Here is a 115,343-nt window from a genome sequence, read left to right on the forward strand (position 1 = left end):
AGTTGGTTTTCACCTGACTTCGAAGGAGAGAAGATTCCAACACTAGAAGAAGTGCTTCATCTCTTTCAATCCACACATCATCATGTAAACATTGAATTAAAATCTGATATCTTTCCTTATGAGGGTATGACCGCAAAGGTTTTGGAGCTCATTAAGGCGCATAAATTGGAATCAAGAGTCGTCCTATCCTCTTTTGATCACAGTGCCATTCAAGAAGCGAAACGGCTCGCTCCGCATATTGAAACGGGTGCGCTCACTATGGAAGTGCTCGTTCAGCCGCTCGAGTACTTGAAGAACATCCCAGCTGATGCATACCATTTATTGTTTCCTACTGCTATCCGGCCATCCTATCGGGAAGTTTATGAAGCCGGCATTCCCGTAAGAGCGTATACCGTAAACGAGGAGAACTATGCAAGTCTACTGCAGCAGGCCGGTGTCCAAGCTATTTTTACGGATTACCCTGAACGGCTCTATGCTTTTCTTAACGACTAAAAGCAGACATAGGGGATATGGAGGGGTGTGCCAATGGCATATCCCTTTTCCCTTTGCAGAATGATTGCGTTGCACGTTACCTAAAAAAAGAGCTTAGGTATGCTATTGCATCCTAAACTCGCCAGTATGATATGGTGGACTTTTTCAGCCCCCTCATGGTATTAGGCTGAAAGGCTATTGATGAATTTCTCAATCTCGTCGCGGGTTTTCCGGTCTTTGCTGACGAAACGCCCTACTTCCTGGCCTTCATGGAATCCGATGAAACTCGGAATCCCGAAGATATCCATCTCTTGGCAAATATCGATAAATTCATCCCGATCTACATAGATAAATTCATATTCCGGGAAATCCGCCTCTAAGCCCGGCAAAATCGGTTCGATTACTCGGCAATCCGGACACCAGTCTGCTGAAAACATAAAGATGGTCCGTTCTCCATTTTTGAGTTGCTCAAATTGTTCTTTCGACTGCAGTTTCTCCATTATCGCTGCACTCCTTTTATTGTATGTATCGTTATACGTATCAGTATATCACGGGTCAAGATGACTTCCTACGTCCGATGCTTCATAGCACCCTTCCCGTCATGGCCCAAATGGAAGTCGCGACTCGATCAGTATGATTTACAAAACGATGGGGCGTCGCACTCTTGAAACGGATGCTGTCCCCTTCCCGCAAAATGTATTCCTCTTCCCCAAGGACAATGGTCATTTCACCAGACAGGATAAATCCGCATTCTTCCCCTGCATGCTCCACCAATTGCTGATCCTGTTGTCCAGGTTCCATTTGAATTAAGATCATTTCAATAGAACCTTCATTAATAGGGGTCAATAAATGATACTTTGAATTGGATTGAGGAAAATCAACCGTCTTTCTTTCCTCTTTCCTTACAATTTGTGTCGTTTGTTCATCCGTTCCCAACAACGTGGAAATGGAAACATCCAAGCCTTTGCACAATTTATAGAGCGTAGTCAACGTCGGGTCTGTGTTGCCTCTTTCGATTTGGCTGATCATACTGATGCTGACACCTGACTTTGCAGCCAACTCTTTTAAGGACAGCTGCTGCTCAGTGCGCAATGTTTTGATTTTCAGTCCATCAAACATAGTACCGCCTCTTCTATTACATTTTCGCCATCATACCATATTTTGCGATAAATTGAAAAACCCGTTAGTCGCTAACGGGTCCTTCTGCTATTACATCATTGTGGCAAACCACAAACCTAACGTCGTTCCGATGTAGTTTCCGATAATATAACCGATGGTACCGACGACAAGAATCGGTCCAATCAGGTTTTTCCATCCTTTTGCGATGGCCATGGCAGCCGCAGTTGTCGGTCCGCCGATATTTGCATTGCTCACAAGCAGGATATCTTCTAAATCGTATTTCAAAAGCTTGCCTGCTGTTAAAGAAACAAGCATGTTTACAATTACAATAATGGCTACGAACACAAGCAATAGTGGTGCATTTTGTATGATCAACGGAATAGAAGCCGGTACACCGATGACAACAAAGAATAGGTAAATGAGCAACGTACCCATTTCCTGACTGCCATTGATTCCTTCAAAATATTTCGGGAACAGCGCTAGAGCGATGAACGTGATTGTTGTCAGGATCAAATATTTATCTCCGAACAATCCATTCAATAAATTATAGAAGAATGATACATCTTCTCCAGACGGGATAATGCCATCCAGGAAAGCCGCCAGTTTAAATGCAATGATAACGAGAAAGAATGCAGACCCGATGGATAAAGCCATGTCTTTCAGTGAAATATCTTTTCTCGACCAGAAGTTTTCTGCCAGTGTCTTACCATCTTGTTCGCCGCTTTGTTTTTCAACTTCCAGCACATGCGGAGTTGAATAGCGTTTTCTGAAAAACGCCATCGTGGGAATGATCATTAGAACGACAAAATATAGTGCCATCATCAGATTGTCTGCGACAATCGTGGCGGAAACCATTTCCCCTGGCGTTTCAAATTTACCGGCCATTGCGGCAAAGTTGACACCGCCTCCAACGTAGGATGCACTCATCATGCCTCCGATTTTATCTAAATACGGAATATGGTCCTTCAAGAGGAAGAAGCTGATGATTGTTCCTGCAACGGTACCGATGGAGCTGATCAGGAAAATGATCAGCATCCGTCCGCTTTCCTGCCAAATCTTCTTAAAGTTCACGTGAAACAATAATAGCGGAATGGCCAGCGGAATAATAAATGCCCAAATGGAATCATACACCGGTGAATCTGTCGGGATTACACCCGTATTAGACAGGATGATTGCCCCGACTAATGCGATGATAGCGCCGGACACTTTGCTTGCCCACGTAAATCGTTGTTCCAAATAAATACTTACTGCCGCCCAAACGACAATAATACCCCATAACGTAATCAAATCATCTGACTTGATAAGTGTATTCTCCACGGTTATTTCCCCTTTTCTATTCTTACTTCGTCATATGCCGCTTCATTACTTCCATTGCATTACCAAAGCTGATGCGCTCGATCTCCTGCTGGGTAAATCCCCTTTGCGCCATTCGATCCAATAAATCCGGCACTTGCAGAGCAGATTCGAATCCGGCTGTTTTCCCTCCAGCTCCCACTGTCGTGTCATAAGGTGCTAAAAAATCCAGAAAATCGAAACCAAATGCCAAGTGTTCTGTGCCGACCAAATCGGAGATATACACCGCATGATCGACAAGCCGGTCAAGGGACGGTTTTTCGGGATCAATAAATTCATAATGAGCGTTCAGACCGATAAGGCCTTGTTTTTGTGCAATCGCTTTCAATTGGTTATCAGTCAAATTGCGTTCGTGATCACAAATCGACCTGGCATTGCTATGCGAAGCAATCAGAGTTCCGTTGACGTGACGCTCCATGTCCCAGAACGACTTTTCATCCATATGGGAGACATCAATCAACCAGTTCAACCGTTCCATTTCTTTAACGGCTGCTATACCATCTGGCGAAAGTCCCTTCGGATCATGCCCGTTGTCCGCACCTGTTCCACTGGCAAGAAAATTATGCTCGTTCCAAGCGAGGATGGCATGATGAAAACCTTCCTGATCCAATTCATGAAAGGCATTGGTTACTCTCTCTTCCATGGATGCGCCTTCCCATGCCTCCATGAATGTGAGACCCTCCAGTCCTAAATACACCTTCACTTGATCTGTGTCTCTGTTGTTTTCCATCTCGTGGACTGTCCTGCAAACGGCTGCATGTTCAGATTCCGCCAAGTCCGCCATTACATGGTCATATAGGAATCGAAAGCGCGCAAGGGGCGTTTTACGAAATTCACGTTCCACCCAAATGACGCACAAAACTGAATCGACATGTCCCTTTTTCAATTTCGGATAATGTAGGCGATCAAATACACGACGTTCTCCCTGACTCCTCCGCATGGCAATATCCGTGAATAAATCCGAATGTAAATCGAACACTTTCATAACAAGTCACCTCCCTGCCCGATTTTATTATATTGTAATTTATTTATTATCTTAAAACAAGTGATTATTGAGAGAATTATTGTTCAATAGTACATACATGGTTCAGGGAAAAGCGGGAACGCTAACAAGGCAAAGGAGGATTTGTGTAAATGCGTCGTGCTTTTATTGGATTATTTGTTTTCATGAGCATTTTTGCCTTGCAAAAGCAAAAAATTATGGCAAACGATCAAGTTGAACTGTCACCTAGCGAACGGATGGATCTATATTTGCGCTATTCCGACGAATTGGTCCCTTGGTATTATTTAGCGGCCATCGATCAATACGAACGGAATATTCAACAAGTACGGAAGGATATTGAGAAAAATGACGGTCCGCTTGCACTGCGCTTTACTGATGAGGACTGGATCGGAGCGGTTAATCCGGATGCCCAAAATAACTCAATCGAATCCATCACGTATTTCGACGGAATAGGGATGGATGGAGATGGTGACGGGGTAGCCGATAAATCCAACCCAGATGATTTGCTGCTCACTCTCCATTCAGTGCTGAGCGTATATGGATCCTCCAAAGATGACTTCAAAATAGCGTTGGAACAATTGTATGAACAAGAAACGACGGTCAATCAAATTATGGCGATCGCCACCTTGTATTCCCGTTTTGAAACCATCGAGCTTGATGAACATCGGTTCCCTATTCCAAAAGGATATAATTATACGTACCGGAGCACATGGGGTGCCAGCCGGGGATGGGGTGGACGCCGCATTCACGAAGGAACCGATATTTTTGCCGGCTATAGCACGCCAGTCATGTCTGCTTCTTACGGAGTCATAGAAGTGATGGGCTGGAATAATTATGGCGGATGGCGGATCGGTATCCGTGACAATCACAATACGTATCATTATTATGCCCACTTAGCTTACTTCAATAAGGAAATAAAAGAAGGAGATGTAGTGGAACCGGGAACGGTAATCGGTTTCGTCGGGAGTTCCGGATACGGGAAAGAAGGAACATCTGGAAAATTCCCGCCCCACTTGCATTATGGAGTCTATAAATACAATGGACGGACTGAATGGGCATTCGATCCGTATCCCTCTCTGAGCCTCTGGGAACGGCAAGATCGGCAAAAGTGACAGCATTTTAATAAAAAGCAGTAAAAAAGCGACGGAGTTGCATATCCCGTCGCTTTTTATTATTTTGTTCAGACTTCTAAAGTTTTAAAAAGGAAAGAAAAGACATCTGTCTGTTCTTCAATGATTTTCGCAGTCGGCTTGCCAAGACCATGCCCTGCGTTTTTTTCCACTCGCAGCAAAATCGGATTGTCGCCTTGCTGGGCTTCTTGCAGCGTGGCAGCGAACTTCTTCGCATGCAACGGCACAACGCGATCGTCGGTATCTGCAGTTGTGATTAAGGTCGGTGGATATTCCGTGCCTTCTTTCACATTATGCAGCGGCGAATACTTGTACATGTACTCGAATTGTTCCGCACTTTCCTCAGCATTGCCATAATCCGTCACCCAATAGCGGCCCACCGTGAACTTATGATAGCGGAGCATGTCGATGACAGGGACTTGGCAAATAGCCGCACCGTACAGATCTGGACGCTGTGTAATGCATGCAGCTACAAGAAGGCCGCCGTTGCTTCCACCCATGATAGCCAGTTTGCTGACCGATGTATAGCCGCTGGAAATTAGCCATTCCGCAGCCGAAATGAAGTCGTCAAACACATTTTGCTTCCGCTCCAGTGTTCCAGCCTTGTACCATTCTTCTCCGAATTCCCCGCCGCCACGCAGATTGGCTACTGCATATACGCCACCTTGCTCGATCCACATGCGCTGAGCTGGAGAGAAGGCTGGCGTCAAACTGACATTGAAACCTCCATAACCGTAGAGCAGTACCGGGTTTTGGCCGTTCAATTCCAAGCCTTTTCGGTGGGTCAGGAACATAGGAACTTTTGTCCCGTCTTTTGATTCATAGAATACTTGTGTCGTTTCAAAATTCTCTGTGTCAAACTGGGAAGTTTGTCCGAATACCGGATCCAATGCCCCAGTTGTAAAATCATAGCGCGAAACAGTTGAAGGCGCGAGATAGGATGTGTAGCCAATATACATGACATTATCCTTCCGCTTGCCCTGCACACCAGAGATTGAAACAAAGTTTGGCAAGGGAATCTCTTTGTCCAGGCTGCCGTCTTTGTGGAATACTTTCAGCTTATAATGCGCATTGTGCAAATAGCAAACGATGAATTGATCATGGATGATATCCGCAAAATTTAGAACATCCTCTTGTTCCGGAAGGACATCGACCCAGTTTTCCTTCGCTGGCTGTTCCACATCAATGGCGATAATTTTTTCCTTCGGCGCATCCAGATTGGTAACGAAATAAAATTTTGTTCCGTCATTACCAAGGAAATCATACCGAGCGTCATCATTGGCGAGCAATTTGACGAAGTCTCCATCCTCATCCAGCTTTTTATAATAAATACGGCTCTTATTTTCCGTTCCTTTCCAGACATTCAGGATTAGGTATCGATAGTCGTCCGAGAAAGACGGGTTGAATGAATGCTCTTTATTGTCTCGATCCTCAAAAACGAGGATATCCTCTTCCTGCGGAGTCCCGAGCTCATGCCAAAATACTTTATTATAAAAGCTTTCTTCATCAGCAGGCACAGTACCAGGTTCCGGAAAACGGTTGTAATAAAAGCCGGTTCCCTCTTCGTTCCAAGCAATGCTGCTGAATTTGCACCACTTGATCACATCCGTCTCATTTTCGCCAGTTTCCAAATTACGAATATAGATTTCCTGCCAATCACTGCCGTTCAAAGAGATACCATAAGCGAGTCGCTTTCCGTCCTTTGTGAACGACAAATTGGTAATAGCTGCAGTCCCTTCCTCATTCATCGTATTTGGATCAAGGACGACTTCCAAATCTTCAGATCGCAAATCGCTTGTACGATAGAAAACTGCTTGATTTTGAAGACCATCATTTTTATGGAAATAGTAATACTCTCCCTCTTTTCGAGGAACGGAATATTTAGGGAAGTTCCAAACATTGACGAGTTTTTCTTTCACTTCATTTCGATTCGGATAGGTGCTCAAATAACTTTGTGTTTTTTCATTTTGCTCATCCACCCACTGTATAACTTCTTCATTTTCCGGATTTTCCAGCCAACGGTATGGATCAGCAACTAATGTGCCGTGATAATTTTCTACGACCTGTTCTTTTTTTGTTATGACCGTCATCATTATTCCCCCTTCGAATCACTTCCTTTTCATTTTACCATATTCTTCTGAAGTTTCGAATCACGAAAAAAAGCCGGGAAGTTCCCCGGCTCCATCTTTTTATTGTCCAGACTTGTGTAATGGCGGCGGCGGAATAATCCACCCTTTTTCCTTGTTCAAACGGAGCAGTTTGCTGCCGAACATCAGCTTGTCCGCGTGGAATTTGGCAAACATCATGGCAATGTCTTCACGCAAACATTGACCGATCACCTGGCTGCAGGATACAAGGGCTTGACCCACGTTGATTGAGATGGCTCCTGCAATTTCCGCATCGGAAAAACGGGCGCCTGCGGGGATGTCGTCCGTATTAGCAACGGCTCTTTCCGGCAAGGTTGGAGGCGGAGTCACTCCATTTTCCTTTAATACTTCCTCCACTTTTCTGTTCTGCTCTTTCATCGTCTCAACGGATTCTCTTAATAGCTCTTTCAGTTCTTCATCACCAGCATGATTGATAAATGCCTCATACCCGCTGATCAAACCTTTATTCGCGCCGACATATGCCCAACATCCGATGACTTCGCCATAATGCATTGGCTCTTCTTTTGGATTTCCACTTAAAATACCCATTTATTTCTCCTCTTTTCGTTAGCGTTTTCTCCAATTCTTTGGTGTCCATGTTATATTGTGTGGGAACTGTGATTTTATTCGTTCAGAAAAAAAACGTTGACAAACTTTTTTTCTTTGAGTAAGATGTGTTTAATTTAATTCACAGATACGAAGACGAAGACAAGCGATGCAAATTGGGATCTCAAGAGAGCTGATGGGTGGTGAGAATCAGTGGTTCCATTGTATTAGCAGCACTTCCGAGTAGGTAACCTGAACCTTTTTAGCAGTAGGGACACCCGGTCATGCACGTTACGCATGCAACGAAGACTGCCCTCGCGGCAGTGAACAAGGGTGGCACCGCGTAAATACAGCTTTTCGCCCCTTGCAATTAATTTTGCAGGGGGTGGAAGGCTTTTTATTTTGTCAATTCTATAGAAAAAAGATGGTGAAGGAGATACGTGCTTCAAACAGGAATCTTCAGAGAGCTGATGGGTGGTGAAAATCAGCGTTTCCCTTGAAGGATAGCACTCCGGAATCGATGGACTGAAATACCAGTAGGTTCATCCGCTTCATGCACGTTACGCATTAGAGACTGTGTTATTCACAGTGAATCAGGGTGGTACCGCGTTCAGCTTTAGCAGCTTTTCGCCCCTTTACGTTACAGCGTAAGGGGCGGAAGGCTTTTTATTTTTTCAAAAACGAGGAGGAAAATGACATGTTAGCAGATCAAACCATTTTACGTATCCCAGGACCTACCCCAATTCCACCAAGTGTGGAACGGGCCATGAATATACCGATGGTAGGTCACCGCAGTTCCGAGACATCTGATTTGATTCGTTCGATTCAACCAAAACTACAGCCTATTTTCGGCACGAACCAGGACGTTGTCATTTTGGCAGGCAGCGGTACGGCCGCTCTTGAAGCCGCTGTTGTCAATGCAGTGCGCCCACTGGATGAAGTGCTCGTCATTGTAACCGGTGCTTTCGGTGCACGCTTTGTTGATATTTGCGAAGCCTATGGCATCCGAGTTCATCAGCTTCAGGTGGAATGGGGAAAAGCAGTGGATCCAAAAGAAGTCACTCAAATCCTGGAACGGCATAAGGAGATTTCCACAGTGTTCGCAACTTATTGCGAAACATCGACTGGCGTTTTAAATCCAATTGATGAATTGGCTAAAGGAATTCGTTCGGTATCTAATGCACTTTTCATCGTGGACGGCGTTTCTTGCGTTGGCGGTGTGCCTGCCAAATTGGATGAATGGGGCATCGACATTTTGGTGACAGGATCCCAAAAAGCGCTCATGCTCCCTGCAGGACTCGCTTTTGTTGCAATGAGCGAGCGAGCATTCGAACGAATTCAAGCCAACCCGAATCGCGGTTTCTACTTTGATTTGATTAAATATCGAACGAACCTGGAGAAGAATACAACACCTTTTACTCCTGCGCTCTCCTTGTTGTTCGGACTCAATCAGGCATTGAATCTAATGGAGCAGGAAGGATTGGAAAATGTTTATAACCGCCATTCATTACTGATGGACATGACAAGAGCAGCGTTTGAGGTTCATCACATTCCGTTGCTGACGTCCGATCAAGACGCCTCTCCGACCGTAACCGCCGTTCGTCCGGATGACTTCGATGCGGAGGAATTCAGGAAAGTGTTGAAGAATGACTTCCGCATGTCAATTGCAGGCGGCCAGGGACATTTGAAAGGCGAAATTTTCCGGATCGGCCATATGGGCTATTGCTCTCCGGCAGATGTAATCCAAGCAATCGGTCTTGTGGAAATTGCGTTATTGAAAATAGGAAAACAAATTGAATTGGGCAAAGGTATTGCGGCTGCTCAACAGATCTATGTGGAAAGGGGAACAAAATGATGACATACAGAATTTTAATTGCAGATCCGATTAGCGAGGACGGCTTGCAGCCACTTAGACAAAATGAACAATTTGAAGTGGTGGTCGATACTGAACGAACCGCTTCCGAATTATTGAAAATCATCCAAGACTTCGACGGGCTTATTGTCCGAAGCCAGACCCAAGTGACGAGGGAGCTGCTGGAAGCAGGAAAGCGATTGAAAATTATTGGCCGGGCTGGTGTCGGGGTGGACAATATCGATTTGGATGCCGCCACCGAAAACGGCATCATCGTCGTAAATGCACCAGATGGCAATACGAATTCCGCAGCAGAGCATACCATCGCCATGCTGTCGGCTCTCGCCCGAAATATCCCACAGGCCTATCTCTCTTTGAAAAATGGTGTTTGGGATCGTAAATCGTTTGTCGGAGTGGAACTGAAAAATAAGACGCTTGGCATTATTGGACTGGGACGAATCGGCATTGAAGTGGCCAATCGTGCAAAAGGCCAGCGGATGAATGTCATCGCCTACGATCCATTCTTGACAGAGGAAAGAGCGACAAAGTTAGGGATAGGCTATGGAACATTGGATGAAGTGTTAGCATGTGCCGATTTCATCACGATCCATACGCCATTATTGAAGGAAACTCACCATTTATTGGACGAAAAAGCCTTTGCCAAAATGAAAGATGGAGTACAGCTGATCAACTGTGCTAGAGGCGGTATCATTGATGAGGACGTATTGTATGATGCCATTATTTCTGGCAAAGTAGCAGGCGCCGCATTGGATGTGTTCGAAACCGAGCCGTTCGTCGATCATAAGCTCCTGACATTGCCACAAGTGATTGCGACCCCTCATCTCGGGGCAAGTACGGTAGAAGCTCAAGAAAGTGTCGCAGTCGATGTGAGCCAGGACGTTCTCCGTTATTTTTCCGGCGAACCTGTGAAGAATCCGGTGAATTTACCTGCAGTTCCAAAAGAAGTGCTATCGAAGATCGAACCATTTTACAGCTTGGCAGAAAAGCTTGGCGTATTCCTATCAAGAGTATGTGACGAGGCAATTGAAGAAGTGAACATCGCGTATGCAGGAGAACTTGCTACGTATGATGTGCGGCCACTCACACGCAATGTCGTCAAAGGCTTATTGAAGCGAAATCTTGGTATCCATGTGAATGAGGTGAATGCAAGGCTGCATGCAGAACGTCTGGGCATCCATGTAACTGAACATAAAACGACAGCAACAAAAGGATTTCTTCATTTAATTTCCATTGAAATCAAAACAAAAGGCACATCCCATAAAGTGGCGGGCACGTTGCTGAATGGTCTTGGCGCAAGAATCGTCAAGGTGGAAGACTATGCGGTAGACGTTGTACCCGACGGCCATCTGCTACTCATCAAACATAAAGACCAGCCAGGAGCGATCGGACGGGTTGGCACATTACTGGCAGCTGAAAATATTAACATTGCCACGATGCAAGTCGGGCGTCAAACAATCGGCGGGAACGCCATCATGATGCTGGCAGTGGATAATCATGTGAAACCGGATGAAGTAGAACGACTTGAGTCGTTGGAAGATATATTCGAAGTAAAGGCGATTGATTTGTAAAAATAAGAAGAGCCCATTTAAGTAACGGGTTGAGTTGATGGGGAGAAAAGTGCAATTAACATCGCAAATGGCAGGTAAATTAGCACATTTTTTAACAGTGGAATAGCCATATGAAAACAATTCACAGCACTCAGGAATCTGAGTGCTGTTAGCATAATTTCTACTATCCTTATTGAACTAAACCCGTTAGCTCAATAAATTTATTGAAATTCAAAGTCTGTATGAATGTAATAATCTCCATAAAGAGCTTTTCTAGATTCTTTAAAAAATGATATTTTCACTTCATTTTTACCTATTAGTGTAATCAGCCCTTCTGGAGGATTTTCAAACTCTATTTCTTGTGCACTCTCTCTCTTGCTAGTATTTATTTCTTTAATAATTTCTTTAATCTTTGATTTGTCGTTAGATTCTAAGACCATAACTCCATCTATTGTTACTTGAACTGAATTATAATCACCATTATTCAGTTTGTAGTTTTCAATAAAATCACTATTAGTGCTACTGTTTGCACAACCTAAAATAAATAAACTAAGACTTAACAGTGTAAAAATAATCACTCGTTTCATATCAAAACATTCCTCTCTCCTTTCTCAATTAGTCGTTAGTTGCTATTATTCGTTACAAGGTTGATATAACAACAAAAATGGGGACACCAATTCATATGCGAATTGTGTCCCCAAATGCCGTGTTTTTTATTGTTTTCTCCCCATCAACCGATCCCATTATCATTAATTTGTTACTGCATTCAATTCGTCCAGAATAAGAAACAATTTTTCCAAATGATCGATTTCATAGGTAGGATGAATATCAGGATGCGGCGACTTCTCTTCACGATTGATCCAGACAGATTTCATTCCGATTCCGATTGCACCAAGAATATCCGTCATATGGTTATCCCCAACCATGATACACTCGCTTGGAGTACGGCCGATTTGATCCAAAACGTATTGGAAAATGGCACGATCCGGCTTGCCCTTGCCGACAGCGCCCGAAATAACGATATGATTAAAATAAGGAGCAAGCTCCGGTGTAATCGTCAGCTTCTGCTGCTGTAAGGATGGTGAACCATTTGTAATCAAAACAAGCTCATAGGAACCCTTTAATTGATCCAAAACAGCAAACGTCTCCTCATAGACAAAGGGAGAACGAATACGTTCTTCACGGAAACGCTCTGCCAGTTTAGCCCCAAGCTCTGCACTTTCCACTCCTTCCATCAACAAACCTTTCGTCCATGCCTCCTTTTGATAAGTAGGGATCCACTCTTTCATCAATTGAAACATTTCACCCGGATCATCAAATGTTCCCCATAGCCCTTCAAATGGATTGATGCCAATTTGCTGAGTAAAATCATATGTACGAAAGGAAGAATAGAGCTCCCGGGCTGTCTGCCGCACGGAGTTCTCCAAACGCGCCGGATTGACGTCCGTTACTTCTGCCGCATAGTTACAGGTGTTTTCAAATGCTGTTGCAATACTTTTTTTATCCCACAAAAGTGTATCGTCTAAATCAAATAATACTGTACGAATCATTTGCCATCTCTCCTTTCCTACGATTATACACAAAAACGACCGTTCCATCTTGAAATGGAATGGTCGTTTGGATATTATCGATCTCTAATCTTGCATCGTACACTATCCGCTTACCCCGGATGATGGCACATGGGCTCTCGTGAACAGAATCGCTTTAACACGCATAAGTACTGGACCGCCGCGCATTACTCTCAGGAGGCACGCACAAACACTCGGCAGCCGCGCATAAACCACTCTGCCACCGCATTTCTTCAGAGGACTACCATCTCTACCAACGACAGCTGGACAATACCACATCGGGGAGCATAACAACCGTCCATAAAGAACAGTTACATTTTACGGTTCCAAAATCGCTGCATGGCAATGGCGTGGATAAAACGGTCTGCAAATCCCTGATGGCCATCCAAGACGACTCCCGGACCCTCTTTTGCATCAGATTCTTCGAAGAGCTCTATCCCTGTAGAGGCTACACCGATCGGTTTGTAATGCCTATACGTCTCATTAATATACTCGATAATATGCCGGTCGAACGACTGTTGGTCATCCGATTTGCCACCGACGACATAGATGGAATCCAGCAAAACAGGAGACGCTGTCGTGAAGGTTGCGTTGACGACAGCTTCGACTCCGTCCGCCCCTCGAACGGTTCCGAGCTTGTCGCTTATAATATCTACGACAACTCCATATTTAAGCAGTTCTTTCACGACTGCCTTCACTTCCGCTCCATTGAAGTCGTTGCCGATGAGGATTCCCGTCTTCAAGCTATATGCATATTTCGGCGTGTTTTCCTGGCTTAAGGCAGGAGAAGATGCCGATACATTTACTTGCTGTCCTGTCGGCTGCCTGACACCTACCGCATCAGCAAGGCGCCTTGCCAGCTCTTCGTCGACATGAACGAACATATCGACCACTTGTTGCCGGACACTTTCCGATTTTACTTTGCTCACTTCAAAAATGAATGCATTCATAATATGTTGTTTCTCAGGCGGGGTCATGCTATTCCAGAACAGGCGCGCTTGTGTAAAATGATCTTCGAACGATTCACTTCTCCCTTGAATCACACGTCCATCTACCTTCTCAGCGTAGTGGACATACCCGCCTTCCTCCCATGGCGAGGTGGACGGTGTGTTGTTTGCTAATGAATTCTTATGATAGCTCACTTGACCGACGTCGATCCGCTGCCTGCTGAAGCCATCCCGCTGATTATTATGGAACGGACAAACTGGACGGTTGATCGGGATTTCAACGAAGTTGGGACCGCCAAGCCTAAGCAGCTGTGTATCCAAATAGGAGAATAATCTTCCTTGCAATAACGGATCATTTGTAAAATCAATCCCTGGAACCACATTTCCTAAATGAAAAGCAACTTGCTCTGTTTCCGCAAAGACGTTTTCTACATTTTGATTAAGTGTGATTTTGCCAAACATTTGAACGGGCACAATTTCTTCTGGCCATATCTTAGTCGCATCCAAAATATCAAAGCCGAACATGAATTCATCTTCTTCATTGATCATCTGCACGCCAATTTCATACTCAACGACATTGCCTCTCTCGATTGCTTCCCATAAGTCACGTCGGTGAAAGTCAGGATCTTTCCCTGCTATTTTCTGCGCCTCATCCCACACGAGAGAATGCACACCCAAAACCGGTTTCAAATGAAATTTTACAAACCTGCCTTTTCCCTCTTCATTCACAAGCCGGAATGTATGGACACCGAAACCTTGCATCATGCGGAAACTTCTTGGGATGGCCCGGTCAGACATCAGCCACATGATCATATGGGCCGTTTCTTGATTGTTTGCGACAAAGTCCCAAAATGTATCGTGCGCCGATGAAGCTTGCGGTATTTCATTATGAGGTTCCGGTTTGATGGCGTGAACAAGATCTGGAAACTTAATAGCGTCCTGGATAAAGAAGATCGGAATATTATTGCCGACTAAATCAAAGTTCCCTTCGTCTGTGTAAAACTTGATTGCGAAACCTCTGACGTCCCTCACGGTATCCGCTGAACCTTTACTTCCTACAACTGTCGAGAAACGTATGAAAACAGGGGTTTTCGATCCGGGCTTTTGGAGAAATCCCGCTTTCGAGAATTCTTTCATGGAATGATGCAATTCAAATTCACCATGTGCAGCAAATCCTCTAGCGTGCACCACTCTCTCAGGAATCCGCTCGTGGTCGAAATGAGTTATTTTCTCCCGAAGGTGAAAGTCTTCCAGCAGCGTCGGTCCTCGGACACCTGCTTTTAAGGAGTCCTCATCATTGGAAATTCTCAATCCTTGATTAGTCGTCATCCTCGTTCCATAGTTGTTCACCGTATACGGAGCAAGCTGTTGCAGCTTCTTATTTGTCGGTTTTTCCACTAAATCCCCTTCCATTCAAGTAGTACAAACCACTACCTTACTATATGCGTTCGCCCGGGTTGTGGATAGTTGTCCGATGTTTATTGGAAAAAGGAACGGTTATAATAGGCATTGACGAAGAAGGAGGTTTCTATGATGTCCGCCCATTATTTTATTGGAATTAAAGCGCCGGCAGCAATCCGGCCGATCGCAGAATCATTTCAGACTCAGTTTCATCTTTCCGATACGTATAAAGTCTTGCCACACGAAGAGGATTTACATATGACACTTCTTTTCATCGGCGCACTTCCCGACTCTCATATCACGCCACTGAAAGAAATATTGTCATCCCTGTCCGTGCAACATAAAAAGTTCCAGCTTGAAATTAATCATCTTGCCTACTTCGGCTCGCCAAAAGGTCCTCGCGTCGTCTACTTAGGAACGGACGACTCAGCAACACTCTCTTCCTTGCAGCAGGCGATTTATTCCCAATGCCAAAACATAACGGGACGAACAGATGCAAACCGCTTTACTCCGCATATTACGATCGCAAAAAAGCTGAAAACGGCAGCCGGAAAACCAATTGTCCGAGAAGCATTTACAGCGGTGCCGTTCCAAGTGGATGGATTTTCACTTTTCACCATCCACCCCGATCAATCCCCTAAATATGAGGAGATCGGATATTTTGAGCTCACTACCTAGAGACACGCAAAAAAGCTGCAACCCGCAGAAAAACGGGATGCAGCTTTTTCTCAATTTATGATTTATCCAATCCAAGCCAACCTTTCGACTTGAACCAGATGCCCATTAAAAAACCGATGGCTGCCATGAAGACAAGAACAATCGGATACCCATATCGCCAATGTAATTCCGGCATAAAATCGAAATTCATTCCATACACTCCTGCAATGAAAGTCAACGGAATGAAAATGGAAGAAATAATAGTCAGCGTGGTCATAATGCTATTCATCCGATTCGAATTGATCGACAATTGACTGTCACGAATATCGGCGGTCAATTCTCTATTCGAGTCAATCATTTCACCCAGCCGGATCAGATGATCATAAATGTCTGAGAAATACGCATGCTCTTGAGGAATGAAATCCAACCGTTCTGAGTCAAGCATCCGGTACAGCAGCTCCCGCATTGGAAAAATGGTTCTTCGCAAACGCAGCAGATCACTTCGCACTTCAAACACGTAGTCCATGGACAAATGGACATTACGCGGTGATAATTGATCTTCAATTTCATCCAAATGATCTTCTATATTATATAAAATGGGGAAGTATTGATCGACTACCTTATCAATAATCTCGTATGCCGTATAGACATGGCCACGTTCCCATTTTTTCGAATTTCTACTGATCATTTCGCGTGCCTTGTCCAACTCCTGCAATCGATCGAAATGAAAGGTAACGACAAACCTGTCTCCTAGAAAAAGATTCAATTCCTCTGCCACTAAATCATTATGGCAAATGGAATGCAACACAAAAAATGTATAGCCTTCATAATAATCAAGCTTGGGCCGCTGCAATCGGCCTAAACAGTCTTCAATCGCCAGAGGATGGAAGTGGAAATGGGAATGCAGCAAGGAAGCTTCCTCAGCTGTCGGCTGATCGAAGTCCACCCAATACCACTCCAAAGATAGATCCGCCATATCTTCCAATTGAAAATCAAACAAAAGCTTTCCTTCTGACGTTTCCCCTACTGTCCGGATCATGCCTTCACCTTCTTTACCTTAACTTCCGAACCTGTACTTCTGTTTACCTATACCCGATTCATCTACTTGCCATACAAGTGATGTATTTCGAAACATAATCGTACCATACTACAGTCGATGACAGGAGGGATAGTTATGGACAGCACCCGTGCAAGGCAAATCGTTTCTTCTCCGGACGATATTGAAGTCAGTTACAATGGCGTCTCCATCTGGATTGATAAAGTGCACGAAGATGACCGAACGGCCACTGTGCATTTACGCCAGTCTTTGGAAGAACGATCGGAAGTTGCTATTTCGGAATTAAAAGAGGAATAGCGTGTACGTTTTCGGATTTAATGGAATCCAGCTATGAAAGGGCCTTGAAGGCAATTCCTTCAAGGTCTTTTTTAAATCTGTAATGAATCTCGAACGACCGCCAGAAGGGAAATCAACTATACTAGAAATCTTATGGGAGTAGTGACTGTACCTATTATTAACCATCACAACAAATGAATATGATTTTTGTTTACGCGCTGAAAAAAGATGCCATGATATTCTATTGGTCGATAGTAAGTGCTACTAAATACTATCCAATACGATTTGAACAATTAAAGCTACCGTTACGATACGCAAAATCGGCTTCACATAGGCCGGTTTTAATTTTTCAGCGAGCCGCACACCGAGTTGCGCTCCTGTGACAGACCCTAGCAATAGCATAATCGTAAGCGGCCAGATGATTTTTCCAGCGGCAATATACGTGATGGCTGCTCCAAAACAGCTGGAAAACGTGGCGAGCCGAACATACCCGACAGCCCGAATATAGGCAACCTCGAGATAACCGAACAAATAGAGCATTAATGTACCCTGTCCCGGGCCAAATAAGCCATCATATATGCCAATTCCATATAGACCAGGGACACTGATCCGATTGACGGTCAATTTTTTATCCCCAGAAAAATCGCCTTTGCCAATGAAGGATGTCACAAACGCGAACACCAATAAACCGATAGCAAAAATTGAAAGCTGCTGGTCTGTTAATCTTGTCGCCAGAACCCCTCCACTGACACCCCCCAATAGGCTGACAGGAAGTATCCAAAGCGATTCCCTCAAAGAGATTCGTTTATGTTTCAATAGAACGAAAAAGCTGGAAAACGAACTGACCGTATTGGACACTTTGTTTGCCCCGATCGCTGAATGAATCGGCACCCCCAATAATAGCATGGCCGGTAGGCTGATCAAGCCTCCCCCTCCGGCCAAAGTGCCGATTGTCGTCGCAGCAATACCAATGAAAAAGAGTAAAATATAATCCAATGTAAATACCCCCTGCTTCTCTCCTTAGTATACGCCCCCTCTCTTCATAAGGAAATTAGATGTTTATTAACTTTAGTCATTAGAATTTGTTATCAGTCAGCTGTTTTCGTAAGACAATCCGCCGGATCCCTTCCTCGTCTATAAACACTTCTTTCACGTCAAAACCCTTTTTAATGTTCAAGATGAGCATCCCCCTCCACTTGTTGCGGGTATTCGTCTGAATCGTCCGATACCCTGCCTTCTTCACCAAATCATGCTGGAGGTCCATCAAGCTGCCGGCAATTCCTCTCTCCCGGTAGGCTTCCTCCACGCCGCCGTACCAGCTATAATACCCCTCATCCGATAAGGCATAACCGACTTTATAACCGACCGCTCTGCCGTCCTCGATCGCAATGATAGTCAGCAGATGTTCCCTTTCTTTCATTTTCTCAAAAAACACATCCGCATTTTGAAAGATCTGTTGGTGCAGCGGTCGAATTTCTTCTAACCATTCCTTATCAGGCAACCCCCAACAATATTTAAACTGTGCCATATCTTTTTCCTCCCTATTGTTGAAATAAAAAACTAACGGCACATCGCTACCGCTAGCTCTTCCAGCTTCCATCTGACAGAATAAGTTCCTTACGGAGAAAGTGGCTCGTCCATTGATGCGTTACCTCTGCGTGATGGAATTCTTCTCTATAATGTATTATCATCACATACACTCATTGCCCAATCAATCCATTATAGTAAATTTCTCCACTTCCCTCTGAAGACTATCGGCAAGCTCTGCCACTTGCAGCGCATTCGCTGTTATTTCTTCTGTTGCTGAAAGCTGCTCCTCTGTCGCTGCACTTGCCGATTGGGCTTCCTCGGCAACTTGTTTCGACCAATTTCCAACTGTAATCGATGCCTGCATGACTTGCCCGCTTAAATGATGCGTTTGCTTTATTGTAAGCGAAATGGCATCTGTTCTGTCTTCCATCTCTTCCGTTGCTTGTTCGATTCGTTTTAACAATTTTTGAGTTTGACCTGCGATTTCCTGCCCTTCCCCCAGATGATTGTTACCCTCTTTCACCCTGCTGACTGCTTGGTCCATATCAACCGTAATTCTGTTTACAATCCTGCTTATTTCTCCTGCCGATGTCTTGGATTGCTCAGCCAGCTGCCGAACTTCCTCTGCTACGACAGCAAATCCTTTTCCGTGTTCTCCTGCCCGCGCAGCTTCTATTGCGGCATTTAGCGCTAATAAATTTGTCTGTTCCGCAATCGCAGTAATGAAGGATGTTACTTTTTTGATTTCAGACGAATGGCTTGCCATCTCAGTAATGAAGGAAGCGGATTGCTCCATAGTCTGTTGAATCGTCTGCATCTGGCTCAGGAAGCGCTCCATACTGCCGACCCCTTCCTCCACTTTGTTCTTCACATAATGGGAAGTGGCTTGCAGCCGTTCATTATCTTGCGTAATCTGGCTAATGCCTTCCGCCAGCTGTTCCATAGTTTGATTGGATGCAGCGACAGTTGCGATTTGGTTATCGCTCACATTTAAATTCCGCTCCGTTATCGAAGTGACGGTTTCGGATGCGGCCAGACTTTCTTCCGCGCTTGCGGATAATTCTTCCGCTTGAATTGATAATTTCGTCGAAGTCTTTCTGACAGATGCAATGATTCGTTGCAAATCTTTGATCATCCGATTAAAGCTATTTCCCATGACACTCATTTCATCTTTACTCCGGATATTGAGCGGTTCTACTGCGAAATCGCCAGTTGCCATTCTTTCAAAAGCTGTAGTCAACGTACTGACCGGTTTTGTAATCGACCGACTGATTGCACCAGCAATTACTGCACTGGCTAGAACGGACAAGATGATAAAGAGAATGATAGCGATTCGAGTCGTCTGTACTACATGCTTGACGTCCTTCTCTGTATTCGCCTGCTGTTTTTTTTGATGGTCAATCAATAATAAGAGATTCTTCGTTATTTCTTCTTGATAATAAGAACCTTCCTTTGCCAAATTCATGGCACTGTCCATCTTTCCCTGCTGGACATCCAAGATGATAAGTTCGCTGATCTGCTCATAGCTTTTTGAGGTTTCCGTGACATCCGCAAGCAATTCTCGGGCTGCTGGCGTTTTGACTAATCGATTCAGTTCTTTCAGCTTCTCCTTGATGGAAACCATCAGTTCATTTCTTCTCTCCACATAGGAATCTTCGCCATATAAAATATATCCTCTAATATTTTTGGCATCTTCATTTTGATCGGAAAGCAATTGCTCAAATAAGATAACTTTCCGTATTTTATCTTCAATAAGAAACTCGTATTCCGAATTAATTTTCGTCAATCCCCATATACCGGTTCCTCCTGCGATTAGTAGTAAAAACAAGATCGCTGTAAAGCCAAACCACAACTTCCTTCCAATTGTCATTCGCATGTCCTGATGTCCTCCTCAATAACTGGTCTAATGTCATTGTAAGGCACAGGACAAATGTAATATGTAAATTGTTTGTTAAGTTCAATAGTAACATTTTAGACTGTTTTGATAATTTTGTAGTTTCCAAGTTAGCAAGTTAGGGAACAGAAGAAGATATTATAAAAGGAGGGGCTTTTATGGGGAAATTATTAGAGAGTGTGGCAGATTGGCTGTGGGGCCTGCCACTTATTTTTACGGTTTTATTTGTTGGTGTCTTTTTTACAATCGGGAGCAAGTTTTTTCAAATTATGTACTTGCCTCATATCTTTAAATCTACTTTTGGAAGACTTTTCACAAAAAAGGACAAGCCGGAAGACTCAAAAGGAATCTTAACACCTTTCCAAGCTGTCAGTACAGCGGTAGGCGGAAGCATCGGTGTAGGAAATATTGGAGGGGTGGCGACAGCGATTGCGATTGGCGGGCCGGGTGCCGTTTTTTGGCTCTGGGTTACGGCCTTATTAGGGATGATTACAAAAGCGGTGGAAGTATCTCTCTCCGTCCATTACCGAAACACGGACGAAGAAGGAAATCCATATGGCGGTCCTACATATTACATGGAAAAAGGCCTTGGCGTGGAGAAGAAATTCAAGTACTGGAAAATACCTGCTTTTCTTTTCGGCTTCGGAATATTTATTACCTTCATTATCACGCTGCAAAATTATACGGTTTCCGAGGCGGTCAGTTCCACCTTTTCAATGGGGATGATTCCCGCTTCACTCATTTACGTTATTTTAATTTACGCGATCATTTATGGAGGGATTAAACGGATCGGTGAAATTGCCGCTCTGCTCATTCCATTCATGGGCGCCTTTTATATACTCTGCTCCCTGTTTATTATTTTCAAGAACGCCAGCGACATCCTCCCTGTTTTCGGCTTGATTTTTGACAGCGCGTTCAATGGGACCGCGGCAGTGGGCGGTTTTACGGGTGCCGCAATTGCCCAGGTGATCCGTATCGGTGTATCACGCGCCGTCTACAGTAACGAAGCAGGCTGGGGTACTTCTCCAATGATTCATTCCACCGCGAAAACCGATCATCCGATTAAGCAAGGCATGTGGGGAGCTGTGGAAGTATTTCTTGATACGATTGTCATCTGTACGATGACTTCTTTGACGATCATTATTACAGGCGTATGGTCCTCCGGCATGGATGGCGCTGCATTGACACTGGCTGCGTTTGAATCGGGTGTCGGTGAAGTGGGACGGATCGTGTTGACCATTTCCGTCTTCCTATTCGGTTTAACAACGACAACTGGCTGGTATACGTATTATGAAATCATCATTCGGCATCTGTTTGCCGGCAAAGGGCATTCCCGCATTAAACAAGTCACTTTGACCGCATTCAAATGGCTCTATCCTATACCAGGATTGCTCATGGTTTTGTACGCCGTTTATTATGAGCTCCCAGGCAAGATTGTCTGGTATTTTGCAGACATTACAACCGCCATCCCGACGTTTGTCAATTTGGTCGTTATCCTCATTCTCAGCAAAAAGTTTTTCGACTTGCTTCGAGATTACAAGGCAAGGTACTTGAAGATCGGCACCGTGGATCCGAAGTTCCGTGTGTTTTATGAGGATCCAGCCGATTCAAATAAAAAGTAATACAAACGAGGGCCTCCTGCGATGGGAAGCCCTCGTTTCTTCATATCGTAATATCCATCTTTTTCTCTCGATGATTTACATACCACACGAAAATTACACTGCTTAGCAATAGCAGTCCGTAGAAAACTGGCATTTGCCACTTTGGAAACCACATATACATGGGAAAAGTAATCATTCGGTTCAAGCCGAAAATGAGAAAGCCGGCAACGAAAGGAATCTGTACACCAAGCAATGCCAGGGTGTTAGGCACAATCGCCGAAAAGCCCATTGCGACCAGCCCAAAGGCGATGCCAACAAGATAGATGCCTCCTATTGTAAACAAGATGTACTGTAAAAAGGTCGGATTGTACCAGGATTCATTCCCAATGAACGAGTTGATTCGGACATTGAAATACATCGATGTGTCATTGAGCGAATATAAGCTCAAATAAATAACAAGCAAGCTTGTGATGACAAGCAAAGTCGATAGGAAGCCGGCAAGCAGTTTGGTATTAAGCACGTTTCTTCCTTTTTTCGATGTATATTGTAAGGGCACTACATGTCTTGTGCGATCTTCCAAGATCATCGGCGATATGACAGCCACGACGCTGAACAAGATGGCGACCGCCACATTTGTAATATAGTCTTGAAAATTGCTGATAGCGACTTCTGGATAGGTGCCGAAGAACCCCTCTTTAGCTAATTCTTCATATCGCTGTTTTTGAGCAGGCGTAATATCACTCGCATACATTTCTTTGCCATCATAGAAACCTATCAGGCGATTCCTTTCCTGCAGTTCCCAAAACAAATCAGTACCATCCTCGAAAAACAGTCGATCTCGGAGCTCACCTGCTTCCTTCGAGGCGTTGCCCCAATCATAGGAATTAAATTTATCATACGTGTCAATTAATTCTGATACGGCCACTTTCTCCGCCTGCAAGTATCTGTCCGCTTCTTCAACTCTTGCCTCATAAACTTTCATAAAATCCTTGAATTCTTCATCATCCATGGAAGGTCCATACTTTTCGATCATCTCGATGCCAATCCGATACGAATCAAGTGCCGGCCTTCCATTCGGAAAATGCTTAATATAAAAATCGATGAGGAAGAAATAGAGGATGCAATTGATAATCAAAAGCAGCAACAACGACTTCCATGTCAAAATCTTTTTCATTTCATTCCATAAAATCCGCATGATCTCCCCCCTTATTGAATATCCAATTTTGCGAACCTTCTATAGGAGATAAAAAGAGTAATGATTGTAATCGCCGTCCAAACGCATAAGGTCACCCACTCGAAGTTCTTAAAAAAAATCAACCCGCTGCTTCCCATGAATAAACCCGAAATTGCCATGAGCAGTGTCGGCAATGTATACCCGGCAACAAATAGCCAATTGGATGAACCTGGCATGAAACTTGGCAGCATGTAAATCAGGATAAAACCGACTGCAACAAGAAAGAACGTGACGTAACTGTTCTTAATGAGGATGGAGAGTGCGAATGTCAGAACAGAGATTAGCAGGAGGCCTATGAATAGCACGCCAATGGACGCAAGCAAAAATTGGCCGACTGATACATCCCACCATGCGACATTCGGGAAATTATACTCCCAGTTGAATGCACTGCTTATGGATGTCCCCCACACATGCGAGTAATCAAACACCATGAAAAACACTCCGAGTGTACTGCCAAGGATCAATGCTGATATAGCAACCGCCATTGCCAAAGAAGCTCCCAGCTTATCCATCAGCAATCTCCTGCCTCTCCGTGTGGAGAATGTGACAAGATGGCTCCGTTGTTCAAACTCATAAGTCGCAATGAATGATGTGGACAGGACGACAAGCAACAAGATTTCAATTGTCATTTGCAAGAAAATGTTTTTAAACAAGAGAGTATGCATGAAATATGCTTTCCCGGCAAAAAACCATTGCTTATGCTCGCCGTTTTGAATCATTTCTTCAAAGCGCTTGGCAAATTTCTCATTTTCCGTCAAATAGGTTTCTGCTGCCTGGCCGCTAATCTGATACATTTCCAAGGAAGTTTCACCAAGTTTTTCAATGTCGATTTTCGCGTAATTCTCGTCAATGGAACTCGCTGTCGATTCATACATTTCCTTCAGCTGCAACTGTGTAATGAATGTCTTTTCTTTTTCGGAATAGCGTTCATACGCTTCCACATCCAAACCTTCAAGAAAATCATACACACTGTCGTACCGCTTCCCCGTCAACTGCTCCAGTTCCAGAAGATCATTTTGAATATCTTTCTTAAACAGCTCTAAGGAGGATGGCGTAATATCCCTGCCATAGGTATCAATGATTTCATTCACAATCTTCAATTCTTCTTTATGATCGGATGAATTAAAGATGACGAGCAAATTGAACGCGGTGAAAAGGAGAAACAATCCGATGATGACTGGAGACATTATGACCTTTTTACACTCTAACAAGACAATGCGCATTATAACCCCTCGACCATCTCATCTTGATATTCATATAGAAATACATCCTCTAGCTGTGGATGAACTGGGATCCACCCTTCCTCTTTTTCACCCTTGTGGATAAAACGGACGATCATCTTCCCGTACTCCTGCTTTTCAGACAATAAGACAAATCGCTTTCTGAACTCATCCAACTGGCTGAAGTCCACGGTCGTCTCGTAGACAGCATCCCGGAGTGTTTCGCAAATCTGTTCTACGGAATCCTTATACAACAATCGTTTATTTTTAATCATAATGATTTCATTGGCAATCGATTCAATATCTGAAACAATATGAGTTGAAATGATGACAAGCCGTTCACGTGCCAGGTCGGTAAGCAAATGCCGGAAACGTGCTCTTTCTTTCGGGTCCAGTCCAGCTGTCGGTTCATCTAAAATGAGGATTTTCGGGTCGTTTAACAAAGCTTGGGCAATGCCGACGCGTTGAATCATGCCTCCTGAAAACTTCTTCATTTTCTTATGTTTCACATCTGAAAGGGCCACCTTTGCCAACAACTCGTCTATTTTGACACGCGCTTGTTGTTTCGATATCCCTTTCAAGGCAGCCAAATAGAATAAATATTGAGCCGGTGAGTAATTTTTATAGAATCCGAATTGCTGCGGCAAAAATCCTAACAGTTCACGATACCGCTGATCCATGGAGACAATATTCTCTCCGTTATATTGAATTTCACCTGAAGAGGGGCTTATTAACGTTGCCAGCATTTTGATCAACGTCGTTTTCCCTGCCCCGTTCGGTGCGAGAAGACCGTAAAGGCCATTCGTAAATTCCAAATTAATATCTTCCAGTGCTGTGAAATCCCCATATCGTTTGCAGACATCCTTCACAACAATCATCTGAATAACACTCCTTCCACTTGCTTGAAATGAACTAATCTCTTAATTGACTTGCCAAAACCGTAAAGACAGCCTAAGTTGACGAGCGCATATACGATTAATGGCGTCTTAGTCAAAAATGCGGAATAAAAATTCGCATCCATCATTTGGACGGATAGGTTGACGACAAGCCAAAGACTGACCATGCTAATGACATACTTTCTTGAATGCCTCCCCATCAAGGCATAAAGGAATAGGACAGAAAACAAAAATAGTGATGTTGTCGATATCATATAAGCACGCAGAAACTCGACGGTTGGAAAATGCATGGCAATGAGACTGACTGCTATGGTATTGGTGACAATCGCAATAATGCTGAACACGAGCATACGGAACGCGACAATCTGATACACATTGTATTTGCATGCCATCTCCACTTCGTACGTCGCATTCTCTGTTTTATTCACAAAAGCATAGATGGACAAGCTTAGGAAAACGAGTGGTGAAATGAGGAATACCGCCCCGTAGATGGCTTGAACGTCCAGATCTGTCGGCAATAGAAACAGCAAACTGTTAATGGAGAGCGCAATGAAAAAGAGTAATCCCAATTCAAGTCGATCCGAAAAAAGATGACGCCATCCCACTTGGCTCATCATTTCCCGCAAGAAGGAGTAAAAAGAAACTTTTGGTTGTACTCCTTGCGAGACAATCAACTTCACTTGTTTTTGAATGGTCTCATCATCAGGCATTGGAATTTCGAACTTTTCTTTATGCATCGTGAACTGCCTCCATTTCTTTCCGGATGAACTTCAATGCGGCATAGTACCGCGTTTTGACTGTGGATAACGGAATGGATTCCATGTCCGCAATTTCCGGAAGCGTATAGTCACCAAATAATTTCAAACGGATGATTTGTTGCAGTTTTGCATCCAAACTGTTAACGATTCCAATCACCTGCTCGACATCCTCCTTATACTCAAGCGATATTGAAAAATCGTGGGTATCTTCCACTTCATATTCGCCAAGCGGCTGTGATAACTGCGCATACCGGTAGCTTTTCGACCGATAGTAATCGACAAGCCGATTCGAAGCCAGTTTATATAGCCATGTACGGAAGGATGCTTTGGAACTGTCATAATTGCGGATTGCCTGCAACGCGCCGATAAATAATTCTTGCGTCAAATCGAGCGACAACTCCACATTCATCGTCTGTTTATAGTGAAACGCATACATCTCTTTGTAGTATTTGGAGACAAGCGCATCCGCCGCAGGTTCGCTTGCCTTCTTCTGAATTTGCCTAATCCATCGTTGTTCATCCATGTTCGTCACCACAAGCTTCCCCTCAGTCTTTCCGCCCTCGTAACTATATTCGTAATCTTGTCGAAGAAAGTTTTCGTTTTCGTTTAATTTTTTTTGATTATAAAAAAGAGGCCCTTTGCAGGACCTCTTCCTCTATCATACATGACTCGTCTTTTTTACGCTTTCCAGGATTTCCGGACTTGCGGATGTGATCAGATGCAACTCGTGCATGGGCCGGGTCATCGCCACATAAATCAGCTTCCGATCAATCGGCTGATCGCGGAATGGCTCATCGAAAGCCGCCACAATCACGGCATCGAACTCTAGTCCTTTTGATAAATGGCTTGGAACGATCAGCATCCGGTCACCATCGATATCGGACTGCTCCTCTAGCAATTGAACGTGCATGCCGGCATTCTCCAATTCGTTGAAAATGTCCCGCGCTTCCTTTCTTGTTTTACATATCAAAGCAACTGATCGGTGTCCGCGTTCCTGAATTTCCTCATAAATAGCTTGGATTCTTTCTGCTTCTAACTCTTTCATATCATAGAATTCAGGCTCACGGCCATGACGGACGACCGGCTCGACTAGTGGCAGTTCCTCTTCCATATCCTTCAATACTTCGTTAGCCAACTCCATAATTTCAATCGTCGTCCGGTAGCTTTTTTGCAATGTCGTATAAGTCGCCCGCGGAAACATGTCCCGGATCGGATCCCAAGAGGTCAGCGCACGGTAGCTATGAATCCCTTGCGCGAGATCGCCTACCATTGTAAACATATCCGTTCCAAGTCCTTCTTGCAGAGCTGCCAGTTGGAATTCGCTATAATCCTGCACCTCGTCAATAAACACGACGCGCATCTTCCATTCATCCGCAAGTCCTTTGATTTTGACATGCAAATAGAAGAGAGCCGCCAAATCCTCCGTCTCCCACGTTTCTTTTCGGTGTGCCTCGAGCAATAGATTGCGTTCTTTAGGCGTCCAATCAAATGCTAATTCTTCCTGCAACTCTTTGTCGGTCAGCCAACTCCGATACAGCCGCTTTACATGGTGTTTCTTAAATCGCCTCATATAAGTTGCGACTTTTGATTTCCCTTCTTTCTCGATTGCCGGCAATCTCGTATCCCGCTCTTCCATTACCCTTGTAATCCGGGCACGCCGTTTTTCGTCGTCCCGAATACCATAGAGCGCTTTATCGAGCGCCTCTTCATACTTTGCGGATAAGTTGGCGTAAAGCTGTTTCCGTTTCCGGGTCACCTCGGTTTGCATCACGAGTTTAATCCGATCAAGACGTTTCTCGATCGGCATGTAGCGGAAATCTTCCAGGAAGAGCCGTTTTAATCGCGTTGCTCTCATAATCCGGTATTTATCAATGTACACATCTTCAAACAGAGCGGCTGTGTCCAGTTCCAATTTTTCAATGTAGCGCTGCATTATCGTTCGATACTTCAATGAGCCTTTCATCCGGGTAAGAAATAACGATTCTTCTTTCGAAGACTGAGCTGCTGTCAAACGCTCCAGCTTTCCATTGGGATCACTTAATTTCAAGGACACCCCCGTTGCCTGGAGAATATATTCGTCAAATGTGGACTGATAGATGTTGCCGACCCCTAACTCCGGCAAGACATCCCCAATATAGTCCATGAACAGTTTGCTTGGCGCCAAAATCATTAATTTATTCGCTGGAAAATCCGTCATCGTATAAAGAAAATAGGAAATTCGGTGAAGGGCAATCGTCGTTTTCCCACTGCCCGCCGCTCCTTGCACGATGATTGGCTGATGCAAATTAGCGCGGATGATTTCATTCTGCTCCGCTTGAATAGTGGAAACAATCTCAGTAAGCCGCACATCCGCCTTACCCGAAAGCGCTTCTTGCAGTAACTCATCATTTGTCGTGAGGTCGATATCTCGAATGTCGAGCAGTTCGCCTTCTTCAATTTTGTACTGGCGTTTAGAAAAGAGATGCCCGCTGATTTCTTCGTCACGGACATGGTACGTCAAATCACCCAATCGGCCATCATAGTAGACATTCGCAACCGGAGATCGCCAGTCGACGATGATCGGCTCCTGTGTCTCCTGATGAAAAACCGACGTCTTGCCAATGTACAAAAACTGATCCTTCTCCCCCTCCGTCTGGAAATGAATACGGGCAAAGTAAGGCTTCTGCTGGATCGCTTCCAGCCCTTCCTTCTGAGAACGGGCCATTTCAAAGAATCGGGTGTTAGTCAAAATGTTGATGAAGCTTAAACTGGAATCCAAATAATCCAAGTCGGCCATAGAATGCCGGATTTGCTCCTGCGAGGATTTCACATCACGCTGTGACACCTCCAATAGTGTCCGCATGTATTTCTTCGTGTAGTCGAGACGCTCCAATTCAAAATCAAAATCAGGGTGTTTCTGCATAGTACAGATCCTCCAATTTGCATATTTTGCGTCCTGCAGTATGTAGTAATTGAGATGTTGGGGAATGAAACAAGAAATTGATTGTACCATGCTGGAATGTTTTGGGCAATACAACTTTACAGAAAACTTACATGAATATGTTTTTTTGATTTATTGGTCATGAAACAGGTGAGTCCATCAAAGTTATTATCGTGGGCAAGTGATATCAATGAAATTTTCAATTACTATAGAGGGTTATGAATCACTTCTTTTTCTATCGGTTAGTTAGCACGAATTATCGACACTTCCGGAGAATGGTCGGTCAGTTGCCAACCCTTTATCGATCATTTCCAGCAAAAAGTCCTTATAGCCGCTGCCGACCACTTCTTTAAGACTGACGTTAATCATCGAGATCATTCACGATCGTCACTGGCATAATACCTTCAATCTTTTGTTTTTCAGTCCACATTGCATAGCGTTTGCCGAGTAGTTCAGCCGCTTTAATCCGTTCTGGCATTGTAGGAGGCATTTCCTCTTCAATTCATCTGCCCCTCCACCGAAATAACCCTATCGAGAGTAGATTTAAAGCACATCAACAGCGCTGTCCTCTGGTTGGCCAGTGGGACATTTTTATCTAGGTTTTTGAAGTATTTCAACAATTTTACGATAGTAATTCACAATTCTCTATAATACTCTATACTCTTCAACATCGAATTTTATCAATGACAAATTTACATTAAGCTCATAAACTTTCGGATTCATCAACACACCAGACTGCAGATTATTTTCTAATAAAATAGTAATTCTCTAATTTATTTGGTAAAACAACAGGAACCTTCAGTTGTTTGGCCAATAAGGATAGCCGAATGCCCCACGGTTGTTTAGCCATTTCCTCAGCAAGAGCATCCACTTATTCTTTACGATAACGGTTTTCTCTGTGCTGCCGGAAAGGGTCTTCGTTCTTCTTAATCTTTTCCTGCTTGGCGTATTGATAGACGGAATTTAATGAAATTACTAAATTATCAGCTATCTCTGTCCTGGTGTACCATTCCATATTGTTTCGCTCCAGTAATTATATTTGTGTTTTCCCAATTTGCATCGTTGCCGGTGTACAGTTCATTCTATATTGCCCCAGTTTTCCGAATGTAAATAGCATTCATTGCTATATAAAAAGTTTCTTCGTTAAGTGAAGCGATTAATTCCAGAGGAGAGACAATCGTAGCTACGTTATATAAATTTGATGCCAACGATAGCAGGATTCGATATTCGGAAGTTGTTACTTTCGACAACATTGAATCAAATTTAAAAGAACCAGCGTCTATATATTTTCCGATCTTATTATGTAACTCAAGTGTACTAGTAAGAATATAAAGTGTTGAGAGGTGCTGTGGATTGTCCTGCTGCTCTTTATTCATTTTTGCTCTCTCATTAGCAAAAAAGTAACGATGTTCCTCGCTTTTGAATAATGTTATTTTTTCACCTCCACTCTACTGATTAAATAAATATCGGTCTATCGGTATGTAACAAGCCATGCAAACACCACCACCTTTGTCTTCCAGTGTTGTTGTAGGTGCTATGACAAAAATAATTAGAAGAAGGTTAGTAGTCATTATTACATTCAACGATTTTGATCGTCAATTACCACCTGTGTTATTGATAACCATAAACCACAGTACCCCTTGTAAAGTCTAAATAAAGATAAAAATTGCCTCCATCATACACGTTGCCTGTAGCTTCAACATAGTTAATGATTTGAATAATATCTGACTCACTTGCTTTGGTATTAGTAGAGATAAGTTTGACCACCTTAGAGTAATCCGAATCCAATGCACGATATGATGTTCCGCTTTCTTGTCTTATCACGTTCTGACGTTGAAGTATTTTGGCAATCTCTTGTTGCTGTTTCAATAAATCATATCTGTTTTCAAAACCACCTGGAACATTCATATCCGCTAATTTAATAACATCATTATTTGTTACTTTGTCATCCGGATAATCTTTAACGTTTTGTGATGGCTTCATATTTAGTTCTTTATTCGGAATAGTTGGTTTCAGTGTTTCATCCTTATTATCATTTTCACCTGGAACTTTACCAGATGTCGGAATAGTATTATTTCCGTTATTTTCTGACGGTTTTAATGGCTGTGCTACATATTCAAAATCCAAATTCATTGACCGGTGCATAAAGACTGCATAGTGAGCACGTGTTAAAGAGCCATTTGTTTTGAATGTAGCATCTTCATAACCAGTAGTCACACCATTAGAATACAGGGTTTTAACGTGTTCCTCATATTCTGAACCAACAATATCACTAAAGGTATAGTCTGCTTTGACTTTAAGCTCAAAGGCTACAGTTAGGATCTTAGCCATTTCTCCACGAGTTAAAGGTTCGTTAATATTGATAGTACCTTTACTGTTCGTTTTCAAGAGGCCGGCTTCCATTAACGCCTTGATATCATTGAAATTAGGATTTCCTTCAGACAAATCCTTTGGTTTAACAAAGGTTGTTGTTTTTGGCAAATCGACTGCACGATTGATTAGTACTGCCGCATGTTTACGGCTTAATGTTTCGGATGGTTTAAACGAGCCATCTTCATAACCATGAATAATACCTTGATCTCTCATGGAATGAATAATGTCATAGTAGACATTCTTGCTAGAAACATCCGTAAACGGTTTTTCATAAGCAGCTTGATAATGTGCTGGTGCTACTAATACAGGAAAAACAACGGTAGCAGCAACTGCACCAAGGAAACGTTTTTTCTTCATATTCATAAGTCTTTCTCCTTTAAAAAATAATATAGTGTTATTCAGCTTAACAATACCTCTCCCGTTATTATGAGGGAAGTGGCTAATACCGATACTTATTAAGAAATAGAAATCTGATTTACGATAATGCATGTACTAGTCTTCCCTTTACAAAGTGAATTTCCTTCCAGTAGAAGTAACGTTAGTTTCTAAAGTCAGTATCCAGTCGTACAAGTCCTCCAAATCAAAATGTCGTCGTTTTTATTCTTCCGGAAATTCTTCGGGGTTATCTCTCAACCAGTACATTTTTTCTAAAGCGTTAGGCAAAGTGCCAAATGAGTAGAGATTTTCATGCTTCACTTTGCTGTTTTCTCGATATGATCTTCTTAGGTAAATGTAAATTCGTCCTTTCACCCTTTTTTTCGAGATATAACCGCTTTTAAATGCAACGCCATACGGTGCCCCTCCAACAATCCAACTTTTAAGTTCAGGTTTTAGTTCCTCATCCCAATTAAAATCTTTACTAAATACAGGGTTGTTAAGTATTGCTTTTTGGATTCTGTTTACTGTTTGATTCTTCACGTCAACCTCCAAAACTCCAATTTTACACTCATGTAATAATGATAAAAGAACTTCAGATATCTCCTTAGTACTTTTAGGTATTGCTATATAAATGAAAGGAGCAGTTTTTTCCAAGCGTATGCCTGCTCAATAACTGTATGGCTTACAGCTACTTTCATTTCTATTACTGTTACTCGATTATCGCACCTTGCGACTACGTCAGCTCTTCTTCTAAGCAACTTGGGAGAGATTTCCGGATATTCTTCATACCCATCCCTATCTAGCCATGTTTTAATAGGAACATACAAATCTTTTCCTTGATCATGAAGCATCCTCCATTCCTTTCCTTTTGAGTTTGGAGTCTGTAGGGTTAATGATGAGGGATTGATCATATTATACTTTTTGTAGGGGAAAAAGGAGAGTATTACAAGCAGCTATTCTTTTTAAAATATCAGGAGAACTTCCGTTTTCCGATTCATGATAGTACACTCACGCAAAAGTTGTTCCGAGAATAACTTCATGCTGAAATAAGTGTTTTCTTTACGTTTTAATAATATTGCCTTTTACCATGTATCCCTGTAAAGAATAGTAGCTTTCTGGATCAACTCTTTCCATGCAATAAATAAGGAAAGACATACCTTACATCAAATGGACGAATATGTTTTTATGCTCGCTTCCCCTTTCAAAGTTTGACTGATAATTGCTCCTTTTCATCCACTTCAGACACCCCTTATTTTCTGAAATTTATTATCATTTCTAAATTATATTTATCATGAAATAAATCACCTTACTAATTCATCACATTATTTTATAGAAGCATAATTGTTACGTAATATGTACTGTATAAACAAATGGATGATTTTTTTATGTAGATAGGAAAGATGTGATAGAATATATTCTAATCAACACTCTTTTGTATTCGATTAGTTACCATAAATGTTTGCGATTATTCATGTGTTGACTACAAAGTCGTAGGCAGCATCAAAAACTTTCGGAGAGTACGAGGGTTAATGCCGATTGAACAAGCTAAAGAGGATGAACCTCTTTTTACAACAAACACCGGGTGTGCGTATTCTCCTTCTTATTTTTCTCAATATGTCAGGAAGAAGATCGAAAAAGTACAAGATGATCGAATGGCAGGGACAGTAAAAATCACTCCCCATGTTTTCCGGCATGCTTTTGCAATAATATCAAAGCTAAATGGTGTAGATGTTTACGACATAATGAGATCTCTTGGCCATGAGAAGATTGAAGCGACTATGATCTACTTGGAGAAGGTTTCTGCGAATGAACGTCATGCAATTCATTCTTGGAAGTCAGAGCGGTTAGGGGAGTACATCTAAGGAGTAGGCTATTTTAAGACATTTCAATAAACAAATTGCGCATTAGGTCAGTTTGTAGTAAAGTTGAATGATGCATAGAAAAATGTAAACTTTTCTGCGTAGAATCTTTAACGAAGCTATTAAACAGAAATCTGGGGGTAATGATAATGGAATGGAAACTCTCAACAAAGAAAGTCTTAATTGCTGTTGTTACAATCTTAATTTTAGTTATGGGGGTATTCGGTTATAGATTATATAAAGCAAAGTCACTAGAAACTGCAGTGGAAAAATATTTAGAAGACGGCGGCATACCAAATGAAAAAATTGTTGAGTTAACTGTAAGTTCTACTAATCTTCCAGGAAATAAACATTGGGTTGCTCTAGTCATACTAAAAGACGACCCTAAACGTTATTATTATTACAAAACAAATGGAAAGGTAGTATTAGAAACTTATGTATTAGACGGCGTTGAGTATTCACCAAATGAGACTCCTTCTGGAACTCCGCTTGATCCACCTATTCAACCGCCTTACAATGACTAAAATGAGAAAATAGGTATGTATATTTAGTCGATGCTGATAGGAGAATCTTTATCAAAACAATGCATTTTGCAAAATCAGTTGTCAGCAATGTATGAGCTTATGTAGAATATTATTGAGTATAATCAGATACAGATAAGAAGTGATCAGAACAAATTCGTCTAAATTCAAAAAAGCGACATATCGTTCTTTACGAACAAATATGTCGCTTTAACTCTGTGATATTCTTTTTTTAAAATATTATCACCACGAATTGTCGACTATTTTAAACCCATTATGCTTTAAATTGGCAGAGTTTAAATAATCGTAGGGAGCGATTATCCCGGGAACTTCCGGTATAATGTTAAATACCTTATAATCCAACCCAGCTTTATGGTAACTGTACCACACTAATTGGCTACAGTAAACCTTGGAAATATCGTAGATATTGTTGTGAATAGCGTATCCCATTGTTTTTCCATCAAAGTACTGAATTGCTTTAACAGCGGCAACTGCGGCAGTTGCTCCGTTATCCGCCCTTACAACTTTTGAATTAGGGTATCTACTATTCCATTGAGCAACTGAAATTCTTGTAGGGTTAGGTTCTGACGACCACCCTGAAGTATGAATAATTTCTTTAGAACTTATAGCAATCCCGGTATGTCCTACTATACCCTTAAAAGAGGTACTATTAGTTACGACAATATCTCCAGGTTGCAGAGTTACCTCTATGCTATAAGTAGAATAATCAGACCCCTCTGTATTCTCTTCAAAAGCATCTATATTTCTAGTATTAGTTTCCACCCATTCCTCATACGAAAGTGGACCGCTAATTGTTCCTTCTTCGACTAATTTATCGTATGCTTCCCGAGATAAGTCAATGTCAGAACCATCAACTTTAGTAAGACTATCAGCTGCCTGAACATTTACACTGGCCACAACCACAAATATCACACTAAGCAAAAACGTAACAAAATTCTTCATTAATATCCCCCTCTATTAATTTGGTAGTAAGTGTTCATTCCGATAGAATTTCCTGCAAATCCGGCATAGTATTACTGGATTTTCTATATGAGACGAACGGCTTAAAACTTCTTACTGCTACCCCATTTACACCCTTTCTTTGCACTCAGTTTAGCAGTGAATATAACAAAAAAATTCAATTGTCTAATTCGCTAGATTTATAAACTTATTGTGCATTGTATTTGATATTACACGTTTTCCCAGGGAAAAACAAGTATTTCTGAATTTTTTTCGATTTTTGTTTTTTTAACTAATATATCAAAACAAATATTTCCATATACAATGATCTGTTTTTTTTGGGGGGGTGCACCCTATAGATGATTAGAAAATTTAAAGTATAGATAATTTCGGTCTTCTAAAATAAAGAAGGCTTTATTGCCTTCTTTATTAGAATACAAATCTAGAATTGTTGAAAAATAATTATGATTAGTAACATGGCGATAACCCAAAACTCTGGTTTTATTTCCCTTAGGTAGCGATAGTTGGTGTCGCACTTATCTTTAATCTATTATTTAGTTGGTTGCCTAAAAGGCTTTTCAATTTCTTGCTTGGTCCTGTATGTTTTTTTGGCTTATATATTTGGGCCATTCCAATGAATGTGGGATTCCACGAATACTTTCAATAACCAGACAGGATGCAGCCTGTCTTTTTTATTTATCCAAACAACCCACCCAGTCGAGCTGCCGCCGACAAATCGCCTTTCTCTAACGAAAATCACCAAGAAGAATTAATTGCAAGTGCGCTTTGGAGCGCAACTGGCTCTGCACCTTTCGAAGATATTGAGCGCTGGAAGGATACGGTTGAGGATAACACTGGTAGCCGTCCGACTCGTACAATTACTACGCGCAAGTTACCGATTTACAAACAATAAATATAAAAATCAGGCAGAGAAAACGATTTATCTTCTCTGCCTGATTCGTTCCATGGCTCGTTAAATGGTAAAACGGGCAATCTCGCTTTGAAGCCGTTCGGCTACTTCTGAAAGGGTTTGTGCGCTGGAAGAAATCTCTTCGTTTGATGCGAGCTGCTCTTCTGTTGCTGCACTTGTCGATTGTGCTTCTGCCGCACTTTGCACAGCGAGATGCTGTACTTGGGAAGCCCCATCTTTCACACGCTCGGTCATCTGTTGAATTTGCAAAATTGCAGCTGAAACCGACTGCACTTTCTCTTTGACTTCCGTTGCCGCGCTTTCGATGTCTGTAAAGACTCGTCCTGTACGCTCTGTAATGCCTAAACCTTCTTGCACTTTTTCAGTACCTGCTTCCGTACTGCTGACTGCCATTGCAACATTTTTTATAATAGTCTCAATCATGCGTCCGATATCTGTCGCAGATTGTTTCGACTGCTCGGCTAAATTCCGCACTTCATCTGCGACGACGGCGAAGCCTTTTCCATGTTCGCCTGCACGAGCCGCTTCGATTGCCGCGTTTAATGCCAGGAGGTTCGTTTGCTCGGCAATATCCGTAATCAACCGAGTCACTTGGCGGATGTTTTCAGAGTACTCCGCCAGCTCGCTAATGACATGTGCAGATTCCTCAATTGACATGGAAATGGTCGACATTTGCCCTGTCACATCCTTCATAAGGGATGCTCCTTCTTCCACTAGATGAGCTACTTGTTCAGTGGAAGTCAGCATTGCTTCATTGTGGTATGTAATTTGGTCGATGCCGTCCGCCATTTGAGCCATGGCCGAAACTGATTCTGATACCAGGTTTGTTTGTGTATCACTAGATATCAAGTTCTTTTCGGCAATTTCCGCGACCATTTCTGATGCTGCCAAACTTTCTTCAGAGCTCGCGGATAATTCCTCTGCCTGTGCTGCCAGCTCATGTGCAGTCTGGCGGGTCGAACTGATAATGGTTCGGAGATCGGAAGCCATTTCATTAAATGCATCTGCCATTTCACCGATTTCATCCCTGTTTTTTATGTGCACGGGTTCCATGGAAAAGTCGCCGGAAGCGAGCTGTTTCAGTGACGAAGTCACTTTCTTTACTGGTCTTGTAATGCTTCGGCTGATGATGGTTGCAATTACCATGCTCAGAAGAGCAGCTACTATAATCACTCCCAGGATGAATAGACCTGTCACTTTCATTCGGTCATCCAGCTTTTTTTGAGTTGACGCTACTTGTTCCCTCTGCAACTTTGTTAGCTCTTGCGCTTTCTTTGAAATGAGCGTCTGATACGGCTCTGCTTCGCCTGCTAATCGCAATGCTTCTACATCGTTTCCATTATTAAAAGTGCTGACTGCCTTACTCGTTAATTCTTCATAACTTGTCGATGCAACTTTGATTTCTTCCAATAAAGCTAGTGCCGATTCATCGTTTAATTGATTAGACAACTTTTCAATCGTTCCATCAAGATTTTCAAGCAACTCTCTGCGATTTTTCAAGTAACTGACTTGCTTATATAGTAAATACCCACGCAGATCATTGGATAGTTCATTTTGATTGGTTGCCAGCTGTTCAAGAGTGATGACGTTTTCCATTCGATCCTCTGTTAAGTATGTATATCGCTCTTTGATATCAGGTATGGTCAAATAGTTCAATACGCCAGAGACAATGAGTAACAACACTAAACCTAAGAATCCTGCCCACAATTTTTTGCTTACAGAAAATTTCATTATTATCCTCCTATACTATCAAACCCTAAATAGTATAGACTAAATTATTTAGATTAGAAAGGTCATTATAGTTAAATAGTACCTATTTCTTTCCGATTATAAAAACCGACTTGCTCCTAGTCCAAAATAACTCCTCATATCCAAAATAATAGATGGCTCCAAAGGAAGCCATCTATTATTTAATGCTATGGTAACACCTATTACACATTGAAATGTGCCAAATCACTTTGAAGTTTTTCGGCAAGCATGGCAAGTTGTTGGGCGCTTGATGAAATCTCCTCATTGGCTGCCAGTTGCTGTTCTGTAGCCGCACTGGTGGATTGCGCTTCCGCAGCTCCCTGGGCTGCCAGTTTTTCAACTTCCGAAGCTCCAACCGCCACTTCGTTTACCATGGAAGTCATTTGCACAATTGCTGCAGAGACATTATTTACTTTATCAGCTACTTCGACCGCAGCCTTTTCTATCTGCTCAAACACTTCATTCGTCTTTCCAGTCACCGTTAATCCATCGGCGACCCGCCGACTGCCATCTTCAGTTCTCGCTACGGCATTATGGACATTATCAATCATATTTTCGACCATTCTGCCAATTTCCTCAGCGGATCGTTTTGATTGCTCCGCCAAATTGCGCACCTCTTCCGCTACGACTGCAAAGCCTTTTCCATGCTCCCCGGCACGCGCTGCTTCGATTGCCGCATTCAACGCAAGCAGATTCGTTTGCTCTGCAATAGCTGTGATCAACGAAGTGACGTTGCGAATCTGTTCCGATTGGGATGCCATTTCGGAGATTGCCTCTACCGATTCTTTCATCGTCGTATTGATTGATTTCATTTGTCCCGTAAACTCTGTCATTAATGACGCGCCGTCCGTAACCAAATGCGTCACTTCTCCTGTAGATTTCAGCATATTTTCATTCTCGGCTGAAATCCGTTCAATACCAGTGGCCATTTCTTTCATGGAAGCATTCGACTCTTGTACAATGGCGACTTGTGCATCACTCGCCATAATGTTTTTCTCTGCAATTTCAGCTACCATTTCAGAAGCCGCCAAACTTTCTTCGGAACTGGCTGATAGTTCTTCCGCTTGAACGGCGAGTTGAATAGCAGACTCCCTCGTACTGGAGATGACCTGGCGAATATCATTTGCCATCACATTAAAGGCCATGGCCATTTCTCCAATTTCATCTTTATTTTTGATCTGGATTGGCTCTGATGCAAAATTCCCTTCCGCCATCTGTTTAATAACCGCTGTCAATGAAGCGACCGGTCTAGCAATGCCATTGCTGATGACCCGTGCCACGATGATACTCACAATCAATGCGAGCGCAATCAAGCCAATCGTCAGAATGCGAGTTGTTTGCAGTAAATTATGCAGTGCTTTTTCAGTTGTATCGCGCTGTTTGTTCTGATGTTCTATTAATTGTGAGATGCCATCCTTTGCCTTTTTTAGCTGACCGGATGCTTCATATGCGAGCCCCATCGCATTTTTCTCATTTCCTTTTTGGAAATCCTCCAGGATAAAGCCAGTCATACTTTCATATGTATTAATTCGGTCTGTCACATCAGCCAGCACATTGCGGGCCTCTTCACTTTTCACAAGTGAATCAAGTTCTTGCAAGACCTCTGTAGCTTCGGAGTTCAATTGATCCCGGTTTTCTAAGAAAGTCGATTCCTTGTAGATCATATAGCCCCGAATGTTGTTTGATATTTCGTTTTCAATAGCAGACAATTTTTCAAGAAGGACAATTTTTTTCATCCGATCGTCGATGAGAAAACGATATTCGTCACTCACTTTAAACAGCGACCATAGACTTGAGGCTCCAATGACAACCATGATCAGTAATACGGTGAGAAAGCCACCCCAAATCTTTTTACCTACAGAACGTTTCATGACCCCTAACCCCTTTGAAGTATAATATAGTTCTATTATAATTCAGACTAATACAATTAGATAGTACTTTTATTACACAATTATCAATCAACTTTTTACCTATACAAAAAAGCTTCCACCTTACTTGATGGAAGCCTTTACTACTATATTTTCCGAAATTCTACTTTCCACTCATCTTCATCCAAGAGGATGCCGACTCCAACCCAGCCCTTCTTCAGCATCTCTTGCTGGCGCTCGATATTTCCCATATTGATGAAGACGGCAGCGGCTCGATAAACCGGCCGGGCGGTCAAATCCTTCATTAAAATATAACGCATCTTCGTTCCGTATTTTTCTTTCAAGGATACAATATGCATACCCAGGTCTAATTTATCCTTCAAGCTCGCAATGTTGAAAGGGGCGACCGTCGTACAAATGTAACGGTGCTTTTCCTGATCAATTTCATTGAGAAGCATCTTGCCTAGAATCCGCTGCACACTATTTCCTCTTTGCTCCGGATCGACATTAGTAATTTCGGAATAGAGCACTGTTGGAAATTCTTCTTTCGCAAGACCGACATCCAATCCAAGATGCTCTTCTTCGTTCACATCAGGTTCCATCATGGCACGAAATGCAATCAGTTTTTCGTCCAGATACACACCGAGCATAATACCTTTTCCGCCGAGTATGTAGGCAAATTCGTGCTCCTTGAGCGGCTCAAGAAATTCTTTCGTGGCAAGGGCAGCATATACTTTTTGCTGGAGCGATAAAATCTCCGGCAGCTGTTCCATCCCGAGTTGGCGCACTTCTACCCTTTGACCATTCCGTAATGTAAGCTCCCGTCTCATTTGGCAATCCTCTCCGTCATGACCGTCAATTTTTCCAGTACCCTTTCGTCAACATTAACTCCAAGGCCCGGCTGATCCGTTAAGCGAATAAACGGCACGTCATATTTTAAATCTCCGATATCCTCACTAAATTTTAATGGGCCGGTCAATTCTACACTTGTCATAATACGTTTTGAGAAGGCCACATGAAAACCGGCGGCCGATCCGACAGACGATTCAACCATTGAACCGATTTGACACTCGATTCCAGCCATTTCAGCCATATGAGCCAATTTCATCGCGGGATAGATTCCTCCGCACTTCATTAATTTGATATTTACTTTATCCGCAGCCCTCTTTGCGATAATCTCTCTCATTTCACGCGGGCCACGCAATCCCTCATCGATCATCGTAGGGACGGATGTTTTAGATTTGATTTCCACCATCGCGTCAATATCATCCGCCAGTACGGGCTGCTCCAGCCAGTCTAAACCGCATTGCTCCAGCCTTCCCAAAGCTTGCAAGGTTGTGGAACTATTCTTCCATCCTTGATTCACATCGACGCGGATGGCAATTTCGTCTCCCACTCGTTCACGAACCGCCTGAATTCGCTCGACATCCTTCCACATATCCGTGCCGACTTTCATTTTTAACGAACGGTACCCTTCAGATACCCGGTTCTCTGCTTCATTGGCCATCTCTTCCGGAGAAGCAATGCTTAACACATGGGTAATCGGAAATTCGTCATGGTATCGCCCGCCGAGCAGTTGGTAGACAGGAACACCAAGCGCTTTTCCGACTACATCATAGCAAGAGATGTCGATGGCAGCTTTGGCTGTCGGCACTCCATAGATTTCCTTGTCCATTACCTCGTGAATTTTTTCAAAGTTCGCCGGATTTTCTCCGATCAATTTTGGCGCCAATGTATGCTTCAGAATGGCATAAGTACTTTCCCAGCTTTCTCCTGTGACATGCTCATCCGCCACACCTTCTCCATAGCCGACATGTCCTGTGTCAGTTGTGATTTTCACAATGATGGATGGCATTGTGTCGTAAGACGCATAGCTAATAACAAAGGGTTCATATAACGGAAGTTGAATTCCATATACCTCAATACTTGTGATTTTCATGAAATATTTTCCTTTCCAATTGGCTTTTCTCTACTAAATATTGTATCATTGTCGTTAAATAGTCGCTATATTTTCAGGAGGATTTATGATAATTATTGCTATGATTGGCTCAAAAGATTTCTGTGAGAGAACTGCCAGGCTACTCGATCCGAATTCGGATATTTCCCTGGTTTCTTATATATATGAGCATCCAAAAGAGGCAAAATCTATTATCTCGACATTAACACCTTGTGATGCCATCCTATTTTCAGGATCCTTGCCTTACCATGTATCGTTGGTTGAACTGGAGAAGCTGCAAATTCCTGCTGTTTATTTAAAACAGAATGAGACAGCAATTGCGATGACGCTGCTATATTTATCCGCAACAAGACAAGTACAGCTGGATGCCATATCAATTGATATTCGCGAACAAATTCACATGACGCATGTAATAAATGACTTGGGACAAACGGTTAATATACCTTATATTCATCCGATTCATCCTCAGGAAACCATTGAAACGATTGCTGACTTTCATCTTTCCTTATACCGTGACGGTAAAACAATAATGGCCGTTACGAGTATACACGCTGTTTATGAACGGCTCGTTGAACATCAAGTGCCCGCTATGAAAATGATTGATCCGAAAAGCAATATTTTGCAAACGCTTGAGGAAGCAAAACAGAAAGCACTCTACGTACGCAGTAAGTCTTCCCAGCTCGCGGTAGGTTTGATCCGTCCCATGTCACCTCTGGGTTCTGCACTCGAGGAAGCATCCGAATTGGCCAGCCTGCTGCACGGACATGTGACCACCTCCGAGAATGGGCATAGTGTATTTACTACATTAGGCAACATCGATAAGGTTGTGCCCACTACTGCTTTTCAGAAGCTTTTTCAAAGGATGTCCTCCAAAGCCCACTTGGCATTTGGAGCTGGAGAATCGACGATCGAGGCTTCCCAACACGCCGAGCAAGCCCTGGCTCTAAGTCGCCGTCCTGATGAGTTTTATGTGTTGGATGGATCCAAGCAATTACGGGGCCCTCTCCCAGATCATATCGATGACCGAATAGACATGCAAGTGCAGAATCCGATCATGCAGGAAATGGCGGAAAAAACGAAACTAAGTCCCGCCAACCTATCTAAAGTTATGCAGTTCGGGAAATTTCGGAATGCCAAGCAATTCTCCGCAAATGACCTGGCTCTCTATATGAATGTGACAAGACGGACAGCCGAACGGATTATTAAAAAGATGAGCGAATGTGGATATATTAAGATAGCCGGCGAGGAGATGACCTATAAACAAGGACGTCCCCGAGCACTGTATGAGCTGAACTTCCCTTTATGGTAAAGAGGAAAGCCCTGTAATGGACTTTCCTCTTTTCGTGTTTAGCTATTCCTGTCTTACCTTTCCATTTGAAGCTCTTTCTCTTCCTCAATTGTTCTATCTGCTTCCGCTTCTTTTGCTTTCGCTATTTCTTCCTTTGTTAATTTAACAATTGAGAAGCCAGTCGCAGCAAAAATGATCGACAGAATCGGAACAGTATAGTTTAAGATGGCATATGGCCCGTATTCCACCACGCCTACACCGAGCGTCCCAAGGATAAAAACGCCGCATGTATTCCATGGTATGAATACCGAAGTGAGTGTTCCGCCATCTTCCAATGCTCTCGATAAGTTTTTAGAATGAATGCCCTTTTCCTTGTATGCCTTCGTAAACATTCTAGAAGGGACAACGATCGAGATATATTGCTCCGAACAAGACGCATTCGTCAGGATACATGCAGCAATCGTGGACGAAATAAGGCTGAACGTCGATTTGATCACCTTTAATAATTGGTTCATGATCGCTTGCAGCATACCGGAATACTCGAGAATTCCGCCAAATGTCATCGCTACAATCGTCATGGAAACGGTATACATCATATTATCCAAACCGCCGCCATTGAAGAGGTCGTCCACCATCGTGTTGCCCGTTTCAATGGAGAAACCGCTTTGCAGCGCAGCAAGCGCACTGGCAACCGAGCCGCCTTGTATAAAGATATGGGACATGAAACCTAAAATGATTCCAATGAGCAATGCAGGGACAGCAGGGACTTTGACAGCGACAAGAACGATGACTGCCAAAGGAACGAGCAATAGCCAAGGAGAGATGAGAAAGCTTTCCTTTAGTACACTGGCTGTTTGGGCTATTTCATCCAATTTCATGTTTCCATCGGCAAATTTTTTCCCAAGAAAACCGTAAACACCCAATGCAATGAGCAAAGCGGGAATGGTCGTGTACATCATATGTTTGATGTGGTCGAATAAATCCGTCCCTGTTAAACCGGATGCCAAGTTGGTTGTATCTGAAAGCGGTGACATTTTATCTCCAAAGTATGCTCCGGAGATGATGGCTCCAGCGACCATGCCAGCCGGAATCCCCATGCTCATCCCGATTCCCATACCTGCCACACCGATTGTCCCCATAGTCGACCACGAGCTTCCGATGGCTAGAGAAACGATAGCACAAATAATGGCTATGGCGACGAGGAACCATGAAGGGGAAATGATTTGCAACCCGTAATAGATCATGGTAGCAACGATACCGCCACCCATCCAAGAACCAATCGTAAGGCCGACGAGCATAATGATGACAACGGCAGGAAGCGCCAAGCGTATCCCTTTGTACATCATTTCCTCGATTTCTTTCCAATTATAACCGGCTCGCCATGCGACAAGAGCTGCCGCCGTCGTACCGATGATAAGAGGCATATGCGGTCCCTGCTTCAATTTGACGACTGTCACAAGCATGACCGTGATCATAATAATAAGCGGCAAGATGGCCATGAAAAAGCCAATTTTCTTATCATTTCTTCTACCCATCTTCATTCCCCCAATTCTACGTTGTCAAATGATTCCAAACTGTCGTTATATAGTCGTTAATAATAGGATATTATATTTTATTCGGCAAGTTGTCAATATTTTATTGAAAGCGATTTCAGTGTTATAGTTAAAATACGAAATTTTTCTTATATGAAAAACCGTATACCCTGACGTCCAAAGGAGTTGTTTCCATACATGAAAAGGGAGCATAAAAAAGAAAAATTCAGTGACCAAATGAAACGTTATTTACTGATAGCAATTGGCGCCACCTTGGCAGCTGTTGCATTGGAACTATTTCTCATACCGAATTCTGTCATTGATGGCGGCATTATCGGTATTTCCCTATTGTTGAATATCATCACCGGCATTCCCTTCGGTATTTTGATTCTCCTCATCAACTTGCCATTTCTTTTCTTCGGATTTAAACATATCGGCAAAAGCTTCTTTATTTCCTCGGTACTCGCCATTGCGTTATTGGCCATTATCGAGTTTCCGTTGAAATCCGTCGGCCCATTTGTAACCGACCCATTGCTTGCCACTGTATTTGGCGGATTAATCCTCGGAGCGGGAGTAGGGTTAGTCATCCGAAACGGCGGTGCGCTGGATGGAACGGAGATTCTCGGCATTTTATTGACAAGACGTATACCTTTCTCGGTAGGTGAATTTGTCATGTTCTTAAATATCTTCATTTTCGGCTGGGCCGGTTTCGTCTTGACGTGGGAAAAAGCAATGTATTCCATTTTGACTTACTATATCGCTTCTAAAATGATCGATATGGTCATCCAAGGCTTGGATGAAACAAAAGCGATCCTCATTGTTTCTGATGAATACGAGGAGTTAAGTGATGCGATTGTACAGAGGCTCGGACGGAGTGTAACAAAACTTCATGGTAAAGGCGGCATTAGCGATAACGAAAAGGATGTCATTTATGTCGTGGTCACCAGGTTGGAGATTTCCAAATTAAAACAAATTGTTCGGGATGTCGATCCGACTGCCTTCGTCACAATTATGAATACTCAAGAGACACACGGGGCGACGTTTAAATCGGCGATCCATTAAAAAACGGGCGAAGCGCTAAATGCGCCGCCCGTTTTGTCATTTTTCTTCGTAGCTTAATTGCCATTCGATACCGAAACGATCTTTAACACTGCCGTAGCATTTGCTGAAGAAAGTTTCCTGGAGTTCCATTTTCACGTTTCCGCCCTGCTTCAGCTTTTCAAAGGAGTCTTGAATGAAATTACGGTCAGCACTTTCAATTGCTAAGCTGATATTCGTTCCTTCCACCACTTGAGACCCCGGAAACGTATCGGAAAACATGATTGTACTTCCGTTAATGGTCAATCTGCCATGCATGATCAAGTCTTTCGCCTCATCCGGCAAGGGATATTCAGGATTCGGAGGTGCTTCTCCAAAAGTCATCAAATGGGGTTGCTCCGTGTTGAACACTACAGAATAAAATTCGATTGCTTCCTTGCAATTGCCGTTGAATGTCAAATAGATATCGACTGCCACAATAAGCCACTCCTTTCATATAATTTCATCATAACGGAAAGAGAAGCGGAATGGCAATCAGCATTACAACAAACATGATCAATTGCAGTGGAACACCAGCCCTGACGAAATCTATAAAACGATAATTGCCTGCTGTCATGACAAGCGCATTAGTCGGTGAAGCGACAGGAGTCGAAAAGGCCATACTTGCTCCCACTGCAACGGCAATCAAGTATGGATAGGGACTTACTCCCATACTGAGCGCGGCGCTTAACCCGATCGGGGCAAATAAAACCGCCGTCGCCGTGTTGCTGATAAATTGGCCAAACAGCATGGTCAGCAGGAAAATTCCCCCTAATACGCCAACCGGGCCAATCGGGCCAAGCAGATCCACAATTCCTTCCGCCAGCATGACCATGCCCCCTGTCTTTTCAAGCGCAGTCGCCATTGGAAGCATGGCCGCAATAAGAACGATGCTTTCCCAGTTGATCTGCCCGTAAGCATCATCCATATTGCGGACGCACCCTGTCACAATCATAAGAACGGCTCCAATTAAAACCGAAATGACAGCAGGGAACAATTCCAAGATCATCAAACCGACAACGAGGACCATGATCGCCCCTGCAATCATCGCTTTTCCACTGGCAGCAGCAGCCCCTGCATGTTCCTTCGGCTGGCCGATGACTACGACATCTTTTGTTTCCTTTGCGAGCAGTTCGATGGAATCCCAAGCACCTTGGATCAACAGCGAATCCCCGAAACGCAGACGCTGCTTCGTCATATCACGGACTACATAGTCGCCTTGCCGGTTTAAGCCGATAATGTTGACATTGTATTTTTCCCGAAAGCCGATTCCCCGGATGGTTTCATTGATAAAACTCGAATGTGGTGTTAGAAGCACCTCTGCGATACCGAACTGTTTCGAGATTAGTTCAGAGGCTTCAGGCTCCTGTTCTTCAATAATTAGCCCATACGCATCAACAAATTTCTCAACATTAGCTAGCGATCCTTGGACATACAGACGGTCCTTCGGTTGAATAATACTATCAGGGCCTGCCATCTCCTGATACGTCATCGGCAACAGCTTCATGCTTTCCACAGACTTCCTGCTGATCTTCAGCACGCACAAATGAAAGGAAGCCGGTATCTTCAACTGTGCCAAACGTTTCCCCGCAAGATCCGAGTCTGCGGGCACTTTCACTTTGTAAAGATTGCCGCCCAGTTCGTAATCGATCGCCAATTGCTTTGGTGATAATTTATGTTGGGAGGCACCCGAACTGTTTGTTTGGCTGGTCGGCAATAACGTATTCCGTATAAAAAACATATAGATCAAACCGACAAACACACCAATAATGCCGATCGGCGTAATTTGAAAAAAGCCTAGTTTTTCAAAGCCGTTATCGACAAGCATTTGGCTGATAATCAAATTCGGAGGTGATGCAATCAACGTCAAAAGTCCCGAGAAGCTTGCCATGTATGAGAGTGGAATCAAATATTTGGACGGACTGCTTTGAATGCTGATGGCAATACTTACTACAATCGGCATCATCAGAGCAACCGTTCCCGTATTGCTCATGAACGCCCCAACAGCCGCTACGATGAGCAACAGCAATACGAAGAGACGTTTTTCACTATCTCCTGAATAACGGAGCAATAGGGATCCTGCCATCTGAGCAAGCCCTGTCCGTAAAATCCCGGCACCAATAATGAATAGTCCTGCAATCATGATGACGACAGAATTGGAAAAACCGGTTAGCGCTTCTGCCGGCGAGAGGATGCCAGTGAGCACCATGGCGAGAAGCGCCAAGACAGCAACCAAATCCGTTCGCAGCCGGTTTGTCATGAAGAGAATAACTGTCGTGCCTAAAATGAGGAATGTTAACGTAAGCTGCAATGCTATCCAGTTCCCTTCTAACCAAGTCGTTATCTCTGATTGTAGTACAAAAATGAAAAAAGTGCCCTTCTAAAGAGCACTTCCTGTCTGCAAAATAGCTAAAATTCATATTATGGACAACTTCTTATGAATCTGTACGCGTAAACCGGATCAGAGAAGTACCAGTCACACGGATCACTTGACCTTCTTCCAGTTTCACATGCCCATCTGATTTCGCAATTTCTCCGCCAATCAATTCAAATACCCGAGGTTCTTTTCCTTCCTCGAACACATGTAAATAACCGTAGCCATAATCTATAGCAATTTCATAATCTCCCGGCTCGATATCCTGTCCGACCTCCCATAGACCCGCAGTCAAATCAGTTGCGAAAGCTGTCGGCACTGGGATGATTTCTACCGAATCATATCCTCCATCCGCCCGGACCGTATAGCTGGATTCGATATCGATTGTCAGGCTCCCAGAACCTGCATAACTCCCAACGATCTCGGAAAGGATCAAATCCCCTTTTTCATCATAGACGAAAATATTCCCTGTTGGGTAGCCAGTGAACATATATCTTCCCGCTTTCAGTTTCACTTCCGCTCCCTCTTTCGGAACGACTGGAATGGAAACTGGTTCGGCATTCCCATTTTTGCGATCTACCATCTGATATATGCCCGGATTGACAGCTCCAAGCAATTTCTCCTTCTCAGGGCCGATAATCTCAAAATTCTTCTCATATGCCGAATTGATTTCGGGAGACTTCGGCACTTCACTGCAGCCTGCCATCCCAACCACCATGAGCAACAGCAAGCAAAACGTACCGGCTAGCCCTGCAATGTTCCCTTTACTTGCTTGTCGCATAATATTTCTCATAATACTCCACCGTCCCCAAAGGTCCTACAGTGATTTCTTTTTCATTGTGCTCCAGCATCCGGTCGATCCAATCGGTCTGTTCCGCCTTACTCAATCCCTCAAGTGGAATACAGAGGAGATGATCTGCGATATATAAATGTTCCTGTGGCAACGTCATTCTCTTTTTCACCGTGTCATATCCTGCAGGACTCATTTCAATCTTTAAATAGAGGTCCGGCTCGCCGGACATCTTTTGTTCATGAATAATGCTGCCATTTTTCAAGAAAATAACACGATCCGCATACAAATCAAGATTCTCCAATAAGTGTGAAGCGACAAATATCAGTTTTTCCTGTTGTTTCATTTCCATTAAACAATCCGAGATTAGAGCGACATTCGAAATATCCAATCCATTCATCACTTCATCCATGAGCATGATTGGTGTATCGGCAGCCATCATCATCGCGAAGCATAAACGCTGCCTCATTCCCAATGAATAGGTCTTCGCTTTCTTTTTCACGTAGTGCCCCATCTGCAAGCGTTCGATGATTTCTGGCACCCGCTTGGCTGAACCTGTCCACAGATTGGCATATAATTTTAAATGATCAACCCCGGATAATTCTTCAAAAAGATCCTTTTGCTCAGGAAACGTGACGAGCTGCCGATGAATCTGCAATTCTTCTTTTTCGTTCCGGTATTCGAATTTATCGTCAAACAGTACTTGGCCGGAATCTGGCTTTACAAAGTTTGCGATGATATTAAACATCGTCGTTTTACCCGTTCCATTCGGTGCAGCCACTCCGATGATTTCTCCCCGTTTCGCACTAAAATTCAGATTGTCGAGAACGACTTTATCCTTGTAGGCGATTGATACATTCGTCAATTTCAGCATTTATCTGTCCCCACCTTTTCCTACTTGGTACGTAGGAGTCGCATGATTTTTCATATACATCACTCGATTCCCACCAAAGAGCACAAAAAGGATAGCCACGTTTAAGACGGCCAGCCAAACGAATGCCCATTTGTAATCCATCGTGTCCTTGCCATATTGGGCTGCCGTGTCGCCGGATAACACCTGGCTGATGTCCATGACGCTCAGCGGCTGAAGCCAGCTTACATGAATTCCTGCAAACTGGAGAAGCATTGGAGCTAAGAATACAACTACAATCAGCAGCACGGTCGCATACATATTCTTCGTTATGACGTTCACTAAGATCGATGCTAATAAGAGCAGCAACGCGAGGAGCGCCATGGCTACTACCATATATAAGATATAGCGGCTAGTGGCAACAGCCACATAATCACCGTTCTGGAACAATAACAGAGGTGACTCGAAATTACCCCATGCCGTCCGGATGGACACGAACCATCCGCCAATCAGCAGACCGGCTAGCAAAAATGCGAGCGCTTGAATGAAATAGAGCCCGGTTTTCACAACTACCCTCTGCATGAATGAAATCGGGAAGATGCCCATTACCGATCGTTTTTGCTGATCATGTAGCAGCATATTGCCACCTAGGAATAAAACAAATAATACAAACAGCAAGCCATTCACTTTTTCCAATGCGACCGGCAAGTAATTGCTTGCTGCAAAAGGATCCGCCTCAAGCGGCAACTGATTCTTTTGATAATACCGGAGCAAAGCATCCTCTTTCATAATTTCTTCCTTCGGTATAACAAACTCTGGATGTACGCCTTCATTGCCCAGTTCGTGCAATCGAAGGCGCAATTCATTCAGCTGTAACCCGCCTTCGATGTATTCCTCATAATCTTCATTTTTCCAAAGCGAATATCTTTGTTTGTTGATCAAGGATGCTTGCTCAGTAAGATTATTGTATATTTCCTGCCCCTCGGGAGTGTCACGCATTTCCTCCGGGAAGTAATTGAATATCGTGTTATATTCTAGTGCTTCTGCGCTCTTTTTATCTCGAAGACTCTCAATATCACTATCACTGTATTGGAAAAAATAGAGCGAAAAAAATAAAATGAAAGCTACACCGAGCAGCCAATTCAATTTATTCCGCAATAAAAGCTTCCCTTCAAATTGAATGTACTTCCAAATCATACGTGTATCCTTCCTCGTCCTCCTCTTATCCGTTTGAATAAAAGCGACGTTTGTTGATAATACGAGACATGACAAACAATATTCCTTCCATGACAACTACAGTTACAAGCAATACAAGAATTCCCTTGGAAAAGTCCATTGTCGTCGTATTCAGGAGAAAATTCTTTTCTCCGGTAATGACGTTTCCAAAATCAAAATATGTCTGTGGAAAAAAACTAATATCAATCCCGAATAACTCCCTTGACGTCCTAGTCAAATAGAGCTTTTCGGAAAATAAAAGCAAACTGCTGATTACGAGAACAAGCCATTCATTTTTCAAAACTAAACTGAAGATAACATTCAGCCTGATAAATAAATACACTAAAATCGGAATAATCATGGCGATTTTCCCTAAGAAAGAAGCAATCGTCATGACATCATAATGTTCCCTCGGGTATGCGTCCTTAATGAGAATGGTCGGTATTTTCAGATCAAAATAGCCAAGGCCATACTGCAATGCAAGCAAGAGAACTCCAAGCAGAAGAACGATTCCAACAACTGCATGGGTATAAAAGAAAGAAGAAAGTGTCTTAAGATTCAACTGCCGATACCAAGACAACGGCAATCCCTGTAAGACCGACTTGTTTTGGCGATCTCTTGATAATAAATCACTACTAAAGTAAATTGCACAAAACAACACGAAGTACATGCCGTACTGTTGGAAGAATTTTTGCAGTGCCTGCAAGCCTGTCTTCTCTTCGATCATCCCAAAAGTAATCGGGTGCTCTTTCGCTAAATAAGTTTCATAACGCTGCATTGTCTGTTTGTATAGATGCTCACGGTCTTTCCCCGGAAACGGAGAATCCTTGAAAAGTTTTTCGTCTCTTATGTAATCAGATGAATCGCTTTCAAGATGATTCGCGCGTAAATGCAGCCATCTTGTAGCATTGCCATCCTCATAAGCCGCTAGCATGGCGGAAAACATTCCATACGAATAAGCGTTCATTGCAAAGACTGGCATACCGGAAAATAAGATGATGCCTGTATTGCCTTTGGCAAGGCGGTATTCCTGTTCCGCCTCAAGCTCGGTCAGTTTGCTTTTCACTTCATCTACATGGAATGTTTCCTGGGTAACTTCATTCGGCACGAAGAGAAAACAATAACTGAGAAGAGCAATACAAAGGAAAACGACAAATGGAATATTTTTTTTATTTCGGTACGTCAACAAAAATTCATGCTTTAAAAAGGTCCAATTCATGCTTTATATCCCTTCAAGTGATATAGTCTTTCAGCTACATAACAATTTATTAAAATATTATATTAATCTATTTTACAAGAATTTAACAAAAATTTCAATAGTAGTTATGTATTTAGTGGCATTACTAACGTAGGATTCGTACTTCCCACAAAAAAACAAAGCAGTACAATTTGATTTCCTGCTATTGAAGAACAGCAGACCGTTCCACAAGCAAATGAGGTCTGCCTCCTTGCCAACTGACCGATACCGGAACGGAATAGGCCTCTGTTAAGAGATTGCCGGTTAGAATTTCTTCCTTTTTACCCGAAGCTACGATTCTTCCTTCTTTCAATAATAAAACATGTGTAATATCTTCCGTGATCTCTTCTATATGGTGGGTTACATAAATCAGGTGGCAATTTGCTTCAATGACAGCCCGTAATGTTTGTAAAAATTGTTCTCTTGAAAGGATATCCAATCCTGAACACGGTTCGTCCAATATGAGCATAGAGGGGTGACTCATGAGTGATCTGGCAATAAACACCCGCCTTCTTTCCCCTTCTGATAATAAGCTGATCTTCTTCCCTTTTAAGTAAGTCAGACGAAATTGGCGCAAAAGCTCGTCAGCCTTGCTCCAATCTTCGTCCGTCGTTTGTTCGTATAATCCGAAACTGGCGTATTTGCCGCTTACGATGACCCGTTCCACTGTTTCATTCAAAAACATTTGAGAAAACCGTTCAAGAGAACTGCTGACGAAACCTATTCTTTTCCTTAGTTCGGGCAAATTGGTTTCCCCAAAGCGGTTGCCCAATAGTACGACTTCCCCTTCCGTTGGAAAATGATGTGCCGCGATAATATTCAACAATGTGGTTTTGCCCGATCCGTTCAAACCTAAAATCGCCCAATGTTCACCTTGTTTCGCTTCCCAATCAATTTCGTCCAGAATGACTTTCTCTCCTCTGCGATACGTTACTTCTTGCAATGAGATAATTCTAGTATCCATTGTTATACACCTTTCTCTTATTCAGTTTCCTTTTCAAAATGGACAGTTGCTATTTTGGTAATGCGAATCATCTGGCCTTCGGATAATTGAACAGATGCTTTCGATGTTCCAGAACTTTCGCCGAGTAATTCATATACGATCGGTTCTTTTCCTTCCTCGAGAATTTGTACATAACCAAAACCAGCCGGTGTCGTTATTGAATAGCTCCCTGGATCTATATCCAGCCCGACTTTCCATAGTCCTGTCGTCAACTCTGTGGAAGGCTCTGTAACGACAGGAAAGAAGATGATACCTTGGTACCCTCCATCAGCAAAAATCTTATAGCTTTTATCAATATCAAGCGTGATGGAAGGGATACCAGCACTCTCCCCCATCAATTCTCTTACTATCAACTTCCCGTCGCTGCCATACACGGTAAAATTGCCTGCTGGCGTTCCGGTAATCATATAGCGCCCGGATGGCACCTTAACTGTTCTTCCTTCCCTCTTATAAATGGTAACTCCCACTTGTTTTATTCCCGTGTTGCTTCGGTCGACTGTATTGAAAATAGCTGGATGAATCGTACCGACAATTTCATCCTTTTCTTCGCCAATGATTTCATTATTCATGTTATAGCTAAGGGCCTCAGCCGTTTGAAAACCGGCTGAATTCCCGCATCCACTTAATAGAGTGACAGCCAAGATACTTGGGATGCTCAAAACAAACAATGAGTTAAATCGTCTCGGAATAGTATTTTTCATAAAATTCCACCGTCCCTAATGGCCCCACTGATAACTCATTTTCACTTAAGCCAAGCATTCTTTCCATCCACTTTGTCTGCTCGCCTATAGACATCCCTTCAAATGGAATACATAATAAGCGGTTGGCAATATAGTAATGACCATTTGGTAAATCTCCAGTTTGAGCAAGTAATTCGTATTGATTTGGCCGTATCTCCACTTTCAAAAATGCAGTACTATCCCCAGACAATCGTTGCTCATGAACAATTTTGCCATCCTTTAGAAAAATGACCCGATCAGCATACAAATCCAAGTTTTCAAGCAGATGGGATGCAACAAAAATAAGCTTTTTCTGTTCTTTCATTTTCAAAAGACATTCGGAAATCAAAGCCACATTGGAGACATCCAACCCATTCATCACTTCATCCATCAGCATAATGGGTGTGTCAGCAGCCATCATCATAGCGAAACAGAGCCGTTGCCGCATCCCTAGTGAGTACGTGCGGACCTTCTTTTTCACGTAATGACCCATTTGCAATTGTTCAACGACCGCAGGGACATGTTTTGCAGACTTCTTCCACATATTCCCGTACAACTTCAAGTGATCAATTCCAGAAAGCTCTTCAAAGAGATCTTTTTGTTCTGGAAATGTAGCTAATTGCCTATGAATCAACAACTCTTCTTTCTCATTCTTATAAGAATATTTTCCTTCAATCCATACTTGCCCAGAATCCGGCTTGGAAAAATTAGCGATAATATTAAACATCGTCGTCTTTCCTGTCCCATTTGGAGCAGCGACTCCAATAATTTCTCCTGCTTCCGCAGTAAAGTCCAAACGATCCAATACAACCTTATCCTTATAGGCAATTGATACGTTTTCAAGCTTCACCATTTCATTCCACACCCCTTCAATTTACATTTACAGGTATATCTTTACGATTCTTTGTCACTCTAGTTTTCCAATAAAGAATGCCAACAACCAGCAAATTAAATAGCAGCAGCCAGCCATACATATGGGTAAAGTCAAGCTTTGTACTAGTAAAGTCCATTGCCGCATCGCCGCTTAAGACATAGCCGATATCAACAAACTTAATGGCTTGCAGGAAATTCCACTTAATGCCTGTGGCCAAAAGCAAATCCGGGAGATAGTAAATAGCCAGGATGGCCAGGATGCCTGCATACATGTTTTTCGTCAGGATGTTCAGTAAAGCAGTTGCATAGAGCAACAGGACAGCTATTAAAGCAAATGAGATAATCATGTAACCATAATACTTCCAAGTCGGGACAGCGATAAAATCACCGTTTTGGTAGAGGAGAACCGGTAAATTGAAGTCTCCCATCCCTTTCTTACTGGAGACAAAAATAGTTCCTGCCGCAATGCCTGCCAAAAGGAATAAAAAGATTTGAATAAAATGAACGGCCACTTTACAATGCACTTTTTGCATAAATGAAACAGGAAAGCCCCTGACAACGGTAGAATGTTGATGATCATGGAGCATCATGCTGCCTCCCATCAACAAGACAAATAGCAAGAAAAGAATTCCGCTAAGTGTGTTCATGGCTACAGGCATATACATGCTTGCGACATACGGGTCTTGCAGAATAGGCAGCTTGTGTTCTTTATAATATCTTAGCAGAGCATTTTCTTTATTTATCTCATCTATTGGAATAATATAGATCGGATTAATTCCTCTATTTCCCAATTCATGCATCTCGAGTCTCAATTTATTTAATTTCAGTCCATGGTCAATATACAAATCATGTCGATCATTTCGCCATAAATAGAAGCTTTGCATATTAATCAATGAAGATTGCTGAGTTAAATTATTGTAAAGCTCTTCCCCATCAGGACCGTCTCTAAATTCCATTGTGAATCCATTGAAAATATCCATCATCTGCTCAGATTGATCATTCTTCAACTTCAATAAGTCCTTTACTTTCAAGTCATTATAATGAATAGAATAGAGAGGAAAAAACAGAACGAGTGCCATGCCAAGAATCCAGTTTTTCCGATTATGCAAAAGCAATTTCATTTCAAACTTTACATATGTCCAAACCATATCCATGCACTTCCTTTATCAGCCCGCTTGATAATAGCGTCGTTTGTTAATGATTCTTGAGAAGAGGAATAAGAGACATTCGATGACTGCAATCGTTATGAGCAACACAACAATCCCCTTCGAATAAGCAATCGTTTCTGTATTCAAAAAATAATTCTTCTCACCTGTAACAATCTTCCCGAAATCAAAATACGTTTGCGGAAACAAACTAATATCGTAGCCGAATAATTCTCGTGATGTCCGCGTTAGGAAGAGGGCATCTGAAAATAAGAGCAGACTTCCAACCAACAAGACAACCCATTCATTTTTCACGATCAAGCTTAGTAAAATTGATAATCGAACGAATAGGAACGCAAGAATTGGAAGTGCGAACAGTGCTTTTGCTAGAAACGCTCCAATTGTCATGACATCATAATCCTCGAGTTTAAAGGTCTTTTGTGCAATCATGATGGGAACATGTAGATCGAAGTGGCCAAAACCATATTGAATTGTCATGAGAATCACACCTGAAGCCATGAAAGCCAGCATAAGTAGAAGACTAAATAGGTATACCGATAAGGACTTCAAATTAAGCTGCCGATACCAGGCCAATGGCATTCCTTGCAACACAGTACGATGCCTTCGATCTCTTGAAAGAATATCGCTGCTAAAGTACAAGACACAAAAGAGAAAAAGATGGAATCCGTATTGTTCAACGAAATTTTGTAATGCTTGCAACCCCGTCTTTTCGTAAATCATGCCAAATGTAACCGGATGGTTATTATTCAGATAATCATCATATCGGATGAGCGTTTGCAAGTACAAATGCTGCCTGTCTTTACCTGGAAATGGAGATGATTTAAAAAGATCCTGGTCATTGAGATATTCATCGCCATTTAACCGTAAGTAGTACTCCCTAAATTGGATGTAGCGAAGATAATTCTTTGTCTCGTAAGCATGCAACAGTATGTTTTTCAAGTCGTAATAAAGAGCATTCCATGCATAAACGGGCACACCGGTATGGTAGACGATGCCCGTCGTCCCCTTTTCTTCCCTTAATGTTTGTTCCAGTTGAATTGCTACCATCGAGGCTTCGAGCGCTTCCTTGTCAAACGTCTCTTTCGTTTTCTCCCCTGGTAAAAAAATAAAACAATAACTGAATAGAAGCGCCCCTAAAAACAAGACAAACGGAACATTTTTTTTGCTTCTAGCTGTAATAAGAAATTCATGTTTCAAATAAGACAAGTACACACCAGATCCCCCCAGCAAGCAGTCCCTTTTTTTCATCTGTAAACACTTTGGGAATTTATTAATTCCTTCCTACTACTATACGCTCATCAATATGAATTTTCAATAAATTCTATGAATCAATGTTCAATTTCTCTCTCTCAGTTACATTGGATAACAGTTATTTACATTCATCATGGGGCATTAAAATAAGGAGTTGAGAAAATCAAAAAAACCATGGAATGATGAAGTGAGGAAATGATATTTGTGGGTAGCCATAATCAGTTTAAATGGGTGGACTTTTATGTACAGGGTTTATCCATATTCATTTTGCGAGGGTCAACAGGAATGATTTTCCTATGCTTAGGAGTGGGCAAAACAAATTTTTCTTCTATTATATTTATAATTAGCGGCTTGATTTTCCCCTTAAAAGTCATAAATAAAAAAGGCTGTCTCAGCGAATCAGATCTCACTGATTTCTGGACAGCCTTTTCATAACATTATGCAACTGCCATTTTATCTTTTCTTCCTGTCTTCCATTGGATGGCGAACATGATAGCAAACAACGTCATACCGACGATGTCCGTGATCGTCTCAGGGAAGATCAACAATAGTCCAGTCGCCACGATGATGAGTCGTTCAATCAAGTTACACTTACGGTACCAATAACCGATTATTCCGGCTCCAATCGCAACCATCCCAATGATGGCAGTGAAAGTCACCCAGATGATTTCAAAGAAGGATGAATCGATCATGAGCAACGCTGGATTGAAGACAAACATATACGGAATTATGAAGGCGGCAATCGCCAATTTGGCTGAGTTGACCCCTGTTTTAATTGGATCACCGCCAGATATGCCCGAAGCTGCAAATGCCGCAAGAGCTACAGGAGGCGTAATATCCGCAACAATTCCAAAGTAGAATACGAACAAATGCGCTGAGACAGCAATGACAATCGGCACAGCCGCATCTGTCGGCATATCCAACATCAATAGCTTAATAATGGCTGGTGCAGCAATCGTTGAAGTAATGACATAGTTTGCTGTTGTCGGAGATCCCATACCTAATACAATGGCTGCAAGCATCGTGAAGACGAGCGTTAAGACAATGTTGCCGCCTGCTGCTGCGATCAAGCCGTTAGCAAGACTTAAGCCAAGACCGGTTTTCACAACTACACCCACAATAATTCCGGCACATGCCGTTGCAGCTGCGACAGCAAGTGCAGTCCGGGCTCCATCGACAAGTGCCATGATGATATCCTTGATGCCTAACCGTGTCGACTTATCGAAGAAGCTTACAATTAACGTCAAGACAATACCAAGCAATGCAGCTTTCATCGTTGGGATACCAAGCAATAGGAACACGATGATTCCGATAATTGGTAATAACAAGTAGATTTTCTTTAACGTCGCTTTCCGATTCGGTATTTGATCTTCTGACATGCCTTGCAAGCCTACGCGCTTCGCTTCGAAATGGGTCATAATCCAGATGCCCGTAAAGTAAAGCAATGCCGGAATAGCTGCAGCCTTGGCAATTTCCCAATAGGTCACATTCCCGATGAATTCAACCATTAAGAATGCAGCTGCCCCCATGATCGGTGGCATAATTTGTCCCCCGGTAGATGCCGCTGCTTCAACGCCCCCAGCGAACTCTTTTCGGTAGCCAAGCTTTTTCATCATCGGAATCGTGTAAGAACCTGAACCGACAACATTCGCTACGGAACTACCAGAAATGGTTCCTTGCAATGCACTGGAGAAAATCGCAACCTTTGCAGGTCCGCCAGTTAAGCGGCCAGCCAGAACAACAGCCAGGTCATTGAAGTAGTTTCCGACCCCCGTTTTGACGAGGAAAGCCCCAAACAATAGGAAGACAAAAATGAATGTGGCTGACACACTGATCGGAGTACCTAAAATACCATCCGTCGTGAAGAACATTAATTGGACCAGACTTTCGACATCTTGCCCGCGATGTGCCAAGAACCCAGGGAAATAGGGTCCAAAGAAGGCGTAGACAAGAAATACGGAAGAAATGATTGTAATAGGCAATCCTACTGCGCGGCGAGCCGCTTCCAAAGTCAACAGGACTGCTGCAATGCCGACTGTTAAATCGAGGGAAGACACTCTTCCAACTCGCCCAACGAGATCTTCATAAAACAATGGCCAATATAGTCCTACACAAATGGCTATCAATGAAAGGATAATATCATAAAATGGCACTTTGTCTTTCTTGACTCCTGGCTTCTTCCTAGCCGGAAAAAGGATAAAGACTAGCGATAGAGCAAACCCTAAATGGATGGAACGTTGTATGTACGCAGTAAATGGCGTTCCAATCGATGTGTATAATTGAAATAGGGAAAATGCGAGCAATCCGCCAAATACGATGTATTTAAAAATGCCTTTCACATTTCGCGTATTGGACTCAGGATCATATTTCTGTAAAATCTCAAGCTGTTCCTCTTCCGACAACATATCAAACTGCTCATCGGTCAAGTCATGCTGCTTCTTTTCTTTAACCACTCAAATTGACTCCTTTCATCATTTGAAACAGGGAGATTCTTTCAATACGAAATAGGTACGATTTCCCTCTCGTCAAATGTTGTTTTAAATCGTATTCATACTGCTCATATCTGAACGCAAGATCGGAATCCACATCACCGACGTATAAGACGAACGACTCTATGATACGATTATCGTAAGTAAGCGTATACATGCCGTCCTTCACTGTCAGAGACTCCCCTTCCTCTGCATAGCCGGGCAGTCCGATCCCTACATCTTCGTATTTCATGGACAGCATTTTGATTTTATCCCCGCGGACAACTTGGTAGGTTTCCAGCACATTGGATAGAAAGATCGAGTGGACATACCGGATTTGAAATTCCGTTTCTTCCGACAGTTTTAAATAGTAAATTGCCGGGTGATCTGTCCGATACTCAGTAAAAGTGAATGCCTTTCGTATAGGCAGGAAAAAAAAGATGAGGGCGATTAGGAGTAACAGCAAAAGAATGGTCAGGTTGATCCGTTTCTTTCTCATCCGTCACTTCCTTTCCATTCGAGTAATGAAGAAGGGGACGGCAGAAGCAATCGCTTCACCGCCCCGTTCATTAACGTGCCGTCATGAATTACTTATTCACTTCATCGAAATACTTCTGTGCACCAGGGTGTACTGGAATTCCGATTCCATCAAGACCTGTTTCAGCTTTGATCAATTTACCCTTTGCATGCTCCAATTGGGATGCATTGTCATAAATCGCTTTCGTGATTTCGTAAGCCAAGTCTTCTGGAACATCGTTTTGCACGACAATCATTGCTCCAACAGAAACTGTCGGTGTTTCGTCTTTCAAGCCATATGTGCCAGCAGGAATGACGTCTTTTGCGTAGTATTGATACTTGGAAATCAATTCATCAGCCTTTTCATCGGATACAGGAACGACAAATACTTGAGCGCTTGCATTCAAGCCCTCAACAGCTCCAGTCGGTGTACCGGCAGTAATGAAAGCGGCATCAATTTGGCCAGCCTGCAAGCTCTCTTGGGATTCACCGAAGTCAAGGTTCTGTGGTTGAATATCATCCATTGTCAAGCCGTGAACTTCAAGCAGCTGTTCAGCGTTTGCATATGTACCTGAACCTGGCGCCCCTACAGACACCTTTTTGCCTTTCAAGTCTTCAAAAGTCTTAATGCCTGATTTTTCAAGTGTTACCAATTGGACTGTTTCCGGATAAAGTGCTCCGATAGCAGAAACGTTATCAATCTTTTCTCCGTCAAACATCATTTCGCCTTTAGAAGCATAATACGCGATATCCGTTTGAACGAAAGCCAATTCAGCCTTGTTTTCTTTCAAAGCTGTCATATTCGCAGCGGATGCTTGTGAAACCTCAGCAGTCGTTTTGATGCCCGTTTCATCATTAATGTAATTTGCGAGCGCACCGCCGAGTGCATAGTACGTACCTTGTGTACCACCCGTTAGAATACTTAGATATTTGTAGTCCTCTTTCTTCTTCCCGGAATCAGAACCCGAGCCTTTGCTTGAATCATCCGTACCGCATGCTGCAAGAACGAGCATAGCGATCATAGTAATCAAAGCAAATAAACGTATTTTACTATTCTTCATTCAATCTTTCTCCCCTTTTTTCATAGTTTTGCAACTTAGTGTCCATTTTAACATGAAGGCTGACTCTTTTGTCAACGTTTCTTAGTAAATTATCAGTAATTTGCAAGCGGTTCCACCTTCATCCGCAACAAAAGAAGGACAGCTTGAAACGCTCTGTCCCTCTCTTTACAATACTATTTACTGTTTGTCTTTAATATCTGCATAGGTGAGCCCGGCTTCTTCCAAGTCGCGCGTCCGATGAGCAATTCGGGAAGCTGCACAAGATGCGACACTGGCTACCAGATCATCAAGGAATGTATGAACGCCGCGCCCTTTTTTCGTGTCCAGCTCATTGATGATGCCTATTTTATTCTTATCAAGATGGCCGAATGTCGTAACAGCTATCGATCCATAAGTAAAGACGGCACCTAACGCAATCGTCTCATCGACACCAAACAGCCCTTCGTCATTTTCTACGATCTGCTGGAGAGGTGCAGACAGCTTTTTCTGCTCTGCTAGTTCATCTAGTTCAATTCCAACAAGAATGGCATGCTGCAATTCACGTTTCCGAAGCACTTTTTCAACTGAATCCAGGCATTCCTCCAAATCCAGGCTCGGATTATAAGGTGCTTGCATTTCATAGACGATTTTCGCAATATCCTCAAGCTCCACCCCTCGGCGGATGAGCGCCTGTTTTGTCGCTTCCGTCACGACATCGGAATGAACGATATTTTTCCCGGTAAACATATCAATGACCCCTTTTCTTTCGAAAGAATCCAACTTCAATAAAGAGGAAGGGAAACCTCCGCTTTTTTGTACATCCTATCCAAGCATTATACCTGTTCTTCATCCTATGTTACAATTTCAATACATGACAGTCATGAGGAGGTCCCAAATTGAATTACGGTAAAATAGAAGAAGTAACCCTTTACAGTAAGGCACTTAATGAAGAAATGCAGCTGCTGATCCACTTGCCCCACCATTATTCGCCTTTATACAAGCACTCCGTCCTGATCGCATCGGACGGCAAGGACTATTTCCAATATGGCCGCATCGGCCGAGTGGCAGATGAGCTGATGGAAGAAGGCGAGATCGATAATATGATCGTCGTCGGGGTTCCTTATAAATCCGTCATGGAGCGCAGAAGGATGTATCACCCTGAAGGGGACAGGCACGAAGCATATATCCGTTTTCTAGCTCATGAGCTTATTCCCTACATCGATGAGAACTATCCAACGTATCAAGTGGGTGCAGGAAGAGGACTGATCGGAGATTCCTTGGCTGCCACCATATCGCTGTTGACTGCCTTGAAATATCCGAATTGTTTTGGAAAAGTGATGCTGCATTCGCCATATGTGGACGAATCTGTCCTCGAAAAAGTGAAGCAGGCAAAAGACCCATCCAGCCTTTCCATCTACCATGTCATCGGCCTGGAGGAGACCGAAGTCCAAACAACCGTTGACGGCATCCGGGATTTCCTGACTCCCAACCGTCAATTGAATGAAGCAATTAAAGAAAAAGGCTTCCCTTATTTCTATGAAGAATTCGAGGGGAATCATACATGGAAATATTGGCAAAAAGATGTCAAGAGAGCTTTATTGAAATCTTATAATGATGCCAAATAAGACAAAAATCAAATGTATCTGTTATAATTAACCGTATCAGGTTGGAATCATATTCTAGAGGAGGTCTTTTATTATGAAATATGGTGTTGTTGCGTTTCCATCAAAAAAGCTGCAAGATTTGGCGAACGGCTACAGGAAGCGGTATGATCCCCACTATGCACTAATTACACCTCATATGACATTAAAGGATGTATTCGAGGCGAACGATACAGAAATTGAGCAAGTCGCAAAAGAGATCCGTAACATCGCTGCGAAAAACAACCCTTTTGAATTAAGCGTCTCCAAAGTGAGCACATTTGCACCAATCACGAATACGATTTACTTCAAAGTAACGCCGAACGATGAACTGTTGGCGCTCCACAAAGATTTGGACGGTGTATTCACTGAAAAGCAGACAGAATACTCTTTCGTTCCCCATGTAACGATTGCACAAAAATTAAATCCGACGGAACATGATGACATTATTGGTCAATTGAAGATGATCGGCGTTGACCATACGGAGACGATTGACCGCATCCATCTTCTGTATCAACTAGAAGACGGCTCATGGACGGTATACGAGACATTCCGTCTGGACGAGGAACAGTAAGCGTTGATCCGGGTAAAAGTAGCCGGTTCGGAACCGGAACGGGAAGACGCATTCTCCGTCAGGAAGATGGTATTTGTCGAAGAGCAAGGGGTGCCACTCAACCTGGAATTGGATGAACACGACGCTTCTGCTGCCCATTTTATCGTCTATTCCGATGACCAGCCGATCGGAGCTGGTCGCATTCGGGAAATCACGCAAGGGGTCGGCAAAGTGGAACGTGTTTGTGTGTTAAAGGAATTTCGAGGTAAGCATTTAGGGAATTTGATCATGCATTCCCTTGAAGAGTATGCACTGAAAACCGGCATGCATAAAATTATTCTAAATGCCCAGGCCTATGCGGTTCCATTCTATGAAAAGCTAGGCTATATCGTAACGTCGCCAGAGTTTATGGATGCTGACATTCCCCATCGCGCAATGGAAAAAATGATCACGCATTAAGAAGAGGCTGACATGTCCTATCTGATTCTCAGATGGACCTCGGCCTCTTATCATTTTTATATGTATTTTTGTTAATAATGAAACCCGCTGCTTATTAGGCTGCGGGTTTCTTTTTCTTACACATATTGATTTATCGCTAATCCTTTCCCTGTCACTCTTGAGATTTCAGGTGATAGATTAGCAGGGTTCGGATAGATGAATCCATCCTTATAAAGCGGCAAATCGGATGTTTGGACCGGCTGCTCCGTTTGCCCACGATCGTTCAACTGCCTCTCAAGCGTCCGATCGAATGTCTCCATGAATTCCGTATCCAATTTCACCTTTTCTACGCGATTGATATAAGCGAAATTGTAACGTTCATCTTGTAATCGGTTTGCATACATTTGAGATTGAATTGGTTGGATCGGCAACTGATAGCCCATCTTCCACACCCCTTTTCTAAAACATATTTTTCTTTCTATAACCGTATTCGAAAGGCTTGAAACCTATTTATCTATTTTTTTTAGTTTCCAAGCATTTTTTGAATATCGTTCATATTGAAAGAACTGCCGCTTTGCAAAATGGACCGCACCAATTCATCTTCCAAATGTGGCGGAACGTCTTTGTTTGCCATTCTGCCAACTTTCTTGACAATTTTGCGAACTTGCCGTTCATCACTGAAGTCGGCATATTGAATCGCATTGGCCAGTGCAAAGACTTCTTCCATTGGCACGCCTGTTTTAGATTCGATTTTCCGGAAAAATGAATCGTTCATGCTTCATCCCCTCCTCTTATACAAACGTAGCGCCAACAATGATCAACAGGATGAAGAGAACAACGATGAGAACGAATGTAGAACCACCATTCGAACCTCCGTAGCCACCACCATAGCCGCCGCTGTTGCAGCCGCCAAAGCATCCTGGATTCCAAGGACCGTATCCTCCAGACATTACTAACCCCTCCTTCCCTTCCACCTATCCTATGCAGGAAGTGAAAAGAAGGAGGGGGGCAAACGCACAATTTTTTGTGCAATCATTTGATTTGGTCCATTTTAAGCTACAGATATGGCACTGCAGTCATTCTGGATATCATGCCTTCCCTTTCGATCGAAATAAAAAAGAAGCAATGAATCCAAATAAGATGGCGGATGTTATACCTGAACTCGTTACTTCAAACATCCCGGTCAAGACACCAATGATGCCATGTTTTTCAGCTTCAGCCATCGCGCCGTGGGTCAATGAGTTGCCAAATGAGGTAATCGGAATGGTAGCTCCAGCTCCCGCAAAATCAACGAAGGGCTCATATAAACCGAAACCGGCCAATATGGAGCCGATCACGACCAACGTACATAATGTATGGGCTGGTGTCAGTTTTGCGACATCAAACAACAGTTGTCCAATAACGCAGATCAAGCCGCCTACAATAAAGGCGGTAATATAGATGGAATACAAATGAACCACTCATTTCATCGTTAATTCAACCGCATGGGCCGTACACGGAATCGTATCTCCCTGTTGGAACGACATTGGGGACAATAGGGCGCCAGTTGCAATCAGCAAAACACGCTGATATTGTCTCGATAATAACTTGTTATAGATTTCAGAAAAGTAAATGGCGGCAGAGCAACCTGCACCGCTGGCACCGGAGAAAAACTTCGGATCTTTTCCATAGAACTCCATGCCGGCATCTCTGAAATTGTTAGTATTTCGGATTCCCTTTAAATCAACAAGCCTTTTTAAAATCTCAAAACCTGTTTTCCCTAAATCGCCGGTCATAATGACATCATAATCGTCCGTCGACGCACCATGGCCTTCCAAATGGCGGAACAGCGTATCCGCAGCTGCAGGCGCCATGGCAGCACCCATGTTCAAAGGATCTGTCATTCCCATGTCGATTGCTTTACCGAACGTCCCTCTCTCAATACTGGGCACACCTTCGCAGTGAGGCGTTACAGCGGCGGCTCCTGCTGCCGTTACTGTCCATTGGGCCGTATCGCCTTTTTGAACGCCATATTCGACCGGATATCGAAACTGTCTTTCAATTGAATTATGCTGACTGGCTGATCCTGCAATTGCCAGTTCAGATATTCCAGCGTCCGTTAAGATTGCAGCAGTCAATAGAGAAGAAACGGAAGTCGCACAGGCGGAAAACATGCCGATATATGGAATGCCGAGTGTAGTTGCACAAAAATTGGAAGGGGTCATTTGATTCACCAAGTCGCCTGTCAATAAGAAATCCGCATCTTCCGGAACTGCATTCACTTTGCTCAGTGCGATCATCGTGGCATCTTCCATCAATTTCGCATGACCATGCTCATTTGTATCAAGCCCGCATCTTTCCCCTTCGTATATCTTGTCGAAGCTCTCGAAATACGGGCTCTGTTTCTCGAGCGGTCCGGCTGTTACACCAGTTGCTGCAATCGAAGGGGCCGTTTTAAATTGAATTACACCGCGCGTCACCATGATACAACTCCCATTTTGACGAGTATTGTTTTAATTAGTGCAACTGCAAAAGCAGAAAAAACACCCCAAAGAATAACCGATCCGGCTAATTTAAAGATATTTCCTCCAACGCCAAGCACATACCCCTCGGTTCTATGTTCAATTGCTGAGGAGATAACCGCGTTTCCGAAACCGGTGATTGGAACGGCTCCGCCAGCTCCTCCAAACTGACCGATTTTTTTATAAATCCCGAATCCAGTAAGCAGCATGGAAAAGAAAACCATCGTCGCGACTGTTGGATTGCTCGCAGTTCGTTCCGTAAAATCAAAAAAAGTAATATAGAATAAAGCTACAAATTGTCCGATCAAACAGATGGTGCCGCCTGTTATAAAGGCTTTGAAAACGTTTTTTAATATCGAAGGCTTTGGCGATATTTCCTGTTCAATTGTTGAATACTGTTCTTTGTCCATTACGTCTCTTCCTTCAATAGTGATTTCAATCGGTCAATATCCTTGCCTAGCTCGTCCTCTTTTCCTTTATCGATCAGCTTGTTTGTTTCATATAAAATTTTGCTGTCGGCAGAAACGGTCACATCCAAATCCGGGTATTGCTCTTCCAGCTTTTTCTTCAATTCAGCTGCAACCTTCTTCTTTTTAAACCTTGAAAATGTTTCGACCCGAATACCTGCGAGCAGTTTCTCATCATGGAAAACAACTGCTGCCGATTTGATTCGCTTGTCCTGACGGATGATTGTTTCGGCTTGCGCCGCCACTTCATCTGAATCATTTTGATACCGGAACGCATCTTTCGAGCAACCGGCAAGAAGCACCGCTAGTAGTGAGATGAGTATAATCTTCCGTATATCCATTCCCTCCCTTTTTTTCACAGTATGGCATTGGAAAGAGAAGTTTATTCAAAACCATGTTTTCCGCCCTGACGATTGGTCACCATGCGCATAAAGTATAGAGAATTGAAAAAAGGAGGTGGAATGAATGGGATGTGGAAGAACTGAAGGAGTAAGTGATACACACCGTCATGACAATTGTATTTGCGAAGTGGTGCGTGCGATTAAACGTGTGCAGGATATTCGCGAAGATATCGATTGTGACGATTGCAGAACCGACTGCTTCTTGACTCCGCTTGGCAGCCTTGTCAGCCCTGCTAGACAACGGGCAAACACTCGGGTGTTCATGCTGTTAGATGATGAAGGAAATCCATTCAAAGCGTTATTCAATCGTAGACGATTCCATAGGGAAAACGAAACTGCGAATGAGCAAAACAAAGTGAGGGACTGTGCAAGCTGTTTCTCTATCTTCTTTAGAGTGCAAAATGTTTTTGATAACTGCTGTGCTACACTTCAAGTCCTTGAACCGCGTGATGCAAGAGGCAGAGCTGTAGATTTGTTTAAGAATGGCAAACTTGACCTTGATGCAGTTTGTGATGCAGTCCGCTTCGAAGCGACAGGTTCCTGTGTAACAGTTGACCTTAAATGCTTCTGTGGCATTCAATGTGTACGTGACGTATTTATCGATTGCGACGAAGACTGATCTGCCAACCTGCAATGTCCCGGCCGGCTGCCAATTTGGCGGCCGGTCTTTTTTTGTTCTGATGTCATGCAGCAAACATAAGCTCAACATAACAAAACAGGACTGGGGCAAGGTCCCGTCCTGTTTTTTAGTCCATGATGAATTGCTGGCCGCGCCAGTGGATGCTTTCGATTTCGTCCATAGCAATCATGATAGGTGCTGTCCCGCCTTCAAGCGGATCGATCCAAACCGTTTCCCCTTCGACTTTCCGAAGGCTGCCTTTCAATTGTTCCTCTCTCAAATAAAAGTGCAGTGGGCGGTATACCTGTCTTCGGAAAGGATTATTTAAATATTGGAGCGTCTCGTATATGGCATGATGGCTCAGCCGCTTGTCATTATCGTAAGTCTGGTCATTGTCATGACTTGGTGTGCTATCACCGGAAAAGACAGGTGTGATGTCATATTCCGGCATCTCCGCCAAAGCAGTTTTTCCATCCTCGTTCATGACAAAGACAGAAGTGCTTTCATCCTCATCACTAACGACAATACGAGTGTAAACTGGTGGCCCCTGCACAAACAACAACGGTTTTTGGAAGTGTATCATACGTCCCCCCTTTTCCCTGTTAGTATATGCGCCTAACTTTTCCGAAGTTCATCTCCAATAAAAAAAGCTTCCATCGGATTATAAATTTCCGATGAAAGCTGTAGCTAATCCAAGATATATCAAAATACTAATTACATCATTCAGAGTTGTAATGAAAGGACCTGAAGCTACGGCCGGATCAATCTTCAATCGGTGCATAAATAATGGGATGAACGAGCCTAAAATAGTAGCAACAAAAATGGAGACCAAAATGGCAGCCCCTACTAATAAGGCAATAATAAATTCGTGTTTCCAGACAAAAATCAACCCAACTACAAATACCGAACACGTTAGACCTGTAATTAAACCCGTGCCTGCCTCTCTTAACAGCAACTTAAACTTGCTTTCCTCTTCAATATCTCTTGTTGCAATTCCCCGTACCGCTACCGCCAATGCTTGCGTTCCGCTGTTCCCGGCTGTACCGCCGATCAGTGGAATAAAGGCAGCTAATAGTGCCACTTGGGAAATTGTATCTGTAAATAAATCAATTAAATTAGCAGTCAGCATGCCTAATACGAGCAAGATGATCAGCCAAGGGATTCTTTTCTTAGCGGCGGATAAAGAATTTTTATCCATCGAATCCATATTGGCAACACCGGCAAGCTTGGAGTAGTCATCCGATGCCTCTTCATCCAAGACGTCAATGACATCATCGACCGTAATAATCCCTAACAAATGCTGCTGAAAATCAACGACCGGCACAGCAAGCAAATTATAGTCTTGCGTCGTTCTTGCTACATCTTCCTGGTCATCCGATACGAGCACGCTGACGACCCGATCATTCATTATATCCCGGATGAGTGTATCCTCCTCCGCGATGATCAAGTCACGAAGCGATACGACGCCCGTCAGCCGATTGTCTTCATCTACAACGAATACATAATAGATTGTTTCCGCGCCAGGCGCTTCATTGCGGAGGATGGTCATCGCCGAACGGACAGTGGAAAATTCCGGAATCGAAACATATTCCGTCGTCATGATCGAACCGGCAGTATATTCTTCGTAATGCAAGAGCGACTTGATCTGTTCAGCCGCCTCTTTGTTCATTAAGATGAGATAGCTTGCGATTTGCGACTTATCAAGTTCTTTCAGGACATCGACCGCGTTATCGACAAACATATGGGAGATCATTTCGGCCGCATACGTCGTGTCCATCTCCTGAAGGAACTCTTTATATTCATCTTCATCAATTTCACTAGTCTCGAAAATTTCTGCTAATTCTTTTGGTGAGAGGAAATAATAGATTTGCTTCCTCAAATCCGGTCCTACATTTTCATAGATAATCGCCCGGTCATAAGGATGGAGCGCTAAATACTCGTCCCGGAAAGTTCGAAGATCCCGATTTCTCAGAGCTTCGGTCATTCTCTCCTCAATAAGTGTGATTTCTTCTTTCGTTTCGTTATATTCCGTCATGGCTGCACCTTCCTTTCCGCTCTGTCGTGTATGATTGCTTGCAATCCAGGTATGATAACATAAAAAACAATAACAACTTTTCTTCTTAATTTCTACAAGTTACTAAAAAATAAATAATGCCAAATAAAGGAGGACAAAAAATGAAATATGATATCATCGGCGATATCCACGGATGCTTTGCGGAATTGCTTGAATTGATCAATTCACTCGGCTATATATTTAAAAACGGCCTGCCCATCCATAGGGAAGGAAGACAACTTGCATTCGTAGGAGATGCGACAGACCGGGGACCGGATTCCCTTCAAACGCTGCAGCTTCTGTTTTCAATGCAGGACGCCGGAATTCTGCACTATGCACCAGGCAACCATTGCAATAAATTATACAGATACGCCAAAGGAAATAGAGTTCAGCAAACACATGGATTGGAAACAACAGTGGCTGAACTTGATTCGCTTCCTAAATACAAGAAAGAGGAATTTCTACTGAGATACCGAAGCTTCTATGAGAATTTACCCCTATATGTATCCCTTGAAAACGGAAAGCTCATAATTTCGCATGCAGGCATCCCAAAACGGATGATTGGTGCGCCGATTTCCAAAAGCATCCGGACATTCGTATTGTATGGAGATATTTCCGGTAAAACTTTGCCGGATGGCAGGCCAGAACGCAGAGATTGGGCAAAACATTATGACGGGGAGCCTTTCATCGTATATGGCCATACGCCGGTTCCCAAGGCCCGCTTTGTAAAAAATACAGTCAACATCGATACTGGCTGTGTGTTTGGCGGGAAATTGTCTGCACTTCGTTATCCTGAAATGGAAATACTCAGCGTTCCGTCCCACCAGCCCTGCCAGCCTGATCGGTTTACTCGGTTCGAATAGTGAGCAATGCAAGATCCGGTGGCAGACTGCTGTTAAAACGAAGCGGTACCCCCGTAAGAGGGTGGCAAAACCCGATTGACGCGCAATGCAATGCTTGGCGGCTAATTAAGGATAACGAGCCCCCATATAGGTCATCTCCCACTAACGGGTGCCCGAGCGACTGCATATGCACCCGGATTTGATGCGTCCTGCCAGTATGGAGAACTAGCATGACTTCTGAAAAGCGATAGCCATCGTTGTCATACAAACCGAGCACTTCAACGTCCGTTCGCGCGTATTGGCCATCCTCCCGAACGGTCCTTTCAATGATGCTCCCATCTTTCCTGCCGATGGGACGCTCGATAATGAACCGAGATTCTTTCAAATGGCCTTCCACGAAGGCGATATATTGGCGATGAAAGCCGATTGATTCCATTTGACTGCTTAACAGATGATGGATATGGCGATTCTTCGCAATACATAAGAGGCCGGACGTATCACGATCCAGCCTCGTCACTACGTGGACTGTACTCGGCACTTGCTCCCTGCGAAATTTGCCTGCCACCAGATTGGCAACGGTACCGTTCGGCTGGTCTCTAGATGGGATAGTCGCCATACCAGCCGGCTTATCCAGAATTAAGAGTGCTTCGTCCTCATACACAACCGACAATTCCCCTTCTTCCGGCGACAATCCTGCGCTCGGCTCCTCTAGCGGAAAGAGGACAGAAACAGCGTCTCCCTTGCCTAACCGGTATCTGACAGTCTGTTCCTGCCCATTCACCAGAAGAGCGCCTCCTTCATACTTCGTGGCGGTCAGCGTCTTTTTCGAAATGCCTTTCTGCTGCAAGAAATCACGCAATAAAATGGAGTCGTATTCCACGAGGAAATCAAGCCGAAATCTGAGATCTTCCTGCCGCATCATTCGTCACTCGCAATAAACGAATCGTGCACGCGTTTCCAAAAAGGGAACGGGCGAAATCGTGCAAATCGGACACGCTGTCCAGATACTTTATATTCAATGGATTTTACGTCTTTGTGAAGCAACTGCAAATGGTCTATCGTCACCATGAAATCGGGTCCATTGACTGGTGTCAGGACACAATTATGATGGGAAGGCAGTACAAGAGGCGATCCGACTGTGCGGAATACCCGGTTATTGATGGAAGCCATCTCGGTCAGCTGCATCGCTGGAAGGGCCGGATGGATAATGGCACCGCCAAGCGCTTTATTGTAAGCTGTAGAGCCGGAAGGGGTGGACATGCAAAGGCCGTCTCCACGGAACCTTTCAAAATGTTCCCCATTCAACTCTACGTCCATGACAAGCGTCACTTCCGGTGATTTCACAGTTGATTCATTTAACGCCAAATACGTAGCAACCTCATCGGACGTTCGATAATTAATGCGCACTTCAAGAAGCGGATATTCAATGACATCGTATTCTTTCCGAGCGATGGAAATAACGAGCTTCTCGATCTCCAACGGTTTCCAATCCGCATAAAATCCGAGATGTCCCGTATGGATTCCAACAAACGCCGTGTGCTGAAGCCGATGAATATATTTATGGAAGGCGTGCAGCAACGTGCCGTCGCCTCCGATAGACAGGACAATATCCGGCTCATTCTCATCATATTCCAGACCGAAATCCGACAAATAGCCTTTTGCCTCATCGCGCAATCTTTCAGAAAGCGTATCATTCCTCGTTTGGATTGCGAATTTCATGCCTTTACTCCCCCTTCCACTTCTGTTCGCCGTAATCACGGTCGGGTGTTTCCTTGAATGCACTGAAATACTTCTGGGCATCATGTATTTCATCGCGGATCAGCGACATCTCCTCATCCAGCCGGAATGCCGCCTCTGCCGCACGTTCCAGACGATGCCTGATCTCATCCGGCAATTCGCCTTTATATTTATAGTTCAATGAATGTTCGATGGAAGCCCAAAAATTCATCGCAAGCGTCCGGATTTGGATTTCCGCCAGGATCGTTTTTTCTCCGTGAATCGTCTGCACCGGATATTCGATAATGATATGATACGAGCGATATCCGCTCGCTTTTTTATTGGAAATGTAGTCACGTTCCTCAATTACCCGCATATCAGTCCGCTGCCGAAGCGTCTGCACAACTTTGCCGATATCATCAACAAATTGACACATCAGGCGGACACCCGCAATATCAGGCAATTCTTTCGCCAAAGCCTCAGAGGGTTCAAACGGGATCCCTTTTTCAAGCGTCTTGTCATAGATGCTCGCCAAAGGCTTTAACCGGCCGGTTACAAACTCAACAGGTGTATGGACATTTTCCAATTCGTATTGCGACCGCAATCCTTTTAATTTCACTTTCAACTCGGCCACTGCCTGCTTGTATGGTCCTAAAAATTGCTTCCATTCCTTCATCAAGGACCCTCCCCCCACTCTATTCATACTAACAACTCGACTCTCTTAACGAACAGGCATTAAGCCTGTAAGATAGCGCTGAACTCGTCCTCCACGGCGGTGGAGAATTCTTCGCCGTAATTGTCATTCCCTTCAATATTAAAAACTAACATCGTCAGCTCTTCCACAAATCCAGGAAGCTCGATTGTTTCCTCATGCCATTTCATCACAGGCTGCTTGCCTGATTCTAAAACTTCCGCCATTTGAGGCCAAACCTGTTTTGGGAAATGTATGTAGGTGTATCCCTCTTCTGTTTCAAATAAATAGACGAACGCCATCTCATCCGAATCTGTGATCATTTTCTTGGAAGGTACGCCTTCGGGACGTCCATTGGTCGCATCGATGGTAAATTGCATTGTTTCATTATGTATAGTTGCGTCGTTCACTCGATATTGAATTCGCATGCGTTCTACTTCCTTTCATTATCATACGTTCAGTCTACCATATGATAGGTTTTCATGCAGTTTGTAATATGCGTTTGGGCGTATACTTGTTATACTATACATATAGTGCAATTGACTGTTTACAATGAAAGGAACGATCTTTTATGGATGCGCGCTCCATTCGTACACTGCTTGACATAAATGCGATGCAGACATTAGGTTCTGTACAGACGTATGCCTATGGGCAAACCGGGACTGCTTCCCTGTTCGATGAATTGCTTGGAGAGTTCATGGGTTCATCTTCTATTGCGGATTCTGTGACAAATGTTTCCGGCACATTGCTTGGAGCTGCCGATCCTTTGGCCTACTCCGGTGCAAACCAAATATATATGCCGCTTTCCATCGGCAATGGCTTCGTAAACACACCTGCTAGCGGGATACCTGGGATTGGCATGAATGAAGACCGGGATTTTGCAGACATTATTAAAGAAGCAGCGGAACGTTTTGGTGTCCCTGAAAAGTTAATTTCCGCTGTTATTAAACAGGAATCCAATTTCAATCCTTCCGCCATCAGCCATGCGGGTGCGGCGGGATTGATGCAACTGATGCCCGGGACGGCCCGGCTCCTTGGAGTCCAAAACAGCATGGATCCCGTTCAGAATATCCACGGCGGCGCCAAATATTTGCGTCAAATGCTGGACCAGTTTGGAAATGATACGGAGCTGGCACTTGCGGCATACAACGCAGGACCCGGCAATGTAAAAAAATATGGCGGCATTCCGCCTTTTAAAGAGACACAGCAGTATGTGCAAAAAGTGCTCGGTTATTATGAAAGTTTCCATGTATGACTGACTTGAAGAAGTTGTAAGGCTATTTATTTGTGAAAGAATAGTCTGGTTGATAAAATGTCATTACAGTCAGAGCAAAGGAGATTGACATAAATGACTCGAAAACCTTTGATTCCTTATGAGGAGATCGGTGCTGAAAAGCTGTCGGAACTCATTGACCGATTTTATGAAAAAGTTGCTGTCCATCCGGACTTATATCCGATTTTCCCAAAAGACCTGACCGAAACGGCTAGAAAGCAAAAACAATTTCAGACACAATATTTGGGCGGACCCAATTTATATACCGAAGAACATGGACATCCGATGATGAAGGCAAGACATATGCCCTTCCCTATCACACCGACTCGGGCCAAGGCATGGCTCGCCTGCATGAACGAAGCAATGGATGAAGTTGGAATGGAAGGAAAGCTGCGTGAAATTTACTTTAAACGGCTTGAGATGACAGCTAATCATATGGTAAATCGGAACGAGGGTGATTTTCATTGAACCGTCGGACATTGATGGAAACTCCGGTCTCCTCACCATCCCAATCGAGACCGATTGAATTATATGTTTTCGTAGACCCTTTGTGCAGTGCCTGCTGGTCGTTGCAGCCGCTGCTCCGCAAATTGCAGATTGAATACGACCGCTATTTTTCCCTGCAGCTCGCATTGCGCACTTCCATTCCGAAAACGAATGCATGCTGCCGCAATGAAGACGACTTAATGGCATGTGAGAAAAGCCATCCAGCTTTCCCAAGCATCGCTATGAAAGCTGCCGAATTCCAGGGTAAACGGGCAGGTTTTCGTTTCCTTTCCAAAATGTATGAGTATACGTTTCTGAAAAACAGGAACATCACCTCTTTTTCAGTATTAACCGAAATAGCAGAAAAGCTTAACCTTGATGTGGATGAATTCATCCGCGATTTTTCCTCTAAAAACGTCATGCGATCATTGCAGGTGGACTTATATTTAGCGAAGGAAATGGAAGTGGCCGAAGCTCCGACGTTCGTCTTTTTCAATGGCAATATCGAAGACGAGGGATTGATGGTCAGTGGATCCTATCCTTATGAGGTGTATGAACAAATACTGGAGGAACTTCTCGGCTGCACGATCACGCCCGAATGCCCTCCTGAGCTCGATGATCTGTTGCTGCGATTTGACACGATGTCGACTCAAGAAATCGCGAGTATTTATTCCCTTTCAGAAAAAGACGCGGAACGCGAATTGAAAAAACGCCTTCTCCAGCAGAAGGTGGAACGATTGACGTTACAAAATACAACCTTATGGCGCAATAAATAAAAAAGACTCGATTCCTTCAAACAGGAATCGAGTCAGACTGTAGACAAACTCGAGAAATTACAGAGTTTGCCTACAGTCTTTTTTCTTTTACAATGGAAGTAATAATAGAAAATGTTGATTTCCGCTACGGCTGGACGCTTTCCGCGGGCACGGCTTCAGCCAATCGAACAGCGAAGGGTTCGATTTGCCTTAATTTCTGGGTTTTTCAGACATTAAGGCAGCACTTATGCTCCAAACGCTTTGCTTTTTGTCGCAAAAGCCGTTCTTCGTGACGGCTTTCGCTGCGCTTCGTCCAGGGTCTTCAGCTCGCGCTGTTCCCGCAGGAGTCGCCAGCCTCCGCTCCAATCAACAGTGTCTCCATAATAATGAAGAGGTGATGGATATGATGACGAAGAATCAGATGAATCAACGCGAACAGTTAGAAATACTGACCATTGAACAGTTGGTGCCTCATGATCATCTGGTCCGTAAACTGGATGCGGCCATTCATTTCTCGTTCATCTATCCATTGGTGGAAGACCTGTACTCGACAGTGGGAAGACCTAGTATCGACCCCGTTGTGCTGATCAAGATGACATTCATTCAATATACTTTCGGCATCCGATCCATGCGCCAGACAATCAAGGAAATTGAAACGAACATGGCATACCGCTGGTTTCTCGGCTTTGGCTTCCATACAGAGGTGCCCCATTTCTCTACATTCGGAAAAAACTATATCCGTCGTTTTGCAGATACGGATTTATTTGAACAGATCTTTTATCGGGTACTGAAGGAAGTGGCAGATCGTGGGCTTCTCAGCCCGGAACACGTCTTCATCGATTCCACTCATGTAAAAGCGAGCGCAAACAAGAGGAAATTTGAAAAGAAAGTCGTTCGTAAAGAAACCCGTGCTTATGAGAAGAAGCTCCAGATGGAGCTCAACATGGACAGGGAGGAGAATGGGAAGAAACCGTTCCCTCCGGAAAAGTTTGAAAAGGAAGAGTACAAGGAGATAAAAGAGTCCACAACAGACCCGGAGAGCGGCTACTATGTAAAGGATGAACGGACCAAGCAGTTCGCCTATTCTTTTCACGCAGCCACGGATGAAAAGGGATTCGTACTTGCCAACATGGTGACCCCAGGTAATGTTCACGACAGTCATCTACTTGAGCCAATGGTCCGGAAAATCATGGACGAGGGGATGCGCCCAGTGGCTGTTGCCGCCGATGCAGCCTACAAGACACCCGCGATTGCGAACTTCCTGCTTGAGAATCAGATACTGCCTGTGCTTCCTTACAAGCGGCCGATGACCAAAGATGGTTTTTTCCGAAAAAAACGAGTATGTCTATGACGAACACTATGACTGCTATCTCTGTCCGGACGGACAGGTCCTACCATACCGGACGACCACAAAAGAGGGTTACCGTCAGTATGCCTCGACACCATCCATTTGTGCATCGTGCCCGGTGATCAGCCAATGTACACAGAGTAAGAATCAGCAGAAAATCATTCAACGACATATCTGGCAGGATTACCTGGATGTAGCGGAAGAATTGAGACATCACCATGAGATCAAAGAGATATACGGGAAGCGCAAAGAGACGATTGAACGTGTCTTTGCAGACGCCAAAGAAAAGCATGGCATGCGATGGACAACCCTCCGGGGGCTCAAAAAATTGTCCATGCAGGCGATGCTGACTTTTGCTGCCTTAAATCTTAAGAAGTTGGCCAGTTGGACATGGAAAGCACCAGCCGTGGCGTAATTAAAAGGAAAATAGAACAGTGCTAGGACGCATTCTCGCAAAAAAACACTAAAAAAGCACGAAAAGGGTTGGAAATCAATTTGATTTCCAACCCTTTTGTCTACAGTCTGACTGATTCCTTCAAACAGGAATCGAGTTTTTCCTTAATAAATATAAAGAGCATCCCTCCTGGGGGAGAGGGATGCTCTAATAAAGGGAATGGGAGAAATGTTCACGTTCAAACAAAAGGGGTGTATGTTTGGTATGTGATTTATTTCACATCTATAATTTATCATGGAATAATAGTTAAATCAACATTTCACAAATAAATTCACATATATGTCACAAATGCTAAACAGGTAAAACATTATAGATATAAGTTATATAACAGCCGTCTCCCTTGAATCGACAAGTTTCGAGCTTATGAAAGCGCTTTATTTTTAATTATATAAATATAACTACTGTTATAGTCTTTCCTGTCTGCCGAAATCGCTTCTCCGCAAATCGCATGGAATTTTGACTAACGGAAATGAAAAAGCGACGGAGCAAAGTCCCCGCCGCTTCTCAACTTGATTTATTGTTTATTCAACAGTTCTTCCAACTCGTTCAAGCGTTCTTCAAATACGCTGCAAGCTTCCTCGATTGGTGCAGTGCTTGTCATATCAACGCCCGCTTTTTTCAATACTTCAATTGGATAGTCGGATGATCCGGCTTTCAGGAAGTGATTGATGTAACGATCTACAGCTGGCTGGCCTTCTGTCAGGATCTGATGGCTCAATGCGACTGCCGCACTGAATCCAGTCGCATATTGATAAACATAGTAATTGTAGTAGAAATGCGGAATTCTCGCCCATTCAAGACCGATTTCCTTATCTTCTGCCACCGCTTCCCCGAAGTACTTCTGGTTTAGCGCAAAATATTCTTCCGTTAATTTGTCTGCTGTGAGGGCCACACCTTGTTGATCCAGCTGGTGAATCAAATGCTCAAACTCCGCAAACATAGTCTGACGGAAAACAGTTGAGCGGAATCCATCTAGCCAATGATTGAGCAAGTAAATCCGTTTCTGCTCATCATCGATCGTTTTCAGTAGATGGTCATTCAACAGGGCTTCATTCACAGTGGAAGCGACTTCCGCCACAAAAATGGAATAGCCGCTGTAAATGAATGGCTGTGTTTTCCGGGAATAATAGCTGTGTACACTATGGCCGAACTCATGAGCCAGTGTAAACATATTGTCCACGTTATCCTGCCAGTTCATGAGAATATACGGGTTTGTGCCGTAAGCGCCTGAAGAATAAGCTCCTGAACGCTTTCCTTTGTTTTCACGGACATCGACCCAGCGATTATCCAAGCCTTCTCTAACGATGGACTTGTACTCTTCGCCAAGCGGATGGAAACTTTCGAGCATCGTTTCTTTTGCTTCCTCATAAGGGATTTTCATCTCCACATCTTTTACTAACGGTGTGAACATGTCCCACATATGAAGCTCGCTGACATCCATTACTTTCTTCCGCAATGCGACATAACGATGAAGCAATCCAAGATTTTTGTTAATTGTAGATACGAGGTTCTCGTACACTTGCTCTGGAATATGGTTTGTCGATAGGGCTGCCTGACGCGCTGAGTCATATTTGCGGATTCGTGCATTGACATTGTGGCTCTTTACATTGCCTGCCAGCGTAGAAGCAAACGTATTTTTAAACTCGCCGTATTTGCCATACATCGCCTTAAACGCTTCTTCCCGAACACGTGGATCCGTGCTCTCCAAGAAACGGATATAACGGCCATGTGACAGCTCGACTTCCTCCCCTTTTTCATCTTTGATCATCGGGAACGTCAAATCCGCATTATTCAACAGGCTGAATGTTTCGGAAGAGCTTGACGTCACTTCACTCATTTGAGCAAGCAATGCTTCTTGGTCGGCAGGAAGCACATGAGGACGGTACGCATTCAATTCCTCAATTTCATGTTTGTAGATACGGAGATTGTCGTTCTCTTCCACCATTTTGTTCAACTGATCTTCCGGAATGGCAAGCAGTTCAGGCATGAAATAAGAAAGCGCTGTCGACACCTTTACATATAGTGATTTGGCGCGGCTCTCCATTGCTTGATAAAAGCTATTTGTCGTATCTTGATCGCCTTTCAGATGAGAATACGTGTATAGCTTGCGCATTTTTTCAGCAAGCGTATCCCGATAAGAAAGCGCTTCGAATAAAGCTTCAGGACCATTCTCTAACGTTCCTTGGAATGAACCTGCCTTCTCAAGAAAAGACTCAATTTCTTTGAACTCTGCTTCCCATGCCTCATCAGTCGGAAAGATGTCTTCCAAACGCCATGTTTCTTCCACTTTCACTTCGTCACGAGTTAATACCTTATTAGTAGTTTCAGCTGTCATTTTGTTTCCTCCTTCTCGCCTTTCTTCGGAAAGCGAATCAATTTCATTCTCTCAATTTCATACGTGCTTTGCAAGAAATCTTTCTGAAATTAAACGCAAAATCTTATTTTCACCAAGTTCTACATGCTTCTGAAAAGAGTGTATGCCATTTTCCATTAATAATGCGAAATACATGCGACAAGCGCTGATCTGTTCCTCTAGGTCTCCTCCAAAACGCCTGCAGAAACGCTCAAGCTGATCGGCAGTCACTTCATGGAATGCCAAGCCATTTTGCGCAAGGTCGTAGAGAAGGCATAGCTGCCATTCACAATCATGGACACGGAATGCTCTTTTCGTCTGAACTGGCACTCCGATCCAATCAGGCAGGAAAACAGGGGGAATCCGAAGTTCATAGCAGCAGCGCAGAAATGGATTATGGATTCCTTGCCGATTGTATTGGATTCGTGAGCGGATATAGTGTTCCCGAAGCTGTACGTAGTAAGACAAGTACTCCGTGAGCATCAAAGGGGCCGGGGATTTCGGCATGGCAAATGGATAACATTGATAAGCGATCGGCAATTTCGTGTGAATCCCGATGTACCGCTGTCCATCAACGGGCAACAAATTGCTGTAATAATGGAATGTTTGAGTATACGTATTGTAGGTGAGGAGAAATGGATGTTCATGATAGGGGGTCATAAAGAATTGTTCCTCGAACTTGGAAAAACGGAATACGTTAACGCCTAGCGGCAGCTTGCTGAATTTTGCCGGGGTATGCAAAATCCAGATGGGTTCCATGCCGGCTTTCTGATAACCTTTCGTTCGTTCTTTCATCAGCGCCTGGGAAATGCGGCTGCATTGGAATTCAATCGGGGTGCTGGTCTCCAAATGCTGAACGAGCAAATCTGGTCGTTGTGACAACACAGGCAGTAATGGCTCCATCACCACTTGCAGATCAAGGTCGCATAAAAAGCGGTACAGCTGCTGTTTGCCGTTTAAATGTTCTGCAGACTCCCCCTCTGAAAAAGCGCTCGTGCAATGGGCATCCTGCATATGCGCGAAATGGGGAATCACAATGTCTCCTACTTTCATTTGCAAAGCAGACCCGCACTCGGGGCAGAAGAACCGTTCGGAAGCACGAAGTTGTTTCAACTGGCTGCGGGGCATGTCAGGGGAAAGAATGAAGAGCTGCCCGTTTCCAGTTCTGGCTGATAACATAGTCACTCCCTCCTTCCCCTCTATCATAAGAAGCTTGCTGGCGATTTGCAAGGAAAGCCAATGGCTCAAGGTTATGGAAAAGTCCATAAAAAAAAGACCGCAGCTGGGCGGTCTTATCATAATTATCCAAAATAAGTCTGAATCGTCTCAAATACATCCGATTCCATAATTACGTGCCCATACTCCTCTAGTCGATGGATCGTCACGTTCGAGAGAGCACCATGCTCCGTCATCACACTGCAAAAATCGGTCTTGCGTGCATCATCGGAATCCTCGTCGTACTCGACGTAGAGATAGTATTTCTCTTCGAATTGATAAAGAGAGGTGTGGACCGTGTAATTGGAAAGTTCTCTTGACATGGAGATCAGTTCTTCAAAGTCGGTAAAAACGAACATATCGGACGTCCACTCCTCCGGCTCATCATTCACTTCATCCGGCCGGGTATCTGCCTTGCCAAAGATCGCAGAATCCTGTTGGAACATTTTTCTCGGGTCATCCATTCCAAACGGCATTTCCATGTCATCTCCATCAGCCGGCATTTGAGCACGAGTAACAGTGACTTCAATTCCATTGTTCATCGCATGGACTTGGATCCATAGAGGACCTTCGATCTCAAACTCAGTCTCATCGTTGATTTCGTCCATCATTTCCCAGAACAACTCTTCACTTTTGTCCCGGTTATACCAAACTTCCTCTCGGGTGAAACCGCGCTCTTCAATGTCAATATATGATAAGTAGAACTTTACGGTGTTTTCATTTATACGTTCTATTTCCATCCCTTTTCTCTCCCTTCCCTAAAACCGGCAGATGCCCGTTTTGTTTTATTTGCACTAAACCTGCAATGCTTATTCTTACTATATGACCGTCCGGCAGGATATGAAAGGGTTCACCTAGGACGTATATTAAATTCATTTCAATGGAACGGGAGGCAAGCGTCAAATTGCCCGATCCGCACGTAATAACATATGATTACTAGCATTGTAGAGAACATCCGCCAAGAAAGCAAGGAAAAATCAAAAAGCTGATAGGTATTGGCGAGATGCCCTCGATTCCCTATCAGCTTCACCCTATATCTCGATCATTAGTTTACCATACGCCGCGCTTCAAGCAGCTGATAGGCTCTTACTTTTCTAGGTAGGAAGCGACGAATCTCATCTTCATTGTACCCTACCTGTAGCCTTTTTTCATCTAGGATGATCGGTCTTCTCAAAAGTCCTGGATGTTCTTGAATCAATTCATACAATCTTTGCAACGGCAGACTTTCCACATCGACATTCAACTTTTGGAAAATTTTCGAACGTGTTGAGATAATCTCGTCTGTTCCGTCTTCCGTCATACGAAGGATTTGTTTAATCTCATCTATATTCAAAGGTTCCGAAAAGATGTTACGCTCTGAATATGGAATCTCATGTTCCTCCAACCATGCTTTCGCTTTTCTGCATGATGTGCAACTTGGTGAAGTAAATAATGTAACTCCCATTCGCTGACACTTCCTTTCAGTCGGCTTGCTATATTGGATAAATCACTTTTATATTAGAATCATTTTAAAGTACTTTCCATACTACCCATTATACACGTATTCATATTGAATGAATACACTTTTAGAAAAAAATTTGAAACACCTTTTGAGTATGTCACATTTCCGCAATATTAGTGGGGTTTGCAACTCCTTTATGTATATGAAATGACCGCTACTTCTGTTATACCCGTTGCTCTAAATTGTTAAACATCATTTTGTCAAATTATCTCCTTTCTCATTTAGGCTGATAAAAATGAAAAATAGATGTTCATATTTATAGTACGATTATGGACGAGGTAAAGTTTCATTAAACCATAAATATTGAAATATTATTTGTGATTTTCGGAGGCAGCGATACTATTTAGATGGAACGTTTTAATAATTCCCCTATTGAGAACTGGAAGAGAACGGCCTGACCATAGAAAAGAGGCTCAACCTGTTAAGTTGAAACAGGTTGGGCCTCTTGGATCATGTTGGGAATATTCCTATTCAAATGTCGTTCCTTTCGCGTCTTACTCATGGTGTATAATCGACATTTTCCGTATACGTATTGCCTGCATTCCATAATAAAAATTCATGGATGCCGTTATCTTGCAGCGCTTTGATTTGCGCCTCTACTTCCTTCTTGCCGTACTTCAAATAATTACCACTTCCGAGCCAAGAGGCTGTGAAATCCTGCAGCCACGGGCGGGAAACCGGAGGGGTCTCGAGCTCTCCCAGCTTCTTATTTTCGACTTTCGCATAGGCATCGACCAGCTCATACGGCTCCAAGTCCGGTTTCGCGATGCCAAAATAGGAAGTCCAGTGGCTCGGATAAATCATCGAAGAGATGATATCCACATTCTCCGAGATTTTCGAGAAGTTCTGTCCAATGCCAGGTGCCTCAGGCAATGTCGCCGAGTATCCAAAAATATCGACAGAAACATCTACACCATAAGGCTCCAATTGTTTTCTCGCATAGGCAACGAAATCCGTTACCGCCTCAACCCTCCGCTGTACCGGGTCGAGCTCAGAATTCTCATAGTCTCCTAAAGAATACTTCAATACATCATGCCGTTTTTCAAATCCTTCGGGAAAACGGACGTAGTCAAACTGGATCTCCTGGAATCCCATTTTGGCGGCTTCAATGGCAATTTCCACATTGTAATCCCATACTTCTTTCATAAAGGGATTCACAAAAGAGTCCCCTCGCCTGTTTTCCCAGACAGCTTCTCCGTCCATAAACGACAGCTCTGGCTGTTTTGCAACAAGAACACTATCTTTAAATACGACAACCCGTGCAATCGGGTAAATCTTTTTCTCTTCCAATGTTTTCAGCATCGCTTGCGGGTCTTTAATATAAGGCTTGCCAATGTCTAATTGCTTCAGCGGAGAATCCTCTGCTGGTATATACGTGAGATTACCCAGGTCATCTTTAATGTCGATGACCATGGCATTCAATTCCGTTTGTTCAATTAAATTGATGAGACGCTCAAAACGGGCTCCACCCGCAGAATGCCCCGTCACATAAATGCCCCGGACAGCATCCGGATACTCAAACGTCAAACCGGATTGATATGTAAATAACGGTGATTGTAATACAAAAGCTTCATCAATCGAATCAAAACCATATGTACGTGTCGTCAAATCCGTGGATTTCTGATCCTCGGCATACGCGCTTGCGGGGAACCCCATGGCGGCCGTCAGCAAGAAGGCGCATCCCCATTTCATCAATTTCATCGGCTCTCATCCTTCCTATCTTCATATCTTAGCAAACTGACTAGTAGAACGGTATCAAAAACTGTATATTCCCGAAAATCCATGTCGAAAAACCTCTGATGGTCCGGTTTGGACGATTCCCCTGTTGCATTTCATAAAAGGTCGTATTATAATCATTGGAAATGAAGCGCACGAGCGCAGAAAATGAAAAGCGATGACGGAGAGAGTACTCTTGCATTGGTCTTCCAGAGAGTCTGTGGATGGTGAAAACAGACGGCCGGCCTAGAGGAAGTGGACTCCCGAGCTTATTTTGTGAAAAGGTTGTCTGTTTAACCTCGTAGCAAAGTACGTCTCACCACGTTACGGTGCTTGAGAGGCCTTCGGGCAATTCGGGTGGTACCACGGTTGATCACACATCAGTCGTCCCTTTTTTTAGGGATGGCTGATGTTTTTTTATTTTCAAGGAGGAGAAGAAGATGACTACCATTTTTTCAGGCGTACAACCGACCGGAACGGTCACATTAGGGAACTATATCGGGGCCTTCAGACAATTTGTGGAGCTTCAACATACGAACGACTGTCTGTTTTGCATCGTCGATCAGCACGCCATTACCGTCCAGCAGGAGCCGGATGAGCTGGCCAAAACAATCCGTTCCCTTGCCGCAATCTATATCGCTAGTGGAATCGATCCAAAGAAAGCGACTTTGTTTATCCAATCGGAGGTGCCCGCTCATGCACAGGCCGGCTGGATGATGCAGTGCATTTCCTATATCGGAGAATTGGAACGGATGACACAGTTCAAAGACAAATCTGCCGGTAAAGAAGGCGTTTCTTCTGGTTTATTGACATACCCGCCACTGATGGCAGCGGATATCCTGCTGTATAACACAGATATCGTACCGGTAGGCGATGACCAGAAGCAGCATGTCGAGCTGACACGGAATCTGGCAGAACGTTTCAATAGCCGCTACGGTGAAGTTCTCACGATCCCCGACTTGCGCACACCGAAAAACGGTGCCCGCATCAAGTCCCTTCAAGATCCATTGAAGAAAATGAGCAAATCCGACCCGAATAAAAAAGGGACGATTTCTATTTTGGACACACCAAAAGACATCGAAAAGAAAATTAAAAGTGCAGTAACCGACTCGGACGGCATCGTAAAATTCGATGTAGAAAACAAACCAGGCGTATCCAACTTGCTTGTCATTGAATCTTCCTTAAGCGGAATTTCGATCCAAGACTTGGAGACAAAATACGAAGGCGCGGGATATGGCGCATTTAAAGCAGGAGTGGCGGAAGCCGTCATTCAGCATTTAGCCCCGATTCAGGAAAGATACGAAGAACTTCTCGCCTCTCCATTGCTCGACCAATACTTAGATGAAGGCGCGGAAAAAGCGAACGCTATCGCAACAGCTACCCTCAATAAGATGGAGGCGGCGATGGGGCTCGGACGTAAACGGTCAAGATCAAAATAATTGTTGCTACTATGAAAATGAGAAAGTCTGTAGTGGATATGATGAATAGCATGACTTGTTTCCATTCGTAGCCCAGGGTGACATAGTTCAAGTAAAAAATCATATGCGTCACTGTGATGACTATGAGTCCATAACTGATAAGAAAGAAGAAGATACGTGTCACTGATCATCGCCCTTTAACGTTTCTTCTATACTATGTACAAGAAGCCCCCTTTTAGACGAAGGGGGTTCTTTTTGCATTTATTGTGAATGGCAAGGGACGTTGATTTAGTAAGTTCAGAGGGAATTGATCGACTTCCGGAGAATTTAGGTAGAAGGTCGACCTGGTGAGTGAACCGGGGGTGGAATATACGAGCGGTAAGCGAAGAGATACGAGCGGTTGTCAGGAAGATATGAGAGGTTGGCGATACGATACGAGCGGTCATGAAGATATACGAGCACTTCCTGAAATATACGAGCGGTCGCGGGAATATACGAGAGGTTACACAAATTATACGAGCGGTTGGTGGAATACAAACACAATAACGTTAAAGAACAATATCTTCAAAACCCCTATGAGCGCTCCCCCGGGAATAAAAAAAGAGCTGCTATGCAACTCCATGTTCCAGCGGTAGTTGGACACTGCTCAAAATGCGTCTGCAACAGTAGAGATAAGAACTACTGAAATACCTACAGTGAAGATAAGCCACAACATATTTCGTGTTTTCTTATATTCGCGGAATCCCATTATTATTAGCATTACACTCAAAAGTAATAAAACCACAGGCAGCAAGCTATAATTTTCCGTTATTCTGGAGTAAAGACCCATTGAGATTACAAGTAACGCAAAAATCATTTGAAACCACATCAACATATCATACTTTTTTTCTTTCATTTCACACCTCCCACTACTAAACTATCATCAATAAAGCCATTTTCCAGTTAAGTCCATAGAAATTCAAGAAGTTTTTTCAGGTACGCTTCTTTCTCTATCTTTTCTTCATTCGAATTACGGCTTTTGAGCCTGCTTCTTCACCCACTCTTTCGTAGTCCTTACATTTCCCCTTACAATAAACATCAAAAAACCGGCGATTCCAAATCGCCGGCAGTTCATCTTATATCTTTTTAAATACGAGTGATGCATTGTGTCCGCCGAAGCCGAGGGAGTTACTCATGGCGTATTCGACGTCAGCTTTGCGTGCTTCATTTACGACGTAGTCCAAATCACATTCCGGATCTGGCGTTTCGTAGTTGGTTGTTGGAGGCAAGATGCCTTCCTGCAACGCTTTAACTGTGAAAATCGCTTCCAATCCACCAGCTGCTCCGAGGAGATGGCCAGTCATCGACTTTGTTGAACTGATAGCGAGTTTGTATGCATGTTCGCCAAATACTGTTTTCGCAGCAATTGTTTCAAATAAGTCATTGTATGGCGTGCTTGTGCCGTGCGCGTTAATGTAGCCGACTTGATCTGGACGGATGCCCGCTTCGTCAAGTGCCTGCTTCATCGCGCGGGCTGCGCCTTCCCCTTCTGGTGCCGGAGCTGTAATATGGTGGGCGTCTCCCGTAGAGCCATAGCCTACAATTTCCGCGTAGATTTTCGCTCCGCGTTTGACCGCATGCTCGTACTCCTCAAGGATGAGGATGCCCGCTCCTTCGCCGATTACGAATCCGTCACGGTTTTTATCGAACGGACGGGATGCTGTTGCTGGGTCTGGATTCAATGAAAGTGCTGTGTTGGCACAGAATCCCGCGACTGCCATCGTTGTGATCGGCGCTTCCGTACCGCCAGTGATCATTACGTCAGCATCACCGCGCTTAATAACTTCAAACGCATCGCCAATGGAGTTTGTTCCGGATGCACACGCCGTCACTGTACATGAGTTGATGCCTCTTGCTCCAAAATGGATGGATACTTGGCCGGACGCCATATCCGGAATCATCATCGGGACGAAGAATGGGCTGACCCGGCGATATCCTTTTTCCTGGAACGTTTTGAATTGTTGTTCATGCGTTTCCATGCCGCCGATGCCCGAACCGATCCAGACGCCTGCACGCGGTGCCAGTTCCTCATCTATTTCCAATTCGGCATCTTTCATTGCCATGATGGATGCTGCCAATGCATAATGCGTGAAACGGTCCATTTTACGAGCGTCTTTCCGAGGGATGTATTCCTCGATATCGAAATCTTTAACTTCTGCTGCCACTTTTACCGGGAACTGTTCGCTATCCAGCCTCGTTAAAGGACCGATGCCGGATTTTCCGTTGATTACTGCTTCCCAAGAAGCTTCCGCTGTATTTCCAACCGGCGATATCGCGCCGACTCCTGTCACTACTACACGTCTCGTTTCCATCGTTCCAACTCCTCTTCTCAGTTACATTACTCTCATTCCTACCAACAGTATAACGGAGAGTCCGTTTATTTACCCCATTTTATACAAAGGGCGCCCCACGTCAAGCCGCCACCAAATCCAACAAGCACGATAATATCGTCGTCCTTCACTCTGCCTTCCGCCAAATCATCATATAGCGAAATCGGAATGGAGGCCGCTGATGTATTTCCGTATTTATGCACACTCTTCGACATTTTTTCAATCGGCAAGCCTAAACGCTCACGGGATGCTTCCATGATTCGGATATTCGCTTGATGCGGAATCAAATAATCAACATCTTCTTTTTCCAAGCCAGCTTTCTCGATAACACTGACAGCCGATTCGCCCATTTGACGGACCGCAAATTTAAACACTTCCCGGCCGTTCATAACAATGTATTGATCTTGATAAAGGTGATTGCCGCCTCTTCCGTCCGCACCGAGCTCGTATGAGAGGATTCCGCGTCCTTCAGAGACTTCACTGATGACCGCAGCGCCGGCTCCGTCACCAAATAGGACGGCCGTATTCCGGTCTTCCCAATCTGTGATCTTCGACAGCTTTTCAACTCCAACTACGAGGACATGCTTATACGTTCCCGCTTCCACGAAATGTTTGGCCGTCACGACACCATACATGAAACCTGCGCACGCAGCCGACAGATCCATTGCCGCGGCATTTACACAGCCAAGACGATCTTGAATCATCGTAGCTACGGAAGGAAACGGGCGGTCTGGCGTAACAGTCGCCACTAGGATCATCCCGATATCTTCCGGCTTCAAGCCAGCGTTTTGAATTGCTTCTTCCGCAGCAGCAAAAGCCATGTCAGATGTGTCCATATCATCTGTAGCAATCCGTCTTTCTTCAATTCCAGTCCGTGTCCGGATCCATTCATCCGTTGTATCCATCCGTTTTTCCAAGTCCGCATTCGTAACTACTTGCGAAGGGACACATTTACCGATTCCAATTAACCCTGCACCCATCTTTGCATACCCCGTTCCTTGTCATCTATTATTAGTACCTGGTATCAATTATAAATTATGAGCTATCATTTTTCAATATGCTGACACATTTCATTGATGAATCGCTTTCCAGCCGACAAAGTTGTTTCCCCTTTTAAATGGCTATGGTATGATGGACAATGATATTGGTACGCAGAGGTGAATTTTGATGAAATATATTATGACTTTTGTATGGTCTTTTCTTCTCGTCACGATGTTGAACTATGTAACTGGTTCGATTGCCGACATCCAAGGCTTTGATTTCATGGGCGGCGTCATCGTATCAGCAGTTCTTAGTATCGTAGTGATAGCCATTTCGGCAATTATTCCGGACGAGCCGGTTGCAGATCATTCATGACAAAAAAGGAGCCATCCTGGTTAAACTACCTGGATGGCTCCTTATTTTATTCTTTATTGATCTTTAATTTTCCATCATCCATTGAGAGATGAAGCTTTTCTCCTTCTCGCAAGTCCCCTTTGATGACTTCCTTCGCGACAAGCGTCTCCACATGCCGCTGGATGAACCGCTTCAATGGACGTGCGCCAAAGTCTGCATCTGTCCCTTCCTTGACAATCCAGTCAATAACCGATTCGTCATAGTCAAGCTCCACTTCTTGCGCATGCAGCCACTTAACGAGATCTTCAAGCAGTTTTTTCGCAATCAATCCGAATGCGTCGCCGGATAATGAATGGAAGATAATGATATCATCCATCCGGTTCAGCAGTTCCGGCTTGAAGTGACGCCGCAATTCCGCCATGACCAAATCTTCTGCAGCATGATCCGCTGAATCGAAATGGCCATCCAGCAGATAAGCCGAACCAATATTAGAGGTCATGATGACGACTGTATTCGTGAAATGAACGAGCCGCCCTTGGCTGTCCGTAATGCGTCCATCATCCAAAATTTGAAGCAGGATGTTCGAAACATCGGGATGCGCCTTCTCAATCTCATCCAGCAAGACAACCGAATACGGATTGCGCCGAACTGCCTCTGTCAATTGGCCTCCTTCTTCATAGCCGATATAGCCGGGAGGTGCCCCGACAAGGCGGGAAACGCTATGCTTTTCCATGTACTCGGACATGTCAATCCGGATGAAATGGTCTTCGGAATCAAATAATGTCGCAGCCAGCGTCTTCGCGAGCTCTGTCTTACCGACGCCCGTCGGTCCGAGGAACAAGAATGAGCCAATTGGTTTATTCGGATCTTTAATGCCTGCTCGGGCACGCCATACAGCTTCCGTTACGAGCTGAACCGCATCATCCTGTCCAATAACGCGTTCCTCCAATGTTTCGCGGAGACGAAGAAGCTTCTCCCGTTCGCCTTCAACGAGCTTTGTCACCGGAATCCCTGTCCAGCGGGCGACAATCGTCGCGATTTCATCTTCCGTCACTTCTTCACGGAGCAAGCGATTGTCCGGGCTTCCCGCAAGCGGTGTCTCTAGTTCCTTTAACTCTTGCTCCAGTGCAGGAATTTTACCGTATTGCAGTTCAGCGGCTTTATTTAAATCAAAACGATTTTGCGCGTCTTCCAATTCACGGCGGTAGCGATCCAGCTCTTCCCGTTTCTCCTGGATATTGCGCAACGTTTCTTTTTCTTTATTCCATTGCTCCCGCATACCCGCGGACGATTCCTTCAAGTCCTTCAGCTCATCACGAAGTGCTTCCAGCCGCGTCTGGCTGATTGCATCCTTTTCCTTCCGGAGTGCCTGCTCTTCAATTTCAAGCTGCATAATGCGTCGTGTCACCGAATCCAGCTCCTGTGGCATGGAGTCGATTTCGGTACGGATCATCGCACTCGCTTCGTCCATCAGGTCAATGGCCTTGTCCGGCATGAAACGGTCTGTCAAATAGCGGTCGGATAAAGTCGCCGCTGCTACAAGCGCCCGGTCGTGTATCCGCACGCCGTGATGCAGTTCAAAGCGTTCCTTTAGCCCACGCAAAATGGAAATCGTATCTTCCACAGACGGTTCGCGCACAAGCACTTGCTGGAACCGGCGCTCAAGCGCTGGATCCTTCTCAATATACATCCGGTATTCATCCAGTGTTGTGGCGCCGATGCAGTGAAGCTCACCTCGTGCAAGCATCGGCTTCAGCATATTGCCCGCATCCATTGCGCCATCCGTCTTGCCGGCACCGACAATCGTATGGATTTCATCAATGAAGAGGATAATTTCCCCTTCACTATCCTTCACTTGTTTCAAAACGCCTTTCAAGCGTTCCTCAAATTCACCGCGATATTTCGCTCCGGCAATTAGGGCGCTCATATCCAGTTCGTAAATTTGGCGATCCTTCAGCCCTTCCGGTACATCCCCTTTTACAATACGCTGGGCAAGACCTTCGACTATCGCAGTCTTCCCGACTCCCGGCTCCCCGATCAGAACCGGATTATTTTTCGTTTTTCTCGATAAAATCCGGACGACATTGCGAATTTCCTCGTCCCGACCGATAACAGGGTCCATTTTTCCGTTCTTTACTTCATCAACCAGATTGCGGCCGAATTGTTCAAGCGGTGTGCGTTGATCTTCCTGTACGCCATCCATTCTCATTAGCAATCACCTCTACAGTTTGACTTTGACTATCTTTGATTAATTAAATTATAGGATGAAAGTGACACAAAGTAAAGTATTTTGCACCCGGTCTCCACTGTTCTCCTACCCGTAGAGGATGCCGTGAAACATGGAAGTCGGCTGAACTCATTTGACCAAATTTCGGCTTGCAATCAAAACGCCGTCCTCATCGGCATAGACAAAATGACCTGGGATCCAGTCCACTTCTCCAAACTGGAGCGTGACGTCCCGGTCCCCTTTTCCTTCCTTATTGCTCCGGATCGGATTTGTCCCAATTGCCAATATGCCCACATCCAGCTGCGCCAAGTCAGCACTGTCCCGGACGCAGCCGTTAACAATGATTCCGGCTAGCTTACGAGTTTGCGCAATGGCTCCGAGCCGGTCCCCGAGCAGCGCACAGCGGGCTGAGCCGCCTCCATCGACTACGAGCAGACTTCCTTCAGGAATTGATTCCAATGCTTGCTCCACCAGCACGTTGTCCTCAAGCACCTTCACCGTTTCGATAGGTCCGAAAAATGCCTTGCGTGCTCCATAGGATCGAAACGGAACGGTGCAAAGTGTTAGTTCATTTCCATGTGCATCATGTAAATCAGCTGTTTTGATCATAACGATTCACTCCTTTTTGGGTTATAAAAAAAGGCTGCATGACCTACACAAGTCATCCAGCCTTCACATGTTGAATATTATCGGACCCCTAGCGCCATCTTCGCGTAACGGGACATTTTATCCCTAGACCAAGGCGGGTTCCATACGATATTGACATTGACATCCTTCACTTCCGGAAGCTCCGCCAATTCTTGTTTAATGTTCGAAACGATTTGCGGCCCTAATGGACAGCCCATGGAAGTCAGCGTCATCGTTACCTCAGCTGTTCCCTCTTCGTCCAAATTCACGTCATAGACAAGGCCTAAATTGACGATATCGACACCCAGCTCCGGATCGATTACGTTTTCCAGGGCTCCGTAGAGGCTCCCTTTCATTTCTTCATCCATTCGAATTCTCCTCTCCGACCAGTAGTATTCCCATCATATCAAAGGTTCGACTCGTCATTCAAATATCTTGCGAACCAGGCGCACGCTTCCAGCATGCCGCTTCTCGAAACAGCGTGTCCCGCGGACGTATCTGTCGTAAAGGTAAAACGTTCCGGGGCAGAGGCATAATCTGCTTTTGCTGCATTGAAGAAATGATAGGTTGGCTCGTAAGGCACGACTGTATCCTTCTTCCCGTGCCAAAAATGAACCGGCCGGCCGTTTAACCGGTCACGCTGCCGGGTGAGATCGAAAAACGCAAGCGTATCCAGCAACGATTTTCGCTCCTGAGAAGTGATCGGCAGCTTAAATCCTCTCCGTTCGAATTCGGACATTTGAGCTTTTGCCAGTTCCACAAATCCTGGCGCTCCCATCATGACCGCGGCTACATCAATCCACTCATATACAGCAAGGCATCCAAGCGTCGTAATACCGCCCATGGACGTGCCGCCTACACCGATCCGCTCCACACCTCTTGCTGAAAGTTCTTCATGCAGGATTTTCATTTCTTCAATTGAAGTTAAAACGATTTCCCAAAATCGCAAGCTCAGTTGAACCTCATCCAGTGGTTCACTGCGCACCCCATGCAAATGGGCTTCCGGCAATAAAACCTGAAAACCTTCTTTCGCCATATTAAAGGCATAGTGAAGATTATGCTCTTTCGCACTTGTAAAACCGTGCAGGAAAATGATCGCAGGCTTTTGCTGCCCCTCGTTTCCCTCTTCTTCAATATGTAATAAGGGGATGCCTCCCCACGCTTCTTCTTTGATTCTCATGCACAGCACCTTCTGACTTTTTATAAAAGCGTACCAAAGTTTTTCTGAAAAAACAAAAGGTAGCCACTCAAGACGGTTACTTTTGACTTGCTCCGGTAACTAAGGGTAGTATGAAGGAAATCATGTCCGAAAGTGTAAGGATTAAAATTGGACAATAGGTGAAATACAATTAGGTAGAAGAATTGTTCATTCGTAGGAGGAGTTGCATTGAAGCCGCATTTGATCGTACTAGATTTAGATGGAACATTATTAACCGATGAAAAGGTCATTTCTGAAAAAACCGCACATACATTGAAACAAGCAAGGGAACAAGGTCATCAAGTGATGATAGCGACGGGCAGACCGTACCGTGCAAGTGAAATTTATTACAAACAGCTAGATTTGATCACACCGATCGTCAATTTTAACGGCGCTTTCGTCCATCACCCAAAGGATGTAAAATGGAAGACAATCCATGAAACCATTTCCTTGCCTATCGTGCGAGATGTGATCGATGCCATGCAGGATTTTGCTATCCATAATATCATCGCGGAAGTGATGGATGATGTGTATTTGGAGAAACATGATGCGAAGCTGCTGGACATTTTAAGTTTCGGTGATCCCGTCATTAAGGAAGGGGATATACGTACATCATTGAAGGATGACCCGACAAGTTTGCTTATCCAAGCGGACAGCAAAACAGTCGAGCCGATCCGCAAGCATTTGGCGGAAGTCCATGCAGAAGTCATTGACCACCGAAGATGGGGCGCACCATGGGATGTTGTTGAAATCGTCCGCCATGGTTTGAATAAAGCAGTCGGTATTTCCCATGTTTCGAAATGGCTCGACATTCCTCGTGACCGGATCATTGCATTCGGAGATGAAGATAACGACTTGGAAATGATTGATTACGCAGGAGTCGGAGTCGCCATGGGCAATGGCATTGATCGGCTGAAATCCATCGCGAATGAAGTGACACTGACGAATAATGAAGATGGAATCGCCGAGTTTTTGAAGGATAGACTGCACTTGGCATAGAACTTAATATAGAGAAAAGAAGTACTAGCGAACGTACTATAGGGAGGAAATCGTATGCGAATTTTTGCTGATAGTGGCTGTGATTTGCCGAAATCTTATTTTGAGAAGAACAATGTCACACTCTTGCCTCTTCGTGTGCTCATTGATGATCAAGAGTATGACGATATTATTGAAATTGATTCGAAAGAAATTTATACCGCGATCCGCAGCGGAAAACACCCGAAGACATCCCAGGCATCCCCTGAGCTGTTCCTCAACGCATGGAAGGAACTGGCCGCTTCCGGTGAAGATGGCCTTTATATCGCCTTTTCATCTGAGTTGTCCGGAACATATAATACGGGCGTCATGATGAAAGACCAAGTGAAAGAGACCAATCCAAGCATGAATCTTGTCGTCATTGATTCCCGATGCGCATCGCTCGGCTATGGCCTTCTTGTGAAAGAGGCAGTCCGGCTCCGCGACAAAGGAGAAGATGTCCGGACGATCGAGCGAAAAATCCGTTCGATGGCTGCTCATATGGAGCACTTATTTACTGTGGAGGATTTGGACTACCTTGCAAAAGGCGGACGGGTATCCAAAGCGAGCGCCTTTATTGGCGGCTTATTAAACATTAAACCGTTGCTGCATGTCGAAAATGGACGGCTGGTGCCGCTTGAAAAACACCGCGGCCGCAAAAAAGTTCTGAAACGGCTCACCGACCTTATGGCAGAACGCGGCGATCATTTATCGAAACAGACCATTGCCATCAGCCACGGGGATGACGAAGAAGCGGCGCTGCAAGTGAAGGCAGCTATTGAAGAACTCTTCCGCCCTGTCAAAGTCGAAGTGCATATGATCGGCTCTGCGATCGGTGCACATGCAGGACCGGGAACAATCGCCGTCTTTTTCTTGAATAAGTTGAATGGATAATAAAAAAGAACGTCCCCGCTTACGGAATGGCTCCGTTACGAGGGCGTTCTTTTATTATTTTTGTTTCGCGTCTTCTCTCCGACGTTCTCTTCCTTTTTTAATGACAAGGAATAGGAAGCCAAGGAATAAGACATATACGAGAATAGAGGCAATTAAATAAGGAGTATTAAAACCTTTATCTTCATCGGCAATGTAGATTTCTTCTGTTTCACGGTCCAGCACGACACGGAAAAAGCCGTCGTCCGACTCCCGGATCAAATCGCTGTCGAGTATGCCTCGTAGCTTTTTATCTTTACCGAACGTTTCCGCAGGAATAGCTACATTCGCTGTCTTGTCCGTATTGTTGATGGCAATTAACCACGTTTCATCTTCAGAAGAGCGGGTGTATACAAGGAACCCATTTTCGTTATGCAAAATCTTGAAATCTCCAGTGCGGAGCGCTTCGGATTGATTGCGCAAGCCGTTCAAATCGGCAATGCGATCTTTCAATTCCATGTCCGTTTTAAAGTTCATCAACGGATGACTTTCAGGCGCTTCTTTCCCGTTCACTGCGATTTCCGTACCATATGGCATAATCGGCGTGCCCGGCATCGTGAACAACGCTGTGGCAGCCAACTTCCAGCGGGTCGGCGGGAACATTCGCTTCTCCACGATATCATACGTGAAACGGGATCCGATCAAATCATCGAATTGGACAGGCTCATTATGCGGATCATTTGAAAACTGCGACAGAACCGAAGTATCCGGATTCACTTCGATGAACGACTGGCGCAAAGCCTCCGTCCTCTCTGAATTCGGCTTCAAGTCAAACTCCGCATCACTCACTTCATGCGATAGGACATAGGCACCTGAATTCTTCTCTTTCACGGACTTGATGACGTCATTCAAATAATCCGTACTGAATCCTTCCAGCTTCGTCAGACGGATGCCGTCCAATTTGTATGTAGATACAAAATCGATAACCGCTTGTTTCAACTCCTTTTGAACGGCAGGATCTTGAGCATCCCAACGCACAACGCCTTCCCCGGCTGGTGTTGACTTCAACTTGCCTTCTTTTACCCAAACATGATTTTCACTTACTTCCCCTAAAGGAAAATCAGCGATCACCTTCAACTTCTTTTTATGAATTTCATCGACGAGGGCTTGAAGTTCTTCCTCTGTCCCAAAGTGCGGTTCGATTTTCCCGTAATCCAGCACCCGGCTTCCATCGTACGTCTCCATCGAAAAAACAGGTCCGATTGACACAATGGTGAATCCCATATCCAAAATATGCTGCAAACGGGTGGCCACACCTTCAAAATCTCCCCCATTAAACGCATACGGATCGAGCGGGTTGACACCTTTATCATTCGTTTGACTGGCATCATTATACCGGTCCACTAATAAGTCATATATACTTTCATCCGCCATGGACCCTTTGGCCTGCACAGTGGCAGGCAACAGAAGAGCCAAGACCATGGATGCAATTCCCAACCTTCCGAACCATTGTTTTACTCTCACAAAAAAGCCTCCTCAACACGAGCTATCTCTCGCCATTTTACCAAACCGTCCAACCGCCCGCCATCCTTTGAAATGAATATCGAAAATTCCAACTTGAAATGGGGCTAAATTGTGAAAAATGGTGGTTGTCTTTTTTGCCGAGTGCTCGTATCTTCCCGCTAATCTCTCGTATTTCTCTGGCAACCGCTCGGATCGGTCCACGAACCTCTCGTATTTCTCCGCAACCGCTCGGATCGTATCGCGAACCTCTCGTATTTCCCTGGCAACCGCTCGTATCTTCCTGCGCACCTCTCGTATCTCTCTAGCAACCGCTCGGATCTCTCTAGCAACGCTCGTATCTTCCTGCGAACCTCTCGTATCTCGCTGGCAACCGCTCGTATCCGTCCCCGAACCACTCGTATTTCCCTGGCAACCGCTCGTATCTTCCTGCGTACCTCTCGTATTTCTCTGCAACCGCTCGTATCCTCCTGCGAACCTCTCGTATCTTCCTGGCAACCGCTCGTTTTGGTCTGCGAACCTCTCGTATTTCCCTGGCAACCGCTCGGATCGTCCTGCGAACCTCTCGTATTTCTCTGGCAACCGCTCGGATCTGTCCGCGAACTTCTCGTATCTTCCTGGCAATCGCTCGTATCCTTCTGTGAACCTCTCGTATTTCTCCGCAACCGCTCGTATCGTATCGCGAACCTCTCGTATTTCCCTGGCAACCGCTCGTATAGTCCCGCGCACCTCCCGTATCTCTCTAGCAACCGCTCGTATCTCTCTAGCAACGCTCGTATCTTCCTGCGAACCTCTCGTATCTTCCTGGCAACCGCTCGTATCCTCCTGCGAACCTCTCGTATCTTCCTGGCAACCGCTCGTATCCTCCTGCGAACCTCTCGTATCTTCCTGGCAACCGCTCGTATTGGTCTGCGAACCTCTCGTATTTCTCCGCAACCGCTCGTATCGTATCGCGAACCTCTCGTATTTCTCTGGCAACCTCTCGTATCTTCCTGGCAACCGCTCGTATTGGTCTGCGAACCGCTCGTATCGTCCTGCAAACCTCTCGTATTTCTGCGCAACCGCTCGTATCAGTCCGCGAACCTCTCGTATCTCCCAGGCAACCGCTCGTATAACCGAATAAGTCCTCGTATCTTCCCGCCTACCACTCGTATATCAAAATAAGTCCTCATATCCTCCTACAAGACTACTCCATTACACTTCCTCGACACCCCCTCCCCTAAATAAACACGAAAAAACCGGAAATCGATTTGATTTCCGGTTGGTTTCAATGGGTTATCCCTTATTCATCATCAAATTGCGAGTCGCGTCGCCTTTTGTATGTGATGACGACTGATATGGCGAAGAGGGCCATGAGCAAAAGGATGACAGCGAAGAAAAGCATTCCTGATCCGATGGCCATCCTGATCCCCTCTTTCCCGTTTCATGTTAAGCAGACTTTGATGTTCTTAGAAAAGTTCCCAGCCCATTGGCAATTTGAAGCCCATGAACATAGTGGCAAATAGGAAGACAAAGAACAATACCCAGAAGAGTGTAACGCTCTTGCCTTTTTTCGAACGGACTAAGACCATTTCCATCATGCCGATTGTCAGAAGTCCGAGAAGGAATTTGATGCCATATTGGGCACCCATTCCGTAGTTCATTGATTTCGTGAACAACATGACGCCTGAGAATAAAATAAGCACGTAAAACAATCTTGCAATCATATGGGCAATTTTCTTACCCTTTGTACCATTCGCCAGCACTGCCGCCACTAGGAAGACAATAATACCGACTACCCACGTGAAAATATGAAAATGGGTTGTGTTTGATAAAAAATCCAAATTAATTCACCTCAACTATAGTCAATCTCCAATTATCCTATCATAGATGGGACAATTCGTGATAGAAAATGGACTTAGACGAACTGGTTGACGAGAGTTCCGATGCCTTCGATTGAGATTTTCACGACATCGCCTCGTCTTAAAAATGCAGGCGGGTTCATTCCTTTTCCAACCCCTGCAGGCGTTCCTGTCAGAATGACATCACCCGGCTCCAGCGTGACATACTTGGAGATTTCCGAAATGAGTTCATCGATTTTGAAGATCATGTCGGATGTGTTGCCGTTCTGGCGCACTTCGTCGTTTACTTTTGTCGCGACTGTTAAGTGCTGGGCGTTCGGTATTTCATCTTTCGTCACAATATACGGTCCCATCGGACATGAGCCATCCAAGCTTTTGCCAAGGAAAAACTGTTTGTGGGCGGTTTGGATATCACGGGCGGTGATATCGTTCGCAATCGTATAGCCGAAGATGTAATCATAAGCGAGCTGCTTTTGAATATTTCGTCCCTTTTTGCCGATCACGATTGCCAATTCTCCTTCATAATCTAGCTGGTCTGTTACGTCGTCATGAATTGGCAAGTCTTGTTCGTCCGCCGCAATTGAAGTTGGCGATTTTGTGAAAATCATTAATTTTTCAGGCGGTGCATCCGTGCCCATTTCTGCCACGTGATCTGCATAGTTTTTCCCTACGCATAGTACGTTTTTCGGCGTCCGTGGAATCGGAGACAGCCATTCGATTGCTGTAAAGGCATGTTTGAACCGCTCGGGTGACTCATCTTTCCCTGCCTGCTCAACCAGTTTGCGGACCTTTTCCACGAAGTCCAAGCCAAGCGCAATCCCATCGATAATCGTCTTTGGAAAGTCGGTTTCCCCATATGACTCGGCGATTGCCAAGACATCCCAAACTGCTTCTTCCTTCTTTACTTTCGGACCAAACTTAACTTTTCCATCATGTTGGAACGATAACAATTTCATTGTGTATGCCCATCCTTCCGTCCTATGTCAAAACTATTTTCCCAAATAAAAGATTGTTTTTTCTTCCTGACAATCTCTTAGATTCATTTCTACAATGCTTGCACATTTCCTTCTTTTTTCGGCAAGTTTTTTCCGTACGTCCCTTTTCTCCAAATCCATTCGAACGGGCCCATCCTGAATTTCATTAACCACAACTCCGCAAAGATGACCTGAATGACAAAAATCCCTACAGCCATCCACGTACCTGTCGCCAAGTCGACTTTTCCATACAATCCGAATCCATAGCTATTGAATAGCAATGTTGCAATAATGGATTGAGTCAAATAGGTTGTGAGCGACATTCTGCCTGCCTTTGAAATCGGACGGAAAATAGTCCGGAACAGCGGCGCTTGGCAGAGGAGAAGGATGATACCCCCGTAGCCGATCGCGAGCATAGGACCGCCAATCAATTTCTGAAGCATGTCATAATGAACCGTGGGTTTGTCGATGTATGGAATTGATTTAATGACAATGCCACCAACAAGCGCAATCACTGTCACAATGGCAATGCGCCCTTTGAGTTCTACAGCGCGTTCAAACAATTTCACTTTGGACAGGTAAGCTCCGAACATGATGAGCGGCAAAATCATAACCGGGGCAAGAAACACACTCGTTAAACCGAATGTCGCCCATTCTACCGCCCGGAACGCAAAGGCTTCCCAGTATGTGCCGTGGCCATAAGCAGTGATGGCCAACTCAATTTGCTGAATGTCCACATAGTCGCTCATGACCTGGTCAGGGCTAAGCTTGTTAAGTAAATAAAGGCCGCCTATAAGGATGATTGCCGGGATCAGATAAACGACTGCGGCAATCGGCACGAGCCAGCGTTTTGGAATACGCACCGCTGCAATCATGATGAAACCCATCAATGCATAGGTGAATAAAATATCACCGGACCATATGAATAACGCATGAAGCAGACCGAATAGCAGCAAGATACCAAGCCGTTTCGCCATGACCGGCGCATAGGGCTTACCGGCAGCTTGGGCTTTCTCATATTGCAAATTCATGCCGTAGCCAAACATCATCGCGAAAATCGGGTAAAAACTTGCTTCTACGAAAATATTAATGATTTTAAACGTCTCGGCATCGCCCTGTGTGCTGAACCAAGAGTGAGGCTCCAAATAAAAATAAGGGGAATGGAACGTCAGCATATTGGCAATAAAGATGCCGAGCAATGCAAAACCTCTCAACATATCCAGCGATTCAATCCGGTTGTTGAGCGTTGGTGTCAAATTCAAACTGATTCCTCCTGAACACGCAATGTCCTCTCGCTGTCAAATAAATAGAGGAGCATCTCTTTAATCTTAATTTTAGTAATCTCTTCGATCGCCTTTTTGTACAGACTCACCTGTATGCCGTACCGCCTTTGCATTTCCTCAGAAAGCTCCACATCCGAATACCGGCCACGCGTTCGATCGGTCTTGTAATCAAGCAGCACCCAGCCATCCGGCTCCTCAAAAAGACAATCGGCAATCCCTTGCAATATTTGATGATCACCGTCATCTCCATCGTGCGCGTACGTAAAAGGCAACTCCTTCAGAACTCGTTTCGCCTTCCGCAACCGATCTGCCAGGGGCGTTTCAAAAAAGCGGGTTACATTCCGGACATCCACCGCATTCGCCTCTTCAGGCGTGAGCAGCTGACGCTCCGCGAGCTCCGTCACAAGTTTTTCCACGTCTGCCACTGAATGATTTTTGCCTAAATCGATATGCTGCATGATCGTATGCATTGCAGTACCGATTTCCGCAGCGGATAATGTGCGGGACTGCATGAAAGCAGGCCGGTCATGCAAATAAGGTGTCGTCAGTTCATCGTCTCTTGTTGCAAACGGATCATCAAAATCCGGTTCATCATTCAATAATGATAGGCGTTTTAATTCGCTGACCGTCTGCTTTGACCGTTTCTTCACAGAAGCCATATGCGGATAACTGAAATCAAACCGCCGTTTCACTTCCTGCACAAGCAATTCGTCCTTAGCTGGTTCCTGGATATCCAAAACCTCTGAGTCATGAGGAATTTCCCCAGGTTCCTGCTGGATATTCACCAAAGCGGATACCGGAAGCGCATCAATCTCCCAATCGGAAGGATCCTCGACAAGCTGGCCGCCATACGAAACTCCCATCTTCTCAAAATCTCGGTGACGTGCAAGTGCGGGGCCAATCCAGTCCAAATAGCCATTGGCACGAGAGCGCACATATTCCGGCAGCATTTGGCCGGGCGGGACCATTTGAGCGTCCTGCCACTGCCCGATTGATTTTTCAATATCCTTCACCGATGCAATCAATTCCAGATGCTCCTTCGCACGGGTCATCGCCACATACAAAATCCGCATCTCCTCTGCGCGCATCTCGAGTTGCTTTTTCTCCTTCATTGCAAGGAACGGCAAGGATGTATATGTGATCCTCAATTCCGGATCAATCGCTTTGACAGCAAGTCCAAAGTGCTGGTCGAATAAATACGGCTCATTGAAATCCATTTTGTTAAATTGACGGCCCATCCCCGGCAGAAATACATACGGGAACTCCAGTCCCTTCGAAGCATGGATCGTCATGATCCGCACGACATCCTCTGTTTCGCTGACAAAACGGGCGGCGCCTAGATCATCTCCCCGCTTTTGCATCCGGTCGACGAACCGCAGGAAACGGAACAACCCGCGGAAGGAGGTCCTCTCATAATCGATAGCGCGGTCATGCAGTGCACGCAAGTTCGCCTGCCGCTGTTTGCCGTTTGGCATGGCGCCGACCATTTCATAATAATGCGTGTCGGAATACACCTGCCAGATCAAATCAGCTAATGAGCCGCGTCTGGCCAGATTACGCCAGTCTTCGTACATGATGAAGAAACGCTGCAGCTTCTGCTGGGTTTCGGGTGCTATCCCCGCTCCCCCTTGATCGATGAACGTCCTTAGCGCATCATAAAATGGCACCTTTTTATGCGCAAGGCGCACTTGGGCCAATTCACTTTCCGTCATGCCTATGAACGGTGCCCGTAAAACAGAGGCAAGCGGGATATCCTGATAAGGATTGTCCACAACACGAAGCGTATTCAGCATGATCATCACTTCGATCGCCTCGAAATAGCCCTGCGATAATTCCGCATAAACAGGGATGCCAGCGAGTTTGAATTCTTCCGCGATCTCGCCCGACCACGTCATCGAACGCATCAATATAACGATGTCCCGATACTCGAGCGGACGGCGTTTCTGGCTGAACGCATCGGTCACTTCCGCACCGGATGCCATCAGCTCTTGAATACGCTTGATCATATAGCGAGCTTCGGCTTGGGAACTTTTCAAGCTCTGCCCCGTCAGATCGGTCGCTTCCTGCTCCTCCCCCTCGTCCTCTCCATCATAAAGCAAGGCGATACGGGCAGGCATTTCCTTCTCGGGATAACGCGCACCGTATTTCAAAGCTGCCGCTTCATCATATTCGATTTCCCCGACCCGCTCGCCCATCACTTGAGAGAAGATGTAGTTTGTCGCATCCAGCACTTCCTTCCGGCTCCGGAAATTCGCGTTCAAGTCGATTTTCAGTCCTTGATTGCCATCCGTCGTTGTAAACCGGTTGTATTTCCCGAGAAACAGATTTGGCTCGGCTAAACGGAAACGGTAGATCGACTGTTTTACGTCGCCAACCATGAAAAGGTTCCCATCTGATTCGCCGCCACGTTTCACGAGCTGGATGATCGCCTCCTGGAGCAAGTTCGTATCCTGGTATTCATCCACAAGCACTTCTGCAAAGCGGTTCAAATAATCCAGTGCAATATCGGAAGGGACAAGCTTGCCGTTTTCCTCCTTAGAGAGGATTTGCAGCGCATAATGTTCCAAATCGGAAAAGTCGACAAGTCCCCGGTCGATTTTCACGCGATGGTACCGCTCGCCGAAGTCGATAACCAGTTCAATGAGCGTATGCATCATCGGAGCCATCAGGCGCATTTCATCGAGCAATCGCGCAGGCGTCCGGGTGAAATAAGATTCTTTCAAGGCCGTCACCAATTTTTTTACGGAATCCCGCAACGCTTTCGCCCGTTTCGCCAATTCCTCGTCACATGTATTCTTTCGGATCGTGCCGGCTTTCACCCAAGTCAACGAAGCAAAGAATTCATACATATCAACCCACGATCCTTCGGAAATTCGTCGAATCGCTTCCCGAATCCAAAGCAAATCAGCGTCAGCAGTTGCCGCTAAGGGTTCGGGACCGTCCGGCATCAACGCAATCCTGCGCATGTCTTCCGTTAACGCAGCCGCTTCCTCGAGGGAATGCCGAATGGACAATTTCAAAGAATCAATGAAACCGAGCTCATCGATCGTCGCATTTTCATCAATTTCATATTCTGCCGGGATCATCCGGAGCCACTGCTCTGGCGAAGGATGAACGCGAGAATAATCGTATAGCCGGTCAATGAGTGTTTCGATTGACTGGTCATTCCGGTCTGACGTGAAGCTGTCAGCAAGCCGGTACATCGCTTCCGGGTTCTCAGCCTTGTACGCATCCTCCAGCACATCGCCGATCGTGTCATCACGCAGTAGGGACGCCTCTGTGCTATCCGCGATTCGGAAGCCCGGATCAATATCGAGCAAGTAGGCGTACTGGCGGACGACGTTCAAGCAGAATGAATGAAGCGTAGATATTTGTGCTTTATTCAACAAACTGAGCTGCCGGCGCAAGTGAATGGACTCCGGCTGCTCGAGTATTGCTTCCTCCAGCGCTTCCGCCATCCGGTGCCTCATTTCCGCAGCCGCTGCATTCGTGAACGTCACGACAAGTAATTCATCGACATCAATTGGATGATCCTGATTGAGCACCTTTTCAATCATGCGGGTAATGAGCACCTTCGTCTTCCCGGAACCGGCCGCAGCAGAGACGAGCACATCCTTTCCGGTCGCCCAGATCGCTTTCCACTGATCATCTGTAAACGTTACATCGTCAGGCTTAACGGGTATGTTCATCATCCATCACTTCCTTCCGCATTCTTTCAAGGGATTGCTCTGCATCTAAATTTTCATAGTTCCGATACATGGAATTCGGATCGGTCGGATCAAATTGGCACACGGCTCGATAGGAGCAATATTCGCATGGCATCCGGTCTTTCAGCTTGTACGGATACACTCGCGTATCCCCGGCGAGCATGCCGTCTCCCGCCATCTGGTGACGTTTTCGCACATAGTTCCGGACAACATTCAAATCATCAGGACCGAGCACTTTCGATGCCTTCGTGAAGCTTCCATCCGTTTTTAGCGCAGCCGGCACAATCGATGACGACTTGCCGATTAAGGCATCCATCCCTCGCACGACTTCGGGATCCTCCAGTAAATAACCGCGCATCTTATACGATTTCAGCAGTTCCTGTTCAATTAAATCCTCTGTCAGCTCCAATTCCGTCTTGATCATTGGGTTGTGGATATGCAAATAAAGGACGCCCGCAGGATCCGCTTGAAACCCGATCCATTCGGCCGCATTCTCCACCGCCACATCCAAATACGTCAGCATCTGCAAGGACAGGCCATAGTAGACATCAGTCAGATCCAGATTTTTTGCAGACGACTTATAATCAACGACCCGCACATAGTTCTTGCCATCGATTTCAGTCGCATCCACTCGGTCGATCCGCCCGCTTAAATTCATCTTGTTGCCCCGACGCAACGGTATTTCAAGTGGTGGCAGCTTCTCGCCCGGTCCAAATGCCGCTTCGATGGCGACAGGACGGAACAAGCTGGTCGTCGCTTGCTTCGTCAAGGCAAATATCGTCTTCTGCAAAATATGGGTCAGCTTCCGCCGGATATAATGATAGCGGCTCGTGGACAACAGGATTTGATTGAAAAAGCGCGGCGTGATTTCCTCCATCGCTGTCCTCGCCAAATGCCAGCATTGTTCTCTAGATAGGTCCGTCCAAGAAAGTCCAGACCGGATCACCTCATCCGAAATCCACTTCAACGCCGCGTGGAATAAATCACCAATCGAAGGAGCCTCCAATTGGAATTCCATCCGATCATGCAGCTCCAAGCCATACGAAGCGAAGTGCTGGAACGGGCAGCTGTAATACGATTCAACACGGGAGACGCTGGACACGAACGACCGGCCATACAGCCCTTCTGTCAGTTCCGGTGCCAGCCTGTCAGCCCGCTTCTGATTGTCGAGAGGTTTCATGATCACCTCGAGCACCGAAGACCAGAGAGGATCTTCGTCGTAATACGATTGGACGGCATGCCACTCGGGTTCTAACCTTCCTGAATGATCCGCTTCCTTTAATTTCATCGACAAGTAAGGCAATGCGGCCCTTGGATGACTCACATATTCCATTTGATCCATATCAGACAGCAATTCCGTCGGATCCGTAACGGCAAGCTTCTTTTCTATTCCGGGGAGTAGCTGCTCAATCCGCGAAATGTATAATGACGGAAGCAAGGATTTCCCTTCTTCGTCCGCGATCGGATAGGAAATGAAGAGGCGCTCCCTCGATGCCGTGAACGCACGGTACGCCATATACGCCTCGTCCATCAGCTTCATCTTCGCAGTCGGGGCAAGCTCCAAACCATTTTTTGCGAACCATTCGCGGTCTGCATCGGAAAGGAGCCCTTCTGCATCGATGCGCTGTGGCAATACACCGTCATTCACCCCGATAACAAAGCCTACATCGATTTCCATCAAGCTGGCAAGTTCGATCGTCGTCACGGTCACTTGATCGAGTGAAGGCGGAATCCGTGTGAACTCCAATGTGTCGAAACCTTCATCGAGAATGCGAGCCGCTTCCTTCGGATCCAATTGCTGATCGCCGAACATGAGGACAAATTGATCCAGCACATTGATCCAGCTATCCCATGCCTGCTCATGCTCCGTCGCCCCAAGCAATCTACCGGCACGTTCCTCTTCCATGCGAAGGTCGATGATTTGATCATACACTCGCAATCCTTCGATGAAAGAAAAGAGCGATTCCGCCACTTCACGGCCGTTTCTCGCACGTTTTAACCGTGCCTCGAACTGCGCGAGCGGCTCCCGGATCAGATCCCGCATTGCATGAAGTTCCTGCTGCTGGGCAAGCTCCTCATCAGTTTGGACTTGAGTATACTTCTCCAGTCCCCGGTACCGCTTCACGATCCAGCGTGTGTCATCAAACCAGCGCGGACCATAAATGCCATTGGCAAGCACATAATTTTCAAGCCGATCCGCCCGTTCTCGCCATAAAAACTTGTCCTCTCCATGCGGGAAAAACAAATCCGTCTTCACAGCGCGGAACACGGTTTCATACGACCAGTTGGCGAGCACCGCCTCCAGGACGGAACGCGTAAATTCAATGAGCGGATGGTGGAGCATCGGCTTTTTCCGGCTAATGAAAACCGGGATGTCATATTGCCCGAATATCGTTTCAATCAATTCGTCATATGCTTCAGGCTGTCTGTACAACACGGAAATCTCTTTATACCGTTCGCCCGACATGACCATTTCTCTGATTTTTCTTGCCACCGCATGCACTTCCGCACGACGGTCCGCAGCTTCAATCAGCGTGATGGCCCCTTCCGATTCTCTAGACGGCATCGGATACCGTTCGAATGCCGACTCAAAGAAACGAAGCTCCTCATTATGGTAGCGAAGGGCTTGATCCAAATGAATGGTCTCTTCCATCTCTACCGATTCGGTTCTCGCTATCTCCCGCAGCCGGAGAGCAGTTCGTACTGGATTGAAAAACAGCTCATGATCTGCATGTCCGGATAAATCCGATTCCATGGGCAGGACAACGGTTACCCGCTTTGCATGTTTCATCAATTCTGTCAGAATCTCATATTCACGGGCTGTAAAACTTTCAAAACCGTCTATATAAATATCTGCCTCTTGAAGAAGATCAGAATGTTTAATTTGCGAAGCAAGAAGCGCCAAATGCCCCTCGCTATCCACATAAGAAGTGCCGAGACGTTCTTCAATCTTTGTAAAAAGGAGCGTCAAATCATGCACTTTATCCTGCAGGGTTCTTGGTGCATCTGTCATCTCGAGATTTGTCCCAAGATCCGTTAAACATTGACGATCGAGACAGTAGCGGCTGAATTCCTTCATGAGATCACCGACTTTTTCCACGAAACCTTTTTTATTCGCAGCCTGCCGGAACAACTTCAACTCGTCGCGGTTTTCCTCCAGCACGCTTCGCACGAGCATCCGGTACCCAAAGCCATCCACCTCTTTTCGGGTGATGCCTCCGGTCTCCTGCAAAATTCGCCAAGCCAGCCGTTTAAACGTCGATACTTGCGCACGGATAATGCCCCGAAGACCAAAATTGACAGACAAACTGTGCTCCATCGAATACGACATCTGATCCGGAACTAGAAGGACAATCGCCGGCCCAAGCGGATCCGCCTGCAGCGCGGACGCAATCTCCCGCTCAATGAACGTCGTCTTCCCGGTTCCCGCCCGTCCTGTAATAAATCGCAAAGACATGAACGGCTCCTCCTCTCTATCTTGTAAAAATAAAAATGCCTGTTCTCTATCTTTCTATTGTACCGAAAGATGAACAGGACAGAAACTAATTGCATTGGGCCATATAGTGGAAGTGTGGTTGGTGCAGGGAAAGTAGTTTGAAGTGAGGCAGAATGTGGATTTGGTGTGTGGAAATGAAATAGAGACATGATGGCGCAACAAACGTAGTGGGACAACGGCGAATAACAGAACCAGGGCGAGCATTACACCGGGACACCCGAGCATAACCATTCCGCAACCGAGCATAACATCGGGACACCCGCGCATAACCATGCACCAACCGAGCTTTACATCTGGATAACCAGGCATCCCCCTAGAACGATACTCCGAAATCAACGCATGATAACACCCTAACCACGCTTACTCACACAAAAAAAAGAGAAGCACCATTCCTCGGCACTCCTCCGACTAGTCTTCCTCTCTCTCATTCTGTTCGTTGAAATAGTTACTCGATTCCTCTTCAACCCGCTTGTCCAATCGTTTTTCGAGCCGTTTGCCAATGAACCAGAGAAGAAAAATGATGATGCCCACGATTGCTGTCCGTATCGGCTGTGTAAACAAGGCTCTTAAATCGTGTCCGATAAAGCTCATCGTGAAGATCATTACGAATTTCCCAGCCATGAGGATAATCAAGTAATGCTTCTTTTTCATATTCGACAGGCCGGCCACCAGGTTGACGAGGGCGGACGGTGTAAATGGAAAGCAGATGAACAGGAATAAGGGGCCGAATCCGTTGCGCTCCACCCAATGGATCAATTGTTGAACCCGCGCATGTTTCGTCAGGAATCGGAAGAACCGTTTTTGGCCGAACTTCCGGATAATGAGAAACACTGTATAGGATCCGATAACCGCTCCCGCCCAGGATAAAATAAATCCGTACCATAGCCCGTAAGCATTTACTAAGGCTATGACGATTGCGAACAACGGTAAAAACGGCAAAAACGCTTCAATGACCGGTAACAGGATACCAATCAGCGAACCAAATAGTTTATATTGTTGTGCTATCGCTTCAAATTTGTCTAAATCCAGCCATTCCGGCATCCCAATCACACCCTCATCCGTTTACAGTCAATCTAGTTCAGCTTGCTCGTTCTGTATTTGAACTATTCCTTTTATACAATACCACCAAAACAAAATTTTATAGTATAATCGCTAGGATACGCTAGAGAAAAGGTGACAACATGTTGAAAAAACAATTTCAATCCGGACTGAAGGCCGGTACGAGCATCGCCATCGGCTATTTTCCTGTTGCGCTGACGTTCGGCTTGCTCGCAAAAACGACAGGGCTCTCCTTGATGGAAGCGACTGCCATGAGCCTCTTCGTCTACGCAGGGGCGGCCCAATACATATCGTTAAGCATGATAAAATTCGGAGTCGATCCGATATTGATTGTCATGAATACATTTATCGTCAATATTCGTCACTTTCTTATGACGGCTTCGCTCAATGAAAAGATGCATCGTGCGCCGAAATGGGTGAAAGCAGTCTATTCGTTCGGGATTACGGATGAATCTTTTTCCGTCATCGCGACGCAAAAAGAGGAGAAAGTGTCCACGGCGTTCGCATTTGGTGTGTCGATCATTGCGTATGGCAGCTGGGTCATCTTCACAGCGGTCGGTCATGTGATCGGAGCGAATCTGCCTGCATTTCTGCAAGCGGCGATGTCGATTGCGCTGTATGCCATGTTCGTCGGCCTCTTGGTCCCTTCAATGAAAGGAAACCGGAAAGTCGTGATGCTTGCGGGCATTGCTGCAGCCATCCATTGCTTCTTTTACTTTACAGAGCTGCTGTCGACCGGCTGGGCCATACTCGTGTCCACGCTCGCCTCTGCCGTCCTCGTTGAGATGTTCTACGCGCGTCGCGGAAAAGCGGTCGCTGGCGACTATTCAGAAAAGGGGGATGAATGATGGGTGCCTGGTATTGGTGGATGCTGCTTGGCATGGCACTTGTGACGTATATACCCCGCATGGTGCCTCTTACCTTTTTGGATGGAAAGAAACTGCCTCCCATCGTCAGCGGCGTATTAAGCAATATTCCGTATGCGGTGCTTGGCGCGCTCATTTTCCCGGCGATTTTGTTCGTCCAGGAAGGGAATATCCTATTTGGGGTCATCGGGGCGGCCACCGCCTTTCTAATTGCGATACTCGGTGGCGGGGTCATGCCCGTTGTTCTCGGAACGATTGGTGTACTTGCGATCTATAGTTTATTTCTGTAAACAATAAAACCGCAAGCTGGATGCGTATCCGCTTGCGGTTTTGATCATTCTACTGTATCCTTCTCCGATTGGTCGCGGCCTCTCGCCTTCTTTACCATCCGGGCTGCCAATGAAAAACCGACTGTTAGTGAAAGAGCGTCTGCCGCATAAAGAAGCCAATTATGCGTATACCCCGCGTAAACCGATGCGGCAATCAAAGCAAGCGTCAAAATAAGTCCAACGATATGGTGAAAAGTGACGCGGGTAAAGAAGAGGACGAGCAACCCAGGCAGGAAAAGGGCAAGTACAAGTTTAGTTCCGAGTGCTTCCATACATCTTCCCCCTCTATCCGTTATATTACCGGACGACTAGCAAGCCGAGCCGGTGATGATCATGCCGGTAGAGAACCTGCTGCATGAGGCGGACCTCTCCGTCCCGGCCAATCACTTGCAGCCTGCAATGCGCTGCGTTCACCTGAATGGCATCATACAGTTCCTTCTCGTTCGTCACATGAATCCCGTTGACGGCACGAATGCATTCGCCAGGCACAAGGCCAAGCCGTTCACCCGGCGATTCCGGCAACACGCCCGCAATCATGACGCCTGAAGAACGAGGCGCTGCAACATACCCGCCTTTCCGTTCTTTCATAGCTGTCACGATGGAGAGAGTTATCCGGGAGATGACCCCAATTACTACGGCTGCCCATCCTACAACGGGCATCCAAATGGCGCCAATGCCGATTGCTACAACGACTGCTCCGATTACCATGATAGCCCGTCCCATTTTCGGATATAAAATTTCAGGAAACGTCGTCCTCACAATTTGCGAGAATCCAATGACGACGGGAACAGGCACGAAGCTGAACGTCGCTGCACCAAGTGTCAGCTGCGGCCAGTACGGCATATAGGCTGATATCATATCGCCTGGAACGAGGAATACGACCGGCAGAAGCCACAGCCGTTTCACTTTGAAGACGGCAGCTTGCAGCCCCCGATTGGTCGGCTCCAGCAATGGCGACGTACAGCGGGCTGCAAACCGCCTGACCAAATACCCTTCTGCCATTAAAAGCAATCCTGCGATAATGGCAACCGTCACAGCGAGCGATCCGAACAAGTCGACTCCGTCCGGGCTCCAGCCGTACAGCGTAAAACGGGATGAATCAAATTGCATGCCGTAAATCGCAAGTACTGCGATCGCGGCAAAATAAATGGGCGACATCGCCTGATAATAAAAGAATAAAAGAGCAATCAGCGAAATGCCGATGAACAGGACGAGCCACCCCCGGTCGACCACCAAGCCGACGCCGGATACGACAATCGACAGCACTAATGCGGGAAGCCATGACTCAGAAACAATGCGCCGCCATTCCGTCAGCCCCGGAAGCAGTCGAATGTTAAAATGCCTCCGCTCCCGCTTCACTCTGAAATAGCCAACCCCCACAGCCGCTATCAAAGCTGCCCAAAACAACGGATTCAAGAAGAAATAACCGATCGCCTTACCGATATTCCACCAATCTTGTTCAGTCACAGTCCACACCATCCGTTCCCCAGCTACTATTTTGTTCTCTATTGTATCAAAAGAATCGACTCTGGTGTGAGATGCAGACCAAATTTTCATAGAGTTGGTTCTCCCGTCCTGCTTTAAGGCAGGAAAAAACTCCTTGCCCGCTGCAAGGAGCTTTCCAATCTTTTATTTTCGATCGAACACCCTATTCCGTCAATACATGATGCATATACCCGATCGCCATCTGGAGCTGGGTATCATTCGTACGATCTTTCCGGTAATCCTCTACCCGCTCTCGCAGCAACGAATAGAATTTACGATCCATAATATCTTCCGAATCGAGCTGGCCGTCTTGGCGGAATTGCTGGACGGCAGCTGCCGTCGACTCGTCAAAATAACCGTCTGTCCTGTCGACTTTGTAGCCGAGCCCGCCTAGCAAACGCTGGGCGTAGGCAATATCTTCGTGATGGTTGCCTGGTGAATAAATTTCCGTCACAATCCTTACGTGCTCAGTAAATAATTTATTCTGCTCTGCCTTCAGGTCGGCTTCCACACCTGAACCGTGAATCCACTGTTCCTTCGGCGTCAGCCATTTATGAGTCGACAGTTTCATTTCGCCGCCATTCGTCAGCTCCATCGTATCTTGGACGGTGCCTTTCCCAAAGCTTGTCGTTCCCGTTATCGTTCCTCTTCGCAAATCTTTTAGCGCACCACTCAGCACTTCACTGGCTGAGGCGCTGCCTTTATCTTGAAGAAGAACAATCGGGATCTTCTTCAGCTTCGGATCATATTGATCAGACGGTTCTACAACGAGGGGCGTCAAATTCCCTTCTGCATCCTGCATATAGGCATAGATCGAATTATCTTCCAGTAAACTGCCCGCGATCGCGCCAACCGCCCGCAAATAGCCGCCCGGGTTGCCACGCAAATCGATGATCAGCCCTTTGGCCCCTTGTTTCATTAAATCATCTGTTGCGGTTTTCCACTCTTTAGCACTTTCATCTCCAAACATCGTCAGTGCTATGTACCCAAACGTTTCGCCCCGCTCCTTCATTATCTCCGAACTGACTGTCTTGACGGGTATTGCTTCTCGCACAATCGTCAGTTCCAAATGCTTTGTCATCTCTGGCCGATAAATAGTCAATGTCATCGATGAGCCTTTTTCGCCACGGATCAGCCGGACGACATCCTGCAGTGTCAAGCCTTCTAAACGCTCTCCGTTGATGCGGACAATTTCATCATATGGCAGCAGTCCCGCTTTCTCGGCAGGTGAACCTTTTACAGGCGCCACAATAATGAACTTACCGTTGGATCTGGTGATCTCAGCTCCGATTCCGACCCGTTCCCCTGCAAGGGATTCCCTGTGAGACGCCGCTTCCTCTTTGGACAAATAGGTGGAGTATGGGTCATTGATGACATCCGCCATACCGCGCAGGGCTCCTTCAATCAGCTTGTCCCCTTCCACTTGATAGACGGCGTTTTCTCTAATCAACTGATACGCTTCGTCGATAACAGGAAATGAACTCTTCTTGGCCTGTTCGGCCTGCTTTTTCTCCGATCCACAACCGTCTAAGACAAACAAGAGTCCTGCGGCAAACACCGCCATAATCATAAATAGAAAAAACCGGCTTCTTCGCACGTCGTATCCTCCTTCCTCCATCAATATATGAAGGGGATGTACACAATACGACTGCAAAAAACCGGCTTTTTTTATTAATCCATTGAATCCACCAGATTGCGGATCATGTTTTCATCCATCGGCCCGATGATTTTCTGTGCAATGGTTCCGTCAGTTTGAATCATGTAGGTCGTCGGCATAGTATATGCCTGATATTGATCCATCACGTCACCTTCCTTGTCCAGTGGAATCGGGAAGGTCAACCCATAGGAGTCAATAAAATCCTCGACGCCTTTCAACCCGAGTTTCTCTCCTGTCGTCAGGTTGACAGCGACAATCTCAACATTATCCTCTTCGCTATAATTTTTATAGTAGTTCTGCATATGGGGCATTTCCGCTTTGCACGGCGGACACCAAGAAGCCCAAAAGTTTAAGATTACCTTTTTCCCTTTTAAGTCCGAAAGTTTGATGACGGTTCCGTCCAATGTCTCCAAACTGAAATCCGGGGCAAGGTCTCCTTGGCCAAGACCTGTTTCTCCATCCGTTGCGACCGACACATTGTCAACAACCGCCACTTCCTTCAACGGTTTCGCATCATTCATATTAGACCGGATCATGAAAACGACCATCGATCCAATTACTAAAGCAGCAATCACATATCCCATTACTTTCTTGTTCATATCATTTCCTCCGTATTCGTTTTTCCGTGTTCCAGCCGATAATTAATCAGCATCCAGAAGCCGACGATCAGCAATGTGACAAGCAGCGCTCCATTCCATAACCCAGCCGGCTGAAAAGAGGCGGCGAATAGATGGACAGCAGCGAGAAGGAGCGGGTCCTGATTTCCAAGCTCCTTCTTCTTTGTAATCCGCCAGATCGCCAGCAGAAGCAGGACGGTGAATAAAATAACAGTGGCCATCCGGACATAAATCGGGCCGTCATTTAAAACAGCCATGCCCGCTTGGTAGGTGGACAATGTGAAAACCGCGCCATACAAGAGCGAATCCCATTGCTCTTTCGTTACATGGCCACGACGCTGATCCATCCAGCCTTTACTAAACACATAGGCAATTCCTAAACAAAAACCAAACAAGCCCCCGTTAAAATAGATGATTGCCATTGGCGTTTTAACAATCAACGAGGCATGGGTGACGACGACAGATAATTTCCAGATCACTACTATGGTGAAAAACTGATCAGCCCATTTATTTGCACTCTTTGCCTTAAAAAGGATCCGAACCAAACTATATGCCACTATGAAAGCAACAATGAGCGCAATCCATGATGAAGGAACTGTAATCTTTCCAATTAAAAAATATTTATTCACAAGCATGCCGATTCCCCTTTTTCTACTTCCATCGTATAAGGAATTTGATTGGACTGCGACATATTTGCTTATCAAAAAATCCGCCTCCTAAGAGACGGATTGTAGTATTTATTAGAATGAAATGTATCGAAGTGGGTTTACAGCACTCGGACCTGAAGCCGAGAAGCTGCCAACATGAATTTCAAAATGCAAATGCGGTCCTGTCGACGCGCCGGTCGTGCCAATCGCACCGACTTGTGTTCCTTTATCAATGACTTGTCCGACATGTGCATCGATGCGTGACATGTGCCCATAAACGGTAGTCAAAATTTGGCCGTCAGACGAGTGGGTAATCATGACGCAATTGCCGAGACCGCCCATTTGGCCCGCAAAGGAGACGACTCCATCTGCTGCTGCGACAATTGGCGTTCCGATGGAATTGGCGATATCCACGCCTCTATGCTGACGCTTCGTACCGTAAATCGGGTGCACTCGCCAGCCGAAGGATGACGTGAATGTACCACTCGCTGGTCTTGTCCAGAATCCATCCGAAACCGGAGGGATTTTCGTGGAATTTGCGCGAGCCGCTTCTCTTTCTTTCTTTCTGCGCTCTTCTTCTCTTCGGGCAATTTCAGCAGCCCGTTTCTGTTCAGCGATTACCTTTTTCTCAAGGTCCG

The 115,343-nt window shown here is 44.7% G+C and carries 109 protein-coding genes, 2 pseudogenes and 3 other annotated features (2 of these 114 cut by a window edge); of the genes and pseudogenes, 27 read left to right on the forward strand and 84 right to left on the reverse strand.

Annotation, left to right across the window (positions count from 1 at the left end; all coding sequences use genetic code 11):
- A protein-coding gene (locus tag ACSW3C_RS02560) for a glycerophosphodiester phosphodiesterase (RefSeq protein ID WP_486560715.1) crosses the window boundary here: on the forward strand, window positions 1–492 show its 3' portion. It extends 228 nt beyond the left edge of the window; the window shows 492 of its 720 coding nt (coding positions 229–720); its start codon lies off the left edge, out of view; its stop codon occupies window positions 490–492.
- Between the two features lie 161 nt (window positions 493–653).
- Here the strand turns inward: ACSW3C_RS02560 and ACSW3C_RS02565 are convergent.
- The 4 genes and pseudogenes from ACSW3C_RS02565 to ACSW3C_RS02580 form a co-directional block, all read right to left on the reverse strand.
- A pseudogene (locus tag ACSW3C_RS02565) lies at window positions 654–1,007 on the reverse strand (thioredoxin family protein); the annotation flags it as partial.
- A 46-nt stretch (window positions 1,008–1,053) separates the two neighbouring features.
- Window positions 1,054–1,590, reverse strand: a complete 537-nt coding sequence (locus ACSW3C_RS02570; protein WP_486560716.1) for a helix-turn-helix domain-containing protein — start codon at window positions 1,588–1,590, stop codon at window positions 1,054–1,056.
- Window positions 1,591–1,680: 90 nt separating this feature from the next.
- Window positions 1,681–2,907: a DUF819 family protein gene (locus ACSW3C_RS02575; protein ID WP_486560717.1), complete on the reverse strand. Its 1,227-nt coding sequence runs from the start codon at window positions 2,905–2,907 to the stop codon at window positions 1,681–1,683.
- A 22-nt stretch (window positions 2,908–2,929) separates the two neighbouring features.
- Window positions 2,930–3,928, reverse strand: coding sequence for a dipeptidase (locus ACSW3C_RS02580; protein ID WP_486560718.1), 999 nt, complete (start codon window positions 3,926–3,928; stop codon window positions 2,930–2,932).
- Window positions 3,929–4,077: 149 nt separating this feature from the next.
- On the opposite strand from ACSW3C_RS02580, the gene ACSW3C_RS02585 reads away from it, so the two are divergent.
- A complete protein-coding gene (locus ACSW3C_RS02585) occupies window positions 4,078–5,058 on the forward strand; it encodes a M23 family metallopeptidase (protein WP_486560719.1) in 981 nt (326 codons plus the stop codon).
- 68 nt (window positions 5,059–5,126) lie between these two features.
- On the opposite strand, the gene ACSW3C_RS02590 is transcribed toward ACSW3C_RS02585, so the two are convergent.
- Window positions 5,127–7,166 carry a prolyl oligopeptidase family serine peptidase gene (locus tag ACSW3C_RS02590; protein ID WP_486560720.1) on the reverse strand — a complete coding sequence of 680 codons (2,040 nt, stop codon included), beginning with the start codon at window positions 7,164–7,166 and terminating at the stop codon, window positions 5,127–5,129.
- Window positions 7,167–7,265: 99 nt separating this feature from the next.
- The gene (locus tag ACSW3C_RS02595; RefSeq protein ID WP_486560722.1) at window positions 7,266–7,772 is read right to left on the reverse strand and encodes a DUF3231 family protein; all 507 of its coding nucleotides are present in this window, start codon (window positions 7,770–7,772) and stop codon (window positions 7,266–7,268) included.
- A gap of 141 nt (window positions 7,773–7,913) precedes the next feature.
- Window positions 7,914–8,137 (forward strand) — a binding site (T-box leader).
- 50 nt (window positions 8,138–8,187) lie between these two features.
- Window positions 8,188–8,407: a binding site (T-box leader), on the forward strand.
- A 59-nt stretch (window positions 8,408–8,466) separates the two neighbouring features.
- Here ACSW3C_RS02595 and ACSW3C_RS02600 point away from each other — a divergent pair.
- The gene (locus ACSW3C_RS02600) at window positions 8,467–9,624 is read left to right on the forward strand and encodes a pyridoxal-phosphate-dependent aminotransferase family protein (protein ID WP_486560723.1); all 1,158 of its coding nucleotides are present in this window, start codon (window positions 8,467–8,469) and stop codon (window positions 9,622–9,624) included.
- Complete coding sequence (serA, locus tag ACSW3C_RS02605; protein WP_486560724.1) at window positions 9,624–11,210, forward strand: phosphoglycerate dehydrogenase; 1,587 nt, start codon at window positions 9,624–9,626, stop codon at window positions 11,208–11,210. The genes ACSW3C_RS02600 and serA overlap by 1 nt, the downstream gene beginning before the upstream one ends.
- A 200-nt stretch (window positions 11,211–11,410) precedes the next feature.
- Here the strand turns inward: serA and ACSW3C_RS02610 are convergent, their stop codons facing one another.
- The 3 genes from ACSW3C_RS02610 to ACSW3C_RS02620 form a co-directional block, all read right to left on the reverse strand.
- On the reverse strand, window positions 11,411–11,776 hold the full coding sequence (locus tag ACSW3C_RS02610) for a hypothetical protein (RefSeq protein WP_486560725.1): 366 nt from the start codon (window positions 11,774–11,776) through the stop codon (window positions 11,411–11,413).
- A gap of 162 nt (window positions 11,777–11,938) precedes the next feature.
- Window positions 11,939–12,739 carry an HAD family hydrolase gene (locus ACSW3C_RS02615; RefSeq protein WP_486560726.1) on the reverse strand — a complete coding sequence of 267 codons (801 nt, stop codon included), beginning with the start codon at window positions 12,737–12,739 and terminating at the stop codon, window positions 11,939–11,941.
- 329 nt (window positions 12,740–13,068) lie between these two features.
- Window positions 13,069–15,117 carry a catalase gene (locus ACSW3C_RS02620; protein ID WP_486560727.1) on the reverse strand — a complete coding sequence of 683 codons (2,049 nt, stop codon included), beginning with the start codon at window positions 15,115–15,117 and terminating at the stop codon, window positions 13,069–13,071.
- A 120-nt stretch (window positions 15,118–15,237) separates the two neighbouring features.
- On the opposite strand from ACSW3C_RS02620, the gene thpR reads away from it, so the two are divergent.
- A complete protein-coding gene (gene thpR / locus ACSW3C_RS02625) occupies window positions 15,238–15,783 on the forward strand; it encodes an RNA 2',3'-cyclic phosphodiesterase (RefSeq protein ID WP_486560728.1) in 546 nt (181 codons plus the stop codon).
- Between the two features lie 55 nt (window positions 15,784–15,838).
- On the opposite strand, the gene corA is transcribed toward thpR, so the two are convergent.
- Window positions 15,839–16,801, reverse strand: coding sequence for a magnesium/cobalt transporter CorA (corA, locus tag ACSW3C_RS02630; protein WP_486560729.1), 963 nt, complete (start codon window positions 16,799–16,801; stop codon window positions 15,839–15,841).
- Window positions 16,802–16,936: 135 nt separating this feature from the next.
- Between corA and ACSW3C_RS02635 the strand changes: the two genes are divergently transcribed.
- A complete protein-coding gene (locus ACSW3C_RS02635) occupies window positions 16,937–17,116 on the forward strand; it encodes an H-type small acid-soluble spore protein (RefSeq protein WP_184207652.1) in 180 nt (59 codons plus the stop codon).
- 243 nt (window positions 17,117–17,359) lie between these two features.
- On the opposite strand, the gene ACSW3C_RS02640 is transcribed toward ACSW3C_RS02635, so the two are convergent.
- The 3 genes from ACSW3C_RS02640 to ACSW3C_RS02650 all read right to left on the reverse strand — a co-directional run bounded on the left by ACSW3C_RS02640 (window position 17,360) and on the right by ACSW3C_RS02650 (window position 20,501).
- Window positions 17,360–18,091: a sulfite exporter TauE/SafE family protein gene (locus ACSW3C_RS02640; RefSeq protein ID WP_486560731.1), complete on the reverse strand. Its 732-nt coding sequence runs from the start codon at window positions 18,089–18,091 to the stop codon at window positions 17,360–17,362.
- A 79-nt stretch (window positions 18,092–18,170) separates the two neighbouring features.
- A complete protein-coding gene (locus tag ACSW3C_RS02645) occupies window positions 18,171–18,623 on the reverse strand; it encodes a GNAT family N-acetyltransferase (protein ID WP_486560732.1) in 453 nt (150 codons plus the stop codon).
- 183 nt (window positions 18,624–18,806) lie between these two features.
- Window positions 18,807–20,501 (reverse strand): methyl-accepting chemotaxis protein, encoded by a 1,695-nt coding sequence (locus ACSW3C_RS02650; protein WP_486560733.1) that lies wholly within the window; start codon window positions 20,499–20,501, stop codon window positions 18,807–18,809.
- A gap of 176 nt (window positions 20,502–20,677) precedes the next feature.
- Here ACSW3C_RS02650 and ACSW3C_RS02655 point away from each other — a divergent pair, with 176 nt between their 5' ends.
- Window positions 20,678–22,141 (forward strand): alanine/glycine:cation symporter family protein, encoded by a 1,464-nt coding sequence (locus ACSW3C_RS02655; RefSeq protein ID WP_486560734.1) that lies wholly within the window; start codon window positions 20,678–20,680, stop codon window positions 22,139–22,141.
- Between the two features lie 40 nt (window positions 22,142–22,181).
- On the opposite strand, the gene ACSW3C_RS02660 is transcribed toward ACSW3C_RS02655, so the two are convergent.
- From ACSW3C_RS02660 to ACSW3C_RS02705, 10 genes are all read right to left on the reverse strand, one after another.
- Window positions 22,182–23,315, reverse strand: a complete 1,134-nt coding sequence (locus ACSW3C_RS02660; protein WP_486560735.1) for a hypothetical protein — start codon at window positions 23,313–23,315, stop codon at window positions 22,182–22,184.
- A gap of 11 nt (window positions 23,316–23,326) precedes the next feature.
- Complete coding sequence (locus ACSW3C_RS02665; protein WP_486560736.1) at window positions 23,327–24,577, reverse strand: hypothetical protein; 1,251 nt, start codon at window positions 24,575–24,577, stop codon at window positions 23,327–23,329.
- Window positions 24,577–25,452 carry an ABC transporter ATP-binding protein gene (locus tag ACSW3C_RS02670; protein WP_486560737.1) on the reverse strand — a complete coding sequence of 292 codons (876 nt, stop codon included), beginning with the start codon at window positions 25,450–25,452 and terminating at the stop codon, window positions 24,577–24,579. Before ACSW3C_RS02670 ends, ACSW3C_RS02665 begins: the two co-directional genes overlap by 1 nt.
- The gene (locus ACSW3C_RS02675; RefSeq protein WP_486560738.1) at window positions 25,449–26,207 is read right to left on the reverse strand and encodes a hypothetical protein; all 759 of its coding nucleotides are present in this window, start codon (window positions 26,205–26,207) and stop codon (window positions 25,449–25,451) included. Before ACSW3C_RS02675 ends, ACSW3C_RS02670 begins: the two co-directional genes overlap by 4 nt.
- Window positions 26,200–26,751 (reverse strand): RNA polymerase sigma factor, encoded by a 552-nt coding sequence (locus tag ACSW3C_RS02680; protein WP_486560880.1) that lies wholly within the window; start codon window positions 26,749–26,751, stop codon window positions 26,200–26,202. The genes ACSW3C_RS02675 and ACSW3C_RS02680 overlap by 8 nt, the downstream gene beginning before the upstream one ends.
- Window positions 26,752–26,886: 135 nt before the next feature.
- A complete protein-coding gene (gene helD / locus ACSW3C_RS02685; protein ID WP_486560739.1) occupies window positions 26,887–29,130 on the reverse strand; it encodes an RNA polymerase recycling motor HelD in 2,244 nt (747 codons plus the stop codon).
- A 264-nt stretch (window positions 29,131–29,394) separates the two neighbouring features.
- Complete coding sequence (locus ACSW3C_RS02690; RefSeq protein WP_486560740.1) at window positions 29,395–29,526, reverse strand: hypothetical protein; 132 nt, start codon at window positions 29,524–29,526, stop codon at window positions 29,395–29,397.
- Window positions 29,527–30,230: 704 nt separating this feature from the next.
- Window positions 30,231–30,581 (reverse strand): DUF6075 family protein, encoded by a 351-nt coding sequence (locus tag ACSW3C_RS02695; RefSeq protein WP_486560882.1) that lies wholly within the window; start codon window positions 30,579–30,581, stop codon window positions 30,231–30,233.
- Window positions 30,582–30,759: 178 nt separating this feature from the next.
- The gene (locus ACSW3C_RS02700) at window positions 30,760–31,884 is read right to left on the reverse strand and encodes an S-layer homology domain-containing protein (RefSeq protein ID WP_486560741.1); all 1,125 of its coding nucleotides are present in this window, start codon (window positions 31,882–31,884) and stop codon (window positions 30,760–30,762) included.
- Window positions 31,885–32,118: 234 nt separating this feature from the next.
- The gene (locus ACSW3C_RS02705; protein ID WP_486560742.1) at window positions 32,119–32,553 is read right to left on the reverse strand and encodes a hypothetical protein; all 435 of its coding nucleotides are present in this window, start codon (window positions 32,551–32,553) and stop codon (window positions 32,119–32,121) included.
- A gap of 875 nt (window positions 32,554–33,428) precedes the next feature.
- Here ACSW3C_RS02705 and ACSW3C_RS02710 point away from each other — a divergent pair.
- Window positions 33,429–33,761 carry a tyrosine-type recombinase/integrase gene (locus tag ACSW3C_RS02710; protein ID WP_486560743.1) on the forward strand — a complete coding sequence of 111 codons (333 nt, stop codon included), beginning with the start codon at window positions 33,429–33,431 and terminating at the stop codon, window positions 33,759–33,761.
- A gap of 146 nt (window positions 33,762–33,907) precedes the next feature.
- A complete protein-coding gene (locus ACSW3C_RS02715; protein WP_486560744.1) occupies window positions 33,908–34,282 on the forward strand; it encodes a hypothetical protein in 375 nt (124 codons plus the stop codon).
- Window positions 34,283–34,522: 240 nt separating this feature from the next.
- Here the strand turns inward: ACSW3C_RS02715 and ACSW3C_RS02720 are convergent, their stop codons facing one another.
- The 5 genes from ACSW3C_RS02720 to ACSW3C_RS02740 all read right to left on the reverse strand — a co-directional run bounded on the left by ACSW3C_RS02720 (window position 34,523) and on the right by ACSW3C_RS02740 (window position 41,726).
- A complete protein-coding gene (locus ACSW3C_RS02720; RefSeq protein WP_486560745.1) occupies window positions 34,523–35,242 on the reverse strand; it encodes a hypothetical protein in 720 nt (239 codons plus the stop codon).
- 970 nt (window positions 35,243–36,212) lie between these two features.
- Window positions 36,213–37,901: a methyl-accepting chemotaxis protein gene (locus ACSW3C_RS02725; RefSeq protein ID WP_486560746.1), complete on the reverse strand. Its 1,689-nt coding sequence runs from the start codon at window positions 37,899–37,901 to the stop codon at window positions 36,213–36,215.
- A 200-nt stretch (window positions 37,902–38,101) separates the two neighbouring features.
- Complete coding sequence (locus tag ACSW3C_RS02730; protein WP_486560747.1) at window positions 38,102–39,790, reverse strand: methyl-accepting chemotaxis protein; 1,689 nt, start codon at window positions 39,788–39,790, stop codon at window positions 38,102–38,104.
- Window positions 39,791–39,933: 143 nt separating this feature from the next.
- Window positions 39,934–40,617 (reverse strand): GNAT family N-acetyltransferase, encoded by a 684-nt coding sequence (locus ACSW3C_RS02735; protein WP_486560749.1) that lies wholly within the window; start codon window positions 40,615–40,617, stop codon window positions 39,934–39,936.
- Entirely contained in the window at window positions 40,614–41,726 is a 1,113-nt protein-coding gene (locus tag ACSW3C_RS02740; protein ID WP_486560750.1) for a mandelate racemase/muconate lactonizing enzyme family protein, read from the reverse strand. The genes ACSW3C_RS02735 and ACSW3C_RS02740 overlap by 4 nt, the downstream gene beginning before the upstream one ends.
- Before the next feature lie 85 nt (window positions 41,727–41,811).
- Here ACSW3C_RS02740 and ACSW3C_RS02745 point away from each other — a divergent pair, with 85 nt between their 5' ends.
- On the forward strand, window positions 41,812–43,053 hold the full coding sequence (locus tag ACSW3C_RS02745; protein ID WP_486560752.1) for a hypothetical protein: 1,242 nt from the start codon (window positions 41,812–41,814) through the stop codon (window positions 43,051–43,053).
- A 53-nt stretch (window positions 43,054–43,106) separates the two neighbouring features.
- Here ACSW3C_RS02745 and nhaC read toward each other — a convergent pair whose 3' ends face one another.
- On the reverse strand, window positions 43,107–44,567 hold the full coding sequence (gene nhaC, locus ACSW3C_RS02750) for a Na+/H+ antiporter NhaC (protein WP_486560754.1): 1,461 nt from the start codon (window positions 44,565–44,567) through the stop codon (window positions 43,107–43,109).
- 195 nt (window positions 44,568–44,762) lie between these two features.
- On the opposite strand from nhaC, the gene ACSW3C_RS02755 reads away from it, so the two are divergent.
- Entirely contained in the window at window positions 44,763–45,626 is an 864-nt protein-coding gene (locus ACSW3C_RS02755) for a YitT family protein (protein ID WP_486560755.1), read from the forward strand.
- 36 nt (window positions 45,627–45,662) lie between these two features.
- Here ACSW3C_RS02755 and ACSW3C_RS02760 read toward each other — a convergent pair whose 3' ends face one another.
- The 15 genes from ACSW3C_RS02760 to ACSW3C_RS02830 form a co-directional block, all read right to left on the reverse strand.
- Window positions 45,663–46,079 carry a VOC family protein gene (locus tag ACSW3C_RS02760; RefSeq protein WP_486560757.1) on the reverse strand — a complete coding sequence of 139 codons (417 nt, stop codon included), beginning with the start codon at window positions 46,077–46,079 and terminating at the stop codon, window positions 45,663–45,665.
- A gap of 28 nt (window positions 46,080–46,107) precedes the next feature.
- The gene (locus tag ACSW3C_RS02765; RefSeq protein WP_486560884.1) at window positions 46,108–47,958 is read right to left on the reverse strand and encodes an SLC13 family permease; all 1,851 of its coding nucleotides are present in this window, start codon (window positions 47,956–47,958) and stop codon (window positions 46,108–46,110) included.
- Between the two features lie 118 nt (window positions 47,959–48,076).
- Window positions 48,077–48,808, reverse strand: a complete 732-nt coding sequence (locus tag ACSW3C_RS02770; RefSeq protein ID WP_486560758.1) for a hypothetical protein — start codon at window positions 48,806–48,808, stop codon at window positions 48,077–48,079.
- Window positions 48,780–49,679, reverse strand: a complete 900-nt coding sequence (locus tag ACSW3C_RS02775) for an ABC transporter ATP-binding protein (RefSeq protein ID WP_486560760.1) — start codon at window positions 49,677–49,679, stop codon at window positions 48,780–48,782. The genes ACSW3C_RS02770 and ACSW3C_RS02775 overlap by 29 nt, the downstream gene beginning before the upstream one ends.
- Window positions 49,680–50,852, reverse strand: coding sequence for a hypothetical protein (locus ACSW3C_RS02780; RefSeq protein WP_486560761.1), 1,173 nt, complete (start codon window positions 50,850–50,852; stop codon window positions 49,680–49,682). It lies immediately after the preceding gene.
- 25 nt (window positions 50,853–50,877) lie between these two features.
- Window positions 50,878–52,089, reverse strand: coding sequence for a hypothetical protein (locus tag ACSW3C_RS02785; RefSeq protein ID WP_486560763.1), 1,212 nt, complete (start codon window positions 52,087–52,089; stop codon window positions 50,878–50,880).
- A 181-nt stretch (window positions 52,090–52,270) separates the two neighbouring features.
- Window positions 52,271–53,071 (reverse strand): ABC transporter ATP-binding protein, encoded by an 801-nt coding sequence (locus ACSW3C_RS02790; protein ID WP_486560764.1) that lies wholly within the window; start codon window positions 53,069–53,071, stop codon window positions 52,271–52,273.
- A 17-nt stretch (window positions 53,072–53,088) separates the two neighbouring features.
- Complete coding sequence (locus tag ACSW3C_RS02795) at window positions 53,089–53,811, reverse strand: hypothetical protein (RefSeq protein WP_486560766.1); 723 nt, start codon at window positions 53,809–53,811, stop codon at window positions 53,089–53,091.
- Window positions 53,783–54,682, reverse strand: coding sequence for an ABC transporter ATP-binding protein (locus ACSW3C_RS02800; RefSeq protein ID WP_486560767.1), 900 nt, complete (start codon window positions 54,680–54,682; stop codon window positions 53,783–53,785). Before ACSW3C_RS02800 ends, ACSW3C_RS02795 begins: the two co-directional genes overlap by 29 nt.
- 16 nt (window positions 54,683–54,698) lie before the next feature.
- Window positions 54,699–55,850, reverse strand: a complete 1,152-nt coding sequence (locus ACSW3C_RS02805; RefSeq protein ID WP_486560768.1) for a hypothetical protein — start codon at window positions 55,848–55,850, stop codon at window positions 54,699–54,701.
- An 18-nt stretch (window positions 55,851–55,868) separates the two neighbouring features.
- On the reverse strand, window positions 55,869–57,080 hold the full coding sequence (locus ACSW3C_RS02810; protein ID WP_486560769.1) for a hypothetical protein: 1,212 nt from the start codon (window positions 57,078–57,080) through the stop codon (window positions 55,869–55,871).
- A gap of 476 nt (window positions 57,081–57,556) precedes the next feature.
- Window positions 57,557–59,524 (reverse strand): TRAP transporter permease, encoded by a 1,968-nt coding sequence (locus ACSW3C_RS02815; RefSeq protein ID WP_486560886.1) that lies wholly within the window; start codon window positions 59,522–59,524, stop codon window positions 57,557–57,559.
- 40 nt (window positions 59,525–59,564) lie between these two features.
- Window positions 59,565–60,086 (reverse strand): DUF1850 domain-containing protein, encoded by a 522-nt coding sequence (locus ACSW3C_RS02820; protein ID WP_486560770.1) that lies wholly within the window; start codon window positions 60,084–60,086, stop codon window positions 59,565–59,567.
- Between the two features lie 88 nt (window positions 60,087–60,174).
- The gene (locus tag ACSW3C_RS02825; protein ID WP_486560772.1) at window positions 60,175–61,164 is read right to left on the reverse strand and encodes a TAXI family TRAP transporter solute-binding subunit; all 990 of its coding nucleotides are present in this window, start codon (window positions 61,162–61,164) and stop codon (window positions 60,175–60,177) included.
- A gap of 177 nt (window positions 61,165–61,341) precedes the next feature.
- The gene (locus ACSW3C_RS02830) at window positions 61,342–61,890 is read right to left on the reverse strand and encodes a phosphatidylglycerophosphatase A family protein (RefSeq protein ID WP_238082933.1); all 549 of its coding nucleotides are present in this window, start codon (window positions 61,888–61,890) and stop codon (window positions 61,342–61,344) included.
- Between the two features lie 149 nt (window positions 61,891–62,039).
- Here ACSW3C_RS02830 and ACSW3C_RS02835 point away from each other — a divergent pair, with 149 nt between their 5' ends.
- The 3 genes from ACSW3C_RS02835 (at window position 62,040) to ACSW3C_RS02845 (ending at window position 63,795) form a co-directional block, all read left to right on the forward strand.
- Window positions 62,040–62,768, forward strand: coding sequence for an alpha/beta hydrolase (locus ACSW3C_RS02835; RefSeq protein ID WP_486560773.1), 729 nt, complete (start codon window positions 62,040–62,042; stop codon window positions 62,766–62,768).
- A 73-nt stretch (window positions 62,769–62,841) separates the two neighbouring features.
- Window positions 62,842–63,357, forward strand: a complete 516-nt coding sequence (locus ACSW3C_RS02840) for a YjcG family protein (RefSeq protein ID WP_486560774.1) — start codon at window positions 62,842–62,844, stop codon at window positions 63,355–63,357.
- A 3-nt stretch (window positions 63,358–63,360) separates the two neighbouring features.
- Window positions 63,361–63,795 carry a GNAT family N-acetyltransferase gene (locus tag ACSW3C_RS02845; protein WP_486560775.1) on the forward strand — a complete coding sequence of 145 codons (435 nt, stop codon included), beginning with the start codon at window positions 63,361–63,363 and terminating at the stop codon, window positions 63,793–63,795.
- Between the two features lie 116 nt (window positions 63,796–63,911).
- Here ACSW3C_RS02845 and ACSW3C_RS02850 read toward each other — a convergent pair whose 3' ends face one another.
- The 7 genes from ACSW3C_RS02850 to ACSW3C_RS02880 all read right to left on the reverse strand — a co-directional run bounded on the left by ACSW3C_RS02850 (window position 63,912) and on the right by ACSW3C_RS02880 (window position 67,083).
- Window positions 63,912–64,217, reverse strand: coding sequence for a hypothetical protein (locus tag ACSW3C_RS02850; protein WP_486560776.1), 306 nt, complete (start codon window positions 64,215–64,217; stop codon window positions 63,912–63,914).
- An 80-nt stretch (window positions 64,218–64,297) separates the two neighbouring features.
- Window positions 64,298–64,549, reverse strand: a complete 252-nt coding sequence (locus ACSW3C_RS02855; RefSeq protein WP_486560777.1) for a stage VI sporulation protein F — start codon at window positions 64,547–64,549, stop codon at window positions 64,298–64,300.
- Between the two features lie 16 nt (window positions 64,550–64,565).
- Window positions 64,566–64,724: a YjcZ family sporulation protein gene (locus ACSW3C_RS02860; RefSeq protein WP_486560778.1), complete on the reverse strand. Its 159-nt coding sequence runs from the start codon at window positions 64,722–64,724 to the stop codon at window positions 64,566–64,568.
- Window positions 64,725–64,862: 138 nt separating this feature from the next.
- Entirely contained in the window at window positions 64,863–65,225 is a 363-nt protein-coding gene (gene spoVAE, locus ACSW3C_RS02865) for a stage V sporulation protein AE (protein ID WP_238083182.1), read from the reverse strand.
- Window positions 65,226–65,234: 9 nt separating this feature from the next.
- A complete protein-coding gene (locus tag ACSW3C_RS02870; protein ID WP_486560779.1) occupies window positions 65,235–66,236 on the reverse strand; it encodes a stage V sporulation protein AD in 1,002 nt (333 codons plus the stop codon).
- Window positions 66,230–66,685, reverse strand: a complete 456-nt coding sequence (gene spoVAC, locus ACSW3C_RS02875; protein ID WP_486560780.1) for a stage V sporulation protein AC — start codon at window positions 66,683–66,685, stop codon at window positions 66,230–66,232. Before spoVAC ends, ACSW3C_RS02870 begins: the two co-directional genes overlap by 7 nt.
- Window positions 66,685–67,083 carry a hypothetical protein gene (locus ACSW3C_RS02880; RefSeq protein WP_486560781.1) on the reverse strand — a complete coding sequence of 133 codons (399 nt, stop codon included), beginning with the start codon at window positions 67,081–67,083 and terminating at the stop codon, window positions 66,685–66,687. Before ACSW3C_RS02880 ends, spoVAC begins: the two co-directional genes overlap by 1 nt.
- Before the next feature lie 124 nt (window positions 67,084–67,207).
- Here ACSW3C_RS02880 and ACSW3C_RS02885 point away from each other — a divergent pair, with 124 nt between their 5' ends.
- Window positions 67,208–67,762 carry a CotY/CotZ family spore coat protein gene (locus ACSW3C_RS02885; protein ID WP_486560782.1) on the forward strand — a complete coding sequence of 185 codons (555 nt, stop codon included), beginning with the start codon at window positions 67,208–67,210 and terminating at the stop codon, window positions 67,760–67,762.
- A 127-nt stretch (window positions 67,763–67,889) separates the two neighbouring features.
- Here the strand turns inward: ACSW3C_RS02885 and ACSW3C_RS02890 are convergent, their stop codons facing one another.
- Both ACSW3C_RS02890 and mgtE read right to left on the reverse strand, forming a co-directional pair.
- Window positions 67,890–68,345: a hypothetical protein gene (locus ACSW3C_RS02890; RefSeq protein ID WP_486560783.1), complete on the reverse strand. Its 456-nt coding sequence runs from the start codon at window positions 68,343–68,345 to the stop codon at window positions 67,890–67,892.
- Window positions 68,346–68,423: 78 nt separating this feature from the next.
- Window positions 68,424–69,797, reverse strand: a complete 1,374-nt coding sequence (mgtE, locus tag ACSW3C_RS02895) for a magnesium transporter (RefSeq protein ID WP_486560784.1) — start codon at window positions 69,795–69,797, stop codon at window positions 68,424–68,426.
- A gap of 140 nt (window positions 69,798–69,937) precedes the next feature.
- Here mgtE and prpE point away from each other — a divergent pair, with 140 nt between their 5' ends.
- The gene (prpE, locus tag ACSW3C_RS02900; RefSeq protein ID WP_486560785.1) at window positions 69,938–70,678 is read left to right on the forward strand and encodes a bis(5'-nucleosyl)-tetraphosphatase PrpE; all 741 of its coding nucleotides are present in this window, start codon (window positions 69,938–69,940) and stop codon (window positions 70,676–70,678) included.
- On the opposite strand, the gene ACSW3C_RS02905 is transcribed toward prpE, so the two are convergent.
- Genes ACSW3C_RS02905 through ACSW3C_RS02920 form a run of 4 tightly spaced genes read right to left on the reverse strand, consistent with a single transcriptional unit; the run spans window position 70,662 to window position 73,492 of the window.
- Window positions 70,662–71,576 carry an RluA family pseudouridine synthase gene (locus ACSW3C_RS02905; RefSeq protein WP_486560786.1) on the reverse strand — a complete coding sequence of 305 codons (915 nt, stop codon included), beginning with the start codon at window positions 71,574–71,576 and terminating at the stop codon, window positions 70,662–70,664. The genes prpE and ACSW3C_RS02905 overlap by 17 nt on opposite strands.
- On the reverse strand, window positions 71,576–72,376 hold the full coding sequence (locus tag ACSW3C_RS02910; protein ID WP_375709151.1) for an NAD kinase: 801 nt from the start codon (window positions 72,374–72,376) through the stop codon (window positions 71,576–71,578). Before ACSW3C_RS02910 ends, ACSW3C_RS02905 begins: the two co-directional genes overlap by 1 nt.
- Window positions 72,377–72,380: 4 nt before the next feature.
- On the reverse strand, window positions 72,381–73,049 hold the full coding sequence (gene yjbM, locus ACSW3C_RS02915; RefSeq protein WP_486560787.1) for a GTP diphosphokinase: 669 nt from the start codon (window positions 73,047–73,049) through the stop codon (window positions 72,381–72,383).
- Window positions 73,050–73,108: 59 nt separating this feature from the next.
- Window positions 73,109–73,492: a UPF0738 family protein gene (locus ACSW3C_RS02920; protein ID WP_486560789.1), complete on the reverse strand. Its 384-nt coding sequence runs from the start codon at window positions 73,490–73,492 to the stop codon at window positions 73,109–73,111.
- Window positions 73,493–73,635: 143 nt separating this feature from the next.
- On the opposite strand from ACSW3C_RS02920, the gene ACSW3C_RS02925 reads away from it, so the two are divergent.
- The 4 genes and pseudogenes from ACSW3C_RS02925 (at window position 73,636) to ACSW3C_RS02940 (ending at window position 77,341) form a co-directional block, all read left to right on the forward strand.
- On the forward strand, window positions 73,636–74,319 hold the full coding sequence (locus ACSW3C_RS02925) for a lytic transglycosylase domain-containing protein (protein WP_486560790.1): 684 nt from the start codon (window positions 73,636–73,638) through the stop codon (window positions 74,317–74,319).
- A gap of 93 nt (window positions 74,320–74,412) precedes the next feature.
- Window positions 74,413–74,805, forward strand: coding sequence for a globin domain-containing protein (locus tag ACSW3C_RS02930; RefSeq protein ID WP_486560792.1), 393 nt, complete (start codon window positions 74,413–74,415; stop codon window positions 74,803–74,805).
- Window positions 74,802–75,599 carry a DsbA family protein gene (locus ACSW3C_RS02935; RefSeq protein WP_486560793.1) on the forward strand — a complete coding sequence of 266 codons (798 nt, stop codon included), beginning with the start codon at window positions 74,802–74,804 and terminating at the stop codon, window positions 75,597–75,599. Before ACSW3C_RS02930 ends, ACSW3C_RS02935 begins: the two co-directional genes overlap by 4 nt.
- A gap of 382 nt (window positions 75,600–75,981) precedes the next feature.
- Window positions 75,982–77,341, forward strand: a pseudogene (locus ACSW3C_RS02940) (IS1182 family transposase).
- A gap of 553 nt (window positions 77,342–77,894) precedes the next feature.
- Here ACSW3C_RS02940 and pepF read toward each other — a convergent pair.
- The 5 genes from pepF to ACSW3C_RS02965 all read right to left on the reverse strand — a co-directional run bounded on the left by pepF (window position 77,895) and on the right by ACSW3C_RS02965 (window position 84,150).
- Window positions 77,895–79,715 (reverse strand): oligoendopeptidase F, encoded by a 1,821-nt coding sequence (gene pepF / locus ACSW3C_RS02945; protein ID WP_486560794.1) that lies wholly within the window; start codon window positions 79,713–79,715, stop codon window positions 77,895–77,897.
- Window positions 79,716–79,772: 57 nt separating this feature from the next.
- A complete protein-coding gene (locus ACSW3C_RS02950; RefSeq protein WP_486560795.1) occupies window positions 79,773–80,912 on the reverse strand; it encodes a competence protein CoiA in 1,140 nt (379 codons plus the stop codon).
- Window positions 80,913–81,034: 122 nt separating this feature from the next.
- The gene (gene mecA / locus ACSW3C_RS02955; RefSeq protein WP_486560796.1) at window positions 81,035–81,688 is read right to left on the reverse strand and encodes an adaptor protein MecA; all 654 of its coding nucleotides are present in this window, start codon (window positions 81,686–81,688) and stop codon (window positions 81,035–81,037) included.
- Window positions 81,689–81,993: 305 nt separating this feature from the next.
- Window positions 81,994–82,392, reverse strand: coding sequence for a transcriptional regulator SpxA (gene spxA / locus ACSW3C_RS02960; RefSeq protein WP_060206922.1), 399 nt, complete (start codon window positions 82,390–82,392; stop codon window positions 81,994–81,996).
- Between the two features lie 555 nt (window positions 82,393–82,947).
- Complete coding sequence (locus ACSW3C_RS02965) at window positions 82,948–84,150, reverse strand: putative glycoside hydrolase (protein WP_486560797.1); 1,203 nt, start codon at window positions 84,148–84,150, stop codon at window positions 82,948–82,950.
- A gap of 184 nt (window positions 84,151–84,334) precedes the next feature.
- Window positions 84,335–84,560: a binding site (T-box leader), on the forward strand.
- 45 nt (window positions 84,561–84,605) lie between these two features.
- On the opposite strand from ACSW3C_RS02965, the gene trpS reads away from it, so the two are divergent.
- Window positions 84,606–85,604 carry a tryptophan--tRNA ligase gene (gene trpS, locus ACSW3C_RS02970; RefSeq protein ID WP_486560798.1) on the forward strand — a complete coding sequence of 333 codons (999 nt, stop codon included), beginning with the start codon at window positions 84,606–84,608 and terminating at the stop codon, window positions 85,602–85,604.
- Here the strand turns inward: trpS and ACSW3C_RS02975 are convergent.
- The gene (locus tag ACSW3C_RS02975) at window positions 85,549–85,707 is read right to left on the reverse strand and encodes a hypothetical protein (protein WP_486560887.1); all 159 of its coding nucleotides are present in this window, start codon (window positions 85,705–85,707) and stop codon (window positions 85,549–85,551) included. The two genes, trpS and ACSW3C_RS02975, sit on opposite strands and share 56 nt — an antisense overlap.
- A 223-nt stretch (window positions 85,708–85,930) precedes the next feature.
- On the opposite strand from ACSW3C_RS02975, the gene ACSW3C_RS02980 reads away from it, so the two are divergent.
- On the forward strand, window positions 85,931–86,218 hold the full coding sequence (locus ACSW3C_RS02980) for a hypothetical protein (protein ID WP_486560799.1): 288 nt from the start codon (window positions 85,931–85,933) through the stop codon (window positions 86,216–86,218).
- Between the two features lie 11 nt (window positions 86,219–86,229).
- On the opposite strand, the gene ACSW3C_RS02985 is transcribed toward ACSW3C_RS02980, so the two are convergent.
- The 3 genes from ACSW3C_RS02985 to ACSW3C_RS02995 all read right to left on the reverse strand — a co-directional run bounded on the left by ACSW3C_RS02985 (window position 86,230) and on the right by ACSW3C_RS02995 (window position 88,932).
- Window positions 86,230–86,478 carry a hypothetical protein gene (locus ACSW3C_RS02985; protein ID WP_486560800.1) on the reverse strand — a complete coding sequence of 83 codons (249 nt, stop codon included), beginning with the start codon at window positions 86,476–86,478 and terminating at the stop codon, window positions 86,230–86,232.
- 220 nt (window positions 86,479–86,698) lie between these two features.
- Window positions 86,699–87,934, reverse strand: coding sequence for a beta-ketoacyl-ACP synthase II (fabF, locus tag ACSW3C_RS02990; RefSeq protein ID WP_486560801.1), 1,236 nt, complete (start codon window positions 87,932–87,934; stop codon window positions 86,699–86,701).
- Window positions 87,935–87,999: 65 nt separating this feature from the next.
- On the reverse strand, window positions 88,000–88,932 hold the full coding sequence (locus ACSW3C_RS02995) for a beta-ketoacyl-ACP synthase III (protein ID WP_486560803.1): 933 nt from the start codon (window positions 88,930–88,932) through the stop codon (window positions 88,000–88,002).
- A 187-nt stretch (window positions 88,933–89,119) separates the two neighbouring features.
- On the opposite strand from ACSW3C_RS02995, the gene ACSW3C_RS03000 reads away from it, so the two are divergent.
- Entirely contained in the window at window positions 89,120–89,308 is a 189-nt protein-coding gene (locus ACSW3C_RS03000) for a DUF2929 family protein (RefSeq protein ID WP_486560804.1), read from the forward strand.
- Between the two features lie 46 nt (window positions 89,309–89,354).
- Here ACSW3C_RS03000 and ACSW3C_RS03005 read toward each other — a convergent pair whose 3' ends face one another.
- The 4 genes from ACSW3C_RS03005 to ACSW3C_RS03020 form a co-directional block, all read right to left on the reverse strand.
- Complete coding sequence (locus ACSW3C_RS03005) at window positions 89,355–91,496, reverse strand: ATP-dependent Clp protease ATP-binding subunit (RefSeq protein ID WP_486560805.1); 2,142 nt, start codon at window positions 91,494–91,496, stop codon at window positions 89,355–89,357.
- A 147-nt stretch (window positions 91,497–91,643) separates the two neighbouring features.
- Complete coding sequence (gene rraA, locus ACSW3C_RS03010; RefSeq protein ID WP_486560807.1) at window positions 91,644–92,123, reverse strand: ribonuclease E activity regulator RraA; 480 nt, start codon at window positions 92,121–92,123, stop codon at window positions 91,644–91,646.
- A gap of 77 nt (window positions 92,124–92,200) precedes the next feature.
- Window positions 92,201–92,509: a metal-sulfur cluster assembly factor gene (locus tag ACSW3C_RS03015; RefSeq protein WP_486560808.1), complete on the reverse strand. Its 309-nt coding sequence runs from the start codon at window positions 92,507–92,509 to the stop codon at window positions 92,201–92,203.
- A 38-nt stretch (window positions 92,510–92,547) separates the two neighbouring features.
- A complete protein-coding gene (locus tag ACSW3C_RS03020; RefSeq protein ID WP_486560809.1) occupies window positions 92,548–93,321 on the reverse strand; it encodes a prolyl oligopeptidase family serine peptidase in 774 nt (257 codons plus the stop codon).
- Between the two features lie 207 nt (window positions 93,322–93,528).
- On the opposite strand from ACSW3C_RS03020, the gene ACSW3C_RS03025 reads away from it, so the two are divergent.
- Window positions 93,529–94,338: a Cof-type HAD-IIB family hydrolase gene (locus ACSW3C_RS03025; RefSeq protein ID WP_486560810.1), complete on the forward strand. Its 810-nt coding sequence runs from the start codon at window positions 93,529–93,531 to the stop codon at window positions 94,336–94,338.
- A 54-nt stretch (window positions 94,339–94,392) separates the two neighbouring features.
- Entirely contained in the window at window positions 94,393–95,247 is an 855-nt protein-coding gene (locus tag ACSW3C_RS03030; RefSeq protein ID WP_486560811.1) for a DegV family protein, read from the forward strand.
- A gap of 54 nt (window positions 95,248–95,301) precedes the next feature.
- Here the strand turns inward: ACSW3C_RS03030 and ACSW3C_RS03035 are convergent, their stop codons facing one another.
- From ACSW3C_RS03035 to ACSW3C_RS03070, 8 genes are all read right to left on the reverse strand, one after another.
- Complete coding sequence (locus ACSW3C_RS03035) at window positions 95,302–96,747, reverse strand: alpha-amylase family glycosyl hydrolase (protein ID WP_486560813.1); 1,446 nt, start codon at window positions 96,745–96,747, stop codon at window positions 95,302–95,304.
- Between the two features lie 12 nt (window positions 96,748–96,759).
- Complete coding sequence (locus tag ACSW3C_RS03040; RefSeq protein ID WP_486560814.1) at window positions 96,760–97,722, reverse strand: hypothetical protein; 963 nt, start codon at window positions 97,720–97,722, stop codon at window positions 96,760–96,762.
- 470 nt (window positions 97,723–98,192) lie between these two features.
- On the reverse strand, window positions 98,193–98,567 hold the full coding sequence (locus ACSW3C_RS03045) for a YisL family protein (protein WP_486560816.1): 375 nt from the start codon (window positions 98,565–98,567) through the stop codon (window positions 98,193–98,195).
- A 74-nt stretch (window positions 98,568–98,641) separates the two neighbouring features.
- The gene (locus tag ACSW3C_RS03050) at window positions 98,642–99,541 is read right to left on the reverse strand and encodes a fumarylacetoacetate hydrolase family protein (protein ID WP_486560817.1); all 900 of its coding nucleotides are present in this window, start codon (window positions 99,539–99,541) and stop codon (window positions 98,642–98,644) included.
- Window positions 99,542–99,630: 89 nt separating this feature from the next.
- Complete coding sequence (locus ACSW3C_RS03055) at window positions 99,631–100,821, reverse strand: DUF418 domain-containing protein (protein WP_486560819.1); 1,191 nt, start codon at window positions 100,819–100,821, stop codon at window positions 99,631–99,633.
- Window positions 100,818–104,531, reverse strand: a complete 3,714-nt coding sequence (addA, locus tag ACSW3C_RS03060) for a helicase-exonuclease AddAB subunit AddA (RefSeq protein ID WP_486560889.1) — start codon at window positions 104,529–104,531, stop codon at window positions 100,818–100,820. The genes ACSW3C_RS03055 and addA overlap by 4 nt, the downstream gene beginning before the upstream one ends.
- A complete protein-coding gene (gene addB, locus ACSW3C_RS03065; protein ID WP_486560820.1) occupies window positions 104,515–108,006 on the reverse strand; it encodes a helicase-exonuclease AddAB subunit AddB in 3,492 nt (1,163 codons plus the stop codon). The genes addA and addB overlap by 17 nt, the downstream gene beginning before the upstream one ends.
- Window positions 108,007–108,453: 447 nt before the next feature.
- Entirely contained in the window at window positions 108,454–109,086 is a 633-nt protein-coding gene (locus ACSW3C_RS03070) for a TVP38/TMEM64 family protein (protein WP_486560821.1), read from the reverse strand.
- 140 nt (window positions 109,087–109,226) lie between these two features.
- Here ACSW3C_RS03070 and ACSW3C_RS03075 point away from each other — a divergent pair, with 140 nt between their 5' ends.
- Both ACSW3C_RS03075 and ACSW3C_RS03080 read left to right on the forward strand, forming a co-directional pair.
- Window positions 109,227–109,952 carry an AzlC family ABC transporter permease gene (locus tag ACSW3C_RS03075; RefSeq protein WP_486560823.1) on the forward strand — a complete coding sequence of 242 codons (726 nt, stop codon included), beginning with the start codon at window positions 109,227–109,229 and terminating at the stop codon, window positions 109,950–109,952.
- Complete coding sequence (locus ACSW3C_RS03080) at window positions 109,952–110,260, forward strand: AzlD domain-containing protein (RefSeq protein WP_238083132.1); 309 nt, start codon at window positions 109,952–109,954, stop codon at window positions 110,258–110,260. The genes ACSW3C_RS03075 and ACSW3C_RS03080 overlap by 1 nt, the downstream gene beginning before the upstream one ends.
- 44 nt (window positions 110,261–110,304) lie before the next feature.
- Here the strand turns inward: ACSW3C_RS03080 and ACSW3C_RS03085 are convergent, their stop codons facing one another.
- The 6 genes from ACSW3C_RS03085 to ACSW3C_RS03110 form a co-directional block, all read right to left on the reverse strand.
- A complete protein-coding gene (locus ACSW3C_RS03085; RefSeq protein WP_486560825.1) occupies window positions 110,305–110,571 on the reverse strand; it encodes a CsbA family protein in 267 nt (88 codons plus the stop codon).
- 25 nt (window positions 110,572–110,596) lie between these two features.
- Window positions 110,597–111,856, reverse strand: a complete 1,260-nt coding sequence (locus tag ACSW3C_RS03090) for a PDZ domain-containing protein (RefSeq protein ID WP_486560826.1) — start codon at window positions 111,854–111,856, stop codon at window positions 110,597–110,599.
- 91 nt (window positions 111,857–111,947) lie between these two features.
- A complete protein-coding gene (locus ACSW3C_RS03095; protein ID WP_486560827.1) occupies window positions 111,948–113,381 on the reverse strand; it encodes a S41 family peptidase in 1,434 nt (477 codons plus the stop codon).
- Between the two features lie 74 nt (window positions 113,382–113,455).
- The gene (locus ACSW3C_RS03100; RefSeq protein ID WP_486560829.1) at window positions 113,456–114,040 is read right to left on the reverse strand and encodes a redoxin domain-containing protein; all 585 of its coding nucleotides are present in this window, start codon (window positions 114,038–114,040) and stop codon (window positions 113,456–113,458) included.
- Window positions 114,037–114,762: a hypothetical protein gene (locus ACSW3C_RS03105; RefSeq protein WP_486560830.1), complete on the reverse strand. Its 726-nt coding sequence runs from the start codon at window positions 114,760–114,762 to the stop codon at window positions 114,037–114,039. The genes ACSW3C_RS03100 and ACSW3C_RS03105 overlap by 4 nt, the downstream gene beginning before the upstream one ends.
- 36 nt (window positions 114,763–114,798) lie before the next feature.
- Window positions 114,799–115,343: the end of a murein hydrolase activator EnvC family protein gene (locus ACSW3C_RS03110; protein WP_486560832.1), read on the reverse strand. Its footprint extends 739 nt past the window's final position; only the last 545 of its 1,284 coding nucleotides appear in the window; its start codon lies off the right edge, out of view — the gene reads right to left on this strand; its stop codon occupies window positions 114,799–114,801.

Source organism: Sporosarcina sp. AD_1 (assembly GCF_057373025.1).

Bases quoted from the DNA above. Each gene is read 5' to 3' on its own strand.
- ACSW3C_RS02885 (WP_486560782.1), top strand. From the start codon at position 67,208: ATGGGATGTGGAAGAACTGAAGGAGTAAGTGATACACACCGTCATGAC.
- ACSW3C_RS02910 (WP_375709151.1), bottom strand. From the start codon at position 72,376: ATGAAATTCGCAATCCAAACGAGGAATGATACGCTTTCTGAAAGATTG.
- ACSW3C_RS02930 (WP_486560792.1), top strand. From the start codon at position 74,413: ATGACTCGAAAACCTTTGATTCCTTATGAGGAGATCGGTGCTGAAAAG.
- ACSW3C_RS02585 (WP_486560719.1), top strand. From the start codon at position 4,078: ATGCGTCGTGCTTTTATTGGATTATTTGTTTTCATGAGCATTTTTGCC.
- ACSW3C_RS02610 (WP_486560725.1), bottom strand. From the start codon at position 11,776: ATGAAACGAGTGATTATTTTTACACTGTTAAGTCTTAGTTTATTTATT.
- ACSW3C_RS02995 (WP_486560803.1), bottom strand. From the start codon at position 88,932: ATGGGTGCAGGGTTAATTGGAATCGGTAAATGTGTCCCTTCGCAAGTA.
- ACSW3C_RS02570 (WP_486560716.1), bottom strand. From the start codon at position 1,590: ATGTTTGATGGACTGAAAATCAAAACATTGCGCACTGAGCAGCAGCTG.
- addA (WP_486560889.1), bottom strand. From the start codon at position 104,531: ATGAACATACCCGTTAAGCCTGACGATGTAACGTTTACAGATGATCAG.
- ACSW3C_RS02925 (WP_486560790.1), top strand. From the start codon at position 73,636: ATGGATGCGCGCTCCATTCGTACACTGCTTGACATAAATGCGATGCAG.
- thpR (WP_486560728.1), top strand. From the start codon at position 15,238: ATGTCCGCCCATTATTTTATTGGAATTAAAGCGCCGGCAGCAATCCGG.
- ACSW3C_RS02665 (WP_486560736.1), bottom strand. From the start codon at position 24,577: ATGCGCATTGTCTTGTTAGAGTGTAAAAAGGTCATAATGTCTCCAGTC.
- spxA (WP_060206922.1), bottom strand. From the start codon at position 82,392: ATGGGAGTTACATTATTTACTTCACCAAGTTGCACATCATGCAGAAAA.
- ACSW3C_RS02645 (WP_486560732.1), bottom strand. From the start codon at position 18,623: ATGGCACAGTTTAAATATTGTTGGGGGTTGCCTGATAAGGAATGGTTA.
- nhaC (WP_486560754.1), bottom strand. From the start codon at position 44,567: ATGGGTAGAAGAAATGATAAGAAAATTGGCTTTTTCATGGCCATCTTG.
- ACSW3C_RS02785 (WP_486560763.1), bottom strand. From the start codon at position 52,089: ATGAATTGGACCTTTTTAAAGCATGAATTTTTGTTGACGTACCGAAAT.
- ACSW3C_RS02830 (WP_238082933.1), bottom strand. From the start codon at position 61,890: ATGTTTACCGGGAAAAATATCGTTCATTCCGATGTCGTGACGGAAGCG.
- ACSW3C_RS02700 (WP_486560741.1), bottom strand. From the start codon at position 31,884: ATGAATATGAAGAAAAAACGTTTCCTTGGTGCAGTTGCTGCTACCGTT.
- ACSW3C_RS02715 (WP_486560744.1), top strand. From the start codon at position 33,908: ATGGAATGGAAACTCTCAACAAAGAAAGTCTTAATTGCTGTTGTTACA.
- ACSW3C_RS02590 (WP_486560720.1), bottom strand. From the start codon at position 7,166: ATGACGGTCATAACAAAAAAAGAACAGGTCGTAGAAAATTATCACGGC.
- ACSW3C_RS02690 (WP_486560740.1), bottom strand. From the start codon at position 29,526: ATGATCTCGATGATTAACGTCAGTCTTAAAGAAGTGGTCGGCAGCGGC.
- ACSW3C_RS02770 (WP_486560758.1), bottom strand. From the start codon at position 48,808: ATGAGAAATATTATGCGACAAGCAAGTAAAGGGAACATTGCAGGGCTA.
- ACSW3C_RS03005 (WP_486560805.1), bottom strand. From the start codon at position 91,496: ATGAGAATGGATGGCGTACAGGAAGATCAACGCACACCGCTTGAACAA.
- ACSW3C_RS02905 (WP_486560786.1), bottom strand. From the start codon at position 71,576: ATGCGGCAGGAAGATCTCAGATTTCGGCTTGATTTCCTCGTGGAATAC.
- ACSW3C_RS02825 (WP_486560772.1), bottom strand. From the start codon at position 61,164: ATGAAGAATAGTAAAATACGTTTATTTGCTTTGATTACTATGATCGCT.
- ACSW3C_RS02795 (WP_486560766.1), bottom strand. From the start codon at position 53,811: ATGAAAAATACTATTCCGAGACGATTTAACTCATTGTTTGTTTTGAGC.
- prpE (WP_486560785.1), top strand. From the start codon at position 69,938: ATGAAATATGATATCATCGGCGATATCCACGGATGCTTTGCGGAATTG.
- rraA (WP_486560807.1), bottom strand. From the start codon at position 92,123: ATGATCAAAACAGCTGATTTACATGATGCACATGGAAATGAACTAACA.
- ACSW3C_RS02580 (WP_486560718.1), bottom strand. From the start codon at position 3,928: ATGAAAGTGTTCGATTTACATTCGGATTTATTCACGGATATTGCCATG.
- mecA (WP_486560796.1), bottom strand. From the start codon at position 81,688: ATGGAAATAGAACGTATAAATGAAAACACCGTAAAGTTCTACTTATCA.
- ACSW3C_RS02675 (WP_486560738.1), bottom strand. From the start codon at position 26,207: ATGCATAAAGAAAAGTTCGAAATTCCAATGCCTGATGATGAGACCATT.
- ACSW3C_RS03015 (WP_486560808.1), bottom strand. From the start codon at position 92,509: ATGGATGAAGAAATGAAAGGGAGCCTCTACGGAGCCCTGGAAAACGTA.
- ACSW3C_RS02615 (WP_486560726.1), bottom strand. From the start codon at position 12,739: ATGATTCGTACAGTATTATTTGATTTAGACGATACACTTTTGTGGGAT.
- ACSW3C_RS02720 (WP_486560745.1), bottom strand. From the start codon at position 35,242: ATGAAGAATTTTGTTACGTTTTTGCTTAGTGTGATATTTGTGGTTGTG.
- ACSW3C_RS02880 (WP_486560781.1), bottom strand. From the start codon at position 67,083: ATGGATATACGGAAGATTATACTCATCTCACTACTAGCGGTGCTTCTT.
- ACSW3C_RS02890 (WP_486560783.1), bottom strand. From the start codon at position 68,345: ATGATACACTTCCAAAAACCGTTGTTGTTTGTGCAGGGGCCACCAGTT.
- ACSW3C_RS02780 (WP_486560761.1), bottom strand. From the start codon at position 50,852: ATGATTTGGAAGTACATTCAATTTGAAGGGAAGCTTTTATTGCGGAAT.
- ACSW3C_RS02985 (WP_486560800.1), bottom strand. From the start codon at position 86,478: ATGAAAGAAAAAAAGTATGATATGTTGATGTGGTTTCAAATGATTTTT.
- ACSW3C_RS02735 (WP_486560749.1), bottom strand. From the start codon at position 40,617: ATGAGACGGGAGCTTACATTACGGAATGGTCAAAGGGTAGAAGTGCGC.
- ACSW3C_RS02660 (WP_486560735.1), bottom strand. From the start codon at position 23,315: ATGCGGATTTTATGGAATGAAATGAAAAAGATTTTGACATGGAAGTCG.
- ACSW3C_RS02805 (WP_486560768.1), bottom strand. From the start codon at position 55,850: ATGGTTTGGACATATGTAAAGTTTGAAATGAAATTGCTTTTGCATAAT.
- ACSW3C_RS02775 (WP_486560760.1), bottom strand. From the start codon at position 49,679: ATGCTGAAATTGACGAATGTATCAATCGCCTACAAGGATAAAGTCGTT.
- ACSW3C_RS03080 (WP_238083132.1), top strand. From the start codon at position 109,952: ATGGGTGCCTGGTATTGGTGGATGCTGCTTGGCATGGCACTTGTGACG.
- ACSW3C_RS02710 (WP_486560743.1), top strand. From the start codon at position 33,429: ATGCCGATTGAACAAGCTAAAGAGGATGAACCTCTTTTTACAACAAAC.
- ACSW3C_RS02755 (WP_486560755.1), top strand. From the start codon at position 44,763: ATGAAAAGGGAGCATAAAAAAGAAAAATTCAGTGACCAAATGAAACGT.
- ACSW3C_RS02680 (WP_486560880.1), bottom strand. From the start codon at position 26,751: ATGGATGAACAACGATGGATTAGGCAAATTCAGAAGAAGGCAAGCGAA.
- ACSW3C_RS02920 (WP_486560789.1), bottom strand. From the start codon at position 73,492: ATGCGAATTCAATATCGAGTGAACGACGCAACTATACATAATGAAACA.
- ACSW3C_RS02800 (WP_486560767.1), bottom strand. From the start codon at position 54,682: ATGGTGAAGCTTGAAAACGTATCAATTGCCTATAAGGATAAGGTTGTA.
- ACSW3C_RS02595 (WP_486560722.1), bottom strand. From the start codon at position 7,772: ATGGGTATTTTAAGTGGAAATCCAAAAGAAGAGCCAATGCATTATGGC.
- ACSW3C_RS02655 (WP_486560734.1), top strand. From the start codon at position 20,678: ATGGGGAAATTATTAGAGAGTGTGGCAGATTGGCTGTGGGGCCTGCCA.
- ACSW3C_RS02975 (WP_486560887.1), bottom strand. From the start codon at position 85,707: ATGATTTTTTACTTGAACTATGTCACCCTGGGCTACGAATGGAAACAA.
- ACSW3C_RS03030 (WP_486560811.1), top strand. From the start codon at position 94,393: ATGCGAATTTTTGCTGATAGTGGCTGTGATTTGCCGAAATCTTATTTT.
- ACSW3C_RS03020 (WP_486560809.1), bottom strand. From the start codon at position 93,321: ATGAGAATCAAAGAAGAAGCGTGGGGAGGCATCCCCTTATTACATATT.
- ACSW3C_RS02600 (WP_486560723.1), top strand. From the start codon at position 8,467: ATGTTAGCAGATCAAACCATTTTACGTATCCCAGGACCTACCCCAATT.
- ACSW3C_RS02870 (WP_486560779.1), bottom strand. From the start codon at position 66,236: ATGGTGACGCGCGGTGTAATTCAATTTAAAACGGCCCCTTCGATTGCA.
- spoVAC (WP_486560780.1), bottom strand. From the start codon at position 66,685: ATGGACAAAGAACAGTATTCAACAATTGAACAGGAAATATCGCCAAAG.
- fabF (WP_486560801.1), bottom strand. From the start codon at position 87,934: ATGGAAACGAGACGTGTAGTAGTGACAGGAGTCGGCGCGATATCGCCG.
- yjbM (WP_486560787.1), bottom strand. From the start codon at position 73,049: ATGAAGGAATGGAAGCAATTTTTAGGACCATACAAGCAGGCAGTGGCC.
- ACSW3C_RS03090 (WP_486560826.1), bottom strand. From the start codon at position 111,856: ATGAAAATTTGGTCTGCATCTCACACCAGAGTCGATTCTTTTGATACA.
- serA (WP_486560724.1), top strand. From the start codon at position 9,624: ATGACATACAGAATTTTAATTGCAGATCCGATTAGCGAGGACGGCTTG.
- ACSW3C_RS02815 (WP_486560886.1), bottom strand. From the start codon at position 59,524: ATGTTGTCGGAAGAGGAACAGCTTGAGATTTTACAGAAATATGATCCT.
- helD (WP_486560739.1), bottom strand. From the start codon at position 29,130: ATGCAGAAACACCCTGATTTTGATTTTGAATTGGAGCGTCTCGACTAC.
- ACSW3C_RS02635 (WP_184207652.1), top strand. From the start codon at position 16,937: ATGGACAGCACCCGTGCAAGGCAAATCGTTTCTTCTCCGGACGATATT.
- ACSW3C_RS02850 (WP_486560776.1), bottom strand. From the start codon at position 64,217: ATGGGCTATCAGTTGCCGATCCAACCAATTCAATCTCAAATGTATGCA.
- ACSW3C_RS02670 (WP_486560737.1), bottom strand. From the start codon at position 25,452: ATGATTGTTGTGAAGGATGTCTGCAAACGATATGGGGATTTCACAGCA.
- ACSW3C_RS02855 (WP_486560777.1), bottom strand. From the start codon at position 64,549: ATGAACGATTCATTTTTCCGGAAAATCGAATCTAAAACAGGCGTGCCA.
- trpS (WP_486560798.1), top strand. From the start codon at position 84,606: ATGACTACCATTTTTTCAGGCGTACAACCGACCGGAACGGTCACATTA.
- ACSW3C_RS02620 (WP_486560727.1), bottom strand. From the start codon at position 15,117: ATGGAAGGGGATTTAGTGGAAAAACCGACAAATAAGAAGCTGCAACAG.
- ACSW3C_RS02745 (WP_486560752.1), top strand. From the start codon at position 41,812: ATGATAATTATTGCTATGATTGGCTCAAAAGATTTCTGTGAGAGAACT.
- ACSW3C_RS03000 (WP_486560804.1), top strand. From the start codon at position 89,120: ATGAAATATATTATGACTTTTGTATGGTCTTTTCTTCTCGTCACGATG.
- ACSW3C_RS02725 (WP_486560746.1), bottom strand. From the start codon at position 37,901: ATGAAATTTTCTGTAAGCAAAAAATTGTGGGCAGGATTCTTAGGTTTA.
- ACSW3C_RS03075 (WP_486560823.1), top strand. From the start codon at position 109,227: ATGTTGAAAAAACAATTTCAATCCGGACTGAAGGCCGGTACGAGCATC.
- corA (WP_486560729.1), bottom strand. From the start codon at position 16,801: ATGATCCGGACAGTAGGGGAAACGTCAGAAGGAAAGCTTTTGTTTGAT.
- ACSW3C_RS03070 (WP_486560821.1), bottom strand. From the start codon at position 109,086: ATGCCGGAATGGCTGGATTTAGACAAATTTGAAGCGATAGCACAACAA.
- ACSW3C_RS02740 (WP_486560750.1), bottom strand. From the start codon at position 41,726: ATGAAAATCACAAGTATTGAGGTATATGGAATTCAACTTCCGTTATAT.
- ACSW3C_RS02965 (WP_486560797.1), bottom strand. From the start codon at position 84,150: ATGAAATTGATGAAATGGGGATGCGCCTTCTTGCTGACGGCCGCCATG.
- ACSW3C_RS02790 (WP_486560764.1), bottom strand. From the start codon at position 53,071: ATGGATACTAGAATTATCTCATTGCAAGAAGTAACGTATCGCAGAGGA.
- ACSW3C_RS02730 (WP_486560747.1), bottom strand. From the start codon at position 39,790: ATGAAACGTTCTGTAGGTAAAAAGATTTGGGGTGGCTTTCTCACCGTA.
- ACSW3C_RS03085 (WP_486560825.1), bottom strand. From the start codon at position 110,571: ATGGAAGCACTCGGAACTAAACTTGTACTTGCCCTTTTCCTGCCTGGG.
- mgtE (WP_486560784.1), bottom strand. From the start codon at position 69,797: ATGACGGAATATAACGAAACGAAAGAAGAAATCACACTTATTGAGGAG.
- ACSW3C_RS03050 (WP_486560817.1), bottom strand. From the start codon at position 99,541: ATGAAATTGTTATCGTTCCAACATGATGGAAAAGTTAAGTTTGGTCCG.
- ACSW3C_RS02820 (WP_486560770.1), bottom strand. From the start codon at position 60,086: ATGAGAAAGAAACGGATCAACCTGACCATTCTTTTGCTGTTACTCCTA.
- pepF (WP_486560794.1), bottom strand. From the start codon at position 79,715: ATGACAGCTGAAACTACTAATAAGGTATTAACTCGTGACGAAGTGAAA.
- ACSW3C_RS02860 (WP_486560778.1), bottom strand. From the start codon at position 64,724: ATGTCTGGAGGATACGGTCCTTGGAATCCAGGATGCTTTGGCGGCTGC.
- ACSW3C_RS02840 (WP_486560774.1), top strand. From the start codon at position 62,842: ATGAAATATGGTGTTGTTGCGTTTCCATCAAAAAAGCTGCAAGATTTG.
- ACSW3C_RS02650 (WP_486560733.1), bottom strand. From the start codon at position 20,501: ATGCGAATGACAATTGGAAGGAAGTTGTGGTTTGGCTTTACAGCGATC.
- ACSW3C_RS03100 (WP_486560829.1), bottom strand. From the start codon at position 114,040: ATGAACAAGAAAGTAATGGGATATGTGATTGCTGCTTTAGTAATTGGA.
- ACSW3C_RS02950 (WP_486560795.1), bottom strand. From the start codon at position 80,912: ATGTTATCAGCCAGAACTGGAAACGGGCAGCTCTTCATTCTTTCCCCT.
- addB (WP_486560820.1), bottom strand. From the start codon at position 108,006: ATGTCTTTGCGATTTATTACAGGACGGGCGGGAACCGGGAAGACGACG.